Source organism: Ruegeria sp. SAZD011 (assembly GCF_059612545.1).
On record NZ_JBXWQU010000014.1, the window covers coordinates 332,521 to 429,695 of the forward strand.

The following is a 97,175-nucleotide window of genomic DNA, read 5'->3' on the forward strand; positions in this document are numbered from 1 at the left end:
TCCTGTGCGACGAAGTCACCTCGGCGCTGGATACCGTGGTCGCGGCGGGGGTCATCGAGCTTTTGAAATCGCTCAAGGAGAAACTGGGCGTCGCCTACATGTTCATCAGCCACGACCTGTCGACCGTTGCGTCATTCGCCGACGAGGTGGTGGTTCTCTATGCCGGCCGGGTGGTCGAGAAAGGGCCATCCGCTGCGGTCTTCGGCCCGCCCTTTCACCCCTATACAAAACTGCTGCTCTCCTCGGTCCCCGAGATGCGGCAAGGCTGGCTGGAGGGCGTGGCCGATACCGGCGAGGCCAAGGCCGCCAGCGCCGGCAGCGTCGTCATCGGGGCAAAGGGCTGTCCCTTTGCCAACCGGTGCACCCATACCATCAGCGGCACCTGCGACCGCGTCACACCACCACTGCGGACGTTGCCGGGCGGGCTCTCCATCGCCTGCCATCTGGACGATGCGACCCTTCCAACAGCGAACGGCTGACCCATAGTGATTTTCGTGTTACGGTCGGCGGAATGGGCGGCAGTGAACCCCGAAGGGCAGCTGCGGGAAGCCCGGAAATAGAAACAAGGAACTTACGGCAACTTATTGATATTTAGATAAAAAGGGAGGAAATACCATGACCTTGAGACCCGATCCGACATTTTATCCGTCGGCAAAGCTGGCCATGGAGGGGCCGGTCGAGAAACTGGCCTTTACCCTGATGCTCAGCCCCGATGCATCGAAGCCCGACGGCTTGGCTGTCGTCGATGTTGATCCGAACTCGGAGAAATTCGGACAGATCGTTCACCAGCTGATCATGCCCAACAAGGGCGACGAGTTTCACCATTTCGGCTGGAACGCCTGTTCATCGGCGCTTTCCCCGCTGACAGGCCATGCCTTCCTGGAACGACGCTACCTGATCATTCCCGGCATCCGCTCGTCCCGCATCTATGTGGTCGATGTCAAAGACCCCCTGGACGCCAAGATCCACAAGATCATCGAACCCGAAGAGGTCTTTGCCAAGACCGGCTATTCCCGCCCTCACACGATCCATTGCGGCCCCGAGGGTATCTATGTCTCGACGTTGGGTGGCGGCGGGCCGGACGGCACCGATGGTCCGCCGGGCATCTTCATCATGGATTGCGAAACCTTCGACGTAATCGGCCGCTACGAGATCGACCGCGGTCCGCAGAACAAGCAATACGATTTCTGGTGGAACCTGCCGCGCGACTACATGGTCAGTTCCGAATGGGGCCTGCCGCCGCAATTCGAGAACGGCATCGTGCCCGAGGACCTGCTGTCCAACAAGTATGGCCATAGAATTCATTTCTGGAACCTGCGCGAGCGCAAGAATATCCAGACCATCGACCTGGGCGAGAACCACCAGATGGCGCTGGAAATCCGCCCTGCCCACGATCCTGTCAAGGAATACGGGTTCTGCGGGGTCGTGGTCGACACCACCAACCTCGAAGGCTCGATCTGGACCTGGTGGCGTGAGGGCGGCGAATGGCACGCCAAGAAGACCATCACCATTCCGCCGCAACCCGCGGATCCCGACGACCTGCCCGACTTGCTCAAGGGCTTCTCGGCGGTGCCGCCGCTGGTCACCGATATCGACCTGTCGCTGGACGACAAATACCTTTACGTCGCCTGCTGGGGCACCGGAGAGATGCATCAATACGATGTGTCGGACCCGATGAACCCGACATTGGCGGGCAAGGTCGAGATCGGGGGCATCGTCAAGAAGACCGCCCATCCCAGCGGCAAGACCTTTGGCTATGGGCCGCAGATGGTCGAGATCAGCCGCGACGGCAAACGGGTCTATTGGACCAATTCGCTGTATTCCACCTGGGATGATCAGTTCTATCCCGGCGAACGCGGCGGCGCGATGGTCAAGGCGGATGTCGGCGAAAACGGCGGTCTGACGCTCGACAAGGATTTCTTCGTCGAGTTCCCGGAAGGGTATCGCAGCCACCAGATCCGGCTTGAGGGGGGCGACTGCTCGACCGACAGCTTCTGCTATCCCTCGGCCTGATCCTTGGGAGCGATAACCGACACTGCGGCGGGTCTCTGGCTCGCCGTGGTGGGAAGCGGGCTCTATCACGGGCTCAACCCGGGCATGGGCTGGCCGCTGGCGGTCTCCGCAGCGCTGATGGAGGGCCGCAGCGGCGCGCTGGGGCGTGCCCTTGTGGCGATTGCGCTGGGGCATCTCGCGGCGATGCTGGCCATCCTGATGCCGTTTGCCGTGATGACCTTGCTGATCGACTGGCAGCGCGAAATCCGGCTGGGCGCCGGGCTGGTGGTGATTGCGCTGGGGGTCTGGATCTTCGTCAGCCAGCGTCACCCCCGGTTTCTTGCACGGGTCCGGCCGGGCCGATTGGCCTTGTGGTCCTTTCTGGTCGCACTCGCCCATGGCGCCGCGCTGATGCTGGTCCCGATCTACCTGGGCCTTTGCCGGGCCGACGAGTTGGATACCGGCCACGCCGCCGCCGGGTCGCTGATGTCGCGGGGCGCGGCGATCGCACTCACTGTTGCGCTCGTCCATACCGCCGCGATGATCGCCGCGGGTGGAGCGGCCGCATGGGCTGTCTATCGCTGGCTGGGCCTGAGCTTTCTGTCGAAAAGCTGGTTCAACCTTGACCGGGTCTGGGCGGCGAGCCTTGTTCTTGTCGGCGTTATCGCGCTGGCCACCGCCTGAGCCCGGACCGGATGCGGTTCAGATCAGCGCCTGATAGCTCAGCACCCTGAGTTGGCGGCGCAGCGCGTGAGCACTGGAGGGGATCAGCTGCGTCATCAGGATCACGGTCATCTCTTCGACCGGGTCCACCCAGAACGCGGTCGAGGCCATGCCGCCCCACGCGAATTCTCCGGGTGAGCCGACGATCCTGGCGCGGACCGGGTCCAGCATCACCGACACGCCCAGGCCAAAGCCGATTCCTTCAAAGGTCGTTTCGCTGAAATGCGCCTGCCCCCGGCTGGCCAGATCGCCGCCCATCTGGTTCGACACCATCAGATCGAAGGTCTTGCGCCCCAGTAGCCTGCCGCCGTCATAGGCGCCGCGCTGCAACAGCATGGTCGCGAAACGCTGGTAATCGGCCATGGTCGAGACCAGCCCGCCACCACCGCTTTCCAGCGTGACCGGCGCGAGGCAGCGATCCTGACTGGCCGAGGGTACATATCCCCCGCCGGCATGATCATAGAGCGTCGCCAACCGTCCTGCCTTGTCCTCGGGAACCGAAAAGCCGGTATCGGTCATGCCAAGCGGATCGAAGATCCGTGACTTGAGAAAACCGCCCAGCGTCTGGCCGCTGATCACCTCGATCAAGTGCCCCACAACATCGGTCGACAACCCATAGAACCACCGCGCTCCGGGATGAAAGGCCAACGGAAAATCCGCCAGCGCCTCGACCGCCTCGGCCATGGTGGCAAAACCGCGGTCGAAATCGAGGCCCGCCGCCGACAGCGCCTGTTCCAATGCGTTTCCATGCGGGTCGCCATAGACGATCCCTGCCTGATGCGTCAGCAGGTCGTGGATGGTGATCTGACGTCGCGCGGGTTCGGTCTCGGTCAGGGCATGCCCTTCGCCTGTCCAGACCTGCGGATCGGCAAAGGCGGGCAGGAAGTCGGCGACTGGCTGATCAAGCTGGAACGCCCCGTCCTCGTACAGCATCAACAGGGCAAGCGAGGTCACCGGCTTGGTCATCGAGTAGATGCGCCAGATCGTTTCCGGCGCCACCGCCCGCCCAGTCGCCGCGTCGGCATGGCCGACCCGCTCGGAAAAGACGACCTGCCCCCGCCGCGCGATCTGCACCGCCAGACCGCTCAGGCGCCCGTCACGCACATGCCCCTCCATCCAGCGCGAAATGCGCCTCAGGCGGTTGGGGTCGACACCGTCGATATGGTCCTGCGGCAAGGTCGGTCCTCCTTGATCCTTCGCCACAACTTTGCGGCAGATCATTCCCGGCTTTCAAGCGATGGATAATCGCCCTATAACACCATCAGAGTTATGCATGAGTTGGTCATGAGCACCCGGCGACTTCCCCATCTGACATGGTTGCGTGCCTTCGAAGCATCCGCCCGGCATCTGAGTTTCACCCATGCCGCGCAGGAACTGAACCTGACCCAGGCCGCGATCAGCAAACAGGTCAAGCTGCTGGAGCATTACCTGCGCGAACCCCTGTTCGAGCGCAAACCCCGGAGCCTGGTGCTGACCAAGGTCGGCGCCGCCTATCTGCCAAAGGTCCGCGACGGGTTCGAACGTCTGGCGGCGGGCACCGAAGAGGTATTTGGCCTCAGGCGGTCCGAGGTTCTGACCATCCGCGCGCCGGTGGGCTATTCGGTCAACTGGATCGCACCCCGGCTTCAGGGTTTTTTCGACCGTCACCCGGAGAGCGAGGTGCGGCTGGTATCCAGCGTCTGGGGCGACCAGTTCGACAACGAGCGGTTCGACCTCGACATTCAGTACGGCACCGGCAGGTGGCCGGGCTACACAGCCGAACGGCTGACATGGGAGGTGATCAAGCCTGTATGCGCCCCCGCGTTGCTGGACGGGGAACGGGCGCTTCGGCAGCCCGAAGACCTTGTCCATCACCGCCTCTTGCATGTTCTGGGATACGAGGAAGGTTGGGCCGACTGGCTACGTTACGCCCGGACCACCGGAGTGAACTCCGGTCAGGGTCTGCAATTCGATACCTCGCTGCTGGCCTTTGAATTCGCGGCGCGCGGGGGCGGGGTGGCACTGGCGCGATCCTCGATGCTGGGCGTCGAAATAGAACGCGGGCGCCTGGTCACTCCCTTCGAGATCGAGGCCCCCCTGCAAGAGGCGTTCCATCTGATCTCGCCCGAGACGGGCCGCGACCATCCGGATGCGCGCAAGTTCAGCGAGTGGCTTGTCGAGACTGCGGCGAACGACCCCGAGAACCGGAGGATCCGGACAACCTATCGCACCTGAGGCGTGGCGTCCTATCGGGTTCAGTCGAGTACCACGATGCCGGAGTGTTTCTGCTTGTGCTCGGGTTCGACATGGATGGTGATCTTGGCGCCCTCCACGGCCTCTTTCAGGGCCGCTTCGACGCGGTCGCAAATCTCATGCGCGTCAAACACCGTGGTCTCTCCCGGCACGACGAGGTGAAAGTCGATAAAGGTGGCCTGCCCCGCGTGCCGCGTCCTGAGGTCATGCGCCTCGACCGCACCGCCTGCCTCTCTGGAAATGATGTCGCGCACCTTGGCCAGCGTATCCTCTGACACCGCTTCGTCCATCAACCCGCTGAGCGACTGGCGCACCAGATGAAAGCCGGACCAGAGGATGTTGACCGCGACCAAGGCCGCCATCAGCGGATCGAGCAGCCACCAGCCAGTGACTATGGCCAGCAATATCCCCAGCGCCACCCCGGCAGAGGTGATCACATCGGTAAAGAGATGTTTGCCATCCGCCACCAGCGCCGGAGAGCGGGCGGCGCGACCACGCCGCACCAGAACCCAGGCCCAGATCGCATTGATCACCGTGGCGGCGCCGTTGACCAGCAACCCCTCGATCGGCAGGTCCATCGCCCGGGGGGCCAGAAACCCCGTATAGGCCTCGCGCAGGATGAGCAGCGCGGCGACAATGATCATGACCCCCTCAAGCACGGCGCTGAAGAACTCGGCCTTGTGGTGCCCGTAGGGGTGAGAGGCGTCCGCCGGTCGTGCTGCGATACGGATGGCAATGAGCGCCGCGATGGCCGTTGCCACATTGACGGTGCTCTCCAGCGCATCCGCAAGCAGGGCGACAGACCCCGTCAGCCACCAGGCCAGCGTCTTGATGCCCAGAACAAGGGCACCGACGAAAATGCTGGCAATGGCGATCCGGATGGTCGCGGACATCGATTCCCTCCATGGCGGCAGGTGGAGTGAGTACCCCCGTCGGCGCAGACGGGCAAGCGATGCCTCGTCCGGCTCCTGGTTGATGGACCGCATTGGCCTGCCTTTGGCTGTCTCGCGCTCAGGCCAGGTGTTCGCAAACACGCTTCAGGCAGAATGCCACCTGGGACATATAGTCCGTATCGTATCCGGCATCGTTTTCCAGCACGCTGAGCAGCGCGCAGGAGGTTCCTGTTTCGCTATCGACGAGCAGGAACTGCCCGCCATAACCGGCATGGCCCAAGATCCGCCCGTCGGTCATCAGGTGTCCCGAATAGCGCAGCCAGTCGCGCGGCGGCGCCAGCCGTGGCGCGATGCGCCCCAGACAGGCACGCAGGAACTGGGCGTTTGGATAGGCGGCGTTATCCGAAATCCCCGCAAACAGCAGCCCGAACCGCGCCAGGTCGCGGGCGCTCAGACAGCCGCCCCCGGAAAAGGCGGGCAGGTGTTCGGGGCTGAGACTGATGTGGAACGCGCCCTCATATCCCGCCGCATCGGCGATTTCCTCGACCATCCGGGCCAGCGGCACCGGCGACACCGCCGCCGCGATCAGGGTCAGCACATCGGTATTGGCCGATTTGTAATCGGCGAGCGCCGGTGGCGGGCCGGGCCGGAACCCGGTGATCCCGGCGGCGAACTGGGCCAGGCTGGGCTCGGGCGCGCCCTCGGGCGGCAGCCGCCAGCCAAGCGCGATTTCCTCGGTATAACAATCCGATAGAGGGTCGGAATAGTCCTCGGAAAAGTCGTTGTGCACCGCCATATCCAGCAAGGCGGCCAGCGGCGCATCCGCATAGCCGCTGCCGATCTCCGGCAGGTATTCAGAAACCGGCGCATCAAGCGAGACCAGTCCCTGCGCCAACAGGCGACCAAAGATCAGGTGGATATGCAGCTTGGTCACCGACTGGATCGAATGCGGCGCGGCGGGGCTGAAATCATCCGCAGAGGACTCGTAGATCAGAGCATCCCCACGCAAGCAGCAAAAGGCGGAAAAGGCCGGATGCGCCAGTAGCGCGCGCAGCTCCGGCAAGGCCGCCGGCAGGTCGATCGGGGACGGCACCAACGGCAGCACATGGCGCGACCGCACCATCAGCGTGCGCCGGAACAACTGATGCGCGTTGTGAAACCCGTGGCGCCGATGGGCGGGCCTGTTCCAGCGCTGCTTGTTGCTGTCATCGACGGCCAGATCCGGGTTTGGAACGCGCATGGCTAGTCCCCGACCACGCGATGCAACAGCACGTCGATGGCCATCACCCGATCAGGATAGACAAAAAGCGGGTTGATCTCGACCTCGGCGATCTTGGCGCAGTCTTGCAGATAGGCGCGCGACAGGGCGTGAATGGCATCAGCGACCTGCGCCAGATCGGCGGCGGGCCTGCCGCGGTATCCGCGCAAGAGCGGGGCAAGGCGCAACCCCTCTAGCCCGCGCTTCACCTCTGCGACGCTGCAAGGCAAGAGCAGCGTCACCGCGTCACCCAGAAGCTCGACCAGAACACCGCCGCTTCCAAGTACCAGCGCATGCCCGAATTGCGGATCGCGCCGCAGGGTCAGGATCAGCTCGGCCAGCGGCGGCGGTGACATCGCCTCGACCAGGAACCGGTCGGTGACAGCATCGGCATCATAAGCGGCGACCGCATTCGACATTTGCGCAAGCGCCGTTTGCAACTGGGCCGGGTCAGCAAGGTTCAGCGCAACGGCCCCGGCCTCGGTCTTGTGGGCAAGATGTTGGCTCATCATCTTGAGCGCGACCGGAAAGCCGATCTTCGCCGCCGCGCGCGCGGCCTCTTGGGCGGTAACGACCCCACCCGCAGGAACGGGCATACCTGCCGTTCGAAGCCACTCCTTGCCGGTATCCTCGGTCAAACCCGTCAGAGCAGCCTCGGCGAGGGGCCGCAACAGTGGCGCGGGCATCTCCGACAGGATGCGCGCGCGCGCCGCGCTCCAACCTGCCGCGTCCCGGATCGCGTTCAGAGCCTCGTGAATGCCCTGCATCGGCGCGACGCCCTGGTCGATCAGCATCCGGCGGGTGTCGGAATCCATGTTCTCGGGGATGGTGGCCAGGATCGCGGCGGGCACCTGTTGTTCAGTGGCGGCGCGGGCAAAGGCGCCGGCGTCGTTGAGATAGAACACCTTGGAATCGTCCAGCCCCGTGGCGGGGTAATCCTGTACCAGCACGGTGAAATCAGGCGCTACTGCCGTCAACGTCCGGGAAAACACCGGATAAGTGTGTTCGGCCTGACCCCAGATCGGCGTCGTATAGTCCAGCGGGTTCGAGACGGTGGCGATCTCGGGCAGCAAGGCCTTCAGTTCAGCGCGATCCGCGCCCTCAATAGTCGGAAAGCTAAGCCCGATCTTTTCGGCGTGATCGGCCAGCATCGTGGCCCCGCCGCCCGAGCAGGTGAACCCCGCCACCCGCGCACCGCCCGGCGCGCCGGTCACGCACAAGAGCTTGAGTGTTTCCAGAAACTGCGACGGGTTGTTGACCGAGATCACACCGCAGCGTACAAACAGCGCCTCGTAAAGCTCGTTCGCCCCGGATAGCGAGCCGGTATGGCTGATCGTCAGCGCCGCCCCGATATGGGAACTGCCGGATTTCAGCGCCACCACCGGCACACCGCGTTCCAGCGCCCGCAGCGCGGCGCGTTCGAACCGGGCCACATCCTGCAAGCCCTCGATATGCAGCCCGATGGCGCGCACCGCCGGGTCACTCGCAAAAGCGTCCAGAAAATCCTCGAGCCCCAGAACCGCCTGATTGCCCGCCGACACCATATAGGCCATCGGCAGCGAGCGCTGGCTCATGGTGATATCGGACGAGAACATGCCCGATTGGGTGATGATCGCCGCACCATATCCCGGCGACCAGCCTCCATGTTCAAAGGACCACAGCGCCGAATTGCCCACATAGTTGATCAGCCCGTAACAATTGGGCCCGATCAGCGCCATGTCGCCCGCCGCCGCGATCAGCGCCCGTTCGGCGGCCGCGTCGCCGGTTTCCTTGAATCCGGCGGAAAAGCAGACAACACCGCCCGCCCCCATCGCCGACAATTGCCCCAGCGCGCCCGTAACGGCGGCGGCGGGAATGGCCAGATAGACCGCATCGGGGGCCTCGGGCAGATCGGCGATGGTCGGCACACAAGCCACCCCTTCCAACGTGTCGCGCCTGGGGTTCACCGCCCACATCCGCCCGGCAAAGCCGCGCCTGCGCGCCTCGCGGATGGCAATCGCCGCATCGCGCCCGCCGACAAAGGCGATATGGCGCGGGGTCAGCAGGCGTTGGAAATTCTCACGCTGCGCCGGTCTCATGCACCAAGCGGCCTCAACATCGAACGGGTGATGATATGGCGCTGGATCTCGCTGGTGCCGTCCCAGATCCGTTCCAGCCGGCTGTCGCGCCACAGGCGCTGAACCGGCAATTCCTCCATCAGCCCCATGCCGCCGAATATCTGCACCGCGTCATCGGCGATCCGGCCCAGCATTTCCGAGCAGAACACCTTGACCATCGCCGCGTCCTGATCGGCCATGCGGCCGGATTGGTGACGGGCAACCGCATCCGTCACCATCAGGTTGGCCGCGCGCAGGTTCATTGCCCCATCCGCCAGCCGGAACCCGGTGGCCTGAAAGGAACCGATCGGTTTGCCGAACTGGCGGCGATTGGCGGCCCATTCGGTCGCCATCTCCAGTATGCGCTCGGCCTTGCCGCAACACGACGCCCCGACCCAGATGCGCCCCATGCCCAGCCATTGACCGGCGATCTCGAACCCCCTGCCCTCTTCGCCCAGGATCTGGCCCGGGCCAAGGCGGACATTGTCGAAATGCAGCTCGAAGGTCTTGTAGCCGCGATAGCTGACCGATCTGGTGCCTTCGCGGCAGACAAAACCGGGGGTGCCCACATCGACCAGAAAGGCGGTGACGCGCTTGCGTGGACCGCGCGGGGTGTCATCGGCACCGGTGGAAGCAAAGACAATGGCGAAATCGGGCATGCAGGGGCCCGAGATAAAATGCTTGGACCCGTTCAGGATCCAGTCGTCGCCGTCCCGGCGGGCGTTGGATTTCATCCCCATCGCATCCGACCCGGCATCGGGTTCGGTCAGACCGAACAATTCGCGTTTCTCGCCGCGCACGCAGGGCAACAGGTATTTCTCGCGCTGTTCTCCCTCGCAGGCCAGCAGGATCTCGGTCGGGCGCGCGGCCCAGCTGTGCAGGGCGTGGGTGGTCCTGCCGAATTCCTGCTCGATGATGCGCTGCGCCGACAGGTCAAGACCGCCGCCGCCGACCTCTTCGGGCAGGTTGCAGGCAAACAGGCCAAGCTCGTGCGCGCGTGCCTCGATCTGGCGGCCGATCTCTTCGGGGACATGGCCCAGGCGGTCGACCTCGTCCTCGTGCGGCATCATCTCGGTTTCCACGAACTTGCGGACCGTGGCGGTCAGCAATTCATGTTCGTGGCTGGTTTCCATGTTCATGTCGGAACCTTTCTCAGCTTCGGCTCTCGCCTGCATTGCGCCGCGACAGGATGGCCGAGACGACAAAGGCGATGATCGTGATGGCGATCAGAACCACGGCCGCGGCGGCCACGGTTGGGTCGGTGTTCTCGCGGATGCCGTTCCACATCCGGCGCGGCAGGGTGTAGACGCTGAACTTGGAGATGAAGAGCGTCACGACGATCTCGTCCCAGCTCAGGATGAAGGCAAACAGCGCGCCTGCAAAGACACCGGGCCGGATCGAGGGCAGGATGACCCGCCGCAGGGTGGTCCAGTTCGACGCGCCAAGGTTCTTTGACGCCTGTTCCAACCGGGGGTCAAAGGTGGCAAGCGAGGCGCTGACCGTGATCAAGACCATGGGTGCAGCCAGGATCGTATGGGCCAGGATCAGTCCGGGATAGCTGTCCAGCAGGCCCAGCGGGATCCAGAGCCGGTAAAAGGCCATGGCCGAGATGATCTGGGGAATGATCAGCGGCAACAGCAGGAAGGCGCGCACAAGCTCGCTGTACTTGGACGAAACCCGCCACAGGCCGATGGCGCAGAGCGTACCCAGAAAGGTGGCGAGTACCGAGGTCGACAAGGCAATGACCCCGCTCTGGAAGAAACTCGACAGCCATTCCTCGCTGGTGAAGAGGTGTTGGAAATGCCGCAATGACAGCTCGTCCTTGGGCATCGACAGGAACCGCTTGGGCGTCAGCGAGACCGGGATCGCGATCAGGGCCGGTGTCACAAGGAACAGCAGCAGCACCCAGGCGCCGGCGCGGTTGAAGAGCGAAAACAGGCCAGGTCTCATCGCGTGCTGCCCCCGAAGACGGCGCTGAGCTTCATGAAGCGCGACATGATCCAGAGCATGGCCAGAACCCCGACCAGCATCAGCGCCGCCAGCATCGCTGCCGTGCCCCATTTCAGGGTGACGAGAAGCTGGACCGAGATATATTCGGCCACCATCAGCACCTTGCCCCCGCCCAGCACCGCCGGGGTGACGTAAAACCCGAGGCTGAGAATGAAGACCAGCAAGGTCGAGGCCACGATACCCGGCAGGGTCAAGGGCAGGTAGATGCGCCAGAAGGTCTGACTGCCGCTGGCACCGAGGTTGCGCGAAGCATCCATGACCCGGCTATCCAGCGATTGCATGCTGACCAGCAGCGGCAGCACCGCATAGGGGATCATGTAATGCACCATGCCGATCAGTACCCCCAGCTCGTTGCGCATGAAGGCGATGGGGGCCGAGATCAGGCCAAGTGTTTCAAGCGTGTTGTTGACCAACCCGTTGCGCCCCAGCAGCATCAGCCAGGAAAAGGTCCGTACCAGGATCGAGATCCAGAACGAGACCAGCAGCAGGGTCAACATGTAATTCTTCTGCCGCTGGTGGCAGTGCACCATCGCATAGGCAATGGAATAGCCCAGCGTCACGCTGAACACGGTCGTGATCACGCAGATGCGCAGGGTGGTCCAGACGATCCGCAACAGCGTGTCGCCCTCGAAAAGCTTGCGATAGTTGCCCAGCCCCGGTTCGGGATCGGTCACGCTCAGCCACATGATGTTCAGGATCGGGCCGAGATACAGCGCGACCACAAGCACCAGAAGCGGCGCGATGATGGCCCAGCCGGGATGGATATGTCTTGCCACAGCGTTCATGTCCGTGTTCCGAAGGGCCGCGCCCGCCCGTCACTGGGGACGGGGGCGGCCTCAGGGTCCTAGCTGATCGCCTCAAGGAAGGCGTTCACCGCGTCACCGCCATTCTCGCCCCACCAGGTCGGGTCGTTATAGACGATCTTGTCGATGTTCATCGCCGAGGTGATGGCATAGGGCTGCTGATCCTCGGGGATTTCACCAAAGGCCGCCGGGTTCGACGGGGTCATGCCAAGGCAGTCGAGCAGCTTGAGCTGGGCGGGAACCTCTTGCGCGGTGGCAATGAACTGCATCACCGCCTCGCGGCCCGCCGGATTGCCCTTGGGCACGATATAGGCGCCGGGCATGGCCATGGCCTGGTTGTTGACCAGCTTGAAACGGCCATCGGTATCATTCTCCATGTTGCGCCCGCGGTTCTGCCAGACGATGGCCATTGTGACCTCGCTGTTGACCACCATCGAATGCACTTCGGAACCCGAGCCCCAATAGATGCTGTCATCCTTGATCGACTTGATCTTGTTCAGCGCACGCTTCATGTCGAGCGGATAAAGCGCGTCGCCCGCCACGCCATCGGCCATCAGCGCCGCTTCGAGCGATCCGTTGGCCCATTTGTACAGCGCCCGCGTGCCCGGGAAATTGGCGGTGTCAAAGAAGTCCTTCCAATCCTTGGGCGGGTTGTCGCCATAGGCCTCGGTGTCATAGACGAAGGCATAGCCATACAGGATCACCGACACCCCGAATTCCAGCGCATAGCCCGGCAGGGTCTTGTCCTTGCTGACGATGGAATAGTCGATCGGCTCCAGATGCCCGGTCGGCCCAAGAGATACCGCGTTGAACAGGTCGGCATCGGCCACATCGGCGGTCACGTTGCCGCTGTCCACCATCTCCTTGATCTTGCCCTCGAGCGGGCCGGAGGTGTCGAATTTCACGCCCTTGCCGGTGGCCGCGGTAAAGGCCTCGCCAATGGCCGAGCCGTGGCATTCGACCGACTGACCGCCCCAGTTCCACATCACCACATGGTCGGCCGCCGCCTGCGCGTCACCCGCCAGCACGGCGTTCATGGCGATACCCGAGGCACCGCAAAGCGCCAGAAAGGTGCGGCGATCCATGCGCCCTTCCTTGTAGGCATGGGCGCTTTCGGTGAGCATTTCCTTCATGAATTGCTTGTCTTGCATTTCGTCCTCCGTGTCAGATGCCCATGGCCTTGCCGGGCGATTGTTGTGACGCCTTGAACGGCGTTCTTAGGATTCTCATTCAGCTTTCGTTCAGTTCCACCGCCGCCGCGTCCTGCCAGCTCAGTTCGACTGTCTCGCCCTCGTTGAGGGGCTGCCGGTTGCGCCAGACGTCGATATCCACCTCGATCTGTTCGGCCTCGGTGGTTTCAACGATGATCCGCTGCATCGACCCGAAATAGGTGATGCTGGTGATGGTTCCGCTGCGCCGGGCCTGCGGGTGACCACTGCCCAGGTGAATGTCGATCTTCTCGGGGCGCAGCGCATAGGCCCGGCCGTTCTGGTGAATGAAATTCGACTTGCCCAGGAAACTGGCGGCAAAACGGGTTGCGGGCCGCTCGTACAGCTCTTGCGGAGAGCCCACCTGTTCGATGGCGCCGTCGCGCATGATGACGATGCGGTCGGACATCGACAGCGCCTCTTCCTGGTCATGGGTGACATAGATGAAGGTCGTGCCGACCCGGCGGTGAATGTCCTTGAGCTGTTCCTGCACCTCGACCCGCAATTTCTTGTCCAGCGCGCCCAGCGGCTCGTCCAGCAGCAGGACCGGCGGCGCGAAACACAGCGCCCGCGCCAGCGCCACCCGCTGTTGCTGACCGCCCGAGAGCTGGCCGGGCTTGCGGTTGGCGAAATCCTGCAACTGGACCAGCTCCAACATCTCGTCGACACGGGCCCGGATCTCGGCCTCGGGCCGTTTGCGCACGCTCAGCGCATAGCCGATATTGTCGCGCACCGTCATATGCGGGAACAGGGCATAACCCTGAAACACCATGCCAAAGTTGCGTTTCTCGGCAGGCACATCGGCGATCGAGCTTCCGTCCAGCGCGATATCGCCGCTGGTGATCTCCAGAAACCCCGCGATCATCATCAACAGCGTCGTCTTGCCCGAGCCAGAGGGGCCGAGCAGAGTCAGGAACTCACCCTTGCGGATTTCCAGATCAACCTCGTTGACCGCCCGGAACGCGCCGAAATATTTCGACACGCCTTCGATCCGCAGGCTGCCGCCAGAGAACGCGTCGGCCATCTACCCCTCCGCCCCGCGCAGGTTCAGCTTGGCGCGGGCCTCATTCGGTGTCAGCAGACGCGCGCCCATGCGTTCGACGATCTCGCGCGCACGGGTCACCAGCTGGCCGTTGGTCGCCAGAACGCCGCGTTCGAGATAGATGTTGTCCTCCAACCCGACGCGGATATTGCCGCCCAGCGCCACGGCGGCGGCGGCCATCGGCATCTGGCCGCGACCAATTCCGAAACTGGCCCAGCTGGCGCCCGCGGGCAGCTGCGATTTCATCGCCACCATGGTTTCGACATCCTGATCCGCGCCCCAGGGGATACCCAGGCACAGCTGGAACATCGGCGGCGCGTCGATCAGCCCCTCGGCGATCATCGCCTTGGCAAAGCGGATATGGCCCAGATCGAACACTTCCAGCTCGGGCTTGACCCCCCATTCCTGCACCAGCGCGGCCATCCGGCGCAGCGTCGGCGGGGTCGAGATATAGATCATGTCGGTATCCGAGAAATTCAGCGTCCCGCAATCCAGCGAACAGATATCGGGGCGGCATTCCTCGATATGGGCCAGCCGCGCCTCGGGTCCGATCATGTCGGTGCCCGGTCCGGGCATGGCCGGGTTGGCGGGGTCGGAAATCCAGTCTCCGCCCATGCCCGCGGTCAGGTTGATCACCACGTCGGTGCCGCTGTCGCGCACACGGTCGACAATCTCCTTGAACAGTTTCGGATCGCGCGAACCCTGACCGGTTTCCGGATCTCGGGCATGGATATGGGCAATGGCCGCGCCCGCTTTGGCGGCCTCGATTGCCGCCTCGGCAATCGCCTTGGGCGTGACCGGGACATGCTGGCTTTTACCGGTTGTGTCCCCTGCGCCGGTAACGGCGCAGGTCAGCACGACATCGTGGTTCATGCGATTTTTTCCCTGTTGTTTTTCCCAGTGTGCTGGCCCGATCCCCCCAAAAACTGTCGATTATTCGCCGCATTTAAGGTGCTGATGTCGAAAAATATTGATAAGGTGCAAGGAAATGTAGTGACGGGAAACATCATGCAACTCGACTTCTTGCCCCCTCAGGAGAGAGGCCAGATCCATTCGGTTTTTGTGGTGGTGCCACGGTTCAACCTGACGACCCTGATCACGATGATCGAAACCATGCGGATCGGGAATTACCTGTCTTCCGATCGCCTGTTCTCATGGGAAGTCACCTCGTTCGACGGGCTGAACCTGGGCGCCAGCAATGGCGTGCGGGTTCAGCTGGATATCGAGCCGGACCAGACCGCACCGGCCGACCAGGTCTTTGTGCTGGCCAGCTGGGGGGGCGAGCATTACCAGAACAAGGCGCTGGCCTCGTGGCTGCGCAAGCGCGCGCGGCGGGGCGAGCGCATCTGCGCGGTCGAGCTTGGCTGCTATCTGGTCGCCCGTGCCGGCCTGATGGATGGCAAGGAGGCCACGACGCATTGGTCGTGGATCAACGGTTTCCAGGAGAAGTTCGATCAGATTTCCGTGGTCGAGCAGCTGTTTACCATCGACGGGCGGATCCTGACCTGTGCCGGTGGCATGGCGGGTGTCGACCTGATGCTGCGGCTGATAGAACAGTCGCACGGGGCGAGTTTCTCGGGCGAGATTGCCGACCAGATGCTGCACAACCCGATCCGCAAGGGGTCCTCGTCGCAGCGCCGGACCATGGGGCGCGGGACGGAATCGATCCTGCCGCTGGTGCGGCAGGCGATGACCCTGATCGAACGCAACATCGAAGAGCCGCTGACCGTGCCCCAGATCGCCGCCGCGCTGGACGTGTCACAACGCCAGCTGGAGCGGCAGTTCAAGAAACACGTGGGCTGTACCGTGGTCCAGTTCGGCCTGCTGCGCCGGTTGCAGAACGCACGCGTCCTGCTGATCGCGACCGAACTCAGCGTACGCGAGATCGCCACCGCCTCGGGCTTCAACACGCTGTCGCATTTCTCGTATTCGTTCAGCAAGTTCTTCGGGCGCAGGCCGTCGGAATATCGCGAGGCCTGGCCGTCGAACGAGACCGCGCCGACATGGCCCGGCACCCTGTCGGATTTCCTGCATGCGCTCAATTCGGGGGACAAGCGCTCTAAAGCTCCGCTCGCGCCTCCCGAAGGGCGTTGAGCACGGCGACGATCTCGCGGTCACGCTGCGCCGCCATGTCGGCAAAATGCCGGTCACCGGCGACGGCATTGCAGCCATCGACCATGCGGTCGCGCAATTCTTGCGTCAGCTCGGGCGCCGTGAGCCGGGTCCAGGGCAGTTTCAACGCCGGGCCGAACTGATCCAGATTGGTGGCCATGCCGCCCGCGCCGCAGGCGACGTGAAACGCCATGCATTGCCCCTGGCTGACCATGCGCGGCGCCGGGCCGTTCATCAGCGCGATGTCGATATCCTCGGGCGTGGCCTCGCCATTGGCGACCATGTGCAGCGCCTCGCGCCACAGCGCCTCTTGCAGACGTGTCGCGACAAAGCCGGGGATCTCCTTTTTCATCATCAACGGCGCCTTGCCCGCGATCCGATAGAATTCGCCGGCCCATTCTACCGCCGCCGGGTCGGTTTTCTCGCCGCCGACAATTTCGACCAGCGGCAACAGATAAGGCGGATTGAACGGATGTCCGATCACCGTGCGCCCGGGCGTTTCGCATTTGACCTGGATGTCGGTCATCATCAGCCCCGAGGTCGAGGAGCCGATCACCACAGTCTCGGGCACGATGCGCCCCAGCCGGTGATAAAGCGCCTGTTTCATCGCCAGATTTTCGGGCGCGCTTTCCTGGATGAACCCCGCCCCCTCGACCGCCGTGTCAAGGTCATGAACGACGCGCAGCCGGTCCAGCGACGCGCCCGGAGCAAGCCCCAATGCAGTCAGGCTGATCCAGGCGGTATCGAGGATGGTGCGAAACGCCCCCTCCTCGGCCGGGTCGTGCAGATAGCTGGTGACGTCATAGCCCCGCGCCAGGAAATGCGCGGCCCAGCCGCCGCCGATGGGGCCGCCGCCGATACTGGCGACACGGGTGATGGAGGTGGGATCTGGATACATCATTCGCCCTTGAACCTGGGTTCGCGTTTCTCGACAAAGGCGGCCACGCCTTCGGCGGCATCGTCGGATTTCAGCATCTTGCGATAGGTCGGCATCGGGTCGGTGCGCATCTTGTGGAACGCCTGTTCCAGCGGCACGCATTCGATCTCGCGCTGAACCTCTTTCACCGATTGCATGGCCAAGGGCGCCGACCAGGCGATCGAGGCGGCCCATTCGCGCGCCGCATCCATCAGCTGTTCCTTGGGCACCACCTTGTTGACCAGACCGTAATGGGCGGCCTCGGTCGCCGACATGCGGCGGCCCAGCAGGAACATCTCCATCGCGATGTTATGCGGAATGCGCCGGGGCAGACGTTGCAGCGCGCCCGCATCCGGCACGATCCCCAGCGGCATTTCCGGCAGACCGAATTCCACGTGATCGGCGGCGATCAGCAGGTCGCAGGCCATCGCCATCTCGAACCCGCCACCGATGGCCAGACCGTTGATCGCGGCAATGACCGGCTTGTTCAGCGACCAGTTCTCGGTCAGGCCGGTAAAGCCACCAAACCCGTAGTCGTCGCTCTCCCACCAGTTATCAAGCTGCATCTCGCCCGCGTTCAGCGCCTTCAGATCCCAGCCCGCGCTGAAGATCTTGTCGCCGCCACCGGTCAGGATCGCGCAGCGCAACTCCTTGTCCTCGTGCAGTTCCTGAAACGCCGCCGCCAGTGCCTGGCTGGTCGGCACGTCGATGGCGTTGACCTTGCCACGCGACAGCGTGACCTCAAGGACATGGCCGTCACGGCGGGTGCTGACGCCCTCGGTCATCGGGGTCTCCTCCATCACCGGAATTCCGGCATGACTTCGGTGCAGAACATCCTCAGCGAGCGTTTCTGCGCGTCATGATCCAGCCCCATCGAGGCGTAATAGATGAACTCGTTCACACCCAGGTCCTCGTACCGTTTCAGCTTGGCAATCGCGGTTTCAGGCGAGCCGAACATCAGGTTCTCTTCCAGCATCTCGGGATCGTATTGCTCGCGGCCCGCGATCTGGTCCAGCGGCAGCGCGGCGGGGAAGCCATTGACCACGTCACCGGCATTGCGGAACAGGTTCTCGAATTGCGACAGCAACCGCCGGATCGCGGCCAGCGCCTGCTGGCGGTCGGCGGCATTGTCATAGATGCAGGCATGGCGCATCAGCGCGAAACGGGGTGACCAGCCGTTATCGGCCTTGGCGATGGCCTCGTCCAACTGCCGCTTGTAGAGTTCCGCCTCGGCAAAGGGCCGGGTCAACGGCCAGCAATTGATATGGCAGCGGTTGCGCACCGCATAGTCATAGGTGATAGGCGACCGTGCGGCGACCCAGACCGGCATGTCGGCCTGTACCGGCTTGGGCACCGAGGTCGAGGTCGGGAACTGCCAGTATTCGCCGTCATGGGCATAATCGCCCTGCCACAGCGCGCGTACCGCCGGCAGCATTTCCTGCATGTAGCGCCAGGCATCGGATTGCTTGAGCCCCGGTTTCATCCGGTCGAACTCGCGCTGATAGGCGCCCGAGCCGATGCCGAATTCCAGCCGCCCGCCGCTGATCAGGTCGAGAAACGCGGCCTCGCCCGCGAGGTTGATAGGGTGCCAATAGGCCGCCGTCGCCACCGCGGTGCCCAGCCGGATATTGCTGGTCTCTCCGGCCCACCAGGTCAGGATCTGGAACGGGTTCGGCGCGATCGTCATCTCGATGGCGTGATGTTCTGCGGCCCAGACGATGTCGAAACCGCCCTCTTCGGCCATTTGCACCATTTCAAGCGTGTGGCGCGCGACGTCGTTCATGTCGAGACTGTCGTCGATCCGTTCCAGGTTGATGGCAAGTTGGAATTTCATTGTCCGTGTTCCTTTCCGGGGTCTCGCTCAGCGCATGACAAAGGGGTTGGCCATGGGTTCGTCGGATGTGTTCATCCAGACCGTCTTGGGCCGGGTGTAATCGTAGATCGCCTGAAACCCGCTTTCGCGGCCATAGCCGGACCCCTTGATGCCGCCAAATTCGGCGATGGGAGAGACCACGCGATAGGTGTTGACCCAGACGATGCCCGCGCGCACCGCGCCCGCCATCCTGAGCGAGCGGGCGCTGTCACGGGTGAATATTCCCGCCGCCAGCCCGTGTTCAGAGTCATTGGCCAGCGCCAGAACCTCTTCTTCGGTGCGGAAACGCTGGACGCTCAGGACCGGACCGAACAGTTCGGTATCGACGATGCGCAGGTCCTGGCGCGGGCAGTCGATGATCGTCGGCTCATAGAACAGGCCGCCCAGCCCCTCGGGCTGCTTGCCACCGGTCAGCACGGTGCCGCCTTCGGATTGCGCATGAGCGACCTCGCGCTGGATATGCTCTAGTTGCCCGATGGTGCAGAGCGGCCCCATCTGGGTCTCGTCCGCCAGCGGCTCCCCGATCACGATGGCGCGGGCCTGTGCAACCATCCGATCCAGGAACTCATCGGCGATATCCTCGTGCAAATAGAGCCGCGATCCGGCGACACAGCTTTGCCCGGTTGCACCGAAGATGCCCGCAATCGAGGCGTTGACCGCGCTTTCGATATTGGCGTCCTCAAAGACGATAAAGGGCGATTTGCCCCCCAGTTCCAGCGAGACCTCGGCAAAGTTGCGCTTGGCGTTTTCCAGCACGTGGCGCGCGGCATTCGGCCCGCCGGTGAACGAGACCCTTGCCACCAGCGGATGCCCGGTCAGCGCCCGCCCGCAGGGCTCGCCGTGGCCGGTGACAATGTTCACGACACCCGGTGGGAAACCGGCCTCTTCGATCAGCTTGCCAAACTCCAGCATCGCGGCACTGGCATGTTCCGAGGCTTTCAGAACAACCGTATTGCCTGCGGCCAGGGCCGGGCCGATTTTGACCGCAACCAGGAACAGCTGGCTGTTCCAGGGCACCACCGCGGCCACCACGCCCAGCGGTTCGCGCTTGGTAAAGACGAACATGTCCGGCTTGTCGATCGGCAGCGTTTCACCGCTGACCTTGTCGGCGCAGCCTGCGAAGAAGTGAAAGAACTCGGCGATGTACTTCGCCTGCCAGCGGGTTTCCTTGAGCATCTTGCCGGTATCCACCGACTCGATCCGGCCCAGTTCCTCGGACCGGTCGGCCAGCAGATCGCCCAACCGCCGCAGATGCTTGCCGCGCTCGGTCGGTGTCATTCTGGCCCACGGCCCCGAGGTAAAGGCGCGATGCGCCGCCTCGACCGCCCGGTTCACATCCGCCTCGGTGGCCTCGGGAACCCGGCACCACACCTTGCCGTCGGCGGGGTTGGTGCTGTCGAACAGCGCCCCGTCCGAGGCATCGACCCAAGCGCCGTCGATCAGCATCCGATAGCTCTGGATATCGGCCATCTCGGTCCTCCCTTTTTGTCTCTCGTCTCATACAAAGCGGCGAATCGGTGATGAGTTGTGCGAAAAATCGGCATCCATGTGTCGAAAATTCTTAAGTTGAGGATTGGGGATCAGGGCAGGCTGGCCGCAAAAGGAGATGCGAACGTGACCAGCAGCAAGAAACAGGTGATCGGCGGCCCCCTTGAAATAGGCGGCAGGGTTCTGTCGCTTTCCCGCGCCATCCGGGCCGGCGATTTTGTCTTTCTGACCGGCCAGGTCCCGATGCGGGACGGTGTCCCGCTGACCACCGGCTCGGTCGAGGAACAGACCCGCGCCGTGCTCGAAGACATTACCGCCACGCTCGCCCTCGCTGGCTGTACCCGCGAGGATGTGGTCAAGGCGATGGTCTGGCTGCGCGACCGCAGCGATTTCCCCGGCTTCAACGCGGTCTATGGCGAGTATTTCCCGCACGATCCGCCGACCCGCTCGGCCGTGGTCAGCGATCTGCTGGTCGATGTCCGGGTCGAGGTCGAGGTAATGGCGTACAAGCCGCTGGAGGGAGAGGGCTGATGCCGGTAGCACCTGACGGCAGCACCTATGAGATTACCGGCCCGGCGGATGCGCCCTGCGTGGTGCTGATCCATGGTCTGGGGCTGAACCGGGCCTGCTGGCAATGGACCAGTCCGGCGCTGGCCGATGGCTATCGCGTGCTCAGCTATGACCTTTATGGTCACGGCGAGTCGGTTGCTCCGCCCGAGACGCCCAGCCTGTCGCTTTTTTCGCGGCAATTGCAGGGCCTGCTTGATCACTGTGGTATCGCGGATGCGGTCATTGTCGGCTTTTCTCTGGGCGGCATGATCGCGCGCCGTTTCGCGCAGGACTGCCCAGACCGCGCACGCGCGCTGGTCATCCTGCATTCGCCGCATCAACGCAGCGCCGAGGCGCAGGCCGCGATCCTGGCACGGGTCGAGCAGGCCCGCGATCAGGGCCCGCACTCAACGGTCGAGGCGGCGCTGGAGCGCTGGTTCACCGAAGGTTTCCGCGCGGCCAACCCGGCGATGATGGACACCGTGCGCGGCTGGGTCACGGCAAACCGCAAGGAGGTCTATCACCGGATCTACCGGGTTCTGGCCGAGGGGATCGACGAGATCACCGCCCCTGTCCCGCCGCTCACCTGCCCGGCGCTGGTGATCACCGGGGACGAGGATTATGGCAACGGCCCCGAGATGACCCGCGCCATCGCCGCCGAGATCGCGGGTGCGCAGGCGCTGATCCTGCCGGGACTTCGCCACATGGCACTGGCCGAGGACCCGGACGCCGTCAACACCCCGCTGCGCCGGTTTCTGGATAGCCTGCCAAAGGGGGCGACCGGATGAGCAGCACTCTCCTCAAGGGGATACGCGTGCTGGATCTCAGCCGCATGCTGTCCGGCCCCTATTGCAGCATGTTCCTGGCCGATCACGGCGCCGAGGTCATCAAGATCGAGGGCGGCAGCGGCGACACCAGCCGCAACAACGGCCCCTATCGCGCCGATGATCCGGGCCATGACTGGGCGGGCTATTTCGTCAGCCTGAACCGGGGCAAGAAAAGCATCCGGCTGGACCTGAAATCGCCCGAGGGCAAGGCCGCCTTTCGCAGGCTGGCGGCAACAGCGGATGTTGTGCTGGAGAACTTCCGGCCCGGCGTGATGGACCGGCTCGAGCTGTCCTATGAATCGCTCGCCGAGGCCAATCCCAGACTGGTCTATGCCGCCATTCGCGGCTTTGGCGACCCACGCACCGGGGCCAGCCCCTATGCCGACTGGCCCTCTTATGACGTGGTGGCGCAGGCGATGGGCGGGCTGATGGCGATGACCGGCCCCGATGCCAACACGCCCACCAAGGTAGGCCCCGGCATCGGCGACATCTTTGCCGGCATGATGATGTCCTTTGGCATTCTCGCCGCCCTGCGCGAGGCCGAGGCGACCGGCAAGGGGCGGTTTGTCGACGTCGCCATGTATGACGCGATGATCTCGATGTGCGAGCGGATGGTCTATCTGCATGACATGACCGGACAGGTAGCCGGCCCCGAGGGCAACGGTCACCCGCTGCTGGCGCCCTTTGGCCTGTTTCCCGCCGCCGACGGTCAGGTGGCGCTGGGCATTGTCGATGACAGTTTCTGGCAAAAGTTGACCGCGATCATGAACCGGCCCGACCTGGGCAGCGATGCGCGGTTTTCCACCCGTGCGGGGCGGTCCGCCCATGCGGGCGAGATCAACCGGGTCGTCTCGGGCTGGACCGCCACCCGCAGCAAGGCGGACCTGACCGGCTTGCTGGGTGGTCAGGTTCCCTTTGGCCCGCTCAACACGGTGGCCGATATCACCGCCGATCCGCATGTCGCGGCGCGGCAGATGCTGGCGCATATTCCCCATCCCGAACCCGGCCATGCCCCCTGGACCGTGGCCGCCAATCCGCTGCGCTTTGCCGGGCAGGCGGCGCCTCCCCTGCCTGCCCCGCCCCGGCTGGGCGAACATGACGCGATGCTCGACACGCTGGCAGAAAGCGCGCCGCTCGACGACGAGGCCCGGCGCGACCTGCGCCGCGCCTTTGGGCAGTTCGCCACCGGGGTGACGGTACTCACCACCCGGCAAGAGGATGGAACGCCACGCGGCTTTACCGCCAATTCGTTCACCTCGGTCTCGCTCGACCCGCCGCTGCTGCTGGTCTGCCTCGCCAAGACGGCGCATAGCTGCGATGTCTTTGCCCAAGCGCCGCATTTCGCTGTGAACATCCTGTCGGATGCGCAGAAAGAGATCTCGGGCCTGTTCGCCTCGCGTTCGACCGAGAAATTCGCCGGCCCCCATTGGCATCCAGGCCCGCAAGATCTGCCGCTGATCAACGGGGCGCTGGCGACATTTGCCTGCGCCCGTCACAAGCTGGTCGATGCCGGCGATCACCTGATCCTGATCGGGCGCGTCCTGAACCACGCGGTGACCGAGGGCAAACCGCTTGGGTTTCACAACGGCGCCTATTTCGACCTCGGGTTGGAAAACCGGCTGGCCGACGCGGCGACCAAGGACACAAACGGGGTCATTGCCGCCGTTCTGGCCGAGGGCGACCGGATCCTGCTGGAAGAGGCTCCGGATGGCAGGCTGACGGTGCCCAAGTCACCCGCGCGCGACAACACGGTCGCGGGCTTTGTGCGGCACATGGACAGTCGCGGCCTGACCGCCCGGCTCGACCACCTTTATGCCGTGTTCCAGAACAGCCAGACCGGCGCGCATTCGATCGTCTATCACGGAACGGTCAGCGGCGCCGCGCCCGAGGGCATGCGCTATCACGACCTTGCCGCGCTGCCGCTGGATCAGGTCGCCAACAATACCGAACGCTCGATGCTGGCGCGCTATCAACGCGAATACCGCCATGGCAGTTTCGGGATTTACCACGGCACCGAACGCAGCGGCATCGTCCATTCCATTGCCGATCATACCGAATACACCGTTTGACAGGAGACCCCCAATGCTTCCGGAACTGAGAAAAGTCGTCACCTTCGACGAGGATATCCACACCGAGGGCGGCCGCGCCGCCGACCCGGCCCTGCGTATGATCGGGGTCGCGGCGGTGGTGGCCAACCCCTGGGCCGGGCGCGGTTTCGTCGAGGATCTCTCGCCCGAGATCCGCCGCATGGCGCCGGTTCTGGGCAAGCTGCTGACCGACCGCCTGATCGCGCTGGCCGGATCGGGCGACGCGATCGAGGCCTATGGCAAGGCCTGCATCTCGGGCACCAATTGCGAGGTCGAACACGCCTCGGCGCTGATCCATACGCTGCAATTCGGCAATTTCTATCGCGAGGCGGTGGGCGCCAAAAGCTATCTGGGCTTTACCAACACGCGCGGCCCCGCCAACACCCAGATCCAGATCCCGCTGATGGACAAGCACGATACCGGCCGCCGCTCGCATTACCTGACGGTGCAGCTCTCGATCTATGACGCGCCCGCCTGTGACGAATTGGTGGTCGCGCTGGGCGCCGCGACACGCGGGCGGCCGCATCACCGTATCGGCGACCGCTATTCCGATCTGGCCGCGCTGGGCCGCGACGTGCAGGACCCCGCCGGCGTCGGCAAGGACGGCTAGGACCAGACCCGCTCCTCCCGAGGCACTGCCGGGAGGAGCGGGCACGACGGCCTCAGGGCGTCACGATTGCGAAATTCGGGTCGAACGCATCCAGCGCTCCGAAAAGGGCGCCGAGTTTCGTGGCATCGCCCTGCATCGACAGAACGCCTTGTCCGATCAGGTCCTCGACCCCGGCGATCTGCCCCAGCAGTTGAAAGAACGCCGCCTCGGTCAGGGTCAGGACCAGGTCCGCCGTGCCGTCGTGATAGGTGGTGTTGGCAAGCACCCCGTTCTGCGCGGCCAGCAGATGGCTCTGGCCGCTGTCCGAGAAGTTCAGCAGAACGGCAAAATCGCCCGGCACCTTGACCGCGTTGAACTTCACACCCAGGAAATCGAGCGCCATCCCCACCCCCATGTTGAACAACACATCCGGGTTCGAGGTATTGACGGTCGAGGGGCGGATGCCCTCGCGCAACTCCTGCGCCCCCAGCAGGAAGATGTTGCGCCATGTTCCGGCCTCGGCCTGATACCCCATCTGCTCCAGCGTATCGGCCTGAAGCTTTAGCGCCGCCGCGTTCTGCGGTTCGGCAAAGACCAGCTTGTTCAGGATCTCGGCGGCCCAGCGATAGTCACCTTCGTCATAGGCCCGCTGCCCTTCGGCCAGCACAGCGTCGGCGCCGCCCATGGCGCGCACCAGCCGCGTGGCGCTTTCTGCGGGCGGCAGGCAATCATAGGTCGACGGGTTGCCGTCCCACCAGCCCAGATAGAACTGATAGACCGCCTTGATGTTGTGTTTCAGCGTGCCGTAATAACCGCGACAGGCAAAATCGTGCCGCAACCCCTCGGGCAGTTCCACCATGTCCGGGATCTCGTGGATCGTATGGCCATGATTGGCCAGCCGCAGTGTCTCGTCATGGATGAAGCGATAGAGATCGCGCTGCCGGGTCAGGAAACCCCGAATGCGCTCGGTGCCCCATTGCGGCCAGTGATGCGAGGCAAAGATCAGGTCGGTCCGCTCGGCAAAAAGCGCGATCGACTCGTCGATATACTTGGCCCAACCCAGGGTATTGCGGATCTCGGCGCCGCGCGGTGTCAGGATGTTGTGCATGTTATGCGTGGTGACTTCCGAGGCGCAGAGCGCCCGGAACTGAGGGAAATAGAACATGAACTCCGAGGGCGCCTCGGAGCCGTTGGCCATCTGGAATTCGATCTCGACCCCATCCACGATACGGGTTTCCCCGGTCCGGTACACCGTGTCGGTAGGCGGGATCAGGCTGATCGAACCGGCCCCGGCCGCCGGACCCAGACCACAGCCGGCATGGCCCCGGGGGCCCGCGTCCAACCCCATGCCGAACTGGTACTGCGCCCGCCGGTTCATCGCGTTACCCGCCAGCACGTTTTCGGAGATCGCGTATTCCATGAACCCGTCGGGGGCGATGATCGGCACCTTGCCCGCCGCCACATCCGCCTGATCGACGACACCACGCACGCCGCCGAAATGGTCGGCATGCGAATGGGTATAGATCACCGCCACCACCGGACGTTCGCCCAGATGCCGGTTTGCCAGCGCCAGCGAGGCGCGCGCGGTCTCGACGGTCAGCAGCGGGTCGATGACGATCCAGCCGGTGTCACCCGCGATCAGCGTCATGTTCGAGATGTCGGCATTGCGTATCTGATGGATACGCGGATGGATGGTGAAAAGCCCGTGAATGGCGTTCAACTGACCCTGCCGCCAAAGGCTGGGGTTCACGGTATCGGGCGCCGCGCCCTGCATGAATGCATAGCGCTTCAGGTCAAAGACGATCTTGCCCTCGGCCCCGGTGATCGCATCCTCGTCAAAGGTCGCGACAAAGCCGCGGCTGGCGTCCTCGAAATCCTGCCGGTCGCCAAAGTTCAGCAGGTCCAGCACCGCCCGGTTGGCGGTTGCGGTAGGGTCGGTTGCGGGGTTCTTGCACATGGGAAACCTCCTTGGCGGGATCGGCGATGCGGCGAGAGGCTCAGGCGGCGCTCAGGGCGCAGCCTTCGATGGTGATGCGGTGCATGTAGCGGCGGTACCCGTGATAGTCGTTGATCGCCTTGTGCCAGGTCGACCGGTTGTCCCACATGGTCAGATCGCCCTCGCGCCAGCGCACGCGGCACTGGAACTCGGGTTGTTGGCAATGCTGGTAGATACCGTTCAGGATCGCGTCGGATTCGGTGGGGGACATCCCGTCGATGCGGGTGGTGAACTGCGGATTGACAAACAGGCACGGGCGCCCGGACAGCGGGTGCCGGATCACCATCGGGTGTTTCACATCCGGCTCGGGCATGGCGTTTTCGTTCAGCCGCCCCTCTTCGCGCGCCTTCTTGGCCGCCGGGCTGTTGACGAAGACATGATAGGTGCCGTGCCAGGCCTCCAGCCCCTCCAGCATTTTCTTGAACCGGTCCGACAGGGCGTCATAGGCCGCCGCCATCGAGCTGAAGGCGGTGTCGCCGCCCACCGGCGGCATCTCCTTGGCGCTCAGGATCGAACCCAGCGCCGGTTCGACATCATAGGAATGGTCGGTGTGCCAGACCTCGCCGATCGCGCCTGTCTGGTCCTTTTCCTTCAGAACAATTGCGATGTTCGGATGGGTGTCCAGCGGCGTGAAGAACCGGTTGATGTTGATCTTGCCGATCGCCTCGGCAAAGGCGATGTGCTCCTCTGGCTCCAGATGCTGATCGCGGATCGACAGGACCGAGTATTTGGCAAAGGCGTCCTTGATCCGGGCGACATGCTCGGGGTTGCGCACATCCGCCTTGTAGATGTCGGCGCCCAGCGCGGTGGTCATGGGTACGATTTCCATTGCCTTCTCCTTGCTTGTCTGTGGTGCCCGGTCCTCGGGCGTTTGAGGGTTCATTCGGATGGTTGCGTCATCAGCACGCCGCGCTGACCAACCTGCCTGTTCTCGGGGTCGATCAAGGCGCCGGGGTTGAGGATGCCCGCAGGGTCGAAGCGGCTTTTCATCGCGGCAATCGCGGCTCGCATCAGGGCCGGGCTTTGGGCCTCATAGCCACTACGGTGATCGCGGCCCACCGCGTGGTGATGGGTGACCGTGCCACCATGCGTGGTGACAGCGGCGTTCGCGGCCTGTTTGATACGGCGCCAGGCCTCCAAGGCTCCGGTCATGTCGCCGGGCCCGCCGCCATCGCAGTAGAAGGTGAAATAGGGCGCCGGGCCATCGGGGTATACATGGGTAAAGCGGCAACTCAGCCGTCCGGGTTTGCCAGTCGCCTGTTTGATCGCGGTGCCGACATCGGCCATGACGTTGCGATGGAAATCCTCGAACCTGTCCCAGGTGATCGCGGATTCGAACGTGTCGACGATGACACCCAGCCGGGTCAGGCGGTCGCGGTAATACGGCATGCGGATAAAGGACTCGCGCCAGGCGCCCGCCGCGCCCTTGCGGTGTTCGTCGCCGCCCCTGAGCGAGGCCGCCACCGCCTCGGCATCCCAGCGCCCGCCATGATCGGCCATCAGCTCCAGTGCCCGCTCCATCCACGGGTCCAGCGCATGATCCGCGCTCTCAAACCCCAGGACCAGCGTCGCGCTCTTGCCGTCGCCGATGCCATAGGCCGCAACCTCGGCCTCGTCGAGCAAGCGGCAGTTCGTCGGGTAGAGCCCTGACTGAGACAGCGCGCGCACGGCCTTGGCGGCGCTGAAGAAACTGTCGAACCGCACCGAAGCCGAGGTGCGGAACCGCGGGCGGTCCTGCAAGCGCATCCAGGCCTCGGTGATGAGCCCCAGGTTCCCTTCGGACCCCAATACCATACGGTCGCCGGATATCCCGGCCCCCGAGCCGGGCAGGCGCCGGGTCTCCATGATGCCCGCTGGTGTGACCATCCGGGTCGCCTCGACCAGATCATCGATATGGGTCATCAGCGTGGCATAATGCCCGCCCGCACGGGTGGCGATCCATCCGCCCAAGGTCGAGAATTCAAAGCTTTGCGGAAAGAACCGCAACGTCAGATCATGTGGGCGCAGCTGCTCTTCCAGTGCCGGACCATAGATACCGGCCTGAATGCGCGCGGCGCGGCTCAGGCTGTCGACCTCGAGGACGCTGTCGAAATTCTGCATGTCCACGCAAACCGTGCCGCGATAGGTTGGCCCGACATCGGGCTCGACCCCACCGCAAACGCTCGACCCGCCGCCATAGGGGATGACCGCGATGTCATTCGCGCCAGCCCAATCGAGAAGCGCCGCGATCTGGTCTTCGGTCTTTGGGAATGCAACCAGATCGACCGGTTCCGGCACATGGCGCATCACCATGCGGATATTGTCGGCGGTGCTTTTACCAAAGGAATGCGACAGCCGATCATGGGCACCGTCGGACATGATTTCGGCAAGGCTTGCCGGAGGTGTCACGCGCGGCGCCCGCAGCTCGAAATCCGCAACCTTCGGCTCCGGCGCAATGGCGGCAGTGTCGCGTCCGAATGCGCGCGCTATACCGTCGATCAGCGCGGTCTCGGGTTGGGTCAGGACAAAACCCGCCCGACCCCAGCCCCAGAACGAGCGCTCCTTGTTCGCAGGGATTTTGGGCATCGCGCTTTCTCCTATGGCGAGACGAAATAGAGTGAAAGCTGGGGCGCAAAGGTGACCAGCATCAACACCGCGAACATGATCGCGATGAACGGCAGCACGGCATGGCAGATGTCCCAGAACCGCTCGCGAAAGGCGGTCATCGCCACCAGCACATTCAGCCCGACAGGTGGCGTTAGCAGCCCGATTTCCAGGTTGATCACCATGATGATCCCGAAATGCACCGGGTTGATGCCAAAGCTTTGCGCGGCGGCAAACAGGATCGGCCCGAGCAGCAGGATGGCCGAGACCACATCAATCAGGCAGCCGATCACGATAAGCGCGGCATTGACCGCCAGAAGGAAGGCGATCTTCGAGCTGACCGCCCCCTGAAGCCACTGGGCGAAATCCTGCGGGATGCCCTCGATGGCAAGGATGGTCTTGATCGACAGCGCCACCGCCACGATGGGAAACAGCGTGCCCAGCATCTGGGCGGTTTGCAGGCCGACCGCAAAGAAATCCCTCGACCCAAGCTCGCGATGGATGAACAATTCGACCAGCATCGCATAGCCGACCGAAACGGCGGCCGCCTCGGTGGGCGAGAAATAGCCCGAGTAGATGCCCCCCAACAGGATCACCGGCAGCATCAACGACCAGATACCGTTGCGAAACGCCGCCATGAGGCGGGAGATGGAAAACGGGGTCCGGGGGACGTGGCGGTTGCTGACCAGGCTGTAGATGCCCAGTGCCACGGTCAGCAGGATGCCGGGGATGATCCCGGCCAGGAACAGATCGACAATCGAGGTTTCCGTGATGATCCCATAGATGATCAGCGGGATCGAGGGTGGGATGATGATCCCCAGCGTCCCCGCCGAGGTCACGGACCCAAGCGCGAATTTACGGGTATAGCCCGCCTCCTTGAGGGCCGGATACATCACGGCCCCCACCGCCAGCAGCGTCGCGGGCGACGATCCGGAAATGGCAGAGAACAGCGCGCAGCTGAGGATCGTGGCAAAGCCCAATCCGCCGGGCATCCACTCGGTTGCGGCGCGAACGATCTCGATCAGCCGTTCGGCGATCGAGCCGCGCGACATCAGGGCGCCCGCGATGATGAACATCGGGATGGCCAGCAGGACGGAATTGTCCATCGCCGTCCAGATGTCCTCGATCAGGTAGACGACCAGCCCGTCGCCCCAGACCAGATGCACATAGGCGGTGGCGGCAAGCAGGATGAGAATGACGCTCTGCCGCAGGATCAGAAGCGCGGCGAACAGGGCAAACAGGCCAAGCACCTCCATATGTCAGCCCTCGCCGGTATGTTCGGGCTTGGTGCCCGGAACGAGAAAGAAGATCAGATGCCGTAAAGCGGCGGTGCCGAACGCATAGGGAAACACCAGCTGGATCGGCCAGAGCGGGATATGGATCACCTCGGCTTTGTCGTTGAACTGAATGGATTCACTGACAAATTCGATTGCGTACCAGCACAGGCCGCCAAACAGGATCGCCGAGATCAGGTCGCCCAGCCGGTCGACCCAGGGATAGGGCAGCACGCGGTCGGCGAAATTGGCGCGCAGGTGGGCATTGTTGCCCACCGCGATGGTCAGGCCCAGAATACCGGCGACGATGGCACCGAACACGGCCATTTTCTGAGCCCCCCAGATTGCCTGAGACAGGAACTCGCGGGCAAAGACATCCGCCAGAAGTAACCCGCAGGTCACCGCATAAGCGGTGACCGCGACCATGCCTTCGACCCGCAAGAGCATTGTAAGATAGCGCTGCATCGTGTCAGCCCCAGGTTGCGGCCGGGGTCACGACCCGCAGGCGGCCTTGGCTTGCGCGATCCGATCGGCGACGGCCTGGGCATCGCCGCCAGCTTCCTCGACGATCGCCGCCAGCACACCGTCGGCGGCGGCCTTCCACACGGCGCCTTCCTCGGCGCTCAGATGCTTGACCGGCACGCCCGCGCCTTCGAGCTGCCCAAGCAGCGCAGGCTCGGCCCCGAGAATACCTTGTGTCAATTGCGGCCCGGCGGCGGTGAACACACCCAGCCATTGCTTTTCCTGGTCAGAGAGCTTGGCCCAGGTCCGCCCCGATACAGCGACGGTGCCGATCAGGCGTGCGTGATTGGTGACGGTGACATGCGGGGCGACCTTGTGGGTGCCGATCCCGATCCCGAACAGCGTCGGGAACCAGGCCGCGTCAACGGTGCCGGTTTGCAAGGCCGGGATCGCGTCCGACGTACCCATCGGAACCCCCTGAACGCCCCAGGCCTTGGCCAGCGCCGCATCAGCGATCGAGGGGGCGATGCGCATCTTTTTGCCGGCCAGGTCCGCCGGGCTGGAAACAGGCTGCTTGGAGAACAGGACATAGTGGCCGACTTCCATCCAGGTCAGCGGCACCACGCCGGCGCCCTCCATGATGCCGCCCAGCGTATCCGAAAGATGCTCATAGGTGACACAGGTCCCCTGCTCGGGGCTGTCGAACAGATAGGCCGCCGAAGGGATCGCCATTTCCTGGCTCAGCAGGGTCAGCGGCACGTTGGACACAAAGGCGATATCCAACCGCCCCTTGGCGGTTTGGCGCAGCACCGTCTGTTCGTCACCAGCCTGCGCATCCAGCAGCAGCTCGATCTTCAACGCGCCGCCCGAAACCTCTTCGATCTTGGCGGCGACCCCGGTCGCCCATTTGCCCCAGGGCGAGCCGGATGGCGCCACCGAGCCGAGCTTGAGAACCGTTTCCGCAACGGCTGGCGCACTGATGGCCGCCAGACCGCACGCAAGGGCAAGGCCCTTGAGCATGGACTTTTTCATTACTCTCTCCCTGATTGAACGTTTTCGTTCATATTTCGGCTCCCCCCTCCTCCGGGAATCGCCACCTGACAGGAAGCAAACAAAATTTCTGGACTTTTGTCCAATAAATTCGCTTAATCTTTTTCGAGGAGATGGATCGGACTGGGATTCGCCCTGCGAAGGTTAAGAATGGCGGGGCACGGGCACGGTCCGATGGGGAGAACCAGGGAGTTGGAAATGAGCTATGATTTCGTGATCGTGGGCGGCGGGTCCGCCGGGGCGACGATCGCATCGCGCCTGAGCGAGGACCCGAGCGCCAAAGTCTGCCTGCTCGAGGCGGGTGGCGGTGGCCGGGACATCCTGATCCGCGCCCCAATGGGCGTGGTGGCGATGCTGCCCGGCTATGGCAAGATCAACAACTGGGCCTTCAAGACGGTACCGCAGCCGGGGCTGAACGGGCGCCAGGGCTATCAGCCGCGCGGCAAGGCGCTGGGCGGGTCGAGCGCGATCAACGCGATGCTCTATGTGCGTGGCCAGAAAGAGGATTACGACAGCTGGGCCGAACTGGGCAACGATGGCTGGGATTGGGACAGCGTCCTGCCCTATTTCAAGAAGGCCGAAAACAACATGCGCGGCGCCGATGCGGCGCATGGTGACAGCGGGCCGCTCCAGGTCTCGGACCAGAAGGCTCCACGCCCGATCTCCGAGGCATTCATCGAGGCCAGCACCCAGATGCAGATCCGCCGGACCGAGGATTTCAACCGGGGCGACAACAGCGGCGCGGGCTATTGGCAGGCGACCATCCACCACAGCCCCGACAAGAATGGCGAGCGCTGCTCGGCCGCGGCGGCCTATCTGTTCCCGGTGATGGACAAGCGCCCGAACCTGACCGTGATCACCAAGGCGCGCACCACGCGCATCCTGTTCGAAGGCAAGCGCGCCATCGGGGTCGAATACCGGGTCGGCAAGGCGACGCATCGCGCCATGGCGGGCAAGGAAGTGATCCTGAGTGCTGGTGCCTTCCAGTCACCGCAGATCCTGCAATTGTCGGGCGTGGGCCGGGCACAGGACATCACCCCGCACGGGATCGGCATGGTGCACGAGTTGCCGGGTGTCGGCCAGAACCTGCAAGATCACCTCGATTTCATTCTCGGCTACACCACCAAGGATACCGACAATATCGGCATCGGCCTGCGCGCGACCGGAAAGCTGTTCGGCGAGATTCTGAAATGGCGCAAGCACGGCAATTCGATGGTGGCCTCGACCATCACCGAAGCGGGAAGCTTCTTCAAGACCGACCCAAGCCTCGACCGGCCCGACGTACAGACCCATTTCGTGATCTCGATCGTCGACGATCACGCGCGCAAACTGCACCTGGGTCATGGTTATTCCTGCCATGTCTGCGTGCTGCGTCCCCATTCGCGCGGTGAGGTGTTCCTGCAATCGGGCGACCCGATGGCCGACCCCGGTATCGACCCGAAATTCCTCAGCGACGATCGCGACCTGCAAACCCTGATCAAGGGCGCCAAGATGACCCGCGCCGTTCTGGAGGCGCCCGCGATGGCGAAATACAAGCACAAGGAACTGTTCGGGGTGCATGACAACACCACCGACGCCGAATGGGAACAGCATATCCGCAACCGCGCCGATACGGTCTATCATCCGGTCGGCACCTGCAAGATGGGCATCGACGACATGGCTGTGGTCGATCCGCAGCTCAAGGTGCGCGGGCTCGACGGGTTGCGCGTGGCCGATGCCTCGATCATGCCGCTCCTGGTCTCGGGCAACACCAACGCGCCCTCGATCATGATCGGCGAGAAATGCGCCGACATGATCAAGGCCGAATACAGCGCCGCAGCTCGGGCCGCCGAGTGAACAGAGATTTTGGCCTCGCGTGCAGCGGGGCCCGACCAACAACACAGGGAGATGGCCCATGCTGGGTTCGATGATGCGAAAAGAGCTGCTGATCAGCGATCTGATCGTGCATGCCGGGAAATACCATGCCGATACCGAAATCGTCAGCCGCGAGACCACCGGCGAATTGCATACCACAAACTGGGGCGATGTGGCGGTCCGGTCGCGCAAGCTCGCCTCGGCCCTTGGCACATTGGGCCTGTCGCAGGGCGACCGGGTGGCGACACTGGCCTGGAACAACCATCGGCACCTGAAAATCTGGTTCGCCGTATCCGGCAGCGGCATGGTCTGCCACACGCTGAACCCGCGCCTTGCACCACAGCAGTTCATCTTTATCTGCAACGATGCCGGCGACAAGGCGATGTTCTTTGACAAGACCTTCATGCCGCTGATCACCGGAACGCGTGACCACCTGAAGACGATCGAGCATTTCATCTTCATGGGACCGCGCGACGCAGATGTTCTGGCGGCGATCCCGGACGTGATTTTCTATGACGAACTGATCGAACAGGGCGCCGACGATTACGAATGGCCCCAGATCAGCGAGGAGAGCCCCTGCTCGCTCTGCTATACCTCGGGTACCACGGGTAATCCCAAGGGCGTGCTCTACAACAACCGCTCGACCATGATCCACACCTTCGCGATCTCGCTGCCCGACGGGTTGAGCCTGTCGAGCGAGGAGACCATCCTGCCGGTGGTGCCGATGTTCCACGCCAATGCCTGGGGCATTCCCTATGCCGCCGCGATGACCGGGGCCAAGCTGGTGATGCCGGGGCCGATGCTGGACGGTGACAGCCTGCTGGGGCTGATCGACGACCAGAAGGTAACGCTGGCCCTGGGCGTGCCGACGATCTGGATGATGCTGCTGGCGGCGGCAAAGAAATCAGGCTCCAGGATGGAGACCCTGCGCCGCAACGTGATCGGCGGATCGGCCGCCGCGCCGTCGATGATTGCCACCTTCCGCAACGATTATGACTGTGACACGATCCATGCCTGGGGGATGACCGAGACCTCGCCGCTGGGCACCGCCAACCGGCCCAAGGGCAAACATGCCGATCTGGATGCCGATGCGATGGCGCTGTTGCGTCTGGGTCAGGGCCGCCCGCCCTTTGGCATCGACCTGCGCATCGTCGATGACAAGGGCGCTCCCCTGCCCCATGACGGCAAGGCCGAAGGCGCCCTTCAGGTGCGCGGCCATTGGGTGGTCGACACCTATTTCGGCAAGGAGGCACCGGCAACCACCGGTGACGGCTGGTTCGATACCGGCGATGTCTCGACCATCGACGCCGACGGGTTCATGGTGATCCGCGACCGGACCAAGGACATCATCAAATCGGGTGGCGAGTGGATTTCCTCGGTCGACCTCGAAGGGATCGCGGTGGCGCATCCCGGCGTCGCCATGGCCGCCGCCATCGGCGCGGTCCATCCGAAATGGGACGAGCGCCCGATCATCATCGCGGTCAAGGCCGAAGGCGCCGACCCGAGCGAAGAAGAAATCCTCGCGCTTTACAAGGGCAAGGTCGCCAGCTGGCAGGTGCCCGACGCGGTGGTGTTCACCGATGCGATCCCGCTCAATGCCACCGGTAAGATGCTCAAGAACCAGCTGCGCGACCAGTTCGCCAATACCCTGATCGAGAGAGGTATCCAGGATGCTTGACGCCGCACAACTGACACTCGACGATCAGGACGCCCTGTTCGATCACTATGACCGTGCTCTGGCAGAGCTGGACGCGAACAAGGACAGATGGGCGCAATTACCCGTCCCCGACCGGATCCGGCTGTTGTCGGGCATGAAGGACGGGATCATGAAGGTCGCCAAGGGCTGGGCCGACGAGGCCGCCCGCCGCAAGGGTCTGAAACCCGGCACGGCGGTTGCGGGCGAGGAATGGATCGCGGGGCCCTATGCCTGCATGGCAGGCTGCAACGCCTTGATGGCAACGCTGTCGCAGATGCAGGGCAAGGCCTTTGTCGATCACCTGCCCACCCGCGAACTGGTCACCGGGCAACTCGCGGTCAAGGTGCTGCCGCATTCGATCTGGGACAGGTTGCTCCTGTCCGGCGTTTCGGCCGAGGTCTGGATGCAACAGGGTGTGACAGCCGGCAACCTCAAGAAGCACGCCGCCATCGCCTATGACAGGCCGGAGAAACAGAGGCGCGGCAAGGTCGCGCTGGTGCTGGGCGCGGGCAATGTGAACGCGATCACGCCGCTGGACGTGCTGCAAAAGCTGATCCTGGAAAACCAGGTGGTGATCCTGAAGATGAACCCGGTCAACGATTACCTGACCGACTATTACAAGATCGCCATGAAACCCTTTGTCGACGAGGGATATCTGCGCATCGTCAAGGGGGATGCCAAGGGGGGCGCCTATCTGTGCGATCATCCCATCATCGAAGAACTGCATATCACCGGCGCCGAAAGCACCCATGACGCCATCGTCTGGGGCGTGGGCGAGGAAGGTGCAAAGAACCGCAAGGCGGGCACGCCCAGAAACACCAAGCGGTTCACCTCCGAACTGGGTTCGGTCAGCCCCACCATCGTGGTGCCCGGCCCCTGGTCCGCCGCCGATATCCGGTTCCAGGCGGAAAACATCGCGACAATGAAGCTGCACAATTCCGGCCACAACTGCATCGCCTGTCAGGCACTGGTGATGCCGCGCGGCTGGGACAAGGGCGCGCAGCTGATCCAAGAGGTCAAGCGCGTTGCGGCGGGATCCACCCGCCCGGCCTGGTATCCCGGCGCCCAGAAACGGCTGGACACTTTCGCCGAACATGCCGGCAAGGCCGACAAGGTCGACCGTGGCCCGCTTGCCCCGGCGCTTATCGTGGGCGAACTGGGCGCGGATCATTTCAACGCCTCGTGCGAGGTCTTCGCCCCCGCTTTGAGCGTCAAGGAACTGGAGGCCCCCGATCCGGCAAGCTATCTCGAAGCGGCCATCGACTATGCCAATGACGAGCTTTGGGGCACGCTGGGCTGCCAGATCCTGATCCACCCGAAAACCATCCGCCAGATCGGCCGGAAACGGTTCGAGGAAATCATCGCCAAGCTGCGCTATGGCACCATCGGGATCAACGGCTGGTGCGGGCTGAGTTTCCTGATCACCGCCTGTCCCTGGGGTGCATTTCCGGGTCATACGCTGGAGAATGTCGGATCGGGCATCGGAACGGTGCACAACGCCTTCATGCTGGAGAAGACCGAGCGCACGGTGGTACGTGCACCCTGGCGCCCGTTCCCGCGCGGGCTGCTGTCGGGGCAGTTCTCGCTGCTGCCGCGCCCGCCCTTCTTCATCACCAACAAACGCCAGCACAAGATCGGCGCCGCGCTGACCAAGTTCCAGTACAAACCCAACTGGCTGAAACTGCCCGGTATCTTCTACCACGCGCTGTTGGGCTGAAAGGAGACAGAGGGCGGAAAAAGTTGCATTCCGCCCGAATCAAAGCCATGTGAGTGCCATGAACGAGATGCCAGCCAAACTGAAAGCCCGCGCCGCGCGCAAGAACGCCAAGCGGGACGAGAAAAAACGCCAGATCGCCACCAGCGCGATCGAGGCGCTCAAAGAGCTTGGCTATGCCAATACCTCGCTGCGTGACATCGCCGAGAAAAGCGACCTGTCGCTTGGCATGCTGCATTACTATTTCGAGGACCGCACCGACCTGATCATCTACTGCGTGCAACTCTACAAGCAGGAGTTCGTGCGCAATATAACCGACGCGTTGAAAAAGGCGCAGGGACGCGAGCGGGTGATCGACGCCTTTTCCGAGGCTCTGGTAACCTCGATCGTGGACGACAACATGACCCACCGGCTGTGGTATGATATCCGCACCCAGGCCATGTTCGACGCCACCTTTCGCCCGGTCGTGGCCGAAATCGAAGGGATGCTGATCGGCATCGTGCGGGCCGCGTTCGAGAAGGCGGGCCATGACGCCCCCGAGAATGTCGAAATCTCCTATGCACTGCTCGACGGCGCCTTTCGGTTTCTGATGCAGAACCAGATCGGCAAGGACCAGGGAAGTCGCGAAGAGTTGACGGCCACGTTCCGGGCCTTGCTGACCCGGTTCCTCTGATCCTCCGTCCAAACGCTCAGGGCAGACCCGCCTCGGTCTGCTCATGAGTCGGGTCGGCAAAGGAAAGCCGGAAGCGAGAGACGGCTCAGGCCGCCTGAATGCGTGATGCGCGAACGTTCTCGACCCAATCGACCAGCGCATCCGCTTCCGGGTTCAGCTTTACGGCGGCACCCTCGGTAAAGGCCAAAAACCGCTCTTCGTTCAGGCCGTTCACCCCCAGCAGCACCGGAATATCCCGCGCCAGCGCCTCGGCGATCAAGGGGCGAAAGCCGCGCCCGTCGGCCTCGTGTTTGCCGAACTTGTTGACGATCAGCAGCTCGGGGTCCTCGGCCAGAGCCGCCGAGACCAGACCCACCGCGCGCTCCAACTCTCCGGGATCCAGCCGGCAGCCGCGCGACCCGGCGCCCAGCGTCTGCGAGATGCGGATGACCTCGGTTCCCGGCATCACCCGCAGATCCATGTCGCAACGGGCGTTATCGGCGCACTCCGTGTTGGTCTGCACCACCCCGGCCAGGCGCACGCCCTTGGCATCCAGCCGCGCGGCCACCTCGCTCAGCAGCCGGTCGGTGGCGCCGCGCGCTGTGGTGGTGACATAGGCCAGATGCATCGTGAGCGTCCTTCTAACAGTGTCGGTGATGATCTAGCACGCCGATCCGGGTTCGACCAGTCAGGGCAACGGCGAGACCCCGATCACAGGTGCATGGGCCAGCAGGAGGGCCAGATAAAGCAGCGCGGCGGGCCACAACACGCGCAGTGCCAGCAGCGCTGTCAGCCCTCTTGGCGACAGCCGGGCAGTGTTTGCCGCCAGCCGCGTCCAGCCGGCGCCCAATTCGCGCCGCTTGCGCCGGTCGATCAGGGCCATGCCCATCACGGCGAAACCGGCAAAGAGGCCGAACAGGATCACATGGGCGAGCGATCCATTGGCCAGCAGATGCGCCCCCGACCACAGCGCCAGCGCCAGCAGCAGCGGATGGCGCGACAGGGCCAGGATGCCGGGCCGGGCCGGATCGAACGCCCGCCGCCCCAACCCGCCAAAGGACAGCGGATTGACCGACCGCAGCCCCGCCACCGCCAGCAGGCAGACCGGCAGCATGACCAGCACCGGCGCCCAGCGCAGCGCGGGCAAGGGCGGGATCACCTCGACATAGGGCGCGCGGGCGGCGGCCAGGATCAGCCAGCCCAGCACCGCGATGGAGAACAGGGAATAGGCGATACCAAAGCCGCGCGCGCCCAGCCGCGCCACCAGCCAGGGCCGCACCGGCGGGCGCACCGGGATCACATGGCTGAGCAGGAACACCGCCAGCGCCACCGCAAATTCCGCCCATCCGCCCATCGCTGTCCCTCACCCGTTCCGCCGCCCCGGTCTAGGGCGGCAGAAAAGGCCCGGCCTTTACCGAAGTCAAGCCGGGCCCGCGCGGGTTCACAGGCCCAGCGCCTTGCGCCGCTCCTCGGCAAAGCCCTGCACCAGCCGGTCGGCGATCAACGCCAGAATGGCCATCGCCGCCCCTGCCGAGATGCCCAGACCCACATCCGCCTGTCCCAGCGCCAGATAGATCGACTGGCCCAGACCGGTGGTCCCGATCAGCGCCGCGATGACCAGCATCGAAAAAGCATAGAGGATGGTCTGGTTCAACCCCAACAGGATGGTCGGCGCCGCATAAGGCGCGCGCACATCGCGCAGGATCTGCCAGTCGGTGGCGCCGCTGGAAATCGCGGCCTCCATCATCTCGTCCGGTGTGTCCACCAGCCCGTGACGGGTGTAGCGGATCATCGGCACGATCGCATAGGCGCAGATCGCCAGAAAGGCCGAGAATTCGCCGATCTGGAACACCATCAGTACAGGGATCAGGAAGACGAACAGAGGGATGGTCTGCAACATGTCGCAGATCGGGCGCACCACGCGCCAGACCGGCGACCAGACCGCGCTGGCGACGCCGATCGCGCCACCCAGCACCGCGCAGGCAAAGACCGAGGCACCGCAGAGATAGAGCGACAACAGCGCCCGGTCCCACAGGCCCGACACAAGGATGGTCCCCAGCAGGATCACCACCATCAGCGCCAGCCGCCGACCGCCCGCCACGTATCCCAGCGCCGCTGCACCGGTCAGCACAAACGGCCAGGGCAGATTGGTGATGCCGGTCTCGATCATGCCGAGGCCGATCAGGACCGTCAGCCCGGCGGTCGGCCGCCCGGCCCAGGCCATGCCCAACGCCAGAACCGCGCCCAGCGCAAACAGCGCGCCGCTCATCTGCGGGGTCCAGGAGAAGCCCCAGGTAAAGGGCAGAACCGCCTGATCCAGCCCGATCCTGAGCGGCAGCAGCACATAGTAGAGCGTGTTGTTCTTCAGCGCGTCCAGCGCCGCGCCATTGGCCTGGGTAAACCGGGTCAACCCCTGATCCAGCGAGACCGCCACCGGGTCGAGCAGGGTCAGTTCCGAGGCCGCCGGCAGCCGGGTCCAGAACACCAGCGTAAAGGCCAAGGCCAACCCCAGCAGCCCCCAGACCACGCGAATGTCATGGCGTTTGCGCTCGGTCGCCAGCACCGCGCTCATCCGGTCGATGATGACCGCAAAGGCCACGATCACCATCCCCGCCAGCAAGGCCGCACCGAACTGCGCCTTGCGCATGGTCAACAGCACTTCCCAACCAATATCGTTGAACCCGCCGATGACGGCGGCGATGATCACCATGCTCAGCGCCGCCATCAGGCACTGGTTGAACCCCACCATGATCTGGCGCGAGGCCGAGGGGATCTCGACCTGGAACAATTGCTGCATACGGGTGCCGCCGGACATGATCGCGGCTTCCTTGACTTCGGCCTCGACCCGCTCCAGCCCCAGCATCACGTTGCGCGCCATCGGCGGCGCGGCATAGATCGCCGAGGCGATCAGCCCCACCACCGGGCCAAAACCGAACAGCGCCAGCAAGGGCGTCAGATAGGCAAATGTCGGCACCGTCTGCATGATATCCAGCACCGCCTGCACCGCGACCCGGATACGCGGCACCTCGTTGGCGAGAATGCCGATCGCCCCGCCCACCAGCAGCGCCAGCGGCACCGAAACCGCCACCAGCGCCAGCGTGTTCATTCCCTCGTGCCAATAGCCCGAGGCCAGCACGAAGCCCAGACCGCCAAGCCCCAGCGCCGCCATCGCCGCACCGCCCAGATACCAGCCCAACGCGGTGACGATACCGATCACCAGCGGCCAGGGGGTCGCGTTCAACACCCAGTTGGCGGCATCCATCGGATAGACCATCACCGCCGAGAACAGGCGGGCCACGGGTTTGAACCAGGCCAGGAACGCGGTCATCACCGTCCCGACCCAATCGGTCGCAGGCAGCACCCAGGCCTTGGGCCAGGCGCCCAGCCAGGGCACCACCGGCTCCAGCGCCAGGCAGAGCGCGCCGACCAGCGCCGTGATCAGCGCGGCCTTTGTTCCCACCGTCAGCCGTGCCGCGCGCGGGACCCGGATATCGACGGCGCTCATGTGTCGTCCACCTGCAATGCAGCCGCCAGATCCGAGGGTTGCACCGTGCCCACGATGGCACCGCTGGCATCGCGCACCGGCACCGGTTGGTACAGCTGCATGCAGCGCGCCAGCGCGGTATCCAGCGTCATGCCCGTGGTCAGGCCCGGATCGTCCGGCCCCTGCCCCTCGGTGCCGGTCCGCATGACCGAGGCCACCTTGGCATGGCGGCCCTTGGCCACATCCTTGGAAAACTCGCGCACATAGTCGTCGACCGGGTTCAGCACGATCTCGGTCGGCGTACCGATCTGCACGATCTTGCCATCCCGCATGATGGCGATGCGGTCGGCCAGTTTCAGCGCCTCGGCGATGTCATGGGTGATGAAGACGATGGATTTCTTCAGCGTCGCCTGAATGCGCAGGAATTCATCCTGCAACTGGCGCCGGATCAGCGGGTCCAGCGCCGAGAACGGCTCGTCCAGGAACCAGATATCGGGGTTCACCGCCAGGCTGCGGGCGATGCCGACGCGCTGGCGCTGGCCACCGGACAGCTGGCGCGGGAAGCTGTCCTCGCGCCCGTCGAGCCCGACCAGCGAGATCACCTCTTGCGCCCGGGCGCGGCGTTCCTTGCGCCCTACCCCCTGCACCTTGAGCGGATAGGCCACGTTCTCGGCCACCGTCATGTGGGGGAACAGGCCGAAATGCTGGAACACCATGCCCAGCTTGCGGCGGCGCAAATCGGTCAGTTTCTGCTTGCTGGCGCCGACGACATTGTCGCCCTCGATCCGGATCTCGCCACCGGTGCCCGGCAGCAGTTGCGAAATGCAGCGGATAAGCGTGGACTTGCCCGACCCGGACAGGCCCATGATCACGAACAGCTCGCCCTCTCGGACCTCGAAACTGGCGTCCTGCACAGCCGGGATCAGACCCTTGCCGCGCAGCTCTGCCGCAGCGGCCTCGGCATCGCCGCCCGACCGGGCCAATGCCTCGGCCAGGGCGTCGTTCGCACCGGGCCCAAACACCTGCCAGAGATTCTGGCAGGTGATGGCCGGCGTTGTCGCCTCAGTCACGTCTGTGGCTCACTTGGTGGCAGCGTCGACGACCGGGCGCCAGCTGCCCTCGTTCTCGGTCATCCAGGCGGCAACCACCTCTTCGACCTTGCCGCCATCGACGTCGATCGCGCCCATCATCGGCTGCTGCGCCTCGACGCTCAGCTGATAGTTGGTGAGAATTTCATGGGCGGCGGGCCATTTCTCGGCAAAGCCCGACCAGGACGCCTTGAAGATGCGGCTGGGTGAGAAATCGCAATCGTTGACCGCATTGGGGTTCGGCCCCCAAGACGCATCGCTGAAACAGGCCTCTTCGCCCGGCGGCAGGTCGATGAATTTCACATCATAGGCCGACATCGCCCAGTGCGGCTGCCAGAAGGTGATGAGCAGCGGCGACTTGCGCTCGGTCGAGGCGCGCAGTTCCGCGATCAGCGCCCCTTCGGAGCCTGCGGGCACCGCCTTGATCGGCAGGTCCAGACCGGTCATGCGGTCAGCGCCCGGTGTGCCCCAGTCGGCAGGATAGTCGACCAGCCGGCCCATCGGCAGCGTCTCGGCGGAGGCGAAGACCTGCGCGCAATCCTTCAGCGCCTCCCAGGCCGGCAGGCCCGGGCACAGATCGGCCACATGCGCCGGATAGGCGATGCCCTCGCGCGCGTTCAGGCCCAGATCGCCAATCTCGGTCACCGTGCCCTCGGCAACCTTCTTGGCGTATTCGTCCGATACGTTCGATGACCAGATTTCCAGCGTGGCGTGGATATCGCCATCGGCCAGCGCCTGGAACTGGTTCATCATGCCGGCGGTGACATATTCCACCTTGTAGCCCGCGGCCTTGAGCATCTCGCCCGCGACATGCGTGGTCACGTGCTGTCCGGTCCATTCGTTGATCGCCAGCTTGATCGGCTCGTCCGAGGCGCCCATTTCGGCGGCATTCACGCCCCCTGCCAGCGCGGCCAGCGCAAGTCCAAGTCCTACCCGTTTCATCTCAGTTCTCCCTGTTGATCCGATTGGGTGCACTATCCGCCGATTCCGGGGAACTGTCACCAGTCCCTCGCATGGCGGTTTATTGATTGGTCAGTCAATAATCGTCACACCGTCCCTTCTTGTCGAGCATTTTTTTGCGACGCGGGCTTCGGTCCCGTATGGGCTTGGCGACGGATGATCTCCGCGCCTATGCTCGCCCCCAGACAACCCATAGGAGACGCCGCCGATGTTGACCCCGGAAACCGCCCAGGCGCTGCTGAGCGAACATTTCGCCGATTGGGTGCAGGCGCTCGACCCCGAGGTTCTGGAGGCAGGGCGCGAACACGTGCTGGTGCGAATGCCGCTGGGGCCGCATCTGGCGCGGGCGGGCGGCATTGTCTCGGGTCAGGCGCTGGCAGCGCTGGCCGATACCAGCATGGCACTTGCCGCCATCGCACAGCAGGACGAGCTGCGCCTGTTTGCCACCACCGACCTGCACACCCAGTTCCTGCGCCCCGGTGTCGGGCGCGCGATCCTGTGCCGGGCCGAGGTGGTTCGGGCAGGCAAGGCGTTGGTCTTTACCCGCGCCGATATGCACGAGGAAGAGAGTGGCAAGCAGGTGGCCACCGCAACCGCCACCTTTTACGCGCCCTGACGCACACGCCTTGCCCAGCCCTGGGCAGAGTGGCAACATCCCCCCGATCAGGGAGGTGAGACATGCACCATTTCGACGAGATCCATGCGCTTGCCGCCGCCCGCCATGGTGGCACGGCGGCGCTCGAGGCCAAGCTGACCCGTCCCGCATCCGCAGCCGAGCTTGCCGCACTGCCCGAGGATCGGTGGCTGTCGGTGATCACCAAATGCGTGTTTCAGGCCGGTTTCAACTGGAAGGTGATAGAGGCGAAATGGGACGGGTTCGAGGCCGCCTTTGACGGGTTCGACATCGGCCGTTGCGCCCTGATGGATGACGAGACATTCGACGCCCTGTTGCAGGACGTCCGCATCGTGCGCAACGGCACCAAGATCGCCACGGTACGCGACAACGCGGCCTTTCTTCTGGAATTGCGGGACGAAGGCGGCGCCGGTCAGGTGCTGGGTGGCTGGCCGTCAACCGACTATGTGGGCCTTCTCGACCTGCTTAAACGTCGCGGCAGCCGGTTGGGCGGCACCACCGCGCAATATGCCATGCGCTTTGCCGGACGCGACAGTTTCATCCTGTCGCGCGATGTCACCGCCCGGCTGATCGCCGAAGGGGTGGTGGACAAGGCACCCACCTCGAAAAAGGCGATGACGCAGGTCCAGGCGGCCTTCAACACCTGGATGGACCAATCCGGCCGTTCGCTGACCGAAATCAGCCGCGTGCTGGCGATGAGCCTTTGAGTCCACCGCGCGACATTTCCCTTGCCCGACCCGCGGGCGCTTGGCTAGCGTCCGGAGCGAGGCTGCTGCCGCTCTGCCAGAGGCCTTTCACCAACGCGCGGGGCGGGACCGTGCGATGGTACAGACACCTGTCCCGAACCGCACGAGGCCCGCACGCATGATCCTCCGCCTGTTCTGTATGCTGCTGCTGGTGGCCGCCTGCGGCCGCCCATTGACCGAGGCCGAGCGCGCCTTTGCCACCCGCTTGCACGGCGACGCGCTCGATATCTCGCGGGTGCGCCTGGTCGAGGGCGCGCCGGTGGGCGCGGTGACCTTTCACCGCAAGCCGCGTCCGCGCGTGACCTGCCGCGAACGGATCCTGCCGCCGCAGAAAGAAGAGATCGTCACGGTCAAACCCGCTGCCGTAACCCTGTTCCACAAGGTCTATTTTGCACGCGACTGGTATCTGGATGACTACATGCCGGACTATCCCGACCGGGTGAACCTGATTGCCGCGATGCTGCTGGCACATGAGCTGACCCATGTCTGGCAATGGCAGAACCGGCACGCCACCGGGTATCATCCGCTCCGGGCGGCGGCCGAACACGGGGCCAGCGACGATCCCTATCTGTTCGACCTGCGCGCGGCGCCCGATTTCCAGAGCTACGGCTACGAGCAGCAGGGCGCCATCGTCGAGGAATATGTCTGTTGCCGGGCGCTGGCCCCCGAGGCGCCGCGCACGCGTCGGCTGCATGACATGCTGGCGGCGGTGATGCCGGTGAGCGCCCTGCCGCAGTCGGGTCGAGAAAGCGACGTGCTGCTGCCCTGGCGCGATGCGGAGCTGAAGGGGATCTGCGACTGACCTTGCAACGTAGCGCCAGAGAAGAAAATTCGTCGAATTTTCTTCGCCTCCGCCCCGGTCGCGCGGATTACCCCGCCTCGGACACCTGGATACTTTCCAGATAGGCCAGCAACGCCGCCAGTGGCCGCGGCGTCGGCGTCATGACCCCGTCGATCTCGACCGGAACCAACTCTCCTTCGAGGAGGGCGCCAAAGGCCGGCATGATCTCTGCCGACACCTTGCCACGTCCATAGCCATCGATCTTGGTCAGGATCTCGGCCCGGGGAAAGTCTCCATCCCGCCGTTCCGCGATCCGGGTCAGGTCCGGCGCCTCGCCACCGCCAGACAGTTCCGCCCCCTGCCCGCGGTAATCGTGACAGGCCACGCAATTTGCGGCAAAGACCTTTTCGCCTTCCGCGGGGCCGGGCATGGCGTCGATCCGGGCACAGGCCGCAATCACAGCCAATATCAGAGCGGTTGCGGGTATGGCGCGCATGGCCGGTCTCCCATTCATTTCTCTTGCAGCGTCGCGATATAGGCCAGCAGATCGACAATCGGCTGGCTGGTCAAGATCGGCTGACCGGTTTCCGACTTAATTGCCACGTCGCGCCCTTCGAAATAGGGGCCGTAGACCGGCATAGGGCTGCCATGGCTGACCAGCGGGTCTCGCCCGTCGATGCGTCGCACGATCCGTACGATCGGCAACTCTCCATCCTCGGACAGACGCGTCAGATCCGCCGGGCTGATCACCAGTACGCCGGCCATCGGTCCGTGCCCGGTGGCCTCGATCCCGTGGCAGGTCGCGCAATGGTGGCGGTAGAGTTGCTCTCCCTCGGTCACATCCTGCGCCAAGGCGGGTGCGACCAGGGTCGAGATCAGCAGGGCGGACAGGAACGGTTTCATCGAGGTCTCCTCCAGTTTGCGCGCCTCAGGGCGTTTGCAGCGTTTCGACATGAGCGGTCAGCGCCACTATTGCGCGCGGTGCTGCGACAACATTTCCAGCGGTAGTGGTGACGGCGACCGTCTCGCCGTCGAACAATGGCCCGAATTCAGGCATCGCGCCCAGATGCCCCTTGCCGGGATAACCATGGATCGTGGCCATCACGGACGCCGCCGGAAACTGCCCGCCATGGGCCTCTGCAAGGCCACGCAGATCTGCGGGCGGTACCGGCAAGCGCGGCGCCTCGGGTCCGTCCCCGGCGCCGGTCGGCCCATGGCAAGCCGCGCAATGCCGGGCATAGAGCCGCGCACCACCCGGCCCTTCGGGGGCGCATGCGGCGAGCAGGAGCAAGGCCGGTACCAGAAGGCGCATGTTCTAAGGACCACTGTGATTTCCCGGACCAACCTGACCCGGCGCGACACCCGGCGCCATGATCCAAATCAACGCGCGGCGCAGCGTCAGCGCTCCGCCGACAATCGCCCTTCGGTCAGGCGCACCACCCGGTCCATGCGCGCGGCGAGTTCCAGGTTATGAGTAGCGATCAGCGCCGACAGGCCCGTGCCGCGCACCAGTTCGACCAGCGCGTCAAACACCTGCTCCGAGGTCGCGGGGTCGAGATTGCCGGTCGGCTCATCTGCCAGCAACAGGCGCGGCGCGTTGGCCAGCGCCCGGCAGAACGCCACGCGCTGCTGTTCGCCCCCCGACAGCGCCGCCGGGCGATGGTCCGCGCGCGCGCCCACCCCGACACGGGAGAGAAGCGCGTGCGCGCGCGTCTTGGCTTCACCTTCCCCGACACCATTGGCCAACTGCGGCAACACCACGTTTTCCAACGCGGAGAATTCGGGCAACAGATGGTGGAACTGATAGACAAAGCCCACGTCCCGCCGCCGCATCCCGGTGCGGGCGCGGTCGCCGCGCCCGGTCATGTCCTGTCCGGCGATCTGAACCTGACCCGCATCGGGCACGTCCAAGAGGCCCGCGATATGCAGAAGCGTCGACTTGCCCGCCCCCGAGGGCGCGACCAGCGCCACCATCTCGCCCGGCGCGACGCTCAGATCGACGCCGCGCAGCACGCGCACCTCGCCGGGTGTCCCCTTCAGATAGGTCTTTTCGATGCCGCTCAGGCGCAATGTCGGCTCACTCATAGCGCAGCGCCTCCACCGGGTTCAGCCGCGCCGCGCGGCGGGCCGGAAAATAGGTCACGACACAGGAGAGGCCCAGCGACAGGCCCGCCGCCTTGAGCACATCAGCCAGCCGCAGTTCCGCCGGCAGCGCATAGATGCCGCGAATGGCCGGGTCCCAGACGCCGCCCCCCATCACGAAATTCACGAAAGAGAAGATCGGGTCGATATAGATGGCAAAGAGACAGCCCAGCACAACGCCCATCAGCGTGCCCAGGATGCCGGTAAACGCGCCGCAGATGAAGAACACGCGCAGGATGGACCCTTCGCTCAGGCCGATGGTGCGCAGGATGCCGATATCGCGGCCCTTGTTCTTGACCAGCATGATCAGGCCCGAGACGATGTTCATGGTGGCGATCAGCACCAGGATCGACAGGATGATGAACATCACGTTGTCCTCGACCTCGAGCGCGCGCAAGAACCCGCCCGAGGCGTCTTGCCAGGTCCAGACCTGGGCGCCGTCACCGGCGGCGGTCAGGATCGGGATCAGCACCCGGTCCAGCCGCTCGGGCTCGGTCACCATCACCTCGATCTCGTCGGCGACACCCTCGCGGTTGAAATAGGCCTGCGCCTCGGCAAAGGGCATGTAGGCCCGGGTGCGGTCGATGTCATAGCGCCCGGCCGAGAACACATAGACCACCTCATAGGCGTTCACCCGGGGCGAGGTGCCCATCGGTGTGCGGGCACCGTTGGGCGAGATCAGCTTGATCCGGTCGCCCACGGTAACCCCCAGCTCGCGCGCCACGCCCGAGCCCAGCGCGATCCCCTGATCGAAGCGGGACAGGTCGCCATAAGAACGGTCGGTATTCACGATGCCGGGCAGTGCGGCCAGATCGGCCGCGGCGATACCGAACACCTCGACACCGGCATTGCGGTTCTGGGCGGCCGCCATCACCTGCCCCTTGACCAGCGGCGCGGCACGGGTGACGCCCGCGACCCCGGCCACCCGGGCGGCCATCTCGGCATAGTTGGGGATGGTCCGGTCAATGCGGCCATTGGCGTCGATTTCGCCGGGGTTATAGACGGTGACATGGGCGTTGGCACCCAGGATGGTGCCCACGAAATCGGACCGGAAGCCCGAGCGCACCGCCAGCGTCGCGATCAGCGCGAACACTGCCAGCGTGATGCCGATCAGGCTGATCCAGGTCATCACGCTGACCCCGCCCTCGGCCCGGCGGGCACGCAGGTACCGCCAGGCGATCTTCCATTCAAAGGGGGCAAAGGGGGCCGGTTGTCTGGCCATTGATGGCTCCTGCTCGGGTTTGGCGCGGAGAGTGCGTTGCCCACGCGGCGGGGTCAACCTCTGGCGACAGGCGCTTGTGCCACGCAGCGGAGCGCCGCCCAGTCGCCGCATCGTTTCGGGGGTGGAAACAGTACGGCGGTTCCACGCTGTTTCGCCACCGAAATACCCAAAGTTTTAACCAAAATTAACACAAGGCTCCGTCAGGTTTTGTCTCGTCAACCAACGTCTGCCAGCATCGCAACACTGGGGCATATGAGCTGAGGTGATCATGACCATGACACGACCGATGTCACCGTCCACCAAGACCGCGCCGCAACCGGCAAGTTTCGACTGTGAAACGGCGGCCCTGCTGCGGGCGGTGATGCTGCCCCTGTTTCACGGCGCCGGAACCTGGGCCGAACTGATCGAGGCCATGCAGCGGCGCGGCTATGGCCTGGCCTTTCGAGGCGGCGCCTTCTGCATCGTCGATCGCACCAGCGACACGCGCCTGTGCGGATTGCGCTTTCTGGGCCTGGCGATGGAGGACCTGGTGACCCGGCTGGGACGGCCCTGCGTTCTGGCCCGTCCCGGCACTTTGGCGGATGGCGATCTGCTGAGCCACCCGCCAACCCGGTCAGCGGTTCACTGACCCGTTACAGCCAGGTGTGAAAGGACCGCCCGGCCATCGGTTCCTCGCGGGACAGATGCGGGTGATGCGGGGCATAGATCTCGGCCACCTTCTTCACCGCCGCCTCGGGGCTCAACTCGACGCTTTCACCGGTCTTGCGGCTGGTCAGCTCAACCAGCCCGTTCTTGAGCCCGCGCGGGCCCACCGTGATCCGCCACGGCAGACCGATCAGGTCCATGGTGGCGAACTTGCCCCCTGCCCGTTCGTTGCGGTCGTCATAGAGCGGGTCCAGACCGAGCGCTGTCAGCGCATCATAAAGCTTGTCGCAGGCTGCATCCGCCTCGTCGTCACCCTGCTTCAGGTTCACGATACCGCAATGGAAAGGCGTGACACCCTCGGGCCAGATGATGCCCTTGTCGTCGTGGCTGGCCTCGATGATGGCACCGATCAGGCGCGACACTCCGATGCCATGGCTGCCCATGTGCAGCGGTACGCGCTGACCGTCCTCGCCCTGCACCATCGCGCCCAGTTTCTCGGAATACTCGGTCCCGAAATAGAAGATCTGGCCCACCTCGATCCCCCGCGCCACGCGGCGGCGCTCTTCGGGGATCTCGTTGAAAACCGCCTCGTCATGGGTTTCGTCGGTGCGGGCGTAGCGGCTGGTGAACTCCTCCAGCACCGCCTGGCACTGGGCGTGATCGTCATAGTCGATCTTGCGGTCGCCAAAGCTCAGATCGGTGATCGCGCTGTCATAGAAGACTTCCGACTCGCCGGTATCGGCCAGCACCAGGAATTCATGGGTATAGTCGCCGCCAATCGGGCCACTGTCGGCCCGCATCGGAATCGCCTGCAACCCCATACGCTCATAGGTGCGCAGATAGCTGACCAGATGGCGGTTATAGGCGTGCAGCGCATCCTCTTTCGTCAGGTCGAAATTGTAACCGTCCTTCATCAGGAATTCACGGCCCCGCATGACGCCGAAACGCGGGCGCACCTCGTCGCGGAACTTCCACTGCACATGGTAGAGCGTCAGCGGCAGCGCCTTGTACGAGGTCACATAGTTGGCGACGATGTCGGTGATCATCTCTTCGTTCGTCGGACCAAACAGCATCTCGCGGTCGTGCCGGTCGGTGATCCGCAGCATTTCCGGGCCATAGGCATCATAGCGCCCGGACTTGCGCCACAGGTCGGCCGATTGCAGGGTCGGCATCAGCATCGGGATATGACCGGCGCGGATCTGTTCCTCGTGCACGATGTTTTCCAGCTTGCGCAGCACCTTGAAACCAAGCGGCAGCCAGGAATAGATACCGGCCTGGGCCTGCCGGATCATGCCGGCGCGCAGCATCAGGCGGTGGCTGACAATCTGGGCCTCGGCGGGGTTTTCCTTCAATACGGGCAGAAAATATCGCGACAGGCGCATCGTGCTGGGTCTTTCATGAGTTTGGCGTTTGCAAGCGGTCTATGACATCGACGTGCAACAGGCAATCGCCCAGGCGCGGTTTCGCTGCGAGGATGAACCGGTCAGAGCGCGAAAGATAGCGCACCGACCCTTGGGGAAGGGTCGGTGCAGGTCGCTCCACCGGCTAATCGGCCGGTTCCCCGAGCGGGTGTTCTAGATTGCCCGCGCGGCACAATTTCCGCGTGGGCACCCGCAGTCGAAGATTCACTCACGGAGCCGTGATACCCTGCCCCGAGCATCCACCGCTGGCGAGTGCGGGAATCCTCAACCCCTGATCTCGGGCGCGTCCGAAGTCACGAAGATCAGGTTGAGAAAGGCCGCCTTGGCCACCGCCTGGGCGGTGGTTTCCACCCCCAGCGCGTCACGCGCCTTGCGCAGGTGTTTCTCGATGGCGCTGACCGACAGGCCGGTCAGGACCTGGATGTCCTGCATGGTCTTGCCATCCGCGACCCATTCCAGCAATTCGCGCTGCCGTTGGTTCAGACAGGCACTGCGCACCGGCAGCGGCAGGTGCGAGAATTTCAGATGCGCCATGTTGCAGATCGCCATCACGCGCGCCGAGATCCGTGGCCAACGCAAATCCAGCGCGGCCTGGCTCTCATGCGCATGCGCCGCCAGCCCCATCGCGCCCTTGTAGCGTCTCCCCCCCTCGGCGAAGCTGATCGAGATGCCCGCCCGCCGGCGTCGGGCCTGCATGGAATCCATGGCCGCGCATTCGCTCTCTGACAGGCGCCCGGCGGCGCGTTCTTGCGCAACCCAGCCCCAGGACACCGCGCCAACATTCTCCAGCACCCAGCGATATTCCGCTGTCCGCAGGTAGTGTCCGGTTTCGTGATGCGCCCGCACCCGCTCGGGGGAATGGGTGCTGCGGATATAGACGTCATGCGGGTCACCAATGCTCGTCCCCGCCAGCCCGCGTGTCAGGGCGTAGTTGACACGCTCGAACCCAAAGGGCGCCATCGCGTCGACCAACAGGGTCCAGACCGTTTCGGTCTCTGTCGCCTCGGCCATCCGATTGAGAAGGTCGAGCACCCCGGACGCGGGCAAGCCGCAGCTCTCTGACTTGTTCTGTTCTGCCACGGATGCTCCTTTTGGTCTTTGCCCGCCAACCGTTGACAGGTCGCCGGGCGGCGCAATGCAAGTGCGGAAATCCTCATCCTTGCGGCCCTCTGGCCAAGGCAACGCTTGCAAGCCCAGACACCATAAGCCAAAACCGAAGCATGAGAGAAATCTTCGCGCCGGAGGCCGCATGGCTCTGCCCGTAAAGGATCAACTGCGCTACTGGGGTGTTGCCACGGTGATCTTCGTCGCCGTGCTCTACCTGCTGGGTGACGTGCTGCTGCCCTTTGTGATCGGCGGCGCGATTGCCTATTTCGTCGATCCCGTCGCAGACCGGCTGGAGCGTTTGGGCCTGTCGCGTTCGGCGGCCACCGCGGTGATCACGGTCGCCTCGGTGCTGCTGTTCATGCTGATGGTGCTGATGGTGGTGCCGGCATTGATCGCGCAGATGATCGACCTGATCAACGTGCTGCCGCAGTTGTTCCAGGACCTGAGGGCCTTTGTCAGCACCCATTTCCCCTCGGTGCTGGATCGCGAATCGAACGCGCATCAGATGATCGCCTCGGTGATGGAAACGCTGAAGTCGCGCTCGGGCGACCTGCTCAAGACCCTGGCCGGTTCGGTCGGCTCGGCCATCAACGTGGTGCTGCTGTTGGTGATCGTGCCGGTGGTTGCGGTCTATCTTCTGCTTGACTGGGACCGGATGATCGCGCGCATCGACCAGTTGCTGCCGCTGGATCATGCACCGGTGATCCGGCGTCTGGCCGGAGAGATCGACGCTGTGCTGGCCTCTTTCGTGCGCGGCATGGGCACGGTCTGCCTGATCCTGGGCACCTATTACGCGGTGGCGTTGATGATCGTCGGCCTGCAATTCGGTCTGGTGGTCGGGCTGATCGCCGGGCTGGTGACCTTTATCCCCTATCTGGGGGCACTGATCGGCGGTGCGCTGGCCATCGGGCTGGCGCTGTTCCAGTTCTGGGGCGACTGGCTGTCGATCGGACTGGTGGCGGCAATCTTTGCCCTGGGCCAGGTGGTCGAAGGCAACCTGTTGACCCCGAAGCTGGTGGGGAGTTCGGTCGGGCTGCATCCGGTCTGGCTGTTGCTGGCCCTGTCGGTCTTTGGCGCGCTGTTCGGCTTTGTCGGCATGCTGATCGCGGTGCCGGTCGCGGCGGCGTTGGGGGTGCTTGCGCGTTTCGCCACCGGACAGTATCTGGGCAGCCGCCTCTACCGGGGCCTCACCGGACAGGACGACGACTGAATGGCCCGACAACTCAGCTTTGACCTCCCCGCGATGACCGCGCTGGGGCGCGAGGATTTTTTCGTCTCGCCCGCCAATGCGCTGGCGGTGGCGATGATTTCCGCACAGGTCTGGCCCGGCGGCAAGCTGGTGCTGACCGGCCCGGCGGGCGCGGGCAAGACCCACCTTGCCCATGTCTGGGCCGCCGAGACCGGCGGGCGTATCACCGCCGCAACCGACCTGGCCGAGGCCGATATTCCCCAGTTGGCATCCGGCCCCGTCGCGGTCGAGGATGTGCCGCTGCTGGCAGGCGACGATCCGCGTCAGGCGCTGCTCTTTCATCTGCACAACCTGACCCTGGCCAATGGCAATCCGTTGCTGCTGACCGGACAGCAGGCGCCCGGATTCTGGGGCCTGGCCCTGCCTGACCTGCAAAGCCGGATCGAGGGCGCACAGCATGTGGCGCTAGACCCGCCGGACGACGCCTTGCTGGGCGCTGTACTGGCCAAACTGTTCGTCGACCGGCAACTCAGCCCCGGCCCCGAGGTGATCTCGTATCTGGTGAAACACATGGACCGCAGCTTCGAGGCCGCCGCCCGCATGGTCGAGGCGCTGGACCGGATCGCGCTGGCCGAAAAGCGCGACATCACCCGTGCACTGGCCGTTCGGCTGCTGAACGATCAGCCCGGTGCGGCCGGACACCGCAATTGACCCGAATGACTCAATCCCGCATTCTGCCCACGCGAAGACAGGGGGCCGCATGAACCTGCAAACGGAAACATCCGTCCCGGACTGGGGGCCCTTCGGCAGACCGCTTTTCGACGATCCCGGCGCCCGGGCGCTGTCGCGGATCGGCGTGGTGGATGTCGGCTCGAACTCGGTCCGCATGGTGGTGTTCGATGGGGCAGCGCGCTCGCCCGCCTATTTCTACAACGAAAAGATCATGTGCGCCCTGGGCGCCGGTCTGGCCGAGACCGGGCGGCTGAACCCCGAAGGCCGGGTGCGGGCGCTGGCCGCGCTGCGCCGGTTCCAGCACCTGGCCGACGACCTGGACCTGCCGCCCCTGCGGGTGGTGGCCACCGCTGCCGTCCGCGAGGCCGCGGATGGCGCCGATTTCTGCGCCGAGGTTAAGCGCGAGACCGGCCTTGTGATCCAGGTGATCGACGGTGAGGAAGAGGCGCGGCTGTCGGCGCAGGGCGTGCTGCTGGGCTGGCCGGGTGCCTATGGGCTGATCTGCGATATCGGCGGCGCCTCGATGGAACTGGCCGAGATCGGCAGCGGCCAGGTGGGCCGCCGCCTGACCTCGCCGCTGGGGCCACTGAAACTGCGCGACGTGCCGGGCGGCCGCCGCGGCCGCAAGGCACATATCAAACAGGTGATGAACGACCTGCGCGCCCAGCTTGGCCCCCAGCGCGACCGCTTGTTCCTGGTCGGTGGTAGCTGGCGCGCCATCGCGCGTGTCGACATGCTGCGCCGGAATTACCCGCTCAAGGTGCTGCACGAATACCGCATGACCGTCCGCGACGTGCACGAAACCGCGCGCTATATCGAACGGGCCGACCTGGACAAGCTGCGCAGCAAGGCCGGCGTTTCGGCCTCGCGCATGGCGCTGGTTCCCTATGCGATCGACGTGCTGGCCCGGCTGATCCGCGAGTTCAAGCCCAAGGATATCGCCATCTCCTCTTACGGGATCCGCGAGGGGCTGCTGTATGAACAGATGCCGCAGCGGCTGCGCGACCGCGACCCGCTGATCGAGGCCTGCTATTTCGCCGAATCCAAGGATGCCCGCCTGCCCGGATTCGGCAAGCAGCTCTTTGAATTCGTGATGCCGCTGTTCAAATCCGCCCCCCGCCCACGGGTGCGGCTGATCAAGGCCGCCTGCCTGCTGCACGATGTCAGCTGGCGGGCGCATCCCGATTACCGCGCCGAGGTCTGTTTCGACAATGTGACCCGCGCCAACCTGGGCGGGCTCAAGCATTCCGAACGGGTCTTTATCGGGCTGGCCCTGCAACACCGCTATCGCAACAAGCGTGAGGGCAACCGGTTCGAGCCGATTTACGCGTTGCTGGACGACAAGAGCCAGACCCAGGCCGAGATCCTGGGCAAGGCAATGCGCTTTGGCGCCATGCTCTGGCTGAAGCGAGACGCGCGGATGGGGCGGCTGCATTGGTACCCCAAGAAGCGCAAACTGGAACTGCACCTGCCGCAAGAGGCCGCCCCGTTGTTCAGCGAAGTGGCCGAGGCCCGGTTCCAATCGCTGGTCTCGGCGCTGGGGGCCACGTCCGAGGTGTTTATTGAGGAGTGAGACCAGCGCAGCCCGGGGCCGCAGGTTTGCCCCGGACTTTCTGGAACCTGATATGACCCATCCTGTCGGGTAGTCCCACAGAGGTCCGCGCACAGGTTCGTAACAAGCCGCTGGCCAGAACGCATTGCGGCGGACAATGAGCGGGAGTTGCTTCGGGCTCGTTCAGCAACTCGCTCAACACCAGCTTAAGTTAGGCCAACAGCGAGGCGGATCAAAAAGACGACCCGATGCCTCTCAATTCCGGGCGGTGAGACCCTCGTACATGGCGTGAAGAATATGATCCGCCGCGACAGGGCTAAAGGCAAAATCCGGGTGTGACAGTTCGCCTTTCTGCACGCCCGCCTCGGCCTCGTAGATCACCTTGTTCTCCTTGATGGTCTTCACCACACGAAGCTGATCCAGCGTTTCCGGATCAACCGCGGTCGGGTCGCCAGACAGAATGACGAAATCGGCGAGCTTGCCCACCTCGATCGAGCCCTTGTCGTCTTCCTCGAACTGTTGCCATGCGGGCCAGATCGTCATCGCCTTGAGCGCGGTCATGACATCGACCCTTTGATGTGGCCCAAGGATGTCGCCGGAACGCGTCCGCCGGGTGACCGTGGCGTCAAGAATGCGCATGCTGTCGGGGAAGGCAACTGGCGCATCGTGATGAGAACCAAACATCATGCCACGCTGAACCAGCCATCCGGTTGGCGAGATGTTTTCGGCGTTGACCGGCCCAACCGTATGGTCTCGATGCCAGTCGCCCCAATAAAAGGTGTGCATCGGAAACAACGACATGAAGACACCCAGCCGCTGATAGCTGTCCACCTGGTCTTCGCGCAGGAATTGACCATGGATCAGTACCGGACGGTTACCCGGATCGCCATACTTCTCCTGCGCCGCCCCAAGTGCGGCGATCAGCATGTCGGACGCCCCCTCGCCGTTTGCATGTGTGATGATCTGCAAACCGTTCTCGTAACACCAGTTCACCGCGTCTTGGACCTGCTCCATCGTCACGGCAGAATACCCGGCGTAGCCCGGTGGATAATCGCCCACCGGATCGAAATATGGTCGGTCTCGAAGCGCGGTGAATCCTTGCGGCGAACCGTCGATTGTCAGCTTGCAACCTCCGACGCGGACGTTGCCGGTGTAATCATCCGAAGCGTTTGCCTTGATGTAATCCTTGGCTTCCAGCACATCGGGAAAAGCGATCACATCGATCGGCAATTCGCCTTCGGCGTCGACCGCTTTCAGGGCTTCGACGACGCCGCCCGAGGATCGGCCGTCCTGTGCCGTGGTATAGCCAAAGCTCGCCCATAGCTTGGCCCCGGCCTTGGCAAAGACAGTCACACCCTCGGGGCCCAGTTCGGACAGCATCGGCACCACCGCCGTGAAGAAGGCATATTCTTCCAGCACACCGTTCGGCTCGCCGTCGGGACCACGCCGGATGACGCCACCGGGCGGGTTCTCTGTCGAGGCATCGATCCCTGCGATTTCCAGCGCCTTCGAATTGCCGACACCCAGATGCCCAGACTGATGCACGATCATGATCGGGTATTCAGTCGAAACCGCATCGAGGTCTTCTCGTGTCGGATGCCGCAGTTCCGCGAGTTGGGCATTGTCGTAACCAAAGCCGATGATCAATTTCACCTTCTCGACGGTATCGGCGTTCTTCTCGGCCCACTCCCGAAGCGTTTGCTGCAAACTGGGAATGTCGGTGACGTCTCCATCCGGCGGGGCGAGAAGATTGGCGGAAAGCGCCTGTAACCCCCCCATGACCACGTGCCCATGGCTGTCGACAAATCCCGGCAGCATGGTTCTGCCATCCAGATCGAAGACCTTCGTCGCGTCGCCTTGCCGCGCCAACAGATCGGACAGATCGCCCACAGCAAGAACCCGCCCGTCCTTCACCGCGACTGCCTCGGCGCGTGGCTGCGCGTCGTCGACCGTGAGAATAGGACCCCCGGTATAGATCGTGTCCGCGACTTCCTGGGCTTCGGACATTGATGCCCACATTGCGATAACCGCAATCCAGGCCGTCGTGCGATGCAACGTCGTCAACATGTTTGTCTTCCCTGATTGGTGATCCTATCCCTAGAAAGTAGCGACGGGTGAGACGACTTGATAGCGCATTCTTGATCCGGTTCGTGTCGATCGGCAGCTATGCCGCAGAACGCGGCTGTCGATGCACCCTCGGCAAGCGTCAATTCCACGATAGTTCGCGCTAGATATCCGTCATCCCCGGTGGGGTCGGCTCCACGGGTACAACCGGCTGCGCCTCGGGCAGCGGTGTCTTGCGGCGGATGAGGATGTCGCCGTTGGGCAACATCTCGGGCATCTCATAGACCGACCAGTCCTCGACCCGCTCGGCCAGATCGGCCAGCGCCGGGCCCATCTGTTCGAGGAAACTCAGCACCGATGGCCCCACCTTGCCCGCCATGTCGCGCAGGTCCCTGAGCGCTGGTTCCATCTCCTGGCTCAACCCTTTGAGGAACAGTTCGGCGCCGCGTTCCATCAGCGAGCGGCCTTCCTCCTCGTCCTGCGCGGTGGCGGATAGCGGGGTGGTCAGCATCAGGCCAAGGGCGATGACAAGGATCGGTTTCATATTCCCAAGATAAGCATTCGCGCGCGCGATTTCAAAGCTCAGATGTCGATATCCAGCGACACCGGGAAATGATCGGAGGCGGTCAGCAGCGCCTCGCGCAACTCGACCATCTGCCAGCATTCGGCATCGTCGAACGGATGCCAGATGCGCCAGGCCGGGCGCCGCGCCAGCAGGCCCCGGCTGATCATCACGTAATCGAGCAGCGCCGACAGGTACCGCCCCTCGCCCGGCAGCTGGAACCGCGCCGTCGCCGGCAGCGGCCCGGGCCGCACCTGCCGCGCCTTGTCGGCATGCGGGTCATACAGCCCCGCCGCCAGCAGGATCTCGACCGAGGAACGGCCAAAGAGATGTTCGAATTCGTCCAGGCCGGGGCCGTCGTTCAGATCACCCAGCAATACCACCTCTTCCCCACGTGCCAGATGATCCTCGACCCTTTCGCGCAGCCAGATCGCCTGTGCCAACTGTTTGCGCCGGTTCAGGATCGAGATGCGGATCGCCTCGTCGCGGGATTCGGCCCCATGCGGCGCCTTGGATTTCAGATGCGCCCCGATCATGCGGAACCGAGTGCCCGTGGCGGTCTTGATCTCCAGCTCCAGCGGCGGTTTGGAAAAGCGCACCAGATCCTCGGTCGCGTCGATATCGAGGTCGATCCGGTAGGTGCCGTCGAACCGAGGCGGCGTAGCACTGCCGCGCTTTCCGGTCTCCTCGCCCAGGGGATCGTGCCGCGCCTCGAGCCGGGCCGGATCGTACAGCAGCGCCAGTTCCTGGTGGGTCTCGTTGGCAAAGCCCATCACTGCGGCGCGAGTGCGCAGATCAAAGGCCTCGGCAAAGGCGGTCAAAGCCCGCACCGTGTTCTGCGTCCGCCCGGTATTGGGCGCCTCGACAATCAGTACCGCATCGGCGTCAAGCGCGGTCAGCACCTTGGCAATGGCCTCGACCTGCTGGGCGCGGGTGACATCGTGGCGCCCCGACCAGCGGTCATCCACCAAAAGGCGGTCATTGCGGTCAAAGAGATTGGCGAACCACTCGATGTTCCAGGTCGCCAGCCGCATCGCCCTAAACCCGCGCCCCGTTGAGTTCGTCCCAGGCCCGGTTGATGTCGATCATCTTCTTTTCGGCCAGGCGGATTGCCTCTTCGGGCACGCCACGCGCCATCATCGCATCCGGATGTGTCTCGCGCACCAGCTTGCGCCAGACCTTGCGGATCTCGGCCATCGGCATGTCCGGCGACACCCCCAGCACCGTATAGGGATCCTTGGGCGCATCAGGTACGAAACGGGCACGCAGGGCATGGAACTGGCGGTCGGTCTGGCCGAATATGCGGGCGACATCCTCGAGAAACTCGTTTTCGCCGGGGTGATAGAAGCCGTCGGCCATGGCGATGTGAAACAGCCCCTCCATCAGGTCACACAGCACGGTGCTGTCCTCGGCGAACATGCCTTTGATCTTGCGGGCATAATCCTGATAACCGGCGACATCGGTGCGGGCCATGTCAAAGACGCGCGCCGCGCCCGCCTCGTCGGCGCGAGCGATCTGGAACACTTCGCGAAAGGCGGTCACCTCGTCGCGCGTGACCCGGCCATCGGCCTTGGCCATCTTGGCGCCTAGCGCGATAACAGCGATGGCAAAGGCCACCGATTTCTCGGGCGGAGTACGCAAGCGTTCGAACACGGCGCTCAGGCTTTCGCCCTGCGCCAGCGCGCTCAGCGCGTCGGTTATGCGGGTCCAGAGTGACATGGCGCCACACTAGCGCCTTCGCCCGGCGGTGTCAGGTGCGTCAATTTGGGTCGGCATCGAGAATTTTCTGCATCAGGATCAGGTCGAGCCAGCGCTCCTCCTTGTACCCGACCTGCGGCAGGCGCCCCACCTCGGCAAAGCCCAGCTTGCCATGAAACGCCACCGCTCCCGGATTGACGCCCGAGATACCGGCCACCAGCACATGCACCCCCTCGGCGCGGGCGACCCGCTCCAGTTCCGCCATCAAGGCGCGCCCCGCCCCCTGCCCCCGCGCGCCGGGGACAAGCAGGATGGAATGCTCACGGGTGCGGGCATAGCCGGGCCCCGACCGAAACGGGCCATAGGTGGCAAAGCCCAGAACCGCACCCGCCGCTTCGGCCACCAGATAGGCGGGCGCGCGTGCCGCGATATCTTCGGCTACGGCCTCTGGCCTGCGCAATTCGGTGGTAAAGGTCACCAGCGTGTCGCGGATGTAATGATTGGCGATCCCGGCGATAGCAGCCGCATCCTGCGCCCGCGCGGGCCGGACCTTCATGCCAGCACCCGCAGACCGTGCGGCGTGTCGATCTCGGCGCGCAGGGCCGAAGGCCCGGTCTCGAACACCACCCGCTCCAGCGACCCGCACAGCTCTGCCAGTGCCTGTGCCTCGGGATGGGTCACCACCAGCCGGCGCAACGCGCAGCCCGAAGGCGCCAGCATCGCCGCCGGATGCAGATCGCCCTGCCACTGGATGAGCGCCGGAAACCGGTCATCATAGGGCAGCACGCCACTTGCCGGAACCGCCATCCGCCAGCTGAGCGCGCCGCGCTCCAGATCGACGATATCGCCCGCCCCGGTTGGTGCTGCGGCCAATGCCGCCGCCAGATCGGGCACCCGGCAGATCCAGTTGTTCAGGCGGGCGGGGCCCGCGAACCGGTCCAGATCGAACCAGCGCGGCCGGTCCGGCGCAGGTGCAGCCGGGTCGATGGCAATCGCCTCCAGGTAAAGCCCGTCGGCCAGGCCCAACAGCGTGTTATGGGTGCCAAACCGCGCATGCTGCCCCCCCGGCTGCATCGCCACCCCCAGCGCCGCCTCCACATGCGCCCGAGCCGCCTCCAGCGTCTCGCCCGCCACCGCGATATGATCCAGTTCCATCACCGCCCTCCTGCCAAAGCAGAGACTGACAGCAAAAAAGCGGCAAGCCAACGCCTGCCGCTTCTTTCTGGTTCGAAATACTCCGGGGGGAGGCCGCAGGCCGGGGGGCAGCGCCCCCCAACCCCTGCCCTCAGCCCGCGCGCGCGTCGCGCACCAGTTTCAGGATATCCTGCGCCGCTTCGGGAATGTTGGTGCCCGGACCAAAGATCGCCTTGACCCCGTGATCATAGAGGAACTGGTAGTCCTGCTGCGGAATGACCCCGCCGCAGATCACGATGATGTCCTCGGCACCGGCCTTCTTCAGCTCTTCGACCAGTTGCGGCGCCAGCGTCTTGTGGCCCGCCGCCTGGCTGGAAATGCCGACCACGTGGACGTCGTTGTCGATCGCATCCTGCGCCGCCTCGGCCGGGGTCTGGAACAGCGGCCCCACATCCACATCGAAACCGATATCGGCAAATGCGGTGGCGATCACCTTGGCGCCCCGGTCGTGGCCGTCCTGGCCCATCTTGACCACCAGCAGACGCGGGCGGCGGCCCTCTTCCTCGGCAAAGGCCTCGATCGACTTCTGGATCGCGGCAAAGCCCTCGTCGCCCTCATAGGCCGCGCCATAGACACCGGCCAGGGTCTTCACTTCGGCGCGGTGGCGGCCGAATTCCTTTTCCATCGCCATGCTGATCTCTCCTACGGATGCCCGGGCGCGGGCCGCCTCGACGGCCGCTTCGAGCAGGTTGCCGCCCTCTTTGGCGCGGCGGGTAAGCTCGTCGAGCGCGGCGACACAGGCCGCCTCGTCGCGAGTGCTGCGGATACGCTCCAGCCGGGCGATCTGGGCGTCGCGCACCGCCATGTTGTCGACGTCGAGAATGTCGATCGGGTCTTCCTTGTCCTTGCGGTACTTGTTGACGCCGACGATCACCTCTTTGCCGCGGTCGATCATCGCCTGGCGGCGGGCTGCGCTTTCCTCGATGCGGAGCTTGGGCATGCCACTGGCCACGGCCTTGGTCATGCCGCCCATCTCCTCGACCTCCTGGATCAGTGCCCAGGCCTTTTCGATCAGGTCGTTGGTCAGGCTCTCGACATAGTAGGAACCCGCCAGCGGATCGACCACCTTGGTCACGCCGGTCTCTTCCTGCAGCACCAGCTGGGTGTTGCGCGCGATGCGGGCCGAGAAATCGGTGGGCAGCGCAATCGCCTCGTCCAGCGCGTTGGTATGCAGCGACTGGGTGCCGCCCAGAACCGCGCTCATCGCCTCATACGCCGTGCGGATCACGTTGTTATAGGGGTCCTGCTCTTGCAGGCTGACGCCCGAGGTCTGGCAATGGGTGCGCAGCATCTTGGAACGTTCGGATTTGGCGCCGAACTCGGTCATGATCCGGTGCCACAGCGTGCGCGCGGCGCGCAGCTTGGCAATCTCCATGAAGAAGTTCATGCCGATGGCAAAGAAGAACGACAGGCGGCCTGCGAACTTGTCCACGTCCATCCCCGCCTCGATCGCGGCGCGCACGTATTCGCGGCCGTCGGCCAGGGTATAGGCCAGTTCCTGCACCAGGTTCGCCCCGGCCTCTTGCATGTGATAGCCCGAGATCGAGATCGAGTTGAACTTCGGCATGTTGTCCGAGGTATAGCCGATGATGTCCGAGATGATCCGCATCGAGGGTTCGGGCGGGTAGATATAGGTGTTGCGGACCATGAACTCTTTCAGGATGTCGTTCTGGATAGTCCCCGACAGCACCGATCTGTCATGGCCCTGCTCTTCGCCCGCGACGATGAAACTGGCCAGGATCGGGATCACCGCGCCATTCATCGTCATCGAGACCGACACCTTGTCGAGCGGGATACCGTCGAACAGGATCTTCATGTCCTCGACGCTGTCGATGGCGACACCGGCCTTGCCCACGTCGCCCACCACGCGGGGGTGGTCGCTGTCATAGCCGCGATGGGTGGCCAGGTCGAAGGCGACCGAGACGCCCTGCTGACCGGCGGCCAGGTTGCGACGGTAGAAGGCGTTCGATTCCTCGGCGGTCGAAAAGCCGGCATATTGCCGGATGGTCCAGGGGCGGCCCGCATACATGGTCGCCTTGACGCCACGGGTAAAGGGGCCAAAGCCCGGCATCCCACCCATATGCGGCAGTTCGGCGGTGTCCGCCTCGGTATAGAGCGGCTTGACGTCGATCCCTTCGAGCGTCTGCCAGGTCAGGTCTTCAACGGGGCGCCCGCGCAGCTCTTTCTCAGCCAGCGCCCGCCAATCGTCGGTCTTGCTCATTGCGTCTTCCTCTTGTCAATTCGGGTCTTGGCAGGGTTTGCCCCGCCGGTTTCTTGTTCGGATCATCCATCAGCCAGGCGAGCCCATCGGCGCCCGCCGCCAGCCACATCAAGTCATCGGCATAGGTCTCGCGCAGGGCGGTGGCCTGGTCCGGTGCAAAGGGGGTCCAGCGGCCCTCGCCACCGGGCAGCGCGCGCGCCAGGCGCTCTGGCAGCATCTCGCGCAGCTCTGGCAGGCGCGGCGTTGCGTTCAACCAGTCGCGGCTGTGTTCGCTCGGCGCCGGGCGGCCGGTGACCGCCTGCAACTGCGCCTCGGGGCGACCCGCGAAAATCTCGAACGGCAGCACCCACAGCCGGGCGCCCGGCACCGCGCAGCCGATATCGGCGATCACGTCGCGCCAACTGCGCGGGCCCTGAGCGATCCAGTCCAGCGCCACCGGCGATGGCAGGCCAAAACCGCGCGTCAGCCCATAGCCCAGCGCCGATGACCACCAGATCTCGGGCGAGCGGATGTTCAGCACCACGTCGCTGATCTTGCCGTCAAAGGCCTCGGCGTAGCGGGCGATACGCTCGCCCGCGTCCGGGTACAGTTCCGCCTGACGCAGGTTCAGCCGCATCGAACCCAGCATGTTCTCGTCACTCACCACCAAACGCCGGGTGCCACCCAGCGCGGTGCGCGCCAGGTTCAGCCGCACCCGCCCCACCGCGCGGCGGCGCAGGTCGCGCCCGGTGGCGGGGCCGGGCGTGGGCAGCAGGCCCCGAAACAGCCCGTTGCGGGTCCGCCGTGGCCCCCAGAACCCGGTGCCATCGGCGGCCAGCCGGTCGGCATTCTGGCGCAGATAGTGTTGAAATGTGGTGGTCGCGCAGCGATGCGCGCCGATATGCAGGATAACGTCCATGGCGCAGCCTTTCTTGCGGGCCCTCAGGACCCGATGGGAGCGGGAATGTACCCTCACAGTCATGCCCAACCCCTGACGAAGCCATTAACGTTAAACTTTTTGCATCCCCCTCTCGCGCAAGCTGTCGCAATCGGCGCCGCCGCGGCTATATTGAACGGGACAGGAGACCACATGAGACCGTTATTCGCCTTTGTTTTCCTTGCCTTTCTCCCGCTTGCAGGCTGGGCAGCCGATGCCATGCAACCTGAAGCGGAGGCTCTGATCCGGCCCGCCGGTGAGAGCGATTTGAGTGAATTTTTATGGATAAAACGGCCCATCGTGATCTTTGCCGATACCGATGCTGACCCCCGGTTCCAGCAGCAGATCGAGATGCTGCGCGCAGGCGCAGACATGCTCACGGAACGCGACGTGGTGGTTCTGACAGACACCGACCCGTCGTCCCGCTCACCCGCCCGGCAGAAACTGCGCCCGCGCGGTTTCGCGCTGGTGGTGATCGACAAGGATGGCGGCGTCAAGCTGCGCAAGCCGACACCGTGGAGCGTGCGCGAACTGACCCGGACCATCGACAAGATGCCGACCCGCGAACAGGAAATCCGCGACCGGCGCGGGCTGAACTGAGGCGCGCGCGCCGCCATCACACATCTCCCCGGGCAAAGAACACCTGTCGGCGTTCCCGGTCGAGGATCACCAGGGCGTTGTTATCCGGGGCAAAGATCAGCAGCGCGGCAGGCGAGTGCAGCGCGCTCAGATAAGCCGATCTGGTGCCCTCGTCCATGCAGGCCCGCGCGCTGAGCCCCGAGGCCAGGATGCCCAGCCCCTTGGGCAGATCCGCCGACATCACCGCCTGCGAGACCTGATCGGGCGTTTCGCCTTCAAGATCAAAGGCCACGATGGCCTCTTTCGACAAGGCGGCCAGACCGTCATTCAGGGTCGAGACCGTACGCACCTTGTTCTGGAGGAAATCGGCCTGAGTGGCGAACAGCCCCGCCGTGCATTCCAGCTTGGACTCGAAATAGAGCGTATCGCCCAGCGGCATCCAGCCGCCGAGTTGGGCACGCACCTCGGCCTCGCGGTCCAGCGCACAGGCCGCCAGCCCGATCAGGGCCAGCGCCGCGAGCGGGTGCGATGCGCGAGGATATGTGCGTGCCCCGAACATGGGGTTATTCGAACTCCATGATCACGTCATCGACGGCCAGGCTGTCGCCCGCGCCGGCGTTGATCTTGGCAACCACGCCCTTTTTCTCGGCGCGCAGGATGTTTTCCATCTTCATCGCCTCGACGGTGCACAGCGCCTGACCCTCCTGCACTTCCTGCCCCACTTCGACATCGACCTTCACGATCAGGCCGGGCATCGGGCAAAGCAGCATTTTCGAGGTGTCGGGCGGCAGTTTCTCGGGCATCAGCCGCGCCAGTTCCGCCTGACGCGGGGTACGCACATGCACTTTCAGATCGGCGCCCCGGGTGCGGATGCGGAACCCGCCCGAGATCTTGCCCACCTTCAGCACCAGCGGCGCACCATCGACCATCAGGTTGGCCAGCTGGTCGCCCGGCGTCCAGTCACTGGTCACCCGCATCGCGCTGCCATCGTCAAAGGTGACGGTCGAGCCATCGTGATCGGCGGCGATGGTGGCCGGGAAATCGGCACCTTGCAGCGTGACCACCCATTCGGTGCCCACCCGGCGCTCGTGGTTGTCCATCCGGCCCGAGACACGGGTGCGCCGGATCTCGGCTACACGGTGCATTGCGGCGGCGGCGGCGGCCACGCGGCGCAGGTCGGTTTCAGGCAGGGTCACGCCTTCGAAGCCTTCGGGATATTCCTCGGCGATAAAGGCCGTGGTCATGTCGCCCGAGATGAATTTGGGGTGGTCCATCACCGCGCTGAGGAAGGGCAGGTTGTGACCGATGCCTTCGACCTCGAAACTGTCCAGCGCGATGCGCATCGCCTCGATCGCAGCGGCACGGGTCGGTGCCCAGGTGCAGAGCTTGGCGATCATCGGATCGTAGTACATGCTGATCTCGCCGCCCTCGTAGACGCCGGTATCGTTGCGCACGGCCGCCTCGCCCGAGGGCGCGTCGCCCTGCCATTTGCCGTTGACCAGCAACGGGCCGGCGGCGGTTTCCGCCGGGGGACGATAGCGGGTCAGACGGCCGATCGAGGGCAGGAAGCCGCGATAGGGATCTTCGGCATAAAGCCTGTTCTCGATGGCCCAGCCGGTCAGTTTCACATCGTCCTGGGTGATGCTGAGCGGTTCGCCCGCCGCCACGCGGATCATCTGTTCCACCAGATCGACACCGGTGATCAGCTCGGTCACCGGGTGTTCCACCTGAAGGCGGGTGTTCATTTCGAGGAAGTAGAAGTTCTTCTCTCCATCGACGATGAATTCCACGGTGCCCGCGCTGGCATAGCCCACCGCCTTGGCGAGCGCCACGGCCTGTTCGCCCATGGCGCGGCGGGTGGCCTCGTCGAGGAAGGGGCTGGGCGCCTCTTCGACGACCTTCTGGTTGCGGCGCTGGATCGAGCATTCACGCTCGCCCAGATAGATGCCGTTGCCATGGCTGTCACACAGAACCTGGATCTCGATATGGCGCGGCTGGGTGACGAACTTCTCGATGAAGATACGGTCATCGCCAAAGCTGTTCGCCGCCTCGTTCTTGGAGCTTTGGAAGCCTTCGCGCGCCTCCTGATCGTTCCAGGCGATGCGCATGCCCTTGCCGCCGCCCCCGGCGCTGGCCTTGATCATCACCGGATAGCCGATCTCGTTCGAGATTTTCACCGCTTCATCGGCATCCTCGATCAGACCCATGTAGCCGGGCACGGTCGAGACATTTGCCTCCTGCGCGATCTTCTTCGACGTGATCTTGTCGCCCATCGCCTCGATGGCGCCCTTGGGGGGGCCGACAAAGATGACACCGGCGGCCTCCAGCGCCTCGGCGAATTTCGAGTTCTCGCTAAGGAAGCCATAGCCCGGATGCACCGCCTGGGCGCCGGTTTCCTTGATCGCGGCCATCACCTTGTCGATGACGATATAGGACTGGTTGGCGGGCGGCGGGCCGATATGCACCGCCTCGTCGGCCATCTGCACATGCAGCGCCTGCTTGTCGGCATCCGAATAGATGGCAACGGTGGAAATGCCCATCTTGCGCGCGGTCTTGATGACCCGGCAGGCAATCTCGCCCCGGTTGGCGATCAGGATCTTGTTGAACATGCGATGTCCTCTGTCTTGGAAAGGTCGGAACGCAAAACGCCGCCCCCGGCCGGATGGCCAGGAACGGCGTATCGCGCGATGTCAGCCGGGCGGTTCAGTGCCCGGGGAGAAGTCAGTGCGTCAGTTGCAGGTGCCTTGCACCTTGCAATAAAGGATGTTGCCAGCGGCGCCGGCCGCGGCGCCGACAACCGGGTTTCCGTCCAGGACGAGCGAGCCCAGAAGCCCGGCGCTGCCGCCATAAAGGGCCTGTTCGGTCGGGTTGTCGCCACAGGCGGCCAGGCTGGCGACGAGCGCCAGACCGGCAAAGAGTTTCGATTTCTGCATCCTGCCCTTCCTTCGGATTGGTCCGTCTTATGGGCAGATAGATGGCGTGGCGCGCGGGTGGAAATCAAGCGGCGCAGACGCCCTGCGACAGCCTCAGCGGCAGGCCGCGCAACTTGGGGGAAATCCGCCGATCCAGCCACGCCGGGCGCGGGCAAAAAGACGGGCGGTTCGAGGTCAGCGACATCAAACCGCCCGCTTAGGGAAGGGGTACGGAATAGTAGGTGCGCGCACGACGCAGGCAGATTTGTGCCGCACGCCTGAACGAGGCTGCCGTATCCGTGGCACGCCGCCAAGCCCCGGTTCGCGGGACGCCGGATTTGAGCCGGATTCTGCCGGGCGCGGAGCAACCTTGGCGGGAAAGTGCCGACAGGGTGCTTCTCAACTGCGGGCATGTCCTTTGTCACATAACCGTTACGCAAGGCCAGGCGATCCCGAGCCAACCCACAGGCGCGGCGACTGCTTTCACGCGAACTGCACGCGTTCGTGCGCGACAGACCCTGTACCGGCGAGATACCGTGTGCGACAGGCAAAAACTCAACTCCCGAACGATCACCATCGCGGCAATTTCCGCTCACGGCCAATCGCCCGCTTGTCATTTGATCGCACCGGGGCCGCGTGGAACCCAAAGCCTCGCCACACATACGAGGAGATGGGTAGAAATGGTGAGGAGACTTGACGCAATATCGGCGCTGGCGCTGATGACGGCCCTGGGGGGCGCCGGAGCGGCGATGGCCGGCGATGCCGGCAGCCAGGCCGAACTGGACGCGCTGCGTGCCCGTGTCGAAGCGCTGGAGGCCGGCCGTGCCGCCGGTGCACGCGGCGACCTGCATGTCGGTCGCACCGCGATCGACATTTACGGCTATGCCAAGGCCGATTTCTTTTACGATTTCGACTTTGTGCAGGGCGACACCGCCTTTGTGAACAATATCGGCGAACCCGCGAATGCTACCGACGGCACCTTTGGCGCCACCGTGCGCCAGTCGCGCCTGGGCATCCGCACCAGCACCGAGACCGATATCGGCACCCTGGGTGGGCAGCTGGAGTTCGACCTGTTCGCCTCGGGCGGCCGGTCGGAGCTGCGCCTGCGCCATGCCAATATCCGCATCGGCGACCACTGGCTGATCGGCCAGACCTGGACCAACTTCATGCCCATCGGCCATTACCCGACTAGTGTCGAGTTCAACGGCCCGGTCGGCGTGACCTTTGCCCGGGTGCCGCAGGTGCGCTACAGCCATGCCTTCGGCAAGGCGCTGTTCAGCGCCTCGATCGAGGAAAACAGCGCCCGCTCGGACGATCCGGTCGTCACCGCCGCGCTGGAATACAATGACGATCTGTTCTCGGCCCGGATCGCGGGTCTGGTCGGGACCGTCATTTCCGGCGGCACCGAGGTCGACCAGACCGGCGTCACCGTGTCCGGTGCCCTGCGCCCTTGGCATGGCGGCCTGTTCCAGGCAACCTTTGTCACCGGCGAGGCGCTGGGCCCGCTGCTGATCGGCGGCGGTGCCTCGGCGGTTGGCGGCGTGGCCAACGATGTCGATGGCTTTACCGTCGAATTCCGGCAGGATGTCGGCGAGAAGTGGAACTTCGGCATCGCCTATGGCAGCGAGGAATACGACCTGCCCACCTCGACCGGTACGCTCGATTTCACCGAGCTTGAGACCATCCATGTCAACGCGTTCTACAAAGCCACCGACAACCTGACGCTGAGCGGTGAATACATCTTTGGCGAACGCACCACCTCGACCGGCGCCAGCTTCGAAGGCGACCGGGTTCAGCTTGCGGTACAGCTGAACTTCTGAGAGCCGCGGCACGCCCTGTCCTCCCTCGGTCAGGGCGTGTCCGGTATTCCCCGAACGGGCCATATGCGCCGCCAGTTGGATCATTCCCAATCGTCCCCGTCGAACGCATCCGGGAACGAGGCTCGCGCCACCGCCACATCAATGACCAGAAGCGCCTCGTAGCTGGCCGGATCGAAGGGATCCTCTGCTGCCACCACCTCGCGGCCGAACAGCCAGCTCAGGCGCCCGGCATCCAGATTGCCGCGCTCGAACGGTTCGTCGCCGAACTGCTCCCACAGGGCCTGCATGAACAGCGCATCGGCACGGCGATCGACCGCCTTGCGGTCGCGATAGCGCTCGCGCCGGACCAGTGGCGTGACGCCCTTGGGGTTGGCGCGGCGAATGGTGAACTGGAAATCAGAGCCGGGCATGCGGCTGGGGAAACCGCGATGTTTCAGCATGACACGCCCTCCCGGCCAGAGAGCGCGGCGAAACGCGGGATCGGCCGCAGGGCCGATCCCGCGGTGTTCTTACTTGTACTTGCCGGTGAAGGTCGGCTCAGTCGAGATGGGCTCGATGATGACGAATTCTTCTTTCGGCGAGTTGTCACAAGCAGCAACGGCGCCGACGAAGGCGACCATTGCCACGAATTTGATGCATTTCGACATCTGTTTCTCCTACTGACACAATCGAAACGAACAGAAGCAACAGCTTCTGCCTGCCTCACCCTTTCGGGATTGGACGCACGTTGGCGACCGTGCCGGAGCATAGTGGAAATCGGGCCGGAAATACATCCGGGATGGGGCAAGTTCATGGCCTGTGACTCCAAAGTCGCAAAACTCCGCTGATGTGAAGTTTGACCCGCAACATGTTGTGGCATCGTCAAAACTCCTCCCAGATACAGCGAGAGTCGCGGAGGCGGTAGGCCTCAAAAAATTGTGTAGCTCCGGGTTGCGAGGTGCCGAAGGCGACCGGGCGGTCCGACATCGAGATGATCACGCGCGCCGGTGTGATCTGGCGGCTTTCCACATATGGGACCGCCAGGATGGTGCACAGATGCTCCATGTCGATGGCCACCACGTCATAGGGAATCTGCCCTGCCTGGTCGCCGATCTTGGGTGCGATGAAGCGGAAGCGGATCCACAACTCGCCCGGATTGTTGTCGAGCAGCACATCGGCCAGTTCCACCGGCTGGCCCGAGGGCACCGGCAACAGCGCCTGCGCCCGAACAGGCGCGGCAAACGCCGCCATTAGCGCCAGGACATAGAGGCAACCCCGGCCCCGCAAGCGGGCTCCTCTCGCCGGGGTTGCTTGCGCATCGCACGTGGCGGGCGCTGTTCCATGTCGGGCGCGCAGGGTCATGGGGCGGTCTCGTCCCGTGTCTCGAAGGCGGCGGGCGAGATGATCTCGATCAGTTCCATATCGTCTGAATGACGGCATTCGCGGTGCTTGATGCCGGGTGGCTGCAACACGCAGGACCCGGCGCGCAACATGTGCTCGCCCTGCCCTTCGTATTCGAAGACGACCCAGCCCTTGGTGACATAGACCATCTGGAAATCAAGCTCGTGGCTGTGCCAGGCGCCCGGGCTTTCCATGCCCGGCACCGCGCGGATCACATGGGCGCCGAACCGGCCCTTGGTCGCATCCTTGATGCCCAGATCACGATATTCGAAAAAGGCCCGCAGCCCCTGCCCGACAAAAGGGGAACTGTCGGCATGGCTGATGGTAAAGGCCTGATTTTTCCAAAGCTGTGTCATGAGCTTACCAGGTGATGATGGTCGTAGACCGCCGGATCCTGCGGTGCGCCTTCAAGATCGGTTGCGTGTTGCCGGTAGACCGGGAACCCGGCCTGTACCACCGTCCCCTTCTGCGCGCAGTCGGTGAAGATGTACTTGGCGTTTTCCGGCGTCCTGTCGAACCAGTCCGGGTCGTCCAGGGTACCCGCCATGACTCCCGTGAAACCGGGGAACCGTTCCAACTCCACAAACACGGTGGTGGCACAGGTCGGGCAGGATTTCAGGTGGATCTCCTTGCCGCTGCCCTCGGAGACATGGGTGTAGGTCCGCAGGGAGCCCGACACCAGCCGGAACGCGCCACCGGAAAACCCGGCAAGCGCATTCATCGGTGTCCCGGTCATCTTCTGACAGAAGCGACAGGTGCACCATGTCAGACGCAGGGGCGGTTCGCTCACTTCGTAGCGAAGCGCGCCGCACAGGCATCCACCGGCGTGGGTCTGGCCCATCATTGACCTCCTAGAGCGGAATGTTGTCGTGCTTCTTCCACGGGTTCTTGAGCGACTTGCCCCGCAGCGAGGCAAAGGCGCGGCTGACGCGTTTGCGGGTGCTGCGCGGCTGGATCACCTCGTCGATGAAGCCGCGTTCGGCGGCGACAAAGGGATTGGCGAACCGGTCCTCGTAATCCTTGGTATGGGCCGCGATCTTGTCCGCATCGCCCAGATCGGCGCGGTGGATGATCTCGGTCGCGCCCTTGGCGCCCATCACCGCGATCTCGGCGGTGGGCCAGGCATAGTTGAAATCGCCGCGCAAGTGCTTGGAGGCCATCACGTCATAGGCGCCGCCATAGGCCTTGCGGGTGATCACGGTGACCTTTGGCACCGTGGCCTCGCCATAGGCGAACAGCAGCTTGGCGCCGTGCTTGATGACGCCGCCATATTCCTGGCTGGTGCCCGGCAGGAAGCCCGGCACGTCGACCAGCGTCAGGATCGGGATTTCGAAACAGTCGCAGAAGCGCACGAAGCGCGCCGCCTTGCGGCTGCTGTCGATGTCCAGACAGCCCGCCAGGATCATCGGCTGGTTGGCCACGACGCCCACGGTCTGCCCTTCGAGCCGGATGAAGCCGGTGATGATGTTCTTGGCGAAATCCTCCTGGATTTCATAGAAATCGCCCTCGTCCGCGATCTTGTTGATCAGCTCTTTCATGTCATAGGGGGTGTTGGCGTTTTCCGGCACCAGCGTGTCGAGGCTGGCCTCGATCCGGCCCGGCTCGTCAAAGAACGGCCGCACGGGCGGCTTTTCACGGTTGTTGAGCGGCAGGAAATCGACCAGGCGGCGGACCTCGGCCAGCGCCTCGACATCGTTTTCAAAGGCGCCGTCGGCGACCGAGGACTTGCGGGTATGGGTCGAGGCCCCGCCGAGTTCCTCGGCTGTCACCACCTCGTTGGTGACGGTTTTCACCACGTCGGGACCGGTCACGAACATATAGGACGTGTCCTTGACCATGAAGATGAAGTCGGTCATCGCGGGCGAATAGACCGCGCCGCCGGCGCAGGGGCCCATGATCACGCTGATCTGGGGCACCACTCCGCTCGCCATGATGTTGCGCTGGAACACCTCGGCATAGCCCGCAAGGCTGGCGACGCCCTCCTGGATGCGCGCGCCGCCCGAATCGTTGATACCGATCACCGGGGCGCCGTTCTGCACCGCCATATCCATGATCTTGCAGATCTTCTGGGCATGGGTTTCCGACAGCGAGCCGCCAAAGACGGTGAAATCCTGGCTGAACACATATACCATGCGGCCATTGATCGTGCCCCAGCCGGTGACCACGCCATCACCCGCAGGCTTTTGTTTTTCCATCCCGAAATCGGTGCAGCGATGGCTGACGAACATGTCGAATTCTTCGAAACTGTCCTCATCCAGCAACAGCTCGATCCGCTCGCGCGCTGTCAGCTTGCCCCGGGCATGCTGGGCGTCGATCCGCTTTTGCCCGCCCCCCAGCCGCGCGGCCTCGCGGCGGGTTTCCAGCTCGGAAAGGATGTCTTTCATGGCGATTGTCCCCTTTGAAATTTGAACGGACCATAAAGACAATGCCGCAAGCGCCAAAGGGGAATTCGGCAAATTTGCAAATCATTGGCAACGCCACCAAAGCAAAACGCAAAGTTGCTAATTAACACCTTAACCCACGGCCAAAGATGGACTTGCCCGCCGAGCGCGCCTAGATCGAAACCATGCAGACCCCGCCCGCCTCCTTGCAGCGCAGCCCACCTGCGCTTGCCACTCTGATCCTGTTGTCGGGCCTTTCCGCCCTGGGCATGAACATCTTTCTGCCCAGCCTTCCCAACATGACCGAGTATTTCCAGACCGATTACCGGTTGATGCAGCTTTCGGTCGCGCTGTATCTGGCGGTGAACGCGGCAATGCAGGTGGTGATCGGACCGCTGGCGGACAAGGCCGGGCGGCGCCCGGTCATCCTGTGGGGGCTGGTCCTGTTCCTGATCGTCACGCTGGGCTGCATCTATGCGCCCACGGTCGAGATTTTTCTCTTCTTCCGCATGTGCCAAGCGGTGATCGCGGTGGCCATCGTGCTCAGCCGCGCAGCGGTGCGCGATATGTACGAACAGGACAAGGCCGCCTCGATGCTGGGCTGGGTCACCATGGGCATGGCGGTGGTGCCAATGATCGGCCCCGCGCTGGGCGGCGTGCTGGACCAGTATTTCGGCTGGCAGGCCAATTTCTGGATCCTGTTCGTGCTGGGGGTGGCGGCGCTCATTCTCACCTATGTCGATTTCGGGGAAACCGCGCTGAAAAGCGGCAAGACCCTGATCCAGCAGTTCCGCGAGTATCCCGCCCTGCTGACCTCTCCCCGGTTCTGGGGCTATTCGCTGGCCAGCGGCCTGTCCTCGGGGGCCTTCTTTGCCTATCTGGGCGGCGCCCCCTTTGTCAGCACCGAGGTTTTCGGGATGGAGCCCGCGCGCATGGGCCTGTTCTTTGGCGCCCCTGCGCTGGGGTACTTTGCCGGCAACTTTGTCAGTGGCGCTTATTCGGTAAGGTTCGGCGTCGACCGGATGGTATTGTGGGGCTGCCTGATGAACGCGCTTGGCATAACCCTGTCGCTGGCAACCATGCTTTCCGGATATGGGTCTGAATACAGCTTTTTTGGACTGATGACGCTGGTCGGGCTGGGCAACGGCATGTCGATCCCCAACGCCACCGCCGGCGCTCTGTCGGTGCGACCGCATCTCGCAGGCAGCGCCTCGGGTCTGAACGGCGCCATCATGTTGGGCGGCGGCGCCGCGCTGAGCGCCTGGGCCGGCGCCTTGCTGACGCCTGAATCCGGCGCGCTGCCGCTGCTCTGGCTGATGCTGGGCACCGCCCTGCTAGGGGTTGTCGCCATCCTCGCCGTGATCTGGAGAGCACGCCGGCTGGGCCTGTGACATTCGCGCGGAAAGAACGCCTTCGACCCAATCCGCGACCAGGCGAACGCGCTTCAGGTCACGCAGTTCGCGACGCAGCATCAACCAGAGTTCGCGCTTGGGCAGCGCTCCATGCCGAAACGGCAATTCGACCAGGCGCCGCTCGGCGCCGCCGATGATCCGGGGCAAGAGCGTTTTCCCGTGGCCGGAGCAGACAAGCCGGAACAGGGTTTCGGCATCGTTGACCGAGACCTGAGCCGCGCCTTCGATCTCTGCCGCGCGCGTGATGGCCGCTGCCTGAGGCAGGTATTGCATACGTGTTTCATAGCCGATCCAGGGCAGATCTCCTGCGGCATCGCGCGCAGTAAAGGCAGCATAGTCCAGATCTCCCAGCTTGCGCGCCAACACGCCCTGCCCGCCCTCTGTCGGGCGCGCCAGGCGCAGGGCGATATCGGCCTCGCCGCGCAACAGGCTCAGATCGCGGGCCTCGGCAATCAGTTCCAGCCGCAGTCCCGGAGCCGCCGCGCGCAGATCGCAAAGCGCAGGCACAAGGATCTGGTTGATCACCATCGGCACCGCTGTCAGGCGCACCGTTCCAGACGTAGCATCGCCACTGGCCCCGGCCAGGGCGCCGACCCCCTGCATTTCGTCCCGCATGACCTCGGCATGGCGGCACAGTCGGCGCCCGAATTCGGTAAGACCAAAGCCCTGCCCGCCCACCTCGACCACCTGGCGCCCCAGCGCCGTCTCGAGCGCACGCAGGCGCCGCGACACGGTGGTCTTGTCCACGCCAAGTGAGCGGGCCGCCCCTTTGAGGCTGCCCGCTTGCGCAACCACCAGCAGAAACCGCATGTCATCCCAGTTCATGACTGCAATCTTGCATCTCCTGACTGCAATTTTCTACTCTGCACAGCGGATTTGCAGCATGTCATCCTGTTCACCTTAGCACCGAAAGGACAGATCATGCTCTACCGTGTCACGTTTCAGGATAATCCCGGCAAGGAACATCTGCGCCAAAGACACATGGCCGAACACCTTGCGTTTCTTGCATCTCACGGGGCCGCCATTCTTGGTGCCGGACCGCTGTTCGACGGGCCCCAGGGACGCGGCGGCATGTGGTTGATCGAGGCCGCGACCCGCGCCGATGTCCAAACTCTGGTCGAGAGAGACCCGTTCTGGCCCACGGGCTTGCGCCAGAGCGTCGACATTCTGGAATGGCGGCAAGTCTTTCGCAACGGCCAGCCGGTCTGAGCTTGCCGCGCGCGCTTTGCAAACATAACCTCTCGACAAGGTTAATTTGCAAAGAGTCGGCATCCGATGGCCACCCAGAAACTCTATGCCGGCGCCAAGCTGCGCGAGATCCGCAACCGCCTGTCGCTGACACAAAAGGATTTTGCCGCCAAGCTGGGGGTATCGCTGCCCTATCTGAACCAGATGGAGAACAACAACCGCCCGGTCTCGACCTCGGTGGTGCTGGCACTGGCGCAAGAGTTCGGGCTGGACGTGACTGAACTCAGCACCGGCGACAGCGAGCGACTGGTCAGCGATATGCGCGAGGCGCTGGCCGATCCGATTTTCGCCGACGCGATGCCGCCGCTGGCCGATCTGCGCCTGACCGCGTCCAATGCCCCGGCGCTGGCGCGCGCCTTTATCGAGCTGCACCGCACCTACCGGCAGACACATGAGCGACTGGCCTCGCTGGACGAGGCGCTGGGGCGCGAGGATGCCCGCATCCAGGCCAGCCCCTGGGAGGAGGTACGCGACTTCTTCCACTATTGCGACAACTATATCGACGCGGTCGATCACGCGGCAGAGCGGTTCGCGGCCCGGGCCCAGGCAGACGGTGTGCGCGGCGCGGCGCTGGCCGCACTGGCCGACCGTGGCATCACGGTCGAACTGGCCGATATCGAGGCACTGCGCCAATATGACCCCGCAACCCGCCTGCTGCGCCTTTCGACGCGCAGCGCGCCGCAGACCCAGGTATTTCAACTGCTGTTGCAGGTGGCGCTGCTCAGTCAGAATTCACTGTTGGAGGCAACGCTCGATTTCGCCCGTTTCCACAGCGAAGAGGCGCGCGCCATCGCCAAGATCGGGTTGGCCAATTATTTCGCCGGTGCGGCGCTCATGCCTTATGGCACCTTTTTGGAAACCGCCCAGCAGACCCGCCACGACCTGGAACGGCTCAGTACCCGCTTCGGCGCCTCGATCGAGCAGGTGGCGCATCGCCTCTCGACCCTGCAACGGCCGGGCGCCAAGGGCATCCCCTTCTTCTTTGTCCGGGTCGATCAGGCCGGCACCATCACCAAGCGCCACTCGGCCACGCGGCTGCAATTCGCACGCTTCGGCGGCGCCTGCCCGCTCTGGAACGTGCATCGCGCGTTCGAAACCCCCGGCCATTTCCTGCGACAACTGGCGGAAACGCCCGATGGCGTCCGCTACATCTCGCTGGCGCGCGACGTCTCGAAAACAGGGGGGTCCTTCGGCGCACCGGTGCGGCGCTATGCGATCGCGCTCGGCTGCGAGGTGCGCCATGCCGATCAACTGGTCTATGCCGATAATCTCGATGTCAGCAACGCCAGCGCCTATGAGCCGATCGGGATTTCCTGCCGCATCTGCGAGCGCAAGACCTGCCACCAACGCTCGGTCCCGCCGCTTGAGCGGCGCCTGACCATCGACAGCGACCATCGCGGCACCCTGCCCTACGAGGTCAACTGATCTTCATTTCGCTGAAAATACTCCAGGGGAGTCGCCGTCAGGCGACGGGGGCAGAGCCCCCGCCCCTTCGGGTCAGGCCTTGGACAGGATGCCCCAGATCTCATCCTTCAGCGCCGCGCGCTTCTTGCGCAGCTCGACCTCGGCCAGTTCCTCCATCGGCTCGACGTTGGTCTCGGCCCGGTGCACTGCCCGATTGATCTCGTGATACTCGTCCGCCAGCTTGGAAAAATGCGCATCCGTCTGCTTGAGCTGGCTCATCAGATCGACCTTTTCGGGAAATTCCTCGGCCAGTTCATGCGGGGTATGGGACATCCGTTCGCTCCTTCTTCAATGTCAGCCCAGAGGCTAGACGCCCACCCAATGGCCGACATTGACAGGGATCAAATCGGGTGCGGCCGGCGAGATTTTTCGACGAAAAATCTCTGCCCCTGCCTCACCGTTGCGAGGCCTCCCAACGTGGATTGATCCAGGGGATGTCATTGGCGCGCGGCAGCGGGTCGCGGCCCAGGATATGGTCCGACATCTTCTCGCCCACCATGATCGAAGGCGCGTTGAGATTGCCATTGGTGATCTGCGGAAAGATCGAGCTGTCGGCCACGCGCAGCCCCTCGACCCCGATCACCCGACCCTGCCCGTCGACCACCGCGTTCGGGTCATCTGCCCGGCCCATGCGGCAGGTGCCACAGGGGTGATAGGCGCTTTCGGCATGTTCGGCGATAAAGGCATTGAGTTCGTCGTCGCTCTGCACCGCCGCACCGGGCTGGATCTCTTTGCCGGCATAGGGTTTGAACGCGTCCTGGCCAAAGATCTCGCGCGTCAGCCGGATACAGGTGCGGAAATCGGCCCAGTCCTTTTCATGGCTCATGTAGTTGAAGCGGATCACCGGCGCGTCCTCGGGTCGGTCCGAGCGCAGGGTGACCGCCCCGCGCGAGGGCGAGCGCATCGGCCCCACATGGGCCTGGAAGCCATGGCCCTCGGCCGCGGCCTGACCGTCATAGCGCACGGCGATGGGCAGGAAGTGATACTGGATATCCGGATAGGGCACGCCGGGCTGCGAGCGGATGAAGGCCGCGCTTTCGAACTGGTTCGAAGCACCCAGCCCGGTCTTGGTAAAGAGCCATTGCGCGCCGATCGCCGCCTTGCCCAACAGGTTCCAGTATTTGTAGAGCGTCACCGGCTGGATCGCGGCCTGCTGGATGTAAAGCTCCAGATGGTCCTGCAAGTTGGCCCCCACGCCGGGGCGGTCGGCCACGACCGCGATACCATGTTCGGCCAGATGCGCCGCAGGGCCGATGCCCGACAGCATCAGCAGTTTCGGCGAGTTGATCGACGAGGCCGCGATGATCACCTCGCGGCGGGCGCGGATCACCTCGGCCTTGTCGCCCCGTATGATCTCGACCCCGGTGGCGCGGCCCGCGTCCATCACCACGCGGGCGGCCAGGCCGCGCACCACGTCGCAATTCTCGCGCTTGAGCGCCGGTTTCAGATAGGCATTGGCCGCCGACCAGCGCCGCCCCTTCCAGACGGTCTGCTCCATCGGGCCAAAGCCCTCCTGCTTTTCACCGTTATAGTCGCCGGTGACCTCGTAACCGGCCTGCCGACCGGCCTCGACAAAGGCCTTGAACAGCGGGTTGGTACGCGGGCCGCGGGTAACATGCAGCGGCCCGTCGGTACCGCGCCAGGCGGCATCGCCGCCATGGCCGCCATCGTGCCAGGTCTCCATCCGCTTGTAATAGGGCAGCACATCGGCATAGGCCCAGCCATCGGCGCCCATCTCGGCCCAGGTGTCGAAATCCATCGCATGGCCGCGCACATAGACCATGCCGTTGATCGAGGAGGACCCGCCGATCACCTTGCCGCGCGGACAGACCAGGCGGCGATTGTTCAGATGCGGTTCGGGCTCGGACAGGTAACCCCAGTCATAGCGCGACATGTTCATCGGATAGCTGAGCGCCGCCGGCATCTGGATGAACGGCCCCGCATCGGTGCCGCCATGCTCGATCACCAGCACCGAGGCCCCCGCCCCGCTGAGCCTGTAGGCCATGGCGCAGCCCGCGCTGCCGGCCCCCACGATGACAAAATCCGCTTCCATCCGTCTGTCTTTCCTTGCTGTCGGCGTCGCCTTGCGCACGCCAAAGGGGGAACCCGGCCAACAGGGGCCGGGTCCGTTTGTGTCAGTGCACGCTCTCGACCTTGTGGAAATCGAGCGCGCGATCTTCGGGGGATGTCCTGATCGCCATCACCGTGCTGCGGTGACGCAGCGCAATGAACAGGACGCAGGCCAGGTACAGGCCGATCACGATCGAACCGACCCACTGGATCTGGAGCCACTGGCTCTGGAACAGCAGGGTCAGCGCGAACAGGACACCGACATTGCCCGCGATATAGACCGGGCGGCCCAGCCGCTCGACCGTGATCGACAGGTTGTCGGTGTAAAGCCGGATCAGCGAGTCGAGCGAGTTGATGACAAAGGTGATGCCCACCACGATCATCGCCACATTGGTCAGCCCGGCGGTGCTGATCCCGTTCTCGTGATAGAAATAGAGAACCGAGAACCAGATCGCCAAGGGGATCGAGGGGAACACCAAAAGCGCGATCAGTAATTGCCAGGTCTTCAGCCCGCCCACAAAGCGCGAGGTGAACTGACCGATCATGATCGACCAGGCGAACCACCAGAACAGGTAGAAGGCGTGGTAATCGGTCAGTGGCAACACGAATTCCTGCAGGTTGCCGAAATAGGCACCCAAAAGCCCGAGGTTCTGGCCGACACCGCCCAGGCCCATGCCCGCGCTGGCCCACATGCCCAGGATCAGCGCCAGGAACAGAAAGGTCGAGCCGACCGACAGCACGCGCACATATTTCAGATCGGTCGAGGAATAGGCCGCCGCCAGGATGGTCAGGAACACGATGACGTAGAAGGCCGGCACCACCGTCTCGCCATCGCCGATCTCGGGAATGTAGCCGGGCAGATAGATCAGGAACAGGCTGGCGGTAAAGGCACAGGTGCCGATGATGACGATGTTGTTGATCAGCTTCACCAGCGGGATCTCGAAAAATCCGACGCGCGGCTCGATCACGCAGAAATAGAAGGCGGTCAGGAAATAGAACGCCCAGATCAGAAAGCCCCAGAACCCGAACTCGATCGCCAGTGGGTTGGCAAAGGCATAGGCCGGATCCTCGGCATAGCCGCCGAACTCGGCCAGCGGGAACATGATCAGCCCGACATCCAGGCCGGAGGTGAACAGGATCGCGATGTAGGTGAACAGATGCACCGGCGTCGGGCCGATACAGTCCACATCGCGCCATTTGATGACGCAAAAGGCCACCAGACCAAAGGTCAGCAGCAGCCCGAAGCTTAAGATCGAATTCAGGATCATGGTCCCTCCCTGGGGTCACGCCCGCCCTCTCCTCGGAGCCGGGTCGAATGATGCGGGAAACTAGCACAACAACCTGATCAAAAGAACTAAAACTTGTATCACCATACAAGTTTTTCGATAATCCTTTAAACTTGAACCCTTTGACCGATTGGCCAATATGGCCGCATGAGACGCAAACGCATTCGGGACATCCGCAATGACGAGCTGGTCGCCGCCGCGATCCGGTCGTTGCATCACAGGGGATTCGGCTCGGTCACCATGGCCGAGATCGCGGGCGAGGCCGGGGCCTCGGCGGCGTCGATCAACTATTACTTCGGGTCCAAGGATCGGCTGATGGAAGAGACCATGCGCCGCCTGCTGTCGATCCTGCACACGGCATTGCTGACCCGACTGGCCGAGGCACGGACACCGCGCCAGCGGCTGCTTGCGATTGTCGAGGCCAATTTCGACGATACGCTGTTCACGCCCGCGCAATGTTCGGTCTGGGTGCAGTTCTGGGCCAATGCGCCCTATACCAACAGCCTGTCGCGGCTGCACCGGATCAACCGGGCGCGGGTGGCAAGCAACATCCGCCGGGAACTGCGGCAACTGGTGCCGGAACAGGGTCTGAACAGGGTGCAGACGACGATACAGGCCTATATGGACGGCATCTGGATCGAAGCGGCGCAGGGCGACACGGTCCCTGATGCGGCATCGGCTCGGGCCGATGCGCGGGCCCTGACGGAGTTGTTACTGGACCGGCGGTGACAGGCGCGCGCGTCATCTCAGGATTGCCGTTCCTTTCGCGCCCGAGGCCGATATGCTCATCGTGCCGCCAGATCAATGAGGAGTGCCATCATGCGCCGCGATGAATTGACCAAGTGTTTTCGGGACCTGCACGTTCCGGGTGATCCTCTGGTGATGCCGAACCCGTGGGATATCGGGTCGGCCAAGGTCATGGCCGGTTTGGGCGCGCGGGCGCTGGCGACGACCTCGTCCGGACATGGCTTTACCCTGGGTCTGGCGGATGGCGGGCAGATCACGCGCGAGATCGCGCTGCGGCACGCGGCCGATATCTGCGCCGCCGTCGATGTGCCGGTGAACGGCGATTTCGAGAACGGTTTCGGCGACAGCCCCGACACCGTGGCCGAGACGGTGCGTCTGGCGGCAGAGGCGGGACTGGCCGGGGTTTCGATCGAGGATACCATGATGCCGTCCAAAGGGTCTTATCCCTTCGATCTGGCCCTGGCCCGGATCGAGGCGGCGGTGGCTGCGGCCCGCGAGGGGAATATCGTGCTGACGGCGCGCGCCGATGGCTGGCTGATGCAGAGCTATGATCAGGCCGAGGCCCTGCGCCGCTGCATCGCTTTTGCCCAGGCGGGCGCGGACGTGATCTATGCCCCGCTTGTCGATGCAGATACCACCCGGGCGCTGGCCGATACCGGAACGCCGGTCAACTTGCTGGCGGCGGGGCAGATGCGGGATCTGACCGCCGAGCAGATGGGCGCGCTGGGGGTTTCCCGGATCTCGATCGGTGGGGGGTTGGCCCGGGTGACGCAACAGATCCTGCTGGACGGCACCCGCGCCATGCTGGAACGCGGCGATTTCACCGTGCTGAAGGGTGCGGCGAGCGTGGTCGAGGTCGAAGCTTTGCTGAACGGGTAAGACCGCCGGAGCGGCGGGCATTCAGCGGATACGATAGACCTTTGACACGATGCGCCAACTGCCCTCGTGCAACAGCAGCGTAAGGAAATCGTCAAAGCGCATGCCGGCCCAATCGTTTTCGACATGGACCTGCGCGATGTCCCCCTGCACCGAAACAGAATTGATCGCCCAGAACGGATCGGTTTCCGCATCGGCCGCGTCCTCGCACATGGCGATGAACGCGTCGCGAGAATTCCAGAGCAGTTCCCCTTCGTAATGGCCCACCTCGCTGGCCCGGTCGAAGACGATCCGCTCCAGCGTGGGCCGGTCGCCCCGGGTCATCGCCACCACGTAGGTTTCGACAAGGGCAGTCAGCGCGGCGATGTGTTCTGATGTGGTCATGATCCCCCTCTTTTGGAATGAGAGTGTAGCCGATCAGCCCCCGAATTGCCCAAGCAAACAGACTGGTTGTTGCCAAGGCACCCCTATAACAAGACGAAATCAGGCCGCCTCAAAGGTCGGGTTCGCGGCAACAATGTGACTCTGGCTTCCAGAGAACCCAACCTTTAATCCGAGGCTGACCTGCGAAAGGCCATAGTCGCAGTTTCGAATACCCCGCGTGTCCATTGGTGGTCCACTGCCAACGCCGAAACCAACCTTTCTTCATAGGTAATCAGGTGATCCAACCGCCCAACCCAACAACACTGGCATCCCCGAAGGAAGTTCGTGGACAAACGCCTGGCCTGGTTCCGGCCGAGATCCGAACAGATTGGCAAAGGCTGAGAAATCCGGGAACCAGCGGTGATCCTGGGAAAAGGATTGAACGATCATGGCGGCCCGGTCAGTCTTGAAGCGCCGAGCCTCCAGAACGGCCGCTGTGGTCCGGTGAAAGAGCTGATATCGCAATTCGTCTGGCGGCGGTGCGCTCAGCCCAAGTATCTCGCAGATGAAGCGCATTCGTTCGATCTTGCCATCGCTTGCATTGACCATCCACTCTCCGACCGTCGGACCAAAGGTCTCGTTGACCTTTGCTTCTACGGCGAGAGCGATGGTTTCTTCGCCCGTCTTGACCAAGGCAAAGACGTCACATTGGCTGTCCCGGCGGCCACCGGGCAATGCAACCTTGTGTTCGGGGATTGCGAGCAAGAGTTCAGGTGAAGCGCCAAGCAGACTGGCGATCTCGGGCGGCAAACCCCGCGCCGCCTCCCATGAAAGGGCGGCGGCCATTGCGGAATAGCCGCGTTGCCATTGGGTCTCAGGGTTGGCGAGAAGGTGTTTCCAGTCCTCGACCCCGGTTGATGGAACATAAAACTTGGTCATTCGGGCCTCCTTCCGCGCCTACTCCCCCCTCGGGAACCTCTGGCTTTCCTCCAGATTATCAAGGTTCATGTGGTTGCGCATGTAGCGTTCCGAGGCCTTTTGCAGCGGCTGGTAATCCCAGGGGTAATAGCCGCCCTGACGCAGCGCCTCGTAAACCACCCAGCGGCGGGCCTGGCTGGCGCGCACTTCGGCATCGAAACGGTCAAGATCCCAACGGGCCTGCGACTTGGCGCGCAGGCTCTGTACCGTGCCCTGATGATCGGGGTGGTCGGCGAGGTTGGTCATCTCATGCGGGTCGGCATCCAGATCGAAAAGCTGGTCGGGGTCGAGCGCGCAGCGGTTGTACTTCCACTTTCCATAGCGCATCGAAACGAGCGGCGCATAGGATGCCTCGGCGGCGTATTCCATCAGCACCGGCGCGGTGCGCTCGGTGCCGTTTGCCAGCGGCACCAGGCTGGTGCCATCGGTCCAGGGCGCGATTTCGGCCATGTCGACACCCGCCAGTTCGCCCAGCGTCGGCGTCACGTCGATGGTCGAGACCGGCGTGTCGATGCGGCCCGGGGCCATCCCCGGCGCGGCTACCATCAGCGGTACCCGGGCGGAGCCTTCGTAGAAGTTCATCTTGAACCACAGCCCGCGCTCACCCAGCATGTCGCCGTGATCGGAAACAAAGAGGATGATCGCCTCTTGCCGGGTGGTTTCCAGAACCTCGAGGATCTCACCCACCTTGTCGTCCAGATAGGAGATATTGGCGAAATAGGCGCGGCGCGACTTGCGGATGTCGTCTTCGGTGATATCGAAATTGCGCCAGTCATTGGCATCGAAAATGCGTTTGGCGTGCGGGTCATGGTTGTCGTAGCCCAGATCGCCCACCTCTGGCAGCAAGTGCTCGCAATCCTCGTAGAGGTCCCAGTATTTGCGCCGCGCCACATAGGGGTCATGCGGATGGGTGAAGCTGACGGTGACGCACCAGGGGCGGCCGTCCTTGCCGCGCGCCAGATCGTAAAGCTTGGCCTTGGCGTGATAGGCGACCTCGTCGTCATATTCCATCTGGTTGGTGATCTCGGCCACGCCCGCGCCGGTGACCGAGCCCATATTGTGATACCACCAGTCGATGCGCTCGCCCGGCTTGCGATAATCGGGCGTCCAGCCGAAATCGGCCGGATAGATATCGGTGGTCAGCCGCTCCTCGAACCCGTGCAACTGGTCGGGGCCGACGAAATGCATCTTGCCCGACAGGCAGGTGTAATAGCCCGCGCGGCGCAGGTGATGGGCATAGGTCGGGATATCGCTGCGGAACTCGGCGGCGTTGTCATAGACCCCGGTGCGCGAGGGCAACTGGCCGGACATGAAACTGGCCCGCCCCGGCGCGCAGAGCGGGCTGGCGGTATAGGCATTGGCGAACCGGGCCGAGCGCGCCGCCAGCCGTTTCAGGTTGGGCGCATGCAGCCAGTCGGCGGGACCATCGGGAAACAGGGTACCGTTGAGCTGATCCACCATCAGGATCAGGATATTGGGTTGGGTCATCTACCAGCCTCGATCAGGGTATCAAGAACACGCAAAGCATGGGCACAGGCCAGGTCGGGCTCTCCGGGTGCGCCCAGCGCCGCCTGGATGTAGAGCCCGTCGATCAGCGCCCGGATATCACTGGCCACCTCGCCCGGATTGCGCACCACCGGGCGCAGGGCATGAACCAGGTTGGAATACAGCCGCGCCTGATAGATGCGCCACAGGCGCAGCGCGTCGTCATTGGTCTGCGACAACACGTAAAAGGTCATCCATGCCGCGATCACATCCGGGGTGAAACAGGAATGCGCGAAACAGGCCCGTACAATGGCTTGCGGCCGGTCGGCTGGCGTGCTGGCCTTCATCTCGGCCCGGGCCTCGTCGCCGAACTCGGTCAGGATATGACGCATGGCGGCCAGAAAGATCTGGTCCTTGCCACCGAAATAGTGATGCGCCAGCGCGCTCGACATGCCCGCCCGGCGGGCGATCTGGCTGACGGTGACATCGAGGCTTTTCTGCACGCCCAGTTCTGCTATCGTCGCCTTGACGATCGCATCGCGCCTGATCGGTTCCATTCCGATTTTCGGCATGCCCTCTCCCCAGCGCCATTGGTTTTGAAAACGCTAGGGAATATTTATTGACGCGTCAATCAATCATCGGCAGGTCGAACCAGAGGTGACAGGTCTAACCGGAAACCGGTCGCCGTGGGGCCGGTATCAACCTCGCGAAACAAGTTGGTGACAAGGTCGCGTTCCCGACAGTTTTCGGCGCCGACAATGTCAAAGACACCCTGCTTGACGCAAAAGGCGATGTCCTGGTGGTCAAACGCCCACCCCTCGGCCAGCGCAGTCACGTAATAATAGCGATTGGTCAGATCACCCTCCAGCACGGTCTGGCATTGATCCGGTGCGAACACATACCAACCCTGGCTGATCCAGTCCCCGGGACCACGAAAGGCGAGCGCAACAGATTGCGTAACCGGCGTATCGTTGCAGATCTCGAACCCGGCCTGTACCTCACCGGGCGCGAACAGAAGACAGGTTATGGCCGCAGCGCCTCTCAAGCGATTTCCCTTTGATGCGCGCCCGTTCAAACAGGTCACAGCTTCGGTGCAATGCTGGGCGGGGTGATCGGGCGCCGCTTCAGCACCGCCTCGCGCCAGGTGATGAAACTGACCGAGGCGAGGATCAGTGTACCGCCCGCAACCACCCAGATATCGACCCCCTCGCCAAAGACCAGCGCGCCCAGCAAGGTGGCCCAGATCAGTTGCAGGAAGGTGACCGGCTGGGTCACCGCCACCGGTGCCGCCTTGAGCGCCAGCGTCATGAAGTAATGCCCGGCAGTGGCGAAACTGGCGATGGCGAACAGCACCCCCAGCTGTTGCCAGCTGGGGGTCTGCCAAACCGCCACCGCAAAGGGGATCATCGCCACCGTGACCCAGATCGACAGATGCGCCACCACCACGGCAGGGCTGAGATCCTCGACCGCCGCCTTGGCCAGCAGATAAGAGCCGCCCAGCGTCAGCGTGGTCCCGAGCATCGCCAGATGACCGGGCGAGATCTCGCGAAAGCCGGGGCGCAGGATGATCGCGGCGCCGATCAGCGCCACGAAGATGGCGGTGATCCGTCGCGCCGCCAGCGTCTCGCCCAGGAACAGGGCGGCGCCGAGGCTGACATAGACCGGGGTGAGATAGTTCATCGCGGTGACCTCGGCCAGCGGGATGCGGGTCATGGCAAAGAACCACAGCATCACCCCCACCGCATGGATGGCCCCGCGCAGGCCGAACATGGTCCAGTGGCGCCGGGTCAGCCGCGCCGCCAGCAGGCTGCGCAGCGCAGGCAGCACAAAGACGATGCCCAGCAGATAGCGCAGAAAGGCCGACTGGATCGGGTGCATGCCCTGCCCCATGGACTTGACCAGCGCGGTCATCACCACAAAGGACAGGCCCGCCGCAAGCATCCAGAGGATGCCGGCCAGCGGGCGGGAGTCTGGGGTCTCGGGCAGAGGCATATCAGGGTTGAACACCCATTCCGGCGCCGGGGCAACCCTTCACATGCGAACGACCCGCGATTGCCCGGTCACATCAGCAGCAGCTTGGCCGCGATGGTCCACATGGTCAGGGCGATCACCGTGTCGAGCACCTGCCAGGCGCGGGGGCGGGCAAAGACCGGCGCGAGCAGGCGTGCCCCGTAGCCAAGCGAGAAGAAGAAGGTGAAGCTGGCCAGAACAGCGCCGAGCCCAAAGCCGAGCCTGTCGCCATATTGCGACGAGATCGAGCCGATCAGCACAACAGTATCCAGATAGACATGCGGGTTGAGCCAGGTAAAGGCCAGCACCGTCAGCAGCACCGGACGCAGGGCGGCTCCGCCGCCGCTGCGGGCGTCGTCGCCGGTCATCAGCGCCTCGGTCTTGGTCAGCGCCGCGTGCAGGCTGCGCGCGCCGTACCAGATCAGGAAGGCCGCCCCGCCATAGCGCATCAGCGGCTCGAACCAGGGCATGGCCGTGGCCAGCCCTCCGAACCCGGCCACGCCTGCGGTGATCAGCACCGCGTCCGACAGCGCACAGGTCAGGCAGACAGCAAAGACATGCTGACGCCGCAGCCCCTGCCGCAGGACAAAGGCGTTCTGCGCCCCGATGGCAAGGATCAGGCCGAAACCAAGGGCAAAGCCGGCGACAATGGCAGAGGACATGGGGCGGATTCCCGTAAGGTTGCCGGGTTTGACTAGAGAGCGGCGTAAGTTTAATCCAGTTAAAGATTGTTAGCCTGGATTAGGATTTCTAATGCAGTTCGACCCGCAACAGCTTGCCGCGCTGGCCGCCATCCTGCGGCTGGGCAGTTTCGAGGCCGCCGCCGGGGCGCTCTCGGTCACACCATCGGCGGTGTCCCAGCGCATTCGCGCGTTGGAGGAGAAAGTGGGGCTGGCACTGATCCAGCGCGGTCCACCCGCAACGGGCTCAGCCGCCGGTCTGCGACTGGCGCGACATGCCGAGGATGTCGGTTTGCTGGAGGCGCAAGTCAGCCGCGACCTTGCGCTTGACCAAGGCTCCGGGCCGGTAAGGGTCAGGATCGCGGTCAATGCGGACAGCCTTGCCACCTGGTTTCTGGAGGCGATGTTTGGCGTCAAGGGCGTGTTGTTCGATCTGGTTATCGACGATCAGGACCATTCCGCCGAATGGCTGCGGCGCGGCGAAGTCAGCGCTGCGATCACAGCCCATGGCAGACCGATTCCGGGCTGCGACGCTCATCCGTTGGGGGCGCTGCGCTATATCGCGACTGCCAGCCCCCGATTCATGAAACAGTGGTTCGCGGGCGGGGTCACTCCCGAGGCGCTGTCTCTCGCGCCTTGCCTGACATTCAATGCCAAGGACCAATTGCAACAGCGCTGGATCGAGATGCAGACCGGGATGCAACTGGCGCCCCCTACGCATTTCCTTCCCTCCTCGCAGGGATTCGTCGATGCCGCGCTGGCGGCTATGGGATGGGGAATGAACCCGCGCGCGCTGGTCCGAAAGCATATCGACCACGGCGACCTGGTACCGCTCATCCCTCACCGGCCGCTGGATGTACCGCTGTCCTGGCAGGTGAGCCGGGTATTGACGCCTGCGCTTGCCCCACTGACCCGCGCGGTCCGACAGGCCGCAAGCCTGGGCTTGATGCCCGGTTGAGCGCTCCGGATAAGGAAGTGCTGGACAAGGAGAAACCATGTTTGCCCGCACCCAACTCAACTATCGTGCCGTTCCACTTCCCGACCGGACCGAATTGACCGATGCCCAGATGCTGGCGGCGGCAGAGGCGTTTCACGACACCATGCGTCGGCGCCACACGGTACGCAGTTACTCGAACCGCCCCGTACCCCGCCCTGTGATCGAGACGTGCCTTCGAACGGCGGGCACCGCGCCTTCGGGCGCCAATCACCAGCCCTGGCATTTCGTGGCGGTGGCAAACCCGGCGTTGAAGGCGCGGATCCGGGAGGAGGCCGAAGAGGAAGAGCGGCGGTTCTACGCAGGCGGTGCGGGCGACGAGTGGATCAAGGCTCTGGAGCCGATCGGCACCAATGCGGTGAAAGAGCATCTGACGGACGCCCCCTGGCTGATCGTGGTCTTTGCACAACGCTGGGGGCAGTTCGACGACGGCACGCGGTACAAGAACTATTACGTGCCCGAGAGCGTGAATATCGCCACCGGCTTCCTGCTGGCGGCGCTGCATCACGCGGGACTGTGTGCGTTGACCCATACGCCCAACCCGATGCGGTTCCTCAACGACGCGCTGGGGCGGCCCGCATCCGAGAAACCCACGATGATCATCGCGGTGGGGCATCCGGCAGCAGATGCAACCGTGCCCGAGGTAGCCTAGATCAAGAAGCCGCTGAGTGAGATCGCCAGCTTCGCCGAATAGCGCGGCCGTTTTCCGGCACGGAAAACGGGTCGGAAAATTTGCAATTTTCCGTCATCGGCGCCCGATCCGCTTACATCGGCCAGAACAGCAGGATGGCCGGGATGGTGACCGCCACGATCAGTATCTCGAGCGGCAGACCCATCCGCCAGTAGTCGCCGAAATGATAGCCGCCAGGGCCAAGGATCAGCGTGTTGTTCTTGTGCCCGATGGGGGTCAGGAATGCCGCCGAGGCCGCCACCGCCACCGCCATCAGGAACGGGTCGGGCGAGACGCCCAGCGCATTGGCCATCTGGATGCCCACCGGTGCGGCGACGATGGTCGTCGCGGTGTTGTTGAGCACATCCGACAGCGTCATCGTCACCACCATCAGCACCGTCAGGATGGCCCAGGCGGGCCAGCCCTGGGTCAGTGTAACCAACCCGCCCGCGATCAGTTGCGTACCGCCCGAGGCCTCAAGCGCGGCGCCCAGCGGGATCATCGACCCCAGAAGCACCACCACCGGCCATTCGATATGATCGTATAGCTCGGCAATCGGCAGGATACCGGTCAGCACATAGGCCACCACCACCAGCCCCAACGCCACCGGCAGGTAGAGAAGCCCGACCGAGGCCGCCAGCACCGCCGCGCCAAAGAGGCCGATGGCCAGCCATGTCTTGTCATTGGCGGTCACGCTCAGGCCCCGCGTGGCCAACGGCAGGCAGCCCAGCCAGTCTGTCACATCCGGCCCCCGGTCGCGCGGGCAGAGCAGCAAAAGGATATCGCCCGGCTGCACCTCGGTCCGGCGAATGTGCTGGGTGATCCTTGTGCCCTGACGCGAGATGCCCATCAGCACGGTGTTCTGACGCCAGCTGAGGCCCAGCCCCTGCGCGGTGCGCCCGGCGATGCGGGCGCCGTCGGTTACGACAACCTCGATCACGTCCAGCCCCTCGCCCGCCGCCGTCAGCGCCTGCTGCCGCTCCTTGTCCGAGAAATCGAGGCTGAGCGCGGCGCGAAACTCGTCCAGCGCTTCGGGCGTGGCCTCGATCACCAGCGTGTCGCCGGCGGCCAGGATCGTGTTGGCGGCTCGGCCATAGCGGCGCTTGCCGTCGCGGATCAGGCCCAGGAGCGCCACGTCGGCCTTTTCCGCCTCGGCATCCAGTTCTGCCAGGCGTTTGCCGATATGGGGCGACTCATCTGGCACCGTCAGTTCGGCGATATACTCGGCCAACGCCTCCGCCGCCTCGGCGGCACCTCCGCCGCGCGTCGGGATCAGGCGCCAGCCGATCAGCGCCACAAAGATCAGCCCCGCCAGTGCCGCCGCGCCGCCGACCGGGGCGAAATCGAACATGCGATACGGCTCGCCCAGCGCCTCGGCCCGGATCGAGGCGATGATGATGTTGGGGGGCGTGCCGATCAGCGTGACCATACCGCCCAGGATAGTGGCAAAGGACAGCGGCATCAGCGTCAGCGCCGCCGCCCGCCCCGCCTTGCGCGCGGTCTGGATATCGACCGGCATCAAGAGCGCCAGCGCCGCCACGTTGTTCATGAAGGCCGAGAGCACCGCGCCAATCCCGCCCATCAGCGCGATATGGGCGCCAAGGCCCCGCGACGCATCGACCAGCGTGCGGGTGATCAGGAACACCGCGCCGGATCGCACCAGCCCCGCGGAGACCACCAGCACCAGCGCAACCACGATGGTGGCGGGATGGCCAAAGCCTGAAAACGCATCCTTGACCGGGACAAGCCCCAGCACCACCCCCAGCATCAGTGCCGAAAACGCCACCAGATCATAGCGGAACCGCCCCCAGAGCAGCAGGGCAAAGACGGCGGCGAAAAGGGCGAAAAGCAGGATCTGGTCAATCGTCATGGCGCCAGCATAGAGGGCGCCGCGCGGCCTGCAACCGGCTCCCTTGATCCCGCCCCTCCTCCTTGTCTATATGGGCGCCAACCAGCAACCAGCGACGAGGACATCATGGCCGGCCATTCCAAATGGGCAAACATTCAGCACCGCAAGGGACGGCAGGACGCAGCGCGCTCAAAGCTGTTCTCGAAGTTCTCCAAGGAGATCACGGTTGCGGCCAAGATGGGCGACCCGGACCCGGACAAGAACCCGCGCCTGCGCCTGGCGATCAAGGAAGCCAAGTCGCAGTCGATGCCCAAGGACAATATCGAGCGCGCCATCAAGAAGGCGATCGGCGGCGATGGTGATGCCTATGAGGAAATCCGCTATGAGGGCTATGGCCCCAATGGAGTGGCGGTGATTGTCGAGGCAATGACCGACAACCGCAACCGCACCGCGTCGAACGTGCGCTCGACCTTCACCAAGCACGGCGGCAACCTGGGCGAGACCGGGTCGGTGGGCTTCATGTTCGAGCGCAAGGGCGAGGTCATCTATCCCGCCGAGGTCGGCGATGCCGACACGGTGATGATGGCTGCGATCGAAGCCGGCGCCGAGGACGTGGAAAGCTCGGAAGAGGGCCATATCATCTATTGCGCCGATACCGATCTGAACGAGGTGTCCAACGCGCTCGAGGCCGAGTTGGGCGAATCGGACTCGACCAAGCTGGTCTGGAAACCCTCGACCACGACCGAGCTTGACCTCGAAGCGATGCAAAAGCTGATGAAGCTGGTCGACGCACTGGAAGATGACGACGACGTTCAGCGAGTGACCACCAATTTCGAAGCCTCCGACGAGGTAATGGCGGCGCTTTGATCCCACCCAAGGCAGGGGGCGCTGCCCCCGCCGCCCGTTCCGGGCGACTCCCCCGGAGTATTTCCGACCAGAAAGAAGCAGCAGGGCCTGCTCTCTTCATTTCGCCCTAAATACTCCCGAGCGCGAGGCAGAGCCTCGCTCCCCCCTGCTGGCCATGCGCGCTTGCCCGGCAGGGCACTGCACGTTAGACGAAGCGCCATGAAACGCTTTCTGATCCTGCAACTGCGCCCTGAAACCGACGCGGCCGATGCCGAGTTCGCCTCGATCCTCGATAAATGCGGGATCGGGCCAGAGCGGGTGCACCGCATCCGGCTGGATTGCGAGGACCTGCCCGAGGGGCTGGATGTGACCGATTACGCGGGCGTCATCGTCGGCGGCGGACCCGGCTGTGTCAGCGACGACCCCGCCACCAAGCCCGCGACCGAAGCGCGGATCGAGGCGGCGATCCTGGGGCTGATGCCGCAGATCACCGGTGCCGATCATCCTTTCATGGGGTGTTGCTATGGGCTGGGCGTGCTGGCGGCGCATCTGGGCGGCGCGGTCAGCAAGGCGCGCTATGGCGAACCGGTCGGCCCCTCGACCTGTACCCTGACCGAAAGCGGTGCGAGCGATCCGCTGACCGCTGGCCTGCCCCCGGTTTTCGAGGCCTTTGTCGGCCACAAGGAGGCGGTGCAGGCGCTGCCGCCGGGCTGCACACATCTGGTCGCCTCGGGTCCCTGCCCCTTTCAGATGATCCGCTGGGGCGAGAATGTCTATGCCACCCAGTTCCACCCGGAAGCGGATGCGCATGATTTCGAACAGCGCATCCGGATTTACAAGGATCACGGCTATTTCCCGCCCGAGGATGCCGCGCGACTGATCGACATGTGCCATGCCGCCGAGGTCACGGCACCGGGCGAGATCCTGCGCCGTTTCGCCCAGCGCTACGGCTGACCCAACGGCGCCGTTGCCTGCTGGCCTGCTGCCGTCCTAGGCTGAGGCCAGGACAGGGGAGGATGGATATGGGCGCGAATACCGCCGATGCGATCATCGTGGGCAGCGGGCTGGCCGGGCTGGTTGCAGCCGCCGAACTGGGCGACCGGGGCAAGCGGGTGATCCTGCTCGATCAGGAACCCGAGAGCTTTCTGGGCGGTCAGGCCTTCTGGTCGCTGGGCGGGCTGTTCATGGTCGATACCCCCGAACAGCGCCGCATGGGCATCCGCGACAGCGCCGATCTGGCCCTGCGCGACTGGCTGGGCAGCGCCCAGTTCGACCGCCCGGAAGACGCCTGGCCGCGCAAATGGGCCGAGGCCTATGTGGAATTCGCCGCCGGCGAGATGCGACCCTGGCTGCATACGATGGGCTTGCGCTGGTTTCCGGTGGTCGGTTGGGCCGAGCGCGGCGGCTCCTATGCCGACGGGCACGGCAACTCGGTGCCGCGCTTTCACATCACCTGGGGCACCGGGCCGGGCGTGCTGGAGCACTTTCTGCGCCGCGTGCAGGACCATGTGGCGGCGGGCCGGATCGAGATGCGGTTTCGCCACCAGGTCAGCCATATCATCATGCAAAACGGTGCCGCGACCGGCGTATCGGGCGAGGTTCTGGCAGACGACCGCGCCCCACGCGGGCAAAAGACCAATCGCGACGAGATTGGAGAGTTCGAGGTCTACGCGCCCTCGATCCTGGTCACCTCGGGCGGGATCGGCGGCAATTTCGACCTGGTGCGCAAGGCCTGGCCGCGCGACCGGCTGGGCGAGCCGCCGCGCGACTTGGTGGCGGGCGTGCCGTTCCATGTCGATGGCCGGATGATCGCGATTTCGGAACGCGCGGGCGGCCATGTGATCAACGGCGACCGGATGTGGCATTACACCGAAGGCGTGCGCAACTGGGATCCGATCTGGCCCGACCATGGCATCCGCATCCTGCCAGGTCCCTCGTCGATGTGGTTCGATGCGCGCGGCAACCGGCTGGCGCCACCCTGCCTGCCGGGGTTCGACACCCTGACCACGCTGCGCGAGATCCTGAAGACCGGCTACGACTACAGCTGGTTCGTGCTGACCCAGAAGGTGATCAAGAAGGAATTCGCGCTGTCGGGGTCCGAGCAGAACCCCGATTTCACCTCGGGTAAATGGGCCGAGGTGATCCGCCAGCGCATCCTGTCGGGCAAATCCGCCACCGCGCCGGTAGAGGCGTTCAAACAGCATGGCGAGGATTTTGTGGTCGCCCACAGCCTGAGCGAGCTGGTGCGCGGCATGAACCAGCTGGGCGAGGTTCCGATCGACGAGACCCATCTGCGCGCCCAGATCGAGGCGCGCGATGCGCAGATGGACAACCCATTCACCAAGGATGCGCAGATCATGGCGATCCATGCCGCGCGCAACTATCGCGGCGACCGGCTGATCCGCACCGCCAAGCCGCACAAGTTCCTCGACCCCGCCAACGGCCCGCTGATTGCGGTGCGCCTGCATGTGCTGACCCGCAAGACGCTGGGTGGGCTGCACACCAATCTGGACGGCCAGATGCTGGGCACCGATGGCCAGGTGGTGCCGGGCCTCTTTGCCGCCGGAGAGGTGGCGGGATTCGGCGGCGGCGGCTATCACGGCTATAACGCGCTTGAAGGCACCTTCCTGGGCGGCTGCATCTTCTCGGGTCGCAACGCCGGGCGGTCGCGGGCCATCGCCTGAAGACCGCGCGCCAGCTGCATGCCGGCAACAACGGGGTGCGACCCGCAAGTTCGAAGAAAAGCCTAGATATCTTATGCTGGGATGGCGCCTCCACACGGAACCAACATATTGTTTTTTATGTTCTTTTGCCTTCCATCCGAAGTACTATCCCCTATAACAACATGAGGTTTCTTGGCGCGAGCTGTCTTGAGTCGTCCAAGGTGTTCCCATATCTTGGGGTGGATATTTAGGGGGATAAAAAATGCGGGCAACGAACAGGCTTTCAGCGTCATTCGTCAAGACTGCGCCTGTGGGCAAGCATTGCGACGGCGCAGGGCTGTGGCTGGTCAAGCGCGAGGACGGCGGGGCGCAGTGGGTGCTGCGCGTGACCGTTCACGGCAGGCGGCGCGAAATGGGGCTGGGCGGCTTTCCGGCGTTGTCTCTGGCCGAGGTACGCAAACAGGCCGACCGCTGGCGCAAGATGGCGGCTGCGGGGCGCGACCCGGTGAAAGGGCGTCAGGCCGAAGAACGGGCTGCGCGACGCGAGGACATAACGCTGGCGATTCTGACCACAGATGCGTTCGAAGCCCGCAAGGCCGAACTCAAGGGCGATGGCGCGGCAGGGCGGTGGCTGTCGCCTTTGAGCCTTCACGTCCTGCCGAAGCTGGGGAAGGTGCCGGTAACGGAACTCGACCAGCGCGACATCCGCGATACGCTGGCCCCCATCTGGCACACAAAGGCAGACACCGCGCGCAAGGCGTTAAACCGGCTGTCTATCGTATTGCGCCACGCCGCGGCGTTGGGCCTGGATGTGGACTTGCAGGCCACCGACAAGGCAAAGGCGCTTTTGGGTAAGACCCGGCACAAGCCGAAGAACATTCCGGCTATGGACTGGCGCGAGGTGCCAGATTTCTACGCCAGCCTCGAAGAACCGACCCTAACACACCTTGCTTTGCGCCTGCTCATTCTCACCGGCGTGCGCTCGGGACCGTTGCGCAACATCCGGCTTGACCAGATCGACAGCAACGTTTGGACCGTGCCTGCCGAGGCGATGAAGGGGCGCAAGGGCGCGACCGATGATTACCGGGTGCCGCTGTCGGATGAAGCCCAGCGCGTTATTGACCTAGCGCGTCCGCATGCGCGCAACGGGTTCCTGTTTCCGAACACGCGCGGCGGCGTGATTAGCGACATGACGCTTTCACGTCACATGGAACGGCGTGAGTTGGACGCCCGCCCGCACGGGTTTCGCACGTCCCTGCGTACATGGTTGGCCGAAGTAACCGACGCTCCGCATGAGGTGGCTGAGGCTATGCTTGCTCATGTCGCCGACAGCGGCGTTGTACGAGCTTATCGCAGGACCGATTTCCTTGAGCAGCGTAGCGCATTGGTTCAGCGATGGGCTGATTATGTAATTGGGGGCACCGGGAAAGTCGTCAACGTGACAAGCGCGGACGGATTCATAAGGGACAAAACTGACAATACAGATGAACCCCTTGCATCAACCGAGAAATAACTTCTTCCGCGCGCGTTGGTTTCAAATGGACGACAGCGGAAGATGCTAATGTTGGAGAATGTTGTTGTTTGCGGCTGTTGCACTTCGACTGCGCAAGCCACTCTGTCGACCGTCAACGGCCGCTGACAAATTGGAGCTATGGCCATTTTCCGGTGATACCTGCCCAACCGACGGCTTCAAACGATCCAACATCTTGGCAAGTTCTAGCGTCGGCGCCAGGCGGTCGATCCCGCCCAAGGGCATCGCTGAAAGCGCTATGATACCTGCATTGGAAGGCGGCGCCGACGCGAACAAGTAATTATCGAGTTACCAAACCGTCAATACGGGTCGTGAGGTAGTTTGAATTTCGGGTGCTATGGAAAATGGCATGTCACTCTCGCTGGCATTTCCACCCGTTGTTGACAGTATGGCCTTAGTCCAAGTGGGCGATCACGGCTCCCAACTCTGTTTTGGAAAGTGAGAACGGAATCTTCTTTCTAAAGGTCTGCCACCCATCGCAAAGCAGACTTTGATGCAGGGCGCAGAGAATGACCGTTTCGAGCCGATTCCGTTGAAAAACTCTTCCTTGATCGGGTTGCCAGCGACTGATTCAATTCTCTCAACGAGCGGGAG

95 protein-coding genes (1 of these 95 running past the window's edge) are annotated in these 97,175 nt (G+C 64.1%); 33 read left to right on the forward strand and 62 right to left on the reverse strand.

Features of this window, described 5'->3' with window-relative positions:
* The 3 genes from AC2FLM_RS04830 to AC2FLM_RS04840 all read left to right on the forward strand — a co-directional run.
* On the forward strand, positions 1-479 hold the 3' portion of the coding sequence (locus AC2FLM_RS04830; protein WP_496856172.1) for an ABC transporter ATP-binding protein. 1,315 nt of this gene lie to the left of the window's left edge; only the last 479 of its 1,794 coding nucleotides appear in the window; its start codon lies beyond the left edge, outside the window; it ends in the stop codon at positions 477-479.
* Between the two features lie 136 nt (positions 480-615).
* Positions 616-2,013, forward strand: a complete 1,398-nt coding sequence (locus AC2FLM_RS04835) for a selenium-binding protein SBP56-related protein (protein WP_234143311.1) — start codon at positions 616-618, stop codon at positions 2,011-2,013.
* Positions 2,014-2,016: 3 nt separating this feature from the next.
* Positions 2,017-2,676, forward strand: a complete 660-nt coding sequence (locus AC2FLM_RS04840) for a hypothetical protein (protein WP_234143310.1) — start codon at positions 2,017-2,019, stop codon at positions 2,674-2,676.
* Between the two features lie 18 nt (positions 2,677-2,694).
* Here AC2FLM_RS04840 and AC2FLM_RS04845 read toward each other — a convergent pair whose 3' ends face one another.
* A complete protein-coding gene (locus tag AC2FLM_RS04845) occupies positions 2,695-3,891 on the reverse strand; it encodes a serine hydrolase domain-containing protein (protein ID WP_496856174.1) in 1,197 nt (398 codons plus the stop codon).
* A gap of 108 nt (positions 3,892-3,999) precedes the next feature.
* Here AC2FLM_RS04845 and gcvA point away from each other — a divergent pair, with 108 nt between their 5' ends.
* Positions 4,000-4,929, forward strand: a complete 930-nt coding sequence (gcvA, locus tag AC2FLM_RS04850) for a transcriptional regulator GcvA (RefSeq protein WP_496856176.1) — start codon at positions 4,000-4,002, stop codon at positions 4,927-4,929.
* A gap of 20 nt (positions 4,930-4,949) precedes the next feature.
* Here the strand turns inward: gcvA and AC2FLM_RS04855 are convergent, their stop codons facing one another.
* The 9 genes from AC2FLM_RS04855 to AC2FLM_RS04895 form a co-directional block, all read right to left on the reverse strand.
* The gene (locus AC2FLM_RS04855) at positions 4,950-5,840 is read right to left on the reverse strand and encodes a cation diffusion facilitator family transporter (RefSeq protein WP_234137640.1); all 891 of its coding nucleotides are present in this window, start codon (positions 5,838-5,840) and stop codon (positions 4,950-4,952) included.
* A 118-nt stretch (positions 5,841-5,958) separates the two neighbouring features.
* The gene (locus AC2FLM_RS04860) at positions 5,959-7,080 is read right to left on the reverse strand and encodes a serine hydrolase (protein WP_496856178.1); all 1,122 of its coding nucleotides are present in this window, start codon (positions 7,078-7,080) and stop codon (positions 5,959-5,961) included.
* 2 nt (positions 7,081-7,082) lie between these two features.
* Positions 7,083-9,176, reverse strand: a complete 2,094-nt coding sequence (locus AC2FLM_RS04865; protein WP_496856180.1) for an acetate--CoA ligase family protein — start codon at positions 9,174-9,176, stop codon at positions 7,083-7,085.
* Positions 9,173-10,333, reverse strand: coding sequence for an acyl-CoA dehydrogenase family protein (locus AC2FLM_RS04870; protein WP_496856182.1), 1,161 nt, complete (start codon positions 10,331-10,333; stop codon positions 9,173-9,175). Before AC2FLM_RS04870 ends, AC2FLM_RS04865 begins: the two co-directional genes overlap by 4 nt.
* A 13-nt stretch (positions 10,334-10,346) precedes the next feature.
* Positions 10,347-11,144, reverse strand: a complete 798-nt coding sequence (locus tag AC2FLM_RS04875; protein WP_496856184.1) for an ABC transporter permease — start codon at positions 11,142-11,144, stop codon at positions 10,347-10,349.
* A complete protein-coding gene (locus AC2FLM_RS04880) occupies positions 11,141-11,989 on the reverse strand; it encodes an ABC transporter permease (RefSeq protein ID WP_496856186.1) in 849 nt (282 codons plus the stop codon). Before AC2FLM_RS04880 ends, AC2FLM_RS04875 begins: the two co-directional genes overlap by 4 nt.
* Positions 11,990-12,048: 59 nt before the next feature.
* On the reverse strand, positions 12,049-13,158 hold the full coding sequence (locus AC2FLM_RS04885; RefSeq protein ID WP_496856188.1) for an extracellular solute-binding protein: 1,110 nt from the start codon (positions 13,156-13,158) through the stop codon (positions 12,049-12,051).
* A 79-nt stretch (positions 13,159-13,237) separates the two neighbouring features.
* Positions 13,238-14,239 carry an ABC transporter ATP-binding protein gene (locus tag AC2FLM_RS04890; RefSeq protein WP_496856190.1) on the reverse strand — a complete coding sequence of 334 codons (1,002 nt, stop codon included), beginning with the start codon at positions 14,237-14,239 and terminating at the stop codon, positions 13,238-13,240.
* On the reverse strand, positions 14,240-15,130 hold the full coding sequence (locus tag AC2FLM_RS04895; protein WP_234136146.1) for a beta-keto acid cleavage family enzyme: 891 nt from the start codon (positions 15,128-15,130) through the stop codon (positions 14,240-14,242).
* A 135-nt stretch (positions 15,131-15,265) separates the two neighbouring features.
* Here AC2FLM_RS04895 and AC2FLM_RS04900 point away from each other — a divergent pair, with 135 nt between their 5' ends.
* On the forward strand, positions 15,266-16,351 hold the full coding sequence (locus AC2FLM_RS04900; protein WP_234183035.1) for a GlxA family transcriptional regulator: 1,086 nt from the start codon (positions 15,266-15,268) through the stop codon (positions 16,349-16,351).
* Here AC2FLM_RS04900 and AC2FLM_RS04905 read toward each other — a convergent pair.
* Genes AC2FLM_RS04905 through AC2FLM_RS04920 form a run of 4 tightly spaced genes read right to left on the reverse strand, consistent with a single transcriptional unit; the run spans position 16,317 to position 20,628 of the window.
* Entirely contained in the window at positions 16,317-17,270 is a 954-nt protein-coding gene (locus AC2FLM_RS04905) for a 3-hydroxyacyl-CoA dehydrogenase NAD-binding domain-containing protein (protein WP_496856193.1), read from the reverse strand. The two genes, AC2FLM_RS04900 and AC2FLM_RS04905, sit on opposite strands and share 35 nt — an antisense overlap.
* Complete coding sequence (locus tag AC2FLM_RS04910) at positions 17,267-18,070, reverse strand: carnitinyl-CoA dehydratase (protein WP_496856195.1); 804 nt, start codon at positions 18,068-18,070, stop codon at positions 17,267-17,269. Before AC2FLM_RS04910 ends, AC2FLM_RS04905 begins: the two co-directional genes overlap by 4 nt.
* A gap of 14 nt (positions 18,071-18,084) precedes the next feature.
* Positions 18,085-19,119, reverse strand: coding sequence for an LLM class flavin-dependent oxidoreductase (locus AC2FLM_RS04915; RefSeq protein WP_496856197.1), 1,035 nt, complete (start codon positions 19,117-19,119; stop codon positions 18,085-18,087).
* Positions 19,120-19,146: 27 nt separating this feature from the next.
* Complete coding sequence (locus AC2FLM_RS04920; RefSeq protein WP_496856199.1) at positions 19,147-20,628, reverse strand: aldehyde dehydrogenase; 1,482 nt, start codon at positions 20,626-20,628, stop codon at positions 19,147-19,149.
* A gap of 144 nt (positions 20,629-20,772) precedes the next feature.
* On the opposite strand from AC2FLM_RS04920, the gene AC2FLM_RS04925 reads away from it, so the two are divergent.
* From AC2FLM_RS04925 to AC2FLM_RS04940, 4 genes are read left to right on the forward strand one after another with little or no spacing between them, the layout of a single operon-like run.
* Positions 20,773-21,177 carry a Rid family hydrolase gene (locus AC2FLM_RS04925; RefSeq protein ID WP_234143297.1) on the forward strand — a complete coding sequence of 135 codons (405 nt, stop codon included), beginning with the start codon at positions 20,773-20,775 and terminating at the stop codon, positions 21,175-21,177.
* On the forward strand, positions 21,177-21,983 hold the full coding sequence (locus tag AC2FLM_RS04930; protein ID WP_496856201.1) for an alpha/beta fold hydrolase: 807 nt from the start codon (positions 21,177-21,179) through the stop codon (positions 21,981-21,983). Before AC2FLM_RS04925 ends, AC2FLM_RS04930 begins: the two co-directional genes overlap by 1 nt.
* Entirely contained in the window at positions 21,980-24,091 is a 2,112-nt protein-coding gene (locus AC2FLM_RS04935; RefSeq protein WP_496856203.1) for a CoA transferase, read from the forward strand. Before AC2FLM_RS04930 ends, AC2FLM_RS04935 begins: the two co-directional genes overlap by 4 nt.
* Positions 24,092-24,104: 13 nt before the next feature.
* Positions 24,105-24,719 carry an amino acid synthesis family protein gene (locus tag AC2FLM_RS04940; protein ID WP_496856205.1) on the forward strand — a complete coding sequence of 205 codons (615 nt, stop codon included), beginning with the start codon at positions 24,105-24,107 and terminating at the stop codon, positions 24,717-24,719.
* Positions 24,720-24,771: 52 nt separating this feature from the next.
* Here AC2FLM_RS04940 and AC2FLM_RS04945 read toward each other — a convergent pair whose 3' ends face one another.
* From AC2FLM_RS04945 to AC2FLM_RS04970, 6 genes are read right to left on the reverse strand one after another with little or no spacing between them, the layout of a single operon-like run.
* Positions 24,772-26,655: an alkyl/aryl-sulfatase gene (locus tag AC2FLM_RS04945; RefSeq protein ID WP_496856207.1), complete on the reverse strand. Its 1,884-nt coding sequence runs from the start codon at positions 26,653-26,655 to the stop codon at positions 24,772-24,774.
* A gap of 40 nt (positions 26,656-26,695) precedes the next feature.
* Positions 26,696-27,523 (reverse strand): TauD/TfdA dioxygenase family protein, encoded by an 828-nt coding sequence (locus AC2FLM_RS04950; RefSeq protein ID WP_496856209.1) that lies wholly within the window; start codon positions 27,521-27,523, stop codon positions 26,696-26,698.
* Positions 27,524-27,573: 50 nt separating this feature from the next.
* Positions 27,574-29,259: an FAD-binding oxidoreductase gene (locus AC2FLM_RS04955; protein WP_496856210.1), complete on the reverse strand. Its 1,686-nt coding sequence runs from the start codon at positions 29,257-29,259 to the stop codon at positions 27,574-27,576.
* An 11-nt stretch (positions 29,260-29,270) separates the two neighbouring features.
* Complete coding sequence (locus tag AC2FLM_RS04960) at positions 29,271-30,533, reverse strand: TRAP transporter large permease (protein WP_496856211.1); 1,263 nt, start codon at positions 30,531-30,533, stop codon at positions 29,271-29,273.
* A 3-nt stretch (positions 30,534-30,536) separates the two neighbouring features.
* Positions 30,537-31,016 (reverse strand): TRAP transporter small permease, encoded by a 480-nt coding sequence (locus tag AC2FLM_RS04965; protein WP_496856212.1) that lies wholly within the window; start codon positions 31,014-31,016, stop codon positions 30,537-30,539.
* 27 nt (positions 31,017-31,043) lie between these two features.
* Positions 31,044-32,045 (reverse strand): TRAP transporter substrate-binding protein, encoded by a 1,002-nt coding sequence (locus tag AC2FLM_RS04970; RefSeq protein WP_496856213.1) that lies wholly within the window; start codon positions 32,043-32,045, stop codon positions 31,044-31,046.
* Positions 32,046-32,261: 216 nt separating this feature from the next.
* Here AC2FLM_RS04970 and AC2FLM_RS04975 point away from each other — a divergent pair, with 216 nt between their 5' ends.
* Genes AC2FLM_RS04975 through AC2FLM_RS04990 form a run of 4 tightly spaced genes read left to right on the forward strand, consistent with a single transcriptional unit; the run spans position 32,262 to position 38,000 of the window.
* Positions 32,262-33,899, forward strand: coding sequence for a GMC family oxidoreductase (locus AC2FLM_RS04975; protein ID WP_496856215.1), 1,638 nt, complete (start codon positions 32,262-32,264; stop codon positions 33,897-33,899).
* A gap of 58 nt (positions 33,900-33,957) precedes the next feature.
* Positions 33,958-35,595, forward strand: a complete 1,638-nt coding sequence (locus AC2FLM_RS04980) for a long-chain-fatty-acid--CoA ligase (protein ID WP_496856217.1) — start codon at positions 33,958-33,960, stop codon at positions 35,593-35,595.
* Complete coding sequence (locus AC2FLM_RS04985) at positions 35,588-37,330, forward strand: aldehyde dehydrogenase family protein (protein ID WP_496856219.1); 1,743 nt, start codon at positions 35,588-35,590, stop codon at positions 37,328-37,330. Before AC2FLM_RS04980 ends, AC2FLM_RS04985 begins: the two co-directional genes overlap by 8 nt.
* 58 nt (positions 37,331-37,388) lie before the next feature.
* Positions 37,389-38,000, forward strand: a complete 612-nt coding sequence (locus tag AC2FLM_RS04990; protein ID WP_496802205.1) for a TetR/AcrR family transcriptional regulator — start codon at positions 37,389-37,391, stop codon at positions 37,998-38,000.
* 85 nt (positions 38,001-38,085) lie between these two features.
* On the opposite strand, the gene AC2FLM_RS04995 is transcribed toward AC2FLM_RS04990, so the two are convergent.
* From AC2FLM_RS04995 to AC2FLM_RS05015, 5 genes are all read right to left on the reverse strand, one after another.
* On the reverse strand, positions 38,086-38,607 hold the full coding sequence (locus AC2FLM_RS04995; RefSeq protein ID WP_234137620.1) for a DUF2478 domain-containing protein: 522 nt from the start codon (positions 38,605-38,607) through the stop codon (positions 38,086-38,088).
* Positions 38,608-38,667: 60 nt separating this feature from the next.
* Positions 38,668-39,333: an NnrU family protein gene (locus tag AC2FLM_RS05000; protein WP_496856222.1), complete on the reverse strand. Its 666-nt coding sequence runs from the start codon at positions 39,331-39,333 to the stop codon at positions 38,668-38,670.
* Positions 39,334-39,420: 87 nt separating this feature from the next.
* Positions 39,421-41,484, reverse strand: coding sequence for an ABC transporter permease (locus tag AC2FLM_RS05005; protein WP_496856224.1), 2,064 nt, complete (start codon positions 41,482-41,484; stop codon positions 39,421-39,423).
* Positions 41,481-42,533, reverse strand: coding sequence for a quaternary amine ABC transporter ATP-binding protein (locus tag AC2FLM_RS05010; protein WP_234219166.1), 1,053 nt, complete (start codon positions 42,531-42,533; stop codon positions 41,481-41,483). Before AC2FLM_RS05010 ends, AC2FLM_RS05005 begins: the two co-directional genes overlap by 4 nt.
* Before the next feature lie 9 nt (positions 42,534-42,542).
* A complete protein-coding gene (locus tag AC2FLM_RS05015) occupies positions 42,543-43,493 on the reverse strand; it encodes an ABC transporter substrate-binding protein (RefSeq protein WP_496856226.1) in 951 nt (316 codons plus the stop codon).
* A 226-nt stretch (positions 43,494-43,719) separates the two neighbouring features.
* On the opposite strand from AC2FLM_RS05015, the gene AC2FLM_RS05020 reads away from it, so the two are divergent.
* The 3 genes from AC2FLM_RS05020 (at position 43,720) to AC2FLM_RS05030 (ending at position 45,693) form a co-directional block, all read left to right on the forward strand.
* A complete protein-coding gene (locus tag AC2FLM_RS05020; RefSeq protein WP_496856228.1) occupies positions 43,720-44,127 on the forward strand; it encodes a PaaI family thioesterase in 408 nt (135 codons plus the stop codon).
* A 62-nt stretch (positions 44,128-44,189) separates the two neighbouring features.
* A complete protein-coding gene (locus AC2FLM_RS05025; RefSeq protein WP_496856230.1) occupies positions 44,190-44,852 on the forward strand; it encodes a DNA-3-methyladenine glycosylase I in 663 nt (220 codons plus the stop codon).
* A gap of 157 nt (positions 44,853-45,009) precedes the next feature.
* The gene (locus tag AC2FLM_RS05030) at positions 45,010-45,693 is read left to right on the forward strand and encodes a hypothetical protein (protein WP_496856232.1); all 684 of its coding nucleotides are present in this window, start codon (positions 45,010-45,012) and stop codon (positions 45,691-45,693) included.
* A 67-nt stretch (positions 45,694-45,760) separates the two neighbouring features.
* Here AC2FLM_RS05030 and AC2FLM_RS05035 read toward each other — a convergent pair whose 3' ends face one another.
* The 5 genes from AC2FLM_RS05035 to AC2FLM_RS05055 all read right to left on the reverse strand — a co-directional run bounded on the left by AC2FLM_RS05035 (position 45,761) and on the right by AC2FLM_RS05055 (position 49,036).
* Positions 45,761-46,168 (reverse strand): c-type cytochrome, encoded by a 408-nt coding sequence (locus tag AC2FLM_RS05035; RefSeq protein ID WP_234137612.1) that lies wholly within the window; start codon positions 46,166-46,168, stop codon positions 45,761-45,763.
* 14 nt (positions 46,169-46,182) lie between these two features.
* Positions 46,183-46,575, reverse strand: coding sequence for a cytochrome c (locus tag AC2FLM_RS05040; RefSeq protein ID WP_234137611.1), 393 nt, complete (start codon positions 46,573-46,575; stop codon positions 46,183-46,185).
* A 25-nt stretch (positions 46,576-46,600) separates the two neighbouring features.
* On the reverse strand, positions 46,601-46,984 hold the full coding sequence (locus AC2FLM_RS05045) for a c-type cytochrome (RefSeq protein WP_234219162.1): 384 nt from the start codon (positions 46,982-46,984) through the stop codon (positions 46,601-46,603).
* 86 nt (positions 46,985-47,070) lie between these two features.
* Positions 47,071-47,757 carry an ABC transporter ATP-binding protein gene (locus AC2FLM_RS05050; RefSeq protein ID WP_496856235.1) on the reverse strand — a complete coding sequence of 229 codons (687 nt, stop codon included), beginning with the start codon at positions 47,755-47,757 and terminating at the stop codon, positions 47,071-47,073.
* On the reverse strand, positions 47,750-49,036 hold the full coding sequence (locus AC2FLM_RS05055) for a lipoprotein-releasing ABC transporter permease subunit (RefSeq protein WP_234172164.1): 1,287 nt from the start codon (positions 49,034-49,036) through the stop codon (positions 47,750-47,752). The genes AC2FLM_RS05050 and AC2FLM_RS05055 overlap by 8 nt, the downstream gene beginning before the upstream one ends.
* 274 nt (positions 49,037-49,310) lie before the next feature.
* Here AC2FLM_RS05055 and AC2FLM_RS05060 point away from each other — a divergent pair, with 274 nt between their 5' ends.
* Positions 49,311-49,664 (forward strand): hypothetical protein, encoded by a 354-nt coding sequence (locus tag AC2FLM_RS05060; RefSeq protein ID WP_496856238.1) that lies wholly within the window; start codon positions 49,311-49,313, stop codon positions 49,662-49,664.
* Between the two features lie 4 nt (positions 49,665-49,668).
* Here the strand turns inward: AC2FLM_RS05060 and proS are convergent, their stop codons facing one another.
* Together proS and AC2FLM_RS05070 are read right to left on the reverse strand one after the other, a co-directional pair.
* Positions 49,669-51,063, reverse strand: coding sequence for a proline--tRNA ligase (gene proS, locus AC2FLM_RS05065; protein WP_234219158.1), 1,395 nt, complete (start codon positions 51,061-51,063; stop codon positions 49,669-49,671).
* A 303-nt stretch (positions 51,064-51,366) separates the two neighbouring features.
* On the reverse strand, positions 51,367-52,182 hold the full coding sequence (locus AC2FLM_RS05070) for a helix-turn-helix transcriptional regulator (RefSeq protein WP_496856240.1): 816 nt from the start codon (positions 52,180-52,182) through the stop codon (positions 51,367-51,369).
* 169 nt (positions 52,183-52,351) lie between these two features.
* On the opposite strand from AC2FLM_RS05070, the gene AC2FLM_RS05075 reads away from it, so the two are divergent.
* The 3 genes from AC2FLM_RS05075 to AC2FLM_RS05085 are packed head-to-tail and all read left to right on the forward strand — an operon-like array spanning position 52,352 to position 55,703.
* Entirely contained in the window at positions 52,352-53,419 is a 1,068-nt protein-coding gene (locus tag AC2FLM_RS05075; protein WP_496856242.1) for an AI-2E family transporter, read from the forward strand.
* On the forward strand, positions 53,420-54,109 hold the full coding sequence (locus tag AC2FLM_RS05080; protein WP_496856244.1) for a P-loop NTPase family protein: 690 nt from the start codon (positions 53,420-53,422) through the stop codon (positions 54,107-54,109). It abuts the gene before it with no gap.
* Between the two features lie 49 nt (positions 54,110-54,158).
* On the forward strand, positions 54,159-55,703 hold the full coding sequence (locus tag AC2FLM_RS05085; protein ID WP_234172173.1) for a Ppx/GppA family phosphatase: 1,545 nt from the start codon (positions 54,159-54,161) through the stop codon (positions 55,701-55,703).
* Between the two features lie 234 nt (positions 55,704-55,937).
* On the opposite strand, the gene AC2FLM_RS05090 is transcribed toward AC2FLM_RS05085, so the two are convergent.
* The 8 genes from AC2FLM_RS05090 to AC2FLM_RS05125 all read right to left on the reverse strand — a co-directional run bounded on the left by AC2FLM_RS05090 (position 55,938) and on the right by AC2FLM_RS05125 (position 64,319).
* Positions 55,938-57,749 (reverse strand): amidohydrolase, encoded by a 1,812-nt coding sequence (locus AC2FLM_RS05090; protein WP_496856246.1) that lies wholly within the window; start codon positions 57,747-57,749, stop codon positions 55,938-55,940.
* Positions 57,750-57,909: 160 nt separating this feature from the next.
* Positions 57,910-58,290 carry a hypothetical protein gene (locus tag AC2FLM_RS05095; protein WP_496856248.1) on the reverse strand — a complete coding sequence of 127 codons (381 nt, stop codon included), beginning with the start codon at positions 58,288-58,290 and terminating at the stop codon, positions 57,910-57,912.
* 38 nt (positions 58,291-58,328) lie between these two features.
* Entirely contained in the window at positions 58,329-59,342 is a 1,014-nt protein-coding gene (locus AC2FLM_RS05100) for an endonuclease/exonuclease/phosphatase family protein (protein ID WP_496856250.1), read from the reverse strand.
* A 4-nt stretch (positions 59,343-59,346) separates the two neighbouring features.
* Positions 59,347-60,027 (reverse strand): TerB family tellurite resistance protein, encoded by a 681-nt coding sequence (locus AC2FLM_RS05105; RefSeq protein ID WP_496856252.1) that lies wholly within the window; start codon positions 60,025-60,027, stop codon positions 59,347-59,349.
* Between the two features lie 40 nt (positions 60,028-60,067).
* On the reverse strand, positions 60,068-60,562 hold the full coding sequence (locus AC2FLM_RS05110; RefSeq protein WP_496856254.1) for a GNAT family N-acetyltransferase: 495 nt from the start codon (positions 60,560-60,562) through the stop codon (positions 60,068-60,070).
* Entirely contained in the window at positions 60,559-61,161 is a 603-nt protein-coding gene (locus AC2FLM_RS05115) for a VOC family protein (RefSeq protein WP_496856256.1), read from the reverse strand. The genes AC2FLM_RS05110 and AC2FLM_RS05115 overlap by 4 nt, the downstream gene beginning before the upstream one ends.
* A gap of 130 nt (positions 61,162-61,291) precedes the next feature.
* Positions 61,292-63,421 carry a methylmalonyl-CoA mutase gene (scpA, locus tag AC2FLM_RS05120; RefSeq protein ID WP_496856258.1) on the reverse strand — a complete coding sequence of 710 codons (2,130 nt, stop codon included), beginning with the start codon at positions 63,419-63,421 and terminating at the stop codon, positions 61,292-61,294.
* On the reverse strand, positions 63,387-64,319 hold the full coding sequence (locus AC2FLM_RS05125; RefSeq protein WP_496856260.1) for a hypothetical protein: 933 nt from the start codon (positions 64,317-64,319) through the stop codon (positions 63,387-63,389). The genes scpA and AC2FLM_RS05125 overlap by 35 nt, the downstream gene beginning before the upstream one ends.
* Before the next feature lie 171 nt (positions 64,320-64,490).
* Here AC2FLM_RS05125 and AC2FLM_RS05130 point away from each other — a divergent pair, with 171 nt between their 5' ends.
* Positions 64,491-64,937: a DUF4174 domain-containing protein gene (locus AC2FLM_RS05130; protein ID WP_496856262.1), complete on the forward strand. Its 447-nt coding sequence runs from the start codon at positions 64,491-64,493 to the stop codon at positions 64,935-64,937.
* A gap of 16 nt (positions 64,938-64,953) precedes the next feature.
* On the opposite strand, the gene AC2FLM_RS05135 is transcribed toward AC2FLM_RS05130, so the two are convergent.
* From AC2FLM_RS05135 to AC2FLM_RS05145, 3 genes are all read right to left on the reverse strand, one after another.
* Positions 64,954-65,475: a hypothetical protein gene (locus tag AC2FLM_RS05135; RefSeq protein WP_496856264.1), complete on the reverse strand. Its 522-nt coding sequence runs from the start codon at positions 65,473-65,475 to the stop codon at positions 64,954-64,956.
* 4 nt (positions 65,476-65,479) lie between these two features.
* Complete coding sequence (locus tag AC2FLM_RS05140) at positions 65,480-67,525, reverse strand: ATP-binding protein (protein WP_496856266.1); 2,046 nt, start codon at positions 67,523-67,525, stop codon at positions 65,480-65,482.
* Between the two features lie 120 nt (positions 67,526-67,645).
* Positions 67,646-67,849, reverse strand: a complete 204-nt coding sequence (locus AC2FLM_RS05145) for a hypothetical protein (protein WP_234219145.1) — start codon at positions 67,847-67,849, stop codon at positions 67,646-67,648.
* A 659-nt stretch (positions 67,850-68,508) separates the two neighbouring features.
* Here AC2FLM_RS05145 and AC2FLM_RS05150 point away from each other — a divergent pair.
* Positions 68,509-69,648 carry a DcaP family trimeric outer membrane transporter gene (locus AC2FLM_RS05150; protein WP_496856268.1) on the forward strand — a complete coding sequence of 380 codons (1,140 nt, stop codon included), beginning with the start codon at positions 68,509-68,511 and terminating at the stop codon, positions 69,646-69,648.
* An 80-nt stretch (positions 69,649-69,728) separates the two neighbouring features.
* On the opposite strand, the gene AC2FLM_RS05155 is transcribed toward AC2FLM_RS05150, so the two are convergent.
* The 6 genes from AC2FLM_RS05155 to AC2FLM_RS05180 all read right to left on the reverse strand — a co-directional run bounded on the left by AC2FLM_RS05155 (position 69,729) and on the right by AC2FLM_RS05180 (position 73,412).
* The gene (locus AC2FLM_RS05155; protein ID WP_234137588.1) at positions 69,729-70,088 is read right to left on the reverse strand and encodes a hypothetical protein; all 360 of its coding nucleotides are present in this window, start codon (positions 70,086-70,088) and stop codon (positions 69,729-69,731) included.
* Positions 70,089-70,157: 69 nt separating this feature from the next.
* Positions 70,158-70,295, reverse strand: coding sequence for a hypothetical protein (locus tag AC2FLM_RS05160; protein WP_203583153.1), 138 nt, complete (start codon positions 70,293-70,295; stop codon positions 70,158-70,160).
* Between the two features lie 214 nt (positions 70,296-70,509).
* A complete protein-coding gene (locus AC2FLM_RS05165; RefSeq protein WP_496856270.1) occupies positions 70,510-70,914 on the reverse strand; it encodes a DUF6497 family protein in 405 nt (134 codons plus the stop codon).
* Positions 70,915-70,985: 71 nt separating this feature from the next.
* Entirely contained in the window at positions 70,986-71,384 is a 399-nt protein-coding gene (locus AC2FLM_RS05170) for a cupin domain-containing protein (protein ID WP_234143260.1), read from the reverse strand.
* Positions 71,381-71,869 (reverse strand): GFA family protein, encoded by a 489-nt coding sequence (locus AC2FLM_RS05175; protein WP_496856272.1) that lies wholly within the window; start codon positions 71,867-71,869, stop codon positions 71,381-71,383. The genes AC2FLM_RS05170 and AC2FLM_RS05175 overlap by 4 nt, the downstream gene beginning before the upstream one ends.
* A gap of 10 nt (positions 71,870-71,879) precedes the next feature.
* On the reverse strand, positions 71,880-73,412 hold the full coding sequence (locus AC2FLM_RS05180) for an acyl-CoA carboxylase subunit beta (RefSeq protein ID WP_234137583.1): 1,533 nt from the start codon (positions 73,410-73,412) through the stop codon (positions 71,880-71,882).
* 182 nt (positions 73,413-73,594) lie between these two features.
* Between AC2FLM_RS05180 and AC2FLM_RS05185 the strand changes: the two genes are divergently transcribed.
* Positions 73,595-74,800: a multidrug effflux MFS transporter gene (locus tag AC2FLM_RS05185; protein WP_234219140.1), complete on the forward strand. Its 1,206-nt coding sequence runs from the start codon at positions 73,595-73,597 to the stop codon at positions 74,798-74,800.
* Here the strand turns inward: AC2FLM_RS05185 and AC2FLM_RS05190 are convergent.
* Positions 74,744-75,646 (reverse strand): LysR family transcriptional regulator, encoded by a 903-nt coding sequence (locus AC2FLM_RS05190; protein WP_496856275.1) that lies wholly within the window; start codon positions 75,644-75,646, stop codon positions 74,744-74,746. The genes AC2FLM_RS05185 and AC2FLM_RS05190 overlap by 57 nt on opposite strands.
* Before the next feature lie 96 nt (positions 75,647-75,742).
* Between AC2FLM_RS05190 and AC2FLM_RS05195 the strand changes: the two genes are divergently transcribed.
* Together AC2FLM_RS05195 and AC2FLM_RS05200 are read left to right on the forward strand one after the other, a co-directional pair.
* Entirely contained in the window at positions 75,743-76,030 is a 288-nt protein-coding gene (locus AC2FLM_RS05195) for a YciI family protein (protein ID WP_496856277.1), read from the forward strand.
* A gap of 66 nt (positions 76,031-76,096) precedes the next feature.
* On the forward strand, positions 76,097-77,494 hold the full coding sequence (locus AC2FLM_RS05200; protein ID WP_496856279.1) for a helix-turn-helix domain-containing protein: 1,398 nt from the start codon (positions 76,097-76,099) through the stop codon (positions 77,492-77,494).
* Between the two features lie 72 nt (positions 77,495-77,566).
* On the opposite strand, the gene AC2FLM_RS05205 is transcribed toward AC2FLM_RS05200, so the two are convergent.
* The 3 genes from AC2FLM_RS05205 to AC2FLM_RS05215 form a co-directional block, all read right to left on the reverse strand.
* A complete protein-coding gene (locus AC2FLM_RS05205; protein ID WP_234137578.1) occupies positions 77,567-77,806 on the reverse strand; it encodes an HP1242/YdcH family protein in 240 nt (79 codons plus the stop codon).
* Positions 77,807-77,927: 121 nt separating this feature from the next.
* The gene (betA, locus tag AC2FLM_RS05210) at positions 77,928-79,586 is read right to left on the reverse strand and encodes a choline dehydrogenase (protein WP_496856281.1); all 1,659 of its coding nucleotides are present in this window, start codon (positions 79,584-79,586) and stop codon (positions 77,928-77,930) included.
* An 82-nt stretch (positions 79,587-79,668) separates the two neighbouring features.
* Positions 79,669-80,871, reverse strand: coding sequence for a BCCT family transporter (locus AC2FLM_RS05215; protein WP_496856283.1), 1,203 nt, complete (start codon positions 80,869-80,871; stop codon positions 79,669-79,671).
* A 165-nt stretch (positions 80,872-81,036) separates the two neighbouring features.
* Here AC2FLM_RS05215 and betI (AC2FLM_RS05220) point away from each other — a divergent pair, with 165 nt between their 5' ends.
* Both betI (AC2FLM_RS05220) and AC2FLM_RS05225 read left to right on the forward strand, forming a co-directional pair.
* Positions 81,037-81,618, forward strand: coding sequence for a choline-binding transcriptional repressor BetI (betI, locus tag AC2FLM_RS05220; protein ID WP_496856285.1), 582 nt, complete (start codon positions 81,037-81,039; stop codon positions 81,616-81,618).
* 90 nt (positions 81,619-81,708) lie between these two features.
* Positions 81,709-82,515, forward strand: coding sequence for an isocitrate lyase/PEP mutase family protein (locus tag AC2FLM_RS05225; protein ID WP_496856287.1), 807 nt, complete (start codon positions 81,709-81,711; stop codon positions 82,513-82,515).
* A gap of 21 nt (positions 82,516-82,536) precedes the next feature.
* Here AC2FLM_RS05225 and AC2FLM_RS05230 read toward each other — a convergent pair whose 3' ends face one another.
* The 7 genes from AC2FLM_RS05230 to AC2FLM_RS05260 all read right to left on the reverse strand — a co-directional run bounded on the left by AC2FLM_RS05230 (position 82,537) and on the right by AC2FLM_RS05260 (position 88,010).
* Positions 82,537-82,896: a nuclear transport factor 2 family protein gene (locus AC2FLM_RS05230; protein ID WP_496856289.1), complete on the reverse strand. Its 360-nt coding sequence runs from the start codon at positions 82,894-82,896 to the stop codon at positions 82,537-82,539.
* Between the two features lie 261 nt (positions 82,897-83,157).
* Positions 83,158-83,814 (reverse strand): DUF6946 family protein, encoded by a 657-nt coding sequence (locus tag AC2FLM_RS05235; RefSeq protein ID WP_496856291.1) that lies wholly within the window; start codon positions 83,812-83,814, stop codon positions 83,158-83,160.
* An 18-nt stretch (positions 83,815-83,832) separates the two neighbouring features.
* A complete protein-coding gene (betC, locus tag AC2FLM_RS05240) occupies positions 83,833-85,341 on the reverse strand; it encodes a choline-sulfatase (protein WP_496856293.1) in 1,509 nt (502 codons plus the stop codon).
* Positions 85,338-85,910 carry a choline-binding transcriptional repressor BetI gene (gene betI / locus AC2FLM_RS05245; protein ID WP_234167095.1) on the reverse strand — a complete coding sequence of 191 codons (573 nt, stop codon included), beginning with the start codon at positions 85,908-85,910 and terminating at the stop codon, positions 85,338-85,340. Before betI (AC2FLM_RS05245) ends, betC begins: the two co-directional genes overlap by 4 nt.
* Positions 85,911-85,969: 59 nt before the next feature.
* Complete coding sequence (locus AC2FLM_RS05250) at positions 85,970-86,383, reverse strand: DUF1036 domain-containing protein (protein WP_496856295.1); 414 nt, start codon at positions 86,381-86,383, stop codon at positions 85,970-85,972.
* Positions 86,384-86,418: 35 nt separating this feature from the next.
* Positions 86,419-87,330 carry a DMT family transporter gene (locus tag AC2FLM_RS05255; protein WP_234137570.1) on the reverse strand — a complete coding sequence of 304 codons (912 nt, stop codon included), beginning with the start codon at positions 87,328-87,330 and terminating at the stop codon, positions 86,419-86,421.
* A gap of 68 nt (positions 87,331-87,398) precedes the next feature.
* Positions 87,399-88,010: a LysE/ArgO family amino acid transporter gene (locus AC2FLM_RS05260; RefSeq protein WP_496856297.1), complete on the reverse strand. Its 612-nt coding sequence runs from the start codon at positions 88,008-88,010 to the stop codon at positions 87,399-87,401.
* Positions 88,011-88,101: 91 nt separating this feature from the next.
* On the opposite strand from AC2FLM_RS05260, the gene AC2FLM_RS05265 reads away from it, so the two are divergent.
* Positions 88,102-88,986, forward strand: a complete 885-nt coding sequence (locus AC2FLM_RS05265) for an ArgP/LysG family DNA-binding transcriptional regulator (protein ID WP_496856299.1) — start codon at positions 88,102-88,104, stop codon at positions 88,984-88,986.
* A 37-nt stretch (positions 88,987-89,023) separates the two neighbouring features.
* Entirely contained in the window at positions 89,024-89,674 is a 651-nt protein-coding gene (locus AC2FLM_RS05270; protein WP_496856301.1) for a nitroreductase family protein, read from the forward strand.
* 112 nt (positions 89,675-89,786) lie between these two features.
* Here AC2FLM_RS05270 and AC2FLM_RS05275 read toward each other — a convergent pair whose 3' ends face one another.
* The gene (locus AC2FLM_RS05275; protein ID WP_496856303.1) at positions 89,787-91,562 is read right to left on the reverse strand and encodes an SLC13 family permease; all 1,776 of its coding nucleotides are present in this window, start codon (positions 91,560-91,562) and stop codon (positions 89,787-89,789) included.
* A gap of 105 nt (positions 91,563-91,667) precedes the next feature.
* Between AC2FLM_RS05275 and AC2FLM_RS05280 the strand changes: the two genes are divergently transcribed.
* The 4 genes from AC2FLM_RS05280 to AC2FLM_RS05295 all read left to right on the forward strand — a co-directional run bounded on the left by AC2FLM_RS05280 (position 91,668) and on the right by AC2FLM_RS05295 (position 96,563).
* A complete protein-coding gene (locus tag AC2FLM_RS05280) occupies positions 91,668-92,408 on the forward strand; it encodes a YebC/PmpR family DNA-binding transcriptional regulator (RefSeq protein ID WP_234137565.1) in 741 nt (246 codons plus the stop codon).
* A gap of 198 nt (positions 92,409-92,606) precedes the next feature.
* On the forward strand, positions 92,607-93,341 hold the full coding sequence (locus AC2FLM_RS05285) for a glutamine amidotransferase (protein ID WP_496856305.1): 735 nt from the start codon (positions 92,607-92,609) through the stop codon (positions 93,339-93,341).
* 68 nt (positions 93,342-93,409) lie between these two features.
* On the forward strand, positions 93,410-95,071 hold the full coding sequence (locus AC2FLM_RS05290) for an FAD-binding dehydrogenase (RefSeq protein ID WP_496856307.1): 1,662 nt from the start codon (positions 93,410-93,412) through the stop codon (positions 95,069-95,071).
* A gap of 241 nt (positions 95,072-95,312) precedes the next feature.
* Positions 95,313-96,563 (forward strand): tyrosine-type recombinase/integrase, encoded by a 1,251-nt coding sequence (locus AC2FLM_RS05295; protein ID WP_496856309.1) that lies wholly within the window; start codon positions 95,313-95,315, stop codon positions 96,561-96,563.
* Positions 96,564-96,992: 429 nt separating this feature from the next.
* On the opposite strand, the gene AC2FLM_RS05300 is transcribed toward AC2FLM_RS05295, so the two are convergent.
* A partial coding sequence (locus AC2FLM_RS05300) for a hypothetical protein (RefSeq protein WP_496856311.1) occupies positions 96,993-97,175 on the reverse strand: 183 nt, incomplete at its 5' end.

Bases quoted from the DNA above. Each gene is read 5' to 3' on its own strand.
- AC2FLM_RS04835 (WP_234143311.1), top strand. From the start codon at position 616: ATGACCTTGAGACCCGATCCGACATTTTATCCGTCGGCAAAGCTGGCC.
- gcvA (WP_496856176.1), top strand. From the start codon at position 4,000: ATGAGCACCCGGCGACTTCCCCATCTGACATGGTTGCGTGCCTTCGAA.
- AC2FLM_RS04855 (WP_234137640.1), bottom strand. From the start codon at position 5,840: ATGTCCGCGACCATCCGGATCGCCATTGCCAGCATTTTCGTCGGTGCC.
- AC2FLM_RS04860 (WP_496856178.1), bottom strand. From the start codon at position 7,080: ATGCGCGTTCCAAACCCGGATCTGGCCGTCGATGACAGCAACAAGCAG.
- AC2FLM_RS04865 (WP_496856180.1), bottom strand. From the start codon at position 9,176: ATGAGACCGGCGCAGCGTGAGAATTTCCAACGCCTGCTGACCCCGCGC.
- AC2FLM_RS04870 (WP_496856182.1), bottom strand. From the start codon at position 10,333: ATGAACATGGAAACCAGCCACGAACATGAATTGCTGACCGCCACGGTC.
- AC2FLM_RS04875 (WP_496856184.1), bottom strand. From the start codon at position 11,144: ATGAGACCTGGCCTGTTTTCGCTCTTCAACCGCGCCGGCGCCTGGGTG.
- AC2FLM_RS04880 (WP_496856186.1), bottom strand. From the start codon at position 11,989: ATGAACGCTGTGGCAAGACATATCCATCCCGGCTGGGCCATCATCGCG.
- AC2FLM_RS04885 (WP_496856188.1), bottom strand. From the start codon at position 13,158: ATGCAAGACAAGCAATTCATGAAGGAAATGCTCACCGAAAGCGCCCAT.
- AC2FLM_RS04890 (WP_496856190.1), bottom strand. From the start codon at position 14,239: ATGGCCGACGCGTTCTCTGGCGGCAGCCTGCGGATCGAAGGCGTGTCG.
- AC2FLM_RS04895 (WP_234136146.1), bottom strand. From the start codon at position 15,130: ATGAACCACGATGTCGTGCTGACCTGCGCCGTTACCGGCGCAGGGGAC.
- AC2FLM_RS04900 (WP_234183035.1), top strand. From the start codon at position 15,266: ATGCAACTCGACTTCTTGCCCCCTCAGGAGAGAGGCCAGATCCATTCG.
- AC2FLM_RS04905 (WP_496856193.1), bottom strand. From the start codon at position 17,270: ATGATGTATCCAGATCCCACCTCCATCACCCGTGTCGCCAGTATCGGC.
- AC2FLM_RS04910 (WP_496856195.1), bottom strand. From the start codon at position 18,070: ATGACCGAGGGCGTCAGCACCCGCCGTGACGGCCATGTCCTTGAGGTC.
- AC2FLM_RS04915 (WP_496856197.1), bottom strand. From the start codon at position 19,119: ATGAAATTCCAACTTGCCATCAACCTGGAACGGATCGACGACAGTCTC.
- AC2FLM_RS04920 (WP_496856199.1), bottom strand. From the start codon at position 20,628: ATGGCCGATATCCAGAGCTATCGGATGCTGATCGACGGCGCTTGGGTC.
- AC2FLM_RS04930 (WP_496856201.1), top strand. From the start codon at position 21,177: ATGCCGGTAGCACCTGACGGCAGCACCTATGAGATTACCGGCCCGGCG.
- AC2FLM_RS04935 (WP_496856203.1), top strand. From the start codon at position 21,980: ATGAGCAGCACTCTCCTCAAGGGGATACGCGTGCTGGATCTCAGCCGC.
- AC2FLM_RS04940 (WP_496856205.1), top strand. From the start codon at position 24,105: ATGCTTCCGGAACTGAGAAAAGTCGTCACCTTCGACGAGGATATCCAC.
- AC2FLM_RS04945 (WP_496856207.1), bottom strand. From the start codon at position 26,655: ATGTGCAAGAACCCCGCAACCGACCCTACCGCAACCGCCAACCGGGCG.
- AC2FLM_RS04950 (WP_496856209.1), bottom strand. From the start codon at position 27,523: ATGGAAATCGTACCCATGACCACCGCGCTGGGCGCCGACATCTACAAG.
- AC2FLM_RS04955 (WP_496856210.1), bottom strand. From the start codon at position 29,259: ATGCCCAAAATCCCTGCGAACAAGGAGCGCTCGTTCTGGGGCTGGGGT.
- AC2FLM_RS04960 (WP_496856211.1), bottom strand. From the start codon at position 30,533: ATGGAGGTGCTTGGCCTGTTTGCCCTGTTCGCCGCGCTTCTGATCCTG.
- AC2FLM_RS04965 (WP_496856212.1), bottom strand. From the start codon at position 31,016: ATGCAGCGCTATCTTACAATGCTCTTGCGGGTCGAAGGCATGGTCGCG.
- AC2FLM_RS04970 (WP_496856213.1), bottom strand. From the start codon at position 32,045: ATGAAAAAGTCCATGCTCAAGGGCCTTGCCCTTGCGTGCGGTCTGGCG.
- AC2FLM_RS04975 (WP_496856215.1), top strand. From the start codon at position 32,262: ATGAGCTATGATTTCGTGATCGTGGGCGGCGGGTCCGCCGGGGCGACG.
- AC2FLM_RS04980 (WP_496856217.1), top strand. From the start codon at position 33,958: ATGCTGGGTTCGATGATGCGAAAAGAGCTGCTGATCAGCGATCTGATC.
- AC2FLM_RS04985 (WP_496856219.1), top strand. From the start codon at position 35,588: ATGCTTGACGCCGCACAACTGACACTCGACGATCAGGACGCCCTGTTC.
- AC2FLM_RS04990 (WP_496802205.1), top strand. From the start codon at position 37,389: ATGAACGAGATGCCAGCCAAACTGAAAGCCCGCGCCGCGCGCAAGAAC.
- AC2FLM_RS04995 (WP_234137620.1), bottom strand. From the start codon at position 38,607: ATGCATCTGGCCTATGTCACCACCACAGCGCGCGGCGCCACCGACCGG.
- AC2FLM_RS05000 (WP_496856222.1), bottom strand. From the start codon at position 39,333: ATGGGCGGATGGGCGGAATTTGCGGTGGCGCTGGCGGTGTTCCTGCTC.
- AC2FLM_RS05005 (WP_496856224.1), bottom strand. From the start codon at position 41,484: ATGAGCGCCGTCGATATCCGGGTCCCGCGCGCGGCACGGCTGACGGTG.
- AC2FLM_RS05015 (WP_496856226.1), bottom strand. From the start codon at position 43,493: ATGAAACGGGTAGGACTTGGACTTGCGCTGGCCGCGCTGGCAGGGGGC.
- AC2FLM_RS05020 (WP_496856228.1), top strand. From the start codon at position 43,720: ATGTTGACCCCGGAAACCGCCCAGGCGCTGCTGAGCGAACATTTCGCC.
- AC2FLM_RS05025 (WP_496856230.1), top strand. From the start codon at position 44,190: ATGCACCATTTCGACGAGATCCATGCGCTTGCCGCCGCCCGCCATGGT.
- AC2FLM_RS05030 (WP_496856232.1), top strand. From the start codon at position 45,010: ATGATCCTCCGCCTGTTCTGTATGCTGCTGCTGGTGGCCGCCTGCGGC.
- AC2FLM_RS05035 (WP_234137612.1), bottom strand. From the start codon at position 46,168: ATGCGCGCCATACCCGCAACCGCTCTGATATTGGCTGTGATTGCGGCC.
- AC2FLM_RS05040 (WP_234137611.1), bottom strand. From the start codon at position 46,575: ATGAAACCGTTCCTGTCCGCCCTGCTGATCTCGACCCTGGTCGCACCC.
- AC2FLM_RS05045 (WP_234219162.1), bottom strand. From the start codon at position 46,984: ATGCGCCTTCTGGTACCGGCCTTGCTCCTGCTCGCCGCATGCGCCCCC.
- AC2FLM_RS05050 (WP_496856235.1), bottom strand. From the start codon at position 47,757: ATGAGTGAGCCGACATTGCGCCTGAGCGGCATCGAAAAGACCTATCTG.
- AC2FLM_RS05055 (WP_234172164.1), bottom strand. From the start codon at position 49,036: ATGGCCAGACAACCGGCCCCCTTTGCCCCCTTTGAATGGAAGATCGCC.
- AC2FLM_RS05060 (WP_496856238.1), top strand. From the start codon at position 49,311: ATGACACGACCGATGTCACCGTCCACCAAGACCGCGCCGCAACCGGCA.
- proS (WP_234219158.1), bottom strand. From the start codon at position 51,063: ATGCGCCTGTCGCGATATTTTCTGCCCGTATTGAAGGAAAACCCCGCC.
- AC2FLM_RS05075 (WP_496856242.1), top strand. From the start codon at position 52,352: ATGGCTCTGCCCGTAAAGGATCAACTGCGCTACTGGGGTGTTGCCACG.
- AC2FLM_RS05080 (WP_496856244.1), top strand. From the start codon at position 53,420: ATGGCCCGACAACTCAGCTTTGACCTCCCCGCGATGACCGCGCTGGGG.
- AC2FLM_RS05085 (WP_234172173.1), top strand. From the start codon at position 54,159: ATGAACCTGCAAACGGAAACATCCGTCCCGGACTGGGGGCCCTTCGGC.
- AC2FLM_RS05090 (WP_496856246.1), bottom strand. From the start codon at position 57,749: ATGTTGACGACGTTGCATCGCACGACGGCCTGGATTGCGGTTATCGCA.
- AC2FLM_RS05095 (WP_496856248.1), bottom strand. From the start codon at position 58,290: ATGAAACCGATCCTTGTCATCGCCCTTGGCCTGATGCTGACCACCCCG.
- AC2FLM_RS05100 (WP_496856250.1), bottom strand. From the start codon at position 59,342: ATGCGGCTGGCGACCTGGAACATCGAGTGGTTCGCCAATCTCTTTGAC.
- AC2FLM_RS05105 (WP_496856252.1), bottom strand. From the start codon at position 60,027: ATGTCACTCTGGACCCGCATAACCGACGCGCTGAGCGCGCTGGCGCAG.
- AC2FLM_RS05110 (WP_496856254.1), bottom strand. From the start codon at position 60,562: ATGAAGGTCCGGCCCGCGCGGGCGCAGGATGCGGCTGCTATCGCCGGG.
- AC2FLM_RS05115 (WP_496856256.1), bottom strand. From the start codon at position 61,161: ATGGAACTGGATCATATCGCGGTGGCGGGCGAGACGCTGGAGGCGGCT.
- scpA (WP_496856258.1), bottom strand. From the start codon at position 63,421: ATGAGCAAGACCGACGATTGGCGGGCGCTGGCTGAGAAAGAGCTGCGC.
- AC2FLM_RS05125 (WP_496856260.1), bottom strand. From the start codon at position 64,319: ATGGACGTTATCCTGCATATCGGCGCGCATCGCTGCGCGACCACCACA.
- AC2FLM_RS05130 (WP_496856262.1), top strand. From the start codon at position 64,491: ATGAGACCGTTATTCGCCTTTGTTTTCCTTGCCTTTCTCCCGCTTGCA.
- AC2FLM_RS05135 (WP_496856264.1), bottom strand. From the start codon at position 65,475: ATGTTCGGGGCACGCACATATCCTCGCGCATCGCACCCGCTCGCGGCG.
- AC2FLM_RS05140 (WP_496856266.1), bottom strand. From the start codon at position 67,525: ATGTTCAACAAGATCCTGATCGCCAACCGGGGCGAGATTGCCTGCCGG.
- AC2FLM_RS05145 (WP_234219145.1), bottom strand. From the start codon at position 67,849: ATGCAGAAATCGAAACTCTTTGCCGGTCTGGCGCTCGTCGCCAGCCTG.
- AC2FLM_RS05150 (WP_496856268.1), top strand. From the start codon at position 68,509: ATGGTGAGGAGACTTGACGCAATATCGGCGCTGGCGCTGATGACGGCC.
- AC2FLM_RS05155 (WP_234137588.1), bottom strand. From the start codon at position 70,088: ATGCTGAAACATCGCGGTTTCCCCAGCCGCATGCCCGGCTCTGATTTC.
- AC2FLM_RS05160 (WP_203583153.1), bottom strand. From the start codon at position 70,295: ATGTCGAAATGCATCAAATTCGTGGCAATGGTCGCCTTCGTCGGCGCC.
- AC2FLM_RS05170 (WP_234143260.1), bottom strand. From the start codon at position 71,384: ATGACACAGCTTTGGAAAAATCAGGCCTTTACCATCAGCCATGCCGAC.
- AC2FLM_RS05175 (WP_496856272.1), bottom strand. From the start codon at position 71,869: ATGGGCCAGACCCACGCCGGTGGATGCCTGTGCGGCGCGCTTCGCTAC.
- AC2FLM_RS05180 (WP_234137583.1), bottom strand. From the start codon at position 73,412: ATGAAAGACATCCTTTCCGAGCTGGAAACCCGCCGCGAGGCCGCGCGG.
- AC2FLM_RS05185 (WP_234219140.1), top strand. From the start codon at position 73,595: ATGCAGACCCCGCCCGCCTCCTTGCAGCGCAGCCCACCTGCGCTTGCC.
- AC2FLM_RS05190 (WP_496856275.1), bottom strand. From the start codon at position 75,646: ATGAACTGGGATGACATGCGGTTTCTGCTGGTGGTTGCGCAAGCGGGC.
- AC2FLM_RS05195 (WP_496856277.1), top strand. From the start codon at position 75,743: ATGCTCTACCGTGTCACGTTTCAGGATAATCCCGGCAAGGAACATCTG.
- AC2FLM_RS05200 (WP_496856279.1), top strand. From the start codon at position 76,097: ATGGCCACCCAGAAACTCTATGCCGGCGCCAAGCTGCGCGAGATCCGC.
- AC2FLM_RS05205 (WP_234137578.1), bottom strand. From the start codon at position 77,806: ATGTCCCATACCCCGCATGAACTGGCCGAGGAATTTCCCGAAAAGGTC.
- betA (WP_496856281.1), bottom strand. From the start codon at position 79,586: ATGGAAGCGGATTTTGTCATCGTGGGGGCCGGCAGCGCGGGCTGCGCC.
- AC2FLM_RS05215 (WP_496856283.1), bottom strand. From the start codon at position 80,871: ATGATCCTGAATTCGATCTTAAGCTTCGGGCTGCTGCTGACCTTTGGT.
- betI (WP_496856285.1), top strand. From the start codon at position 81,037: ATGAGACGCAAACGCATTCGGGACATCCGCAATGACGAGCTGGTCGCC.
- AC2FLM_RS05225 (WP_496856287.1), top strand. From the start codon at position 81,709: ATGCGCCGCGATGAATTGACCAAGTGTTTTCGGGACCTGCACGTTCCG.
- AC2FLM_RS05230 (WP_496856289.1), bottom strand. From the start codon at position 82,896: ATGACCACATCAGAACACATCGCCGCGCTGACTGCCCTTGTCGAAACC.
- AC2FLM_RS05235 (WP_496856291.1), bottom strand. From the start codon at position 83,814: ATGACCAAGTTTTATGTTCCATCAACCGGGGTCGAGGACTGGAAACAC.
- betC (WP_496856293.1), bottom strand. From the start codon at position 85,341: ATGACCCAACCCAATATCCTGATCCTGATGGTGGATCAGCTCAACGGT.
- betI (WP_234167095.1), bottom strand. From the start codon at position 85,910: ATGCCGAAAATCGGAATGGAACCGATCAGGCGCGATGCGATCGTCAAG.
- AC2FLM_RS05255 (WP_234137570.1), bottom strand. From the start codon at position 87,330: ATGCCTCTGCCCGAGACCCCAGACTCCCGCCCGCTGGCCGGCATCCTC.
- AC2FLM_RS05260 (WP_496856297.1), bottom strand. From the start codon at position 88,010: ATGTCCTCTGCCATTGTCGCCGGCTTTGCCCTTGGTTTCGGCCTGATC.
- AC2FLM_RS05265 (WP_496856299.1), top strand. From the start codon at position 88,102: ATGCAGTTCGACCCGCAACAGCTTGCCGCGCTGGCCGCCATCCTGCGG.
- AC2FLM_RS05270 (WP_496856301.1), top strand. From the start codon at position 89,024: ATGTTTGCCCGCACCCAACTCAACTATCGTGCCGTTCCACTTCCCGAC.
- AC2FLM_RS05275 (WP_496856303.1), bottom strand. From the start codon at position 91,562: ATGACGATTGACCAGATCCTGCTTTTCGCCCTTTTCGCCGCCGTCTTT.
- AC2FLM_RS05280 (WP_234137565.1), top strand. From the start codon at position 91,668: ATGGCCGGCCATTCCAAATGGGCAAACATTCAGCACCGCAAGGGACGG.
- AC2FLM_RS05285 (WP_496856305.1), top strand. From the start codon at position 92,607: ATGAAACGCTTTCTGATCCTGCAACTGCGCCCTGAAACCGACGCGGCC.
- AC2FLM_RS05290 (WP_496856307.1), top strand. From the start codon at position 93,410: ATGGGCGCGAATACCGCCGATGCGATCATCGTGGGCAGCGGGCTGGCC.
- AC2FLM_RS05295 (WP_496856309.1), top strand. From the start codon at position 95,313: ATGCGGGCAACGAACAGGCTTTCAGCGTCATTCGTCAAGACTGCGCCT.